The 112,824-nt window shown below is 68.3% G+C and carries 99 protein-coding genes and 4 tRNA genes; 65 read left to right on the top strand and 38 right to left on the bottom strand.

The annotated features are described in order from the left end of the window. Positions 1-252: 252 nt before the first annotated feature. Positions 253-2,019: a type IV pilus assembly ATPase TfpB gene (gene tfpB / locus AC3WT6_RS12025; protein WP_492653843.1), complete on the bottom strand. Its 1,767-nt coding sequence runs from the start codon at positions 2,017-2,019 to the stop codon at positions 253-255. 82 nt (positions 2,020-2,101) lie between these two features. Here tfpB and AC3WT6_RS12030 point away from each other — a divergent pair, with 82 nt between their 5' ends. The 6 genes from AC3WT6_RS12030 (at position 2,102) to AC3WT6_RS12055 (ending at position 11,099) form a co-directional block, all read left to right on the top strand. Continuing rightward, positions 2,102-3,706 carry a GMC family oxidoreductase gene (locus AC3WT6_RS12030; RefSeq protein ID WP_492653844.1) on the top strand — a complete coding sequence of 535 codons (1,605 nt, stop codon included), beginning with the start codon at positions 2,102-2,104 and terminating at the stop codon, positions 3,704-3,706. Positions 3,707-3,732: 26 nt separating this feature from the next. Next, positions 3,733-4,314 carry a protease complex subunit PrcB family protein gene (locus AC3WT6_RS12035; protein ID WP_492653845.1) on the top strand — a complete coding sequence of 194 codons (582 nt, stop codon included), beginning with the start codon at positions 3,733-3,735 and terminating at the stop codon, positions 4,312-4,314. A gap of 13 nt (positions 4,315-4,327) precedes the next feature. Then, entirely contained in the window at positions 4,328-5,239 is a 912-nt protein-coding gene (gene yihG, locus AC3WT6_RS12040) for a 1-acylglycerol-3-phosphate O-acyltransferase, YihG family (RefSeq protein ID WP_492653846.1), read from the top strand. Positions 5,240-5,327: 88 nt separating this feature from the next. Next, on the top strand, positions 5,328-8,183 hold the full coding sequence (locus AC3WT6_RS12045; RefSeq protein ID WP_492653847.1) for a penicillin acylase family protein: 2,856 nt from the start codon (positions 5,328-5,330) through the stop codon (positions 8,181-8,183). Between the two features lie 123 nt (positions 8,184-8,306). Then, positions 8,307-8,657, top strand: coding sequence for a DMT family protein (locus tag AC3WT6_RS12050; RefSeq protein ID WP_492653848.1), 351 nt, complete (start codon positions 8,307-8,309; stop codon positions 8,655-8,657). Between the two features lie 21 nt (positions 8,658-8,678). Next, entirely contained in the window at positions 8,679-11,099 is a 2,421-nt protein-coding gene (locus AC3WT6_RS12055; protein WP_492653849.1) for a serine/threonine protein kinase, read from the top strand. A 12-nt stretch (positions 11,100-11,111) separates the two neighbouring features. Here the strand turns inward: AC3WT6_RS12055 and infA are convergent, their stop codons facing one another. The 5 genes from infA to AC3WT6_RS12080 all read right to left on the bottom strand — a co-directional run bounded on the left by infA (position 11,112) and on the right by AC3WT6_RS12080 (position 14,361). After that, positions 11,112-11,330, bottom strand: coding sequence for a translation initiation factor IF-1 (gene infA / locus AC3WT6_RS12060; protein WP_123212628.1), 219 nt, complete (start codon positions 11,328-11,330; stop codon positions 11,112-11,114). Positions 11,331-11,417: 87 nt separating this feature from the next. Beyond that, the gene (locus tag AC3WT6_RS12065; RefSeq protein WP_492653850.1) at positions 11,418-12,131 is read right to left on the bottom strand and encodes an arginyltransferase; all 714 of its coding nucleotides are present in this window, start codon (positions 12,129-12,131) and stop codon (positions 11,418-11,420) included. Beyond that, a complete protein-coding gene (aat, locus tag AC3WT6_RS12070) occupies positions 12,128-12,892 on the bottom strand; it encodes a leucyl/phenylalanyl-tRNA--protein transferase (RefSeq protein WP_492653851.1) in 765 nt (254 codons plus the stop codon). The genes AC3WT6_RS12065 and aat overlap by 4 nt, the downstream gene beginning before the upstream one ends. Beyond that, complete coding sequence (locus tag AC3WT6_RS12075) at positions 12,889-14,034, bottom strand: GNAT family N-acetyltransferase (protein WP_492653852.1); 1,146 nt, start codon at positions 14,032-14,034, stop codon at positions 12,889-12,891. Before AC3WT6_RS12075 ends, aat begins: the two co-directional genes overlap by 4 nt. Continuing rightward, positions 14,035-14,361 (bottom strand): hypothetical protein, encoded by a 327-nt coding sequence (locus AC3WT6_RS12080; protein WP_492653853.1) that lies wholly within the window; start codon positions 14,359-14,361, stop codon positions 14,035-14,037. 164 nt (positions 14,362-14,525) lie between these two features. Between AC3WT6_RS12080 and AC3WT6_RS12085 the strand changes: the two genes are divergently transcribed. The 5 genes from AC3WT6_RS12085 to serS all read left to right on the top strand — a co-directional run bounded on the left by AC3WT6_RS12085 (position 14,526) and on the right by serS (position 21,078). After that, positions 14,526-17,300 (top strand): DNA translocase FtsK, encoded by a 2,775-nt coding sequence (locus AC3WT6_RS12085; RefSeq protein ID WP_492653854.1) that lies wholly within the window; start codon positions 14,526-14,528, stop codon positions 17,298-17,300. Between the two features lie 72 nt (positions 17,301-17,372). Beyond that, positions 17,373-17,993, top strand: coding sequence for an outer membrane lipoprotein periplasmic chaperone LolA (gene lolA, locus AC3WT6_RS12090; protein ID WP_492653855.1), 621 nt, complete (start codon positions 17,373-17,375; stop codon positions 17,991-17,993). 143 nt (positions 17,994-18,136) lie between these two features. Continuing rightward, positions 18,137-19,402 carry a replication-associated recombination protein A gene (locus tag AC3WT6_RS12095; protein ID WP_492654019.1) on the top strand — a complete coding sequence of 422 codons (1,266 nt, stop codon included), beginning with the start codon at positions 18,137-18,139 and terminating at the stop codon, positions 19,400-19,402. Continuing rightward, positions 19,402-19,779, top strand: coding sequence for a fluoride efflux transporter CrcB (crcB, locus tag AC3WT6_RS12100; RefSeq protein WP_492653856.1), 378 nt, complete (start codon positions 19,402-19,404; stop codon positions 19,777-19,779). Before AC3WT6_RS12095 ends, crcB begins: the two co-directional genes overlap by 1 nt. 33 nt (positions 19,780-19,812) lie before the next feature. Then, on the top strand, positions 19,813-21,078 hold the full coding sequence (gene serS, locus AC3WT6_RS12105; protein ID WP_492653857.1) for a serine--tRNA ligase: 1,266 nt from the start codon (positions 19,813-19,815) through the stop codon (positions 21,076-21,078). Between the two features lie 67 nt (positions 21,079-21,145). On the opposite strand, the gene AC3WT6_RS12110 is transcribed toward serS, so the two are convergent. The 5 genes from AC3WT6_RS12110 to cysB form a co-directional block, all read right to left on the bottom strand. Then, positions 21,146-21,541 (bottom strand): hypothetical protein, encoded by a 396-nt coding sequence (locus tag AC3WT6_RS12110; protein WP_492653858.1) that lies wholly within the window; start codon positions 21,539-21,541, stop codon positions 21,146-21,148. A gap of 19 nt (positions 21,542-21,560) precedes the next feature. Continuing rightward, positions 21,561-22,358, bottom strand: a complete 798-nt coding sequence (locus AC3WT6_RS12115) for a hypothetical protein (RefSeq protein ID WP_492653859.1) — start codon at positions 22,356-22,358, stop codon at positions 21,561-21,563. A 170-nt stretch (positions 22,359-22,528) separates the two neighbouring features. Then, positions 22,529-22,987, bottom strand: coding sequence for a DUF934 domain-containing protein (locus AC3WT6_RS12120; protein ID WP_492653860.1), 459 nt, complete (start codon positions 22,985-22,987; stop codon positions 22,529-22,531). Next, on the bottom strand, positions 22,984-24,645 hold the full coding sequence (locus tag AC3WT6_RS12125) for a nitrite/sulfite reductase (protein ID WP_492653861.1): 1,662 nt from the start codon (positions 24,643-24,645) through the stop codon (positions 22,984-22,986). Before AC3WT6_RS12125 ends, AC3WT6_RS12120 begins: the two co-directional genes overlap by 4 nt. 95 nt (positions 24,646-24,740) lie before the next feature. Next, positions 24,741-25,721 carry an HTH-type transcriptional regulator CysB gene (cysB, locus tag AC3WT6_RS12130; RefSeq protein WP_492653862.1) on the bottom strand — a complete coding sequence of 327 codons (981 nt, stop codon included), beginning with the start codon at positions 25,719-25,721 and terminating at the stop codon, positions 24,741-24,743. Positions 25,722-25,830: 109 nt separating this feature from the next. Here cysB and AC3WT6_RS12135 point away from each other — a divergent pair, with 109 nt between their 5' ends. After that, positions 25,831-26,622, top strand: a complete 792-nt coding sequence (locus AC3WT6_RS12135) for a sulfite exporter TauE/SafE family protein (protein WP_492653863.1) — start codon at positions 25,831-25,833, stop codon at positions 26,620-26,622. A 9-nt stretch (positions 26,623-26,631) separates the two neighbouring features. Next, the gene (gene cysG, locus AC3WT6_RS12140; protein ID WP_492653864.1) at positions 26,632-28,053 is read left to right on the top strand and encodes a siroheme synthase CysG; all 1,422 of its coding nucleotides are present in this window, start codon (positions 26,632-26,634) and stop codon (positions 28,051-28,053) included. Here cysG and AC3WT6_RS12145 read toward each other — a convergent pair. Then, positions 28,050-28,511: a DNA polymerase III subunit chi gene (locus AC3WT6_RS12145; RefSeq protein WP_492653865.1), complete on the bottom strand. Its 462-nt coding sequence runs from the start codon at positions 28,509-28,511 to the stop codon at positions 28,050-28,052. The two genes, cysG and AC3WT6_RS12145, sit on opposite strands and share 4 nt — an antisense overlap. A gap of 21 nt (positions 28,512-28,532) precedes the next feature. Beyond that, positions 28,533-30,047 (bottom strand): leucyl aminopeptidase, encoded by a 1,515-nt coding sequence (locus AC3WT6_RS12150; protein WP_492653866.1) that lies wholly within the window; start codon positions 30,045-30,047, stop codon positions 28,533-28,535. A gap of 203 nt (positions 30,048-30,250) precedes the next feature. Between AC3WT6_RS12150 and lptG the strand changes: the two genes are divergently transcribed. Beyond that, entirely contained in the window at positions 30,251-31,315 is a 1,065-nt protein-coding gene (gene lptG / locus AC3WT6_RS12155; protein WP_492653867.1) for an LPS export ABC transporter permease LptG, read from the top strand. A gap of 6 nt (positions 31,316-31,321) precedes the next feature. On the opposite strand, the gene AC3WT6_RS12160 is transcribed toward lptG, so the two are convergent. Next, positions 31,322-31,828, bottom strand: coding sequence for an RDD family protein (locus tag AC3WT6_RS12160; protein ID WP_492653868.1), 507 nt, complete (start codon positions 31,826-31,828; stop codon positions 31,322-31,324). A gap of 175 nt (positions 31,829-32,003) precedes the next feature. On the opposite strand from AC3WT6_RS12160, the gene AC3WT6_RS12165 reads away from it, so the two are divergent. From AC3WT6_RS12165 to AC3WT6_RS12215, 11 genes are all read left to right on the top strand, one after another. Beyond that, positions 32,004-32,079: transfer RNA gene (locus AC3WT6_RS12165), tRNA-Glu, on the top strand. A gap of 75 nt (positions 32,080-32,154) precedes the next feature. Beyond that, entirely contained in the window at positions 32,155-33,459 is a 1,305-nt protein-coding gene (gene pcnB, locus AC3WT6_RS12170) for a polynucleotide adenylyltransferase PcnB (RefSeq protein ID WP_492653869.1), read from the top strand. Next, positions 33,452-33,931, top strand: coding sequence for a 2-amino-4-hydroxy-6-hydroxymethyldihydropteridine diphosphokinase (gene folK, locus AC3WT6_RS12175; RefSeq protein ID WP_492653870.1), 480 nt, complete (start codon positions 33,452-33,454; stop codon positions 33,929-33,931). Before pcnB ends, folK begins: the two co-directional genes overlap by 8 nt. Further along, positions 33,922-34,569 (top strand): deoxynucleoside kinase, encoded by a 648-nt coding sequence (locus AC3WT6_RS12180; RefSeq protein WP_492653871.1) that lies wholly within the window; start codon positions 33,922-33,924, stop codon positions 34,567-34,569. The genes folK and AC3WT6_RS12180 overlap by 10 nt, the downstream gene beginning before the upstream one ends. A gap of 62 nt (positions 34,570-34,631) precedes the next feature. Next, complete coding sequence (panB, locus tag AC3WT6_RS12185; protein WP_492653872.1) at positions 34,632-35,495, top strand: 3-methyl-2-oxobutanoate hydroxymethyltransferase; 864 nt, start codon at positions 34,632-34,634, stop codon at positions 35,493-35,495. Next, positions 35,492-36,337 carry a pantoate--beta-alanine ligase gene (gene panC / locus AC3WT6_RS12190; RefSeq protein WP_492653873.1) on the top strand — a complete coding sequence of 282 codons (846 nt, stop codon included), beginning with the start codon at positions 35,492-35,494 and terminating at the stop codon, positions 36,335-36,337. The genes panB and panC overlap by 4 nt, the downstream gene beginning before the upstream one ends. Before the next feature lie 200 nt (positions 36,338-36,537). Next, positions 36,538-36,921 carry an aspartate 1-decarboxylase gene (panD, locus tag AC3WT6_RS12195; protein ID WP_492653874.1) on the top strand — a complete coding sequence of 128 codons (384 nt, stop codon included), beginning with the start codon at positions 36,538-36,540 and terminating at the stop codon, positions 36,919-36,921. A gap of 138 nt (positions 36,922-37,059) precedes the next feature. Next, positions 37,060-37,683 carry a TIGR02466 family protein gene (locus AC3WT6_RS12200; RefSeq protein WP_492653875.1) on the top strand — a complete coding sequence of 208 codons (624 nt, stop codon included), beginning with the start codon at positions 37,060-37,062 and terminating at the stop codon, positions 37,681-37,683. Between the two features lie 67 nt (positions 37,684-37,750). Continuing rightward, a complete protein-coding gene (gene pgi, locus AC3WT6_RS12205) occupies positions 37,751-39,379 on the top strand; it encodes a glucose-6-phosphate isomerase (protein WP_492653876.1) in 1,629 nt (542 codons plus the stop codon). A gap of 82 nt (positions 39,380-39,461) precedes the next feature. Next, positions 39,462-39,839: a PA2779 family protein gene (locus AC3WT6_RS12210; RefSeq protein ID WP_492653877.1), complete on the top strand. Its 378-nt coding sequence runs from the start codon at positions 39,462-39,464 to the stop codon at positions 39,837-39,839. Then, positions 39,839-40,777: a PA2778 family cysteine peptidase gene (locus AC3WT6_RS12215; protein ID WP_492653878.1), complete on the top strand. Its 939-nt coding sequence runs from the start codon at positions 39,839-39,841 to the stop codon at positions 40,775-40,777. Before AC3WT6_RS12210 ends, AC3WT6_RS12215 begins: the two co-directional genes overlap by 1 nt. A gap of 7 nt (positions 40,778-40,784) precedes the next feature. Here AC3WT6_RS12215 and queG read toward each other — a convergent pair whose 3' ends face one another. Further along, positions 40,785-41,849: a tRNA epoxyqueuosine(34) reductase QueG gene (gene queG / locus AC3WT6_RS12220; protein ID WP_492653879.1), complete on the bottom strand. Its 1,065-nt coding sequence runs from the start codon at positions 41,847-41,849 to the stop codon at positions 40,785-40,787. On the opposite strand from queG, the gene AC3WT6_RS12225 reads away from it, so the two are divergent. The 13 genes from AC3WT6_RS12225 to AC3WT6_RS12285 all read left to right on the top strand — a co-directional run bounded on the left by AC3WT6_RS12225 (position 41,848) and on the right by AC3WT6_RS12285 (position 54,571). Next, positions 41,848-43,341, top strand: coding sequence for an NAD(P)H-hydrate dehydratase (locus AC3WT6_RS12225; protein ID WP_492653880.1), 1,494 nt, complete (start codon positions 41,848-41,850; stop codon positions 43,339-43,341). The two genes, queG and AC3WT6_RS12225, sit on opposite strands and share 2 nt — an antisense overlap. Then, positions 43,338-43,832 carry a tRNA (adenosine(37)-N6)-threonylcarbamoyltransferase complex ATPase subunit type 1 TsaE gene (gene tsaE / locus AC3WT6_RS12230; protein WP_492653881.1) on the top strand — a complete coding sequence of 165 codons (495 nt, stop codon included), beginning with the start codon at positions 43,338-43,340 and terminating at the stop codon, positions 43,830-43,832. The genes AC3WT6_RS12225 and tsaE overlap by 4 nt, the downstream gene beginning before the upstream one ends. 99 nt (positions 43,833-43,931) lie before the next feature. Next, complete coding sequence (locus AC3WT6_RS12235) at positions 43,932-45,239, top strand: N-acetylmuramoyl-L-alanine amidase (RefSeq protein ID WP_492653882.1); 1,308 nt, start codon at positions 43,932-43,934, stop codon at positions 45,237-45,239. Between the two features lie 67 nt (positions 45,240-45,306). After that, positions 45,307-45,432 carry a hypothetical protein gene (locus tag AC3WT6_RS12240; RefSeq protein ID WP_492653883.1) on the top strand — a complete coding sequence of 42 codons (126 nt, stop codon included), beginning with the start codon at positions 45,307-45,309 and terminating at the stop codon, positions 45,430-45,432. Next, positions 45,429-47,246: a DNA mismatch repair endonuclease MutL gene (gene mutL, locus AC3WT6_RS12245; RefSeq protein WP_492653884.1), complete on the top strand. Its 1,818-nt coding sequence runs from the start codon at positions 45,429-45,431 to the stop codon at positions 47,244-47,246. Before AC3WT6_RS12240 ends, mutL begins: the two co-directional genes overlap by 4 nt. A gap of 27 nt (positions 47,247-47,273) precedes the next feature. Next, complete coding sequence (gene miaA, locus AC3WT6_RS12250; RefSeq protein WP_492653885.1) at positions 47,274-48,251, top strand: tRNA (adenosine(37)-N6)-dimethylallyltransferase MiaA; 978 nt, start codon at positions 47,274-47,276, stop codon at positions 48,249-48,251. 96 nt (positions 48,252-48,347) lie between these two features. Continuing rightward, complete coding sequence (gene hfq / locus AC3WT6_RS12255; RefSeq protein WP_492653886.1) at positions 48,348-48,602, top strand: RNA chaperone Hfq; 255 nt, start codon at positions 48,348-48,350, stop codon at positions 48,600-48,602. 10 nt (positions 48,603-48,612) lie between these two features. Further along, a complete protein-coding gene (gene hflX / locus AC3WT6_RS12260) occupies positions 48,613-49,971 on the top strand; it encodes a ribosome rescue GTPase HflX (protein WP_492654020.1) in 1,359 nt (452 codons plus the stop codon). Positions 49,972-50,030: 59 nt separating this feature from the next. Next, positions 50,031-51,152 (top strand): FtsH protease activity modulator HflK, encoded by a 1,122-nt coding sequence (gene hflK / locus AC3WT6_RS12265; RefSeq protein WP_492653887.1) that lies wholly within the window; start codon positions 50,031-50,033, stop codon positions 51,150-51,152. Further along, the gene (gene hflC / locus AC3WT6_RS12270) at positions 51,149-52,021 is read left to right on the top strand and encodes a protease modulator HflC (protein ID WP_492653888.1); all 873 of its coding nucleotides are present in this window, start codon (positions 51,149-51,151) and stop codon (positions 52,019-52,021) included. The genes hflK and hflC overlap by 4 nt, the downstream gene beginning before the upstream one ends. Before the next feature lie 6 nt (positions 52,022-52,027). Further along, on the top strand, positions 52,028-52,219 hold the full coding sequence (locus tag AC3WT6_RS12275; protein WP_492653889.1) for a DUF2065 domain-containing protein: 192 nt from the start codon (positions 52,028-52,030) through the stop codon (positions 52,217-52,219). A 6-nt stretch (positions 52,220-52,225) separates the two neighbouring features. Beyond that, positions 52,226-53,221, top strand: coding sequence for an ATP phosphoribosyltransferase regulatory subunit (locus tag AC3WT6_RS12280; protein ID WP_492653890.1), 996 nt, complete (start codon positions 52,226-52,228; stop codon positions 53,219-53,221). A gap of 24 nt (positions 53,222-53,245) precedes the next feature. Continuing rightward, positions 53,246-54,571: an adenylosuccinate synthase gene (locus tag AC3WT6_RS12285; protein WP_492653891.1), complete on the top strand. Its 1,326-nt coding sequence runs from the start codon at positions 53,246-53,248 to the stop codon at positions 54,569-54,571. A 250-nt stretch (positions 54,572-54,821) separates the two neighbouring features. On the opposite strand, the gene AC3WT6_RS12290 is transcribed toward AC3WT6_RS12285, so the two are convergent. Continuing rightward, a tRNA-Leu gene (locus tag AC3WT6_RS12290) sits at positions 54,822-54,906 on the bottom strand. A gap of 73 nt (positions 54,907-54,979) precedes the next feature. On the opposite strand from AC3WT6_RS12290, the gene rnr reads away from it, so the two are divergent. Both rnr and AC3WT6_RS12300 read left to right on the top strand, forming a co-directional pair. Beyond that, a complete protein-coding gene (rnr, locus tag AC3WT6_RS12295) occupies positions 54,980-57,715 on the top strand; it encodes a ribonuclease R (RefSeq protein WP_492653892.1) in 2,736 nt (911 codons plus the stop codon). A gap of 5 nt (positions 57,716-57,720) precedes the next feature. Next, complete coding sequence (locus tag AC3WT6_RS12300) at positions 57,721-58,413, top strand: OmpA family protein (protein ID WP_492653893.1); 693 nt, start codon at positions 57,721-57,723, stop codon at positions 58,411-58,413. A gap of 1,106 nt (positions 58,414-59,519) precedes the next feature. Here the strand turns inward: AC3WT6_RS12300 and flgL are convergent. The 8 genes from flgL to rlmB all read right to left on the bottom strand — a co-directional run bounded on the left by flgL (position 59,520) and on the right by rlmB (position 66,928). Further along, positions 59,520-60,695 carry a flagellar hook-associated protein FlgL gene (gene flgL, locus AC3WT6_RS12305; RefSeq protein WP_492653894.1) on the bottom strand — a complete coding sequence of 392 codons (1,176 nt, stop codon included), beginning with the start codon at positions 60,693-60,695 and terminating at the stop codon, positions 59,520-59,522. Between the two features lie 5 nt (positions 60,696-60,700). Beyond that, positions 60,701-62,542 (bottom strand): flagellar hook-associated protein FlgK, encoded by a 1,842-nt coding sequence (flgK, locus tag AC3WT6_RS12310; protein WP_492653895.1) that lies wholly within the window; start codon positions 62,540-62,542, stop codon positions 60,701-60,703. A 6-nt stretch (positions 62,543-62,548) separates the two neighbouring features. Beyond that, the gene (locus AC3WT6_RS12315) at positions 62,549-63,292 is read right to left on the bottom strand and encodes a flagellar basal body rod protein FlgF (RefSeq protein WP_492653896.1); all 744 of its coding nucleotides are present in this window, start codon (positions 63,290-63,292) and stop codon (positions 62,549-62,551) included. Between the two features lie 32 nt (positions 63,293-63,324). Continuing rightward, complete coding sequence (flgE, locus tag AC3WT6_RS12320; protein ID WP_492653897.1) at positions 63,325-64,542, bottom strand: flagellar hook protein FlgE; 1,218 nt, start codon at positions 64,540-64,542, stop codon at positions 63,325-63,327. A 40-nt stretch (positions 64,543-64,582) separates the two neighbouring features. Further along, on the bottom strand, positions 64,583-65,242 hold the full coding sequence (locus AC3WT6_RS12325) for a flagellar hook assembly protein FlgD (protein WP_492653898.1): 660 nt from the start codon (positions 65,240-65,242) through the stop codon (positions 64,583-64,585). Between the two features lie 13 nt (positions 65,243-65,255). Further along, positions 65,256-65,642, bottom strand: a complete 387-nt coding sequence (gene flgC, locus AC3WT6_RS12330; protein WP_492653899.1) for a flagellar basal body rod protein FlgC — start codon at positions 65,640-65,642, stop codon at positions 65,256-65,258. Further along, a complete protein-coding gene (flgB, locus tag AC3WT6_RS12335) occupies positions 65,639-66,034 on the bottom strand; it encodes a flagellar basal body rod protein FlgB (protein WP_492653900.1) in 396 nt (131 codons plus the stop codon). The genes flgC and flgB overlap by 4 nt, the downstream gene beginning before the upstream one ends. Positions 66,035-66,157: 123 nt before the next feature. Next, the gene (gene rlmB / locus AC3WT6_RS12340; protein ID WP_492653901.1) at positions 66,158-66,928 is read right to left on the bottom strand and encodes a 23S rRNA (guanosine(2251)-2'-O)-methyltransferase RlmB; all 771 of its coding nucleotides are present in this window, start codon (positions 66,926-66,928) and stop codon (positions 66,158-66,160) included. A gap of 980 nt (positions 66,929-67,908) precedes the next feature. Between rlmB and fliE the strand changes: the two genes are divergently transcribed. From fliE to AC3WT6_RS12375, 7 genes are all read left to right on the top strand, one after another. Further along, on the top strand, positions 67,909-68,229 hold the full coding sequence (gene fliE / locus AC3WT6_RS12345; protein ID WP_492653902.1) for a flagellar hook-basal body complex protein FliE: 321 nt from the start codon (positions 67,909-67,911) through the stop codon (positions 68,227-68,229). A 15-nt stretch (positions 68,230-68,244) separates the two neighbouring features. After that, entirely contained in the window at positions 68,245-70,008 is a 1,764-nt protein-coding gene (gene fliF, locus AC3WT6_RS12350) for a flagellar basal-body MS-ring/collar protein FliF (protein WP_492653903.1), read from the top strand. 30 nt (positions 70,009-70,038) lie between these two features. Further along, on the top strand, positions 70,039-71,064 hold the full coding sequence (fliG, locus tag AC3WT6_RS12355; RefSeq protein ID WP_492653904.1) for a flagellar motor switch protein FliG: 1,026 nt from the start codon (positions 70,039-70,041) through the stop codon (positions 71,062-71,064). Continuing rightward, positions 71,064-71,675 (top strand): FliH/SctL family protein, encoded by a 612-nt coding sequence (locus AC3WT6_RS12360; RefSeq protein WP_492653905.1) that lies wholly within the window; start codon positions 71,064-71,066, stop codon positions 71,673-71,675. Before fliG ends, AC3WT6_RS12360 begins: the two co-directional genes overlap by 1 nt. Then, positions 71,672-73,042 carry a flagellar protein export ATPase FliI gene (gene fliI, locus AC3WT6_RS12365; protein ID WP_492653906.1) on the top strand — a complete coding sequence of 457 codons (1,371 nt, stop codon included), beginning with the start codon at positions 71,672-71,674 and terminating at the stop codon, positions 73,040-73,042. The genes AC3WT6_RS12360 and fliI overlap by 4 nt, the downstream gene beginning before the upstream one ends. Next, on the top strand, positions 73,039-73,506 hold the full coding sequence (fliJ, locus tag AC3WT6_RS12370; protein WP_492653907.1) for a flagellar export protein FliJ: 468 nt from the start codon (positions 73,039-73,041) through the stop codon (positions 73,504-73,506). Before fliI ends, fliJ begins: the two co-directional genes overlap by 4 nt. 206 nt (positions 73,507-73,712) lie before the next feature. After that, positions 73,713-74,744, top strand: a complete 1,032-nt coding sequence (locus tag AC3WT6_RS12375; RefSeq protein WP_492653908.1) for a flagellar hook-length control protein FliK — start codon at positions 73,713-73,715, stop codon at positions 74,742-74,744. A 66-nt stretch (positions 74,745-74,810) separates the two neighbouring features. Here the strand turns inward: AC3WT6_RS12375 and AC3WT6_RS12380 are convergent, their stop codons facing one another. From AC3WT6_RS12380 to AC3WT6_RS12390, 3 genes are all read right to left on the bottom strand, one after another. After that, a complete protein-coding gene (locus tag AC3WT6_RS12380; RefSeq protein WP_492653909.1) occupies positions 74,811-75,482 on the bottom strand; it encodes an FHA domain-containing protein in 672 nt (223 codons plus the stop codon). Positions 75,483-75,768: 286 nt separating this feature from the next. Next, on the bottom strand, positions 75,769-76,590 hold the full coding sequence (locus tag AC3WT6_RS12385; RefSeq protein ID WP_492653910.1) for a Stp1/IreP family PP2C-type Ser/Thr phosphatase: 822 nt from the start codon (positions 76,588-76,590) through the stop codon (positions 75,769-75,771). 3 nt (positions 76,591-76,593) lie between these two features. After that, entirely contained in the window at positions 76,594-79,260 is a 2,667-nt protein-coding gene (locus AC3WT6_RS12390) for a CHASE2 domain-containing serine/threonine-protein kinase (RefSeq protein ID WP_492653911.1), read from the bottom strand. Between the two features lie 84 nt (positions 79,261-79,344). Here AC3WT6_RS12390 and radA point away from each other — a divergent pair, with 84 nt between their 5' ends. Then, positions 79,345-80,709, top strand: coding sequence for a DNA repair protein RadA (gene radA, locus AC3WT6_RS12395; protein WP_492653912.1), 1,365 nt, complete (start codon positions 79,345-79,347; stop codon positions 80,707-80,709). 11 nt (positions 80,710-80,720) lie between these two features. Here the strand turns inward: radA and AC3WT6_RS12400 are convergent, their stop codons facing one another. Together AC3WT6_RS12400 and AC3WT6_RS12405 are read right to left on the bottom strand one after the other, a co-directional pair. Then, on the bottom strand, positions 80,721-81,998 hold the full coding sequence (locus AC3WT6_RS12400) for an HlyC/CorC family transporter (RefSeq protein WP_492653913.1): 1,278 nt from the start codon (positions 81,996-81,998) through the stop codon (positions 80,721-80,723). A gap of 78 nt (positions 81,999-82,076) precedes the next feature. Continuing rightward, on the bottom strand, positions 82,077-82,871 hold the full coding sequence (locus AC3WT6_RS12405) for a cytochrome C assembly family protein (protein ID WP_492653914.1): 795 nt from the start codon (positions 82,869-82,871) through the stop codon (positions 82,077-82,079). Between the two features lie 141 nt (positions 82,872-83,012). Here AC3WT6_RS12405 and AC3WT6_RS12410 point away from each other — a divergent pair, with 141 nt between their 5' ends. Beyond that, positions 83,013-83,735 (top strand): MBL fold metallo-hydrolase, encoded by a 723-nt coding sequence (locus AC3WT6_RS12410; RefSeq protein ID WP_492653915.1) that lies wholly within the window; start codon positions 83,013-83,015, stop codon positions 83,733-83,735. A gap of 46 nt (positions 83,736-83,781) precedes the next feature. Then, entirely contained in the window at positions 83,782-85,146 is a 1,365-nt protein-coding gene (gene ffh / locus AC3WT6_RS12415) for a signal recognition particle protein (RefSeq protein WP_492653916.1), read from the top strand. Positions 85,147-85,261: 115 nt separating this feature from the next. On the opposite strand, the gene ggt is transcribed toward ffh, so the two are convergent. After that, the gene (ggt, locus tag AC3WT6_RS12420; protein WP_492653917.1) at positions 85,262-86,965 is read right to left on the bottom strand and encodes a gamma-glutamyltransferase; all 1,704 of its coding nucleotides are present in this window, start codon (positions 86,963-86,965) and stop codon (positions 85,262-85,264) included. 115 nt (positions 86,966-87,080) lie between these two features. Here ggt and AC3WT6_RS12425 point away from each other — a divergent pair, with 115 nt between their 5' ends. The 14 genes from AC3WT6_RS12425 to AC3WT6_RS12490 all read left to right on the top strand — a co-directional run bounded on the left by AC3WT6_RS12425 (position 87,081) and on the right by AC3WT6_RS12490 (position 103,317). After that, on the top strand, positions 87,081-87,998 hold the full coding sequence (locus AC3WT6_RS12425) for a patatin-like phospholipase family protein (RefSeq protein ID WP_492653918.1): 918 nt from the start codon (positions 87,081-87,083) through the stop codon (positions 87,996-87,998). Positions 87,999-88,147: 149 nt separating this feature from the next. Then, complete coding sequence (locus tag AC3WT6_RS12430; RefSeq protein ID WP_492653919.1) at positions 88,148-89,383, top strand: transporter; 1,236 nt, start codon at positions 88,148-88,150, stop codon at positions 89,381-89,383. Then, complete coding sequence (locus AC3WT6_RS12435; protein WP_492653920.1) at positions 89,362-90,594, top strand: transporter; 1,233 nt, start codon at positions 89,362-89,364, stop codon at positions 90,592-90,594. The genes AC3WT6_RS12430 and AC3WT6_RS12435 overlap by 22 nt, the downstream gene beginning before the upstream one ends. After that, positions 90,591-92,033 (top strand): chitobiase/beta-hexosaminidase C-terminal domain-containing protein, encoded by a 1,443-nt coding sequence (locus AC3WT6_RS12440; RefSeq protein ID WP_492653921.1) that lies wholly within the window; start codon positions 90,591-90,593, stop codon positions 92,031-92,033. The genes AC3WT6_RS12435 and AC3WT6_RS12440 overlap by 4 nt, the downstream gene beginning before the upstream one ends. Positions 92,034-92,037: 4 nt before the next feature. Next, positions 92,038-92,775, top strand: coding sequence for a 3-oxoacyl-ACP reductase (locus tag AC3WT6_RS12445; RefSeq protein WP_492653922.1), 738 nt, complete (start codon positions 92,038-92,040; stop codon positions 92,773-92,775). Then, positions 92,772-93,992 carry an MFS transporter gene (locus AC3WT6_RS12450; protein WP_492653923.1) on the top strand — a complete coding sequence of 407 codons (1,221 nt, stop codon included), beginning with the start codon at positions 92,772-92,774 and terminating at the stop codon, positions 93,990-93,992. Before AC3WT6_RS12445 ends, AC3WT6_RS12450 begins: the two co-directional genes overlap by 4 nt. Positions 93,993-94,087: 95 nt before the next feature. Then, positions 94,088-94,163 (top strand) — tRNA-Ala (locus AC3WT6_RS12455). Between the two features lie 97 nt (positions 94,164-94,260). Further along, positions 94,261-94,336, top strand: a tRNA-Glu gene (locus AC3WT6_RS12460). A 260-nt stretch (positions 94,337-94,596) separates the two neighbouring features. After that, complete coding sequence (locus AC3WT6_RS12465) at positions 94,597-95,943, top strand: TolC family outer membrane protein (RefSeq protein WP_492653924.1); 1,347 nt, start codon at positions 94,597-94,599, stop codon at positions 95,941-95,943. A gap of 23 nt (positions 95,944-95,966) precedes the next feature. Then, positions 95,967-98,291 carry a hypothetical protein gene (locus tag AC3WT6_RS12470; RefSeq protein WP_492653925.1) on the top strand — a complete coding sequence of 775 codons (2,325 nt, stop codon included), beginning with the start codon at positions 95,967-95,969 and terminating at the stop codon, positions 98,289-98,291. Positions 98,292-98,394: 103 nt separating this feature from the next. Then, positions 98,395-99,849 (top strand): hypothetical protein, encoded by a 1,455-nt coding sequence (locus tag AC3WT6_RS12475; RefSeq protein ID WP_492653926.1) that lies wholly within the window; start codon positions 98,395-98,397, stop codon positions 99,847-99,849. Then, on the top strand, positions 99,846-100,766 hold the full coding sequence (locus AC3WT6_RS12480; RefSeq protein ID WP_492653927.1) for a sulfotransferase: 921 nt from the start codon (positions 99,846-99,848) through the stop codon (positions 100,764-100,766). Before AC3WT6_RS12475 ends, AC3WT6_RS12480 begins: the two co-directional genes overlap by 4 nt. A 77-nt stretch (positions 100,767-100,843) precedes the next feature. Continuing rightward, positions 100,844-102,523: an alkaline phosphatase D family protein gene (locus AC3WT6_RS12485; protein ID WP_492653928.1), complete on the top strand. Its 1,680-nt coding sequence runs from the start codon at positions 100,844-100,846 to the stop codon at positions 102,521-102,523. 80 nt (positions 102,524-102,603) lie between these two features. After that, positions 102,604-103,317, top strand: a complete 714-nt coding sequence (locus tag AC3WT6_RS12490; protein WP_492653929.1) for a head GIN domain-containing protein — start codon at positions 102,604-102,606, stop codon at positions 103,315-103,317. Between the two features lie 23 nt (positions 103,318-103,340). Here AC3WT6_RS12490 and AC3WT6_RS12495 read toward each other — a convergent pair whose 3' ends face one another. The 5 genes from AC3WT6_RS12495 to AC3WT6_RS12515 all read right to left on the bottom strand — a co-directional run bounded on the left by AC3WT6_RS12495 (position 103,341) and on the right by AC3WT6_RS12515 (position 108,786). Next, positions 103,341-103,787: a tellurite resistance TerB family protein gene (locus AC3WT6_RS12495; RefSeq protein WP_492653930.1), complete on the bottom strand. Its 447-nt coding sequence runs from the start codon at positions 103,785-103,787 to the stop codon at positions 103,341-103,343. A 55-nt stretch (positions 103,788-103,842) separates the two neighbouring features. Continuing rightward, entirely contained in the window at positions 103,843-104,601 is a 759-nt protein-coding gene (locus tag AC3WT6_RS12500) for an SDR family oxidoreductase (protein ID WP_492653931.1), read from the bottom strand. A gap of 8 nt (positions 104,602-104,609) precedes the next feature. Next, positions 104,610-105,500 carry a CE1 family esterase gene (locus AC3WT6_RS12505; protein WP_492653932.1) on the bottom strand — a complete coding sequence of 297 codons (891 nt, stop codon included), beginning with the start codon at positions 105,498-105,500 and terminating at the stop codon, positions 104,610-104,612. 13 nt (positions 105,501-105,513) lie between these two features. Then, positions 105,514-107,790: a CaiB/BaiF CoA transferase family protein gene (locus tag AC3WT6_RS12510; protein ID WP_492653933.1), complete on the bottom strand. Its 2,277-nt coding sequence runs from the start codon at positions 107,788-107,790 to the stop codon at positions 105,514-105,516. Positions 107,791-107,955: 165 nt separating this feature from the next. Continuing rightward, positions 107,956-108,786 (bottom strand): alpha/beta fold hydrolase, encoded by an 831-nt coding sequence (locus AC3WT6_RS12515; protein ID WP_492653934.1) that lies wholly within the window; start codon positions 108,784-108,786, stop codon positions 107,956-107,958. A gap of 95 nt (positions 108,787-108,881) precedes the next feature. Here AC3WT6_RS12515 and AC3WT6_RS12520 point away from each other — a divergent pair, with 95 nt between their 5' ends. After that, a complete protein-coding gene (locus AC3WT6_RS12520; protein ID WP_492653935.1) occupies positions 108,882-109,706 on the top strand; it encodes an SAM-dependent methyltransferase in 825 nt (274 codons plus the stop codon). Between the two features lie 84 nt (positions 109,707-109,790). Here AC3WT6_RS12520 and AC3WT6_RS12525 read toward each other — a convergent pair whose 3' ends face one another. The 3 genes from AC3WT6_RS12525 to AC3WT6_RS12535 are packed head-to-tail and all read right to left on the bottom strand — an operon-like array spanning position 109,791 to position 112,499. Next, a complete protein-coding gene (locus AC3WT6_RS12525) occupies positions 109,791-110,078 on the bottom strand; it encodes an acyl carrier protein (RefSeq protein WP_492653936.1) in 288 nt (95 codons plus the stop codon). Between the two features lie 22 nt (positions 110,079-110,100). Beyond that, positions 110,101-110,883, bottom strand: a complete 783-nt coding sequence (locus AC3WT6_RS12530; RefSeq protein ID WP_492653937.1) for a CatB-related O-acetyltransferase — start codon at positions 110,881-110,883, stop codon at positions 110,101-110,103. Between the two features lie 14 nt (positions 110,884-110,897). After that, positions 110,898-112,499, bottom strand: a complete 1,602-nt coding sequence (locus tag AC3WT6_RS12535) for an alkaline phosphatase family protein (protein WP_492653938.1) — start codon at positions 112,497-112,499, stop codon at positions 110,898-110,900. Positions 112,500-112,824: the final 325 nt, after the last annotated feature.

Consider the following 112,824-nt stretch of genomic DNA (forward strand, 5'->3'; position numbering starts at 1 on the left):
ATAGGGCGCCGAGTTCGCCGGCGTCCCCCGGAGACCGAGCATCGCAGGTTTACCCCCGTAGGGGGCGCTACGCAGGGATGTGTTTTCTTTTGCTTACTTTTCTTTGCACAAGCAAAGAAAAGTGAGTCGCCAAGAGGCGAAAGAAAGCTCGCACCAACAGCAGACTCAGCAGAGCGCGAACGCGCGAACCACACCCCAGAAAACCAGCGCAAACACACCAAGTTCCACCGAGGGCCGACAAATGCCCCTCGGCTACCGCCCGGCAATCTCCGGCGTCAACGCCGCCACATCCGCCAGCGAAGTTAGCCCCTCCATCGCCTTCCGCGCACCGGCCAGGCGCAGCGGCACCATTCCTGACTTCAGCGCCTGTCGTTGCAAGGCCAGGCTGTCGCTGCTGCCATCGATGGCGGTGCGCAGCGCCTCGTCGATGGTGAGGATCTCGTAGAGGCCGACCCGCCCCAGATAACCGGTTTCGCGGCACTCCAGGCAGCCCACCGGCTCCTGCACGGCGCCGGGTGCGGGGTAGGGCAAGAGGCCGCCGGTGAGGCGCTGCCAGTCGGTGGCGCTGACCGTGGCGGGGCGCTTGCAGTGCGGGCAGAGCCGGCGCACCAGACGCTGCGCCATCACCCCCAGCACGGTGGCCTTGATCAGGTACGGCGGCACGCCCAAGTCGAGCATGCGGATGATCGCGCTGGGCGCGTCGTTGGTGTGCAGGGTGGAGAGCACCAGATGGCCGGTGAGCGCCGCCTGGATGGCGTTCTCGGCGGTGTCGAGATCGCGGATCTCGCCGACCATGATGATGTCCGGGTCCTGGCGCAGCAGGGCGCGCAGGCCGTCGGCGAAGCCGAGGTTGATGTTGGCCTGCACCTGCATCTGGTTGAAGCTGGGCTCGACCATTTCGATCGGGTCTTCGATGGTGCAGACGTTCACCTCCGGCGAGGCCAGCAGCTTGAGCGTCGAGTACAGCGTCGTGGTCTTGCCCGAGCCGGTGGGGCCGGTGACCAGGATGATGCCGTGCGGCTGTTCGATGAGGGTCCGCCACTTTGCCTCGTCGCTGCTGCCGAAGCCGAGCGCGGCGAAGTCCTTGACCAGCACCTCGGGGTCGAAGATGCGCAGCACCAGCTTCTCGCCAAAGGCGGTGGGCAGGCTGGACACGCGCAGTTCCACCTCGCGGCCGTCGGGCGAGCGGATCTTCAGGCGGCCGTCCTGGGGCTTGCGCTTTTCCGCCAGGTCCATGCGCGAGAGGATCTTCAGCCGCGAGGTCACCGCCGGCATCACTGCCGCCGGCACCTGGTAGACCTCGTGCAGCACGCCGTCGATACGGAAGCGCACATTGCCCTGCTCGCGGCGCGGCTCCAGGTGGATGTCGCTGGCGCGCTGGTCGAAGGCGTATTGCAGCAGCCAGTCGACGATGCCGACGATGTGCTGGTCGTCGGCGGTCAGCGTGCCGAGCTTGCCCAGCTCGGTGAGCTGTTCGAGGTTCTGCAGGCCGCCGCCGCGGCCCTGCTGGCTGGCGCTGGCCTTCACCGAGCGGGCGAGCGCGTAGAACTCGACCAGATAGCGCTCGATGTCGCGCGGGCTGGACAGCACCGGCTTGATGGTCTGCTTCAGGCGCGGCGCCAGTTCTTGCAGCCATTCGCGGGCGTAGGGGTCGGCGACCGCAATCACCACCTCGGTGGGCGTCACCTTCAGCGGCAGGATCTTGGCCCGCGCCGCGTAGGCATAGGGAATCAGCTGGGTGACCTTGGCGACCTCGATGCTGAGCGGATCGATGCGCAGATAGGGCAGGCCGCTGCGCGCCGCCAGCCAGTGGCCGAGGGCTTCCAGCGTCAGCTTGCGCTGTGGTTCGCTGGCATGGCTGAACTCGGCGTCGGCGATCACCGCCAGCGGCGGTTGCGGGGTGTTTTCCGGCACCCGTACCAGCAGCTTGGCGACCTGGGCGGGCGTGAGCCAGCCGTCAGCGACCAGGGCGTCAAGGACGTAGCGCAGGCTTAGGCGTAGGGGGACGGCGGCGGTCATGGCCAAACCTTAGCACCCGGCCCGGTGCGCGGTTAAGCTCGGCCCATACCAACAAACCGTTGACCCGTTCGGAGGAGTACCGATGGAAGCGGACTATGTGATCGTCGGCGGCGGTTCCGCCGGCTGTGTGCTGGCCAATCGCTTAAGCGCCGACGGGCGCTTCCAGGTGGTGCTGATCGAGGCGGGGCCGCCCGACACCAGTCCTTTCATCCACATGCCGGCCGGCATCATCCCGGTGATCCGCAGCGACACTTACAACTGGAAGTACTGGACCGCGCCCGAGCCCAACATGGGCAACCGGCCGATGCACTGGCCGCGCGGCCGCACCCTGGGCGGCAGCAGTTCGATCAACGCCATGTGCTACATCCGTGGCCACGCCTGGGACTACGACCACTGGGCCAGCCTGGGCTGCAAGGGCTGGAGCTACGCCGACGTGCTGCCGGTGTTCCGGCGCCTGGAAAACTACGAGCCCTGCGATGGCGAGCCGGACGCCTACCACGGCGTCGGCGGCCCGCTCAACGTCGCCCGGGCGCGTTATCTGAATCCTCTGATGCGCGCCTTCGTGCAGGCGGCGCAGCAGGCCGGGCATCCGCTCAGCGCCGACTTCAACGGTGCTACGCAGGAAGGCGTGGGCTATTACGACGTGATGCAGAAGGGCGGCGAGCGCTGCAGCAATGCCCGCGCCTATCTGGAGCCGGCGAAGTCGCGCGCCAATCTCAGCATCCTCACCGAGGCCCAGGTCACCGGCGTGCGCTTCGAGGGCAGACGGGCGGTGGCGGTGCAGATGCGCAATGCTCCGGGCGAGGTGCGGGCCCGGCGCGAGGTGATCTTGAGCGCCGGCGCGGTCGGCTCGCCGCAGTTGCTGCTGCTCTCCGGCATCGGCCCCGCCGCCCATCTGCGGGAGATGGAGGTGCCGCTGGTGCAGGAGCTGCCCGGCGTCGGCGAGAACCTGCAGGACCACCTCGACCTCGCCATCACCGTGCAGGAAAAGACCCGCCACGCGGTCTCGCTCAACCCGTTGGGCCTGCCGCGCTCACTGAAGTCGCTCTGGCAGTACCTGCGCCACCGCGAGGGCGAGATGACCAGCAACTTCGCCCAGGCCGGCGGCTTCCTGCGCAGCGGCCCGGAGGAAGCGATCCCCGACGTGCAGCTGCACTTCGTGCCCTTCGTGTACTCCAACCACGGTCAGGATCTGATGCCGATCATCCGCTATTGGGGCTATACGCTGATGGCCTGCGATCTGCGGCCCAGGAGCCGTGGCCGGATCAGCCTCGCCAGCCGCGACCCACTGGCGCATCCGAAGATCGAGGCGCGCTATCTGCAGCATGAGAGCGAGATGCAGCGGCTGCTGCGGGCACTGCGCCTGGGGCGCGAGATCCTGGCGCAGCCGGCGTTCGCGCCGCACCGCGGCCGCGAGCAGATGCCGGGCGACGGGGTGCTGAGCGAGGAAGCCCTGCGCGAGTGGATACGCCAGAAGGCCGAGACCATCTATCACCCGGTCGGCAGCTGTAAGATGGGCGTCGACGACATGGCGGTTGTTGACCTGCGCCTGAAGGTGCGCGGTGTCGAGGGGCTGAGGGTGGTGGATGCCTCCATCATGCCGACCCTGATCGGCGGCAATACCAATGCGCCCACCACCATGATCGCCGAGAAGGGGGCCGAAGCCATCCTGGCCGACGCCGCCTGAAGCCCGCGCCAATACCAGGACACACGATGAGAGGTTTCACCCCCGCGCGCGCCGCGCTGCTCGCCGCCCTAGCCTTGTTGACCGCCTGTGCGCAGGTGACGCCGGTCGCCGAAGGGGTGGCGCAGCTGCCACGCAAGGCGGTGGAGGGCACGGTGGACTTCCTGGAATTCGTCTTCGAGCGCCCCGAGCTGGCGGTGGACGTGCTGGAAGTGGCGCGTCTGCAACAGTGCAACAGCAGCGGCCGCGAGCCGACGCTGGAGATGCTGGCGGGGCCGGCGGCCGTGGTCGGCTGGGAACAGGCGCGCGGCCTGCAGTTCACGCCCAAGTCCGGCGAGCTGCTGCCGGGGCTCTACGCGGTCGCCGAAATGGGCGAGCGCAACACCGGTGGCTACGCCCTGCTGGTCAGCCGCAAGGCGGCGGTGAAGGACGACGCCCTGTATCTGAAGGCCACCTTCCTCAGTCCCTCCACTGCCGGCATGGCCAGCCAGCAGCTCACCAGCCCCTGCGTGCTGGTGGCGCTGCCCGGGCAGGCCGAGTTCCACCGGCTGGTGCTGGTCGACCAGAACAACCAGCCGCGTGCCAGCTGGTCGCCGCTGGCGCCCAAGTAAGTAAGGAGACGCCATGCTGGGTTTCCTGCCCGCGCCGCTGACCGGCGCCCTGATCGGAGTGCTGTTCGCGCTCAATACCATCTTCTGGTCGATCCCGGTCTACTTCTTCTCCCTGCTCAAGCTGCTGACCCCGAAAGGCCCGCTGCGGCGGGCGATGGCGCGCTGCGCCGATTTCGCCGCGCAGACCTGGGTGGGCTGCAATTCGGTGCTGACCGACTGGCTGCTGCCGACCCGCTTTGAAGTGCGCGGCGTGGAGCACCTGAACCTGCGCGGCCAGTACTTCATTTGCAGCAACCACCAGACCTGGAACGACATCCATGTGCTGCAGAAGACCTTTCACGGCAAGGCGCCGTTCTTCAAGTTCTTCCTCAAGCAGGAGCTGATCTGGGTGCCGGTGCTGGGACTGGCCTGGTGGGGGCTCGATTTCCCGTTCATGAAGCGCTACACGCAGGAGCAGATCGCCCGCAATCCGGCCTTGCGCGGCAAGGATGTGGAGACCACTCGCAAGGCCTGCGAGAAGTTCGCCGATCTGCCGGTGGCGATCTTCAATTTTCTGGAAGGCACCCGCTTTACCCAGGCCAAGCACGACCGCCAGCAGTCGCCCTATCGCTACCTGCTCAAGCCCAAGGCGGGCGGCTTCGCCTTCACCCTGGCGGCGATGGGCGAGCGGCTGCACGCCATGCTCGACGTCACCATCGTCTACCCCGAGGGCGCCCAGCAGTTCTGGGATTTCCTCTGCGGGCGGGTCAAGCGGGTGATCGTCGACGTGCGCCAGTTGCAGATCCCCGCCGAATTCTTCCACGGTGACTACGAGGCCGATCCGGTGTTCCGCAAGCGCGTGCAGGACTGGGTGGCGCAGTTGTGGGCCGATAAGGACAAGCGCATCGCCGAGTTGCGGGCCGAGGCCGGACTGCCCAACGGCTGAAAACCGGCTTGGGTTGGCGCCGCGCGCGGCGGCCGTCGTAGAGTGAGTGGCATACAGCCGCCACCACGAGCGGCGGAGGAGATTTCCGATGCAAGCCTATCGCCCCCGGCGCGCGTTGCTGCGCGCCGCCTTCAGCCTGTACGCGCTGGGCCTGAGCGCCTGCGGTGGTTCCGAGGCGCCGTCCTCGCCACGCGCGCCGGCCGATCCCGCCAGCCTGGTGCTCAAGGCCGAAACCGTGCTGCCGCCGGGGCAGAGCGGCTTTGTCAGCATTGCGGGCCAGGCCCAGGGTCTGCTCAGTAGCGATCCCGGCGCCTACGGCGCCCATGTCGATGACCAGCGCGGGCTGTACTGGAGCTTCGGCGCCAAGCCGGCGGTGCTTGGCGGCAAGCCCGGCACGCCGACCCAGCCCAAGGAGGGCGTGCAGGTCTACCGCGACGACTACGGGGTGCCCATCGTCTATGCCGACCGGGTTCGTGATCTCTGGTACGGCGTCGGCTACGCAGTGGCGCAGGATCGGTTGTTCCTGATGGACGCGGTGCGGCGTACCGCCAAGGGCACGCTGGCCGAACTAACCGGCTGCGGCGCGGTGCCGGCCGATCTGCAGGCGCGGGTGCTGGGCTACACCGAAGCCGAATACCAGGGGTTCTTCGATGCCTTGAGCGCGGACGCCCGGGATGCGGTGCTTGGCTATGTCGAAGGCGCGAATGCCTGGATCGCCGAGGCGCGCCTCGATCCCACCAAGCTGCCCGCCGAGTACGCCCTGCTGACCAGCCTGCCGGAGCCGCTGACCGCGCTGGATGTGCTGGCCGCCGGGGTCTACATCACCCGCTTCGTCGCCAGCGAGGGCGGCAACGAGTTCCTCAACATCCGTCTGTTGAAGGCGCTCAGCCAGCGCTATGGATCGGCGCGCGCCGGCAAGGATGCCTTTCTCGACCTCACCTGGCTCGACGACCCCAAGGCGGTGGTCAGCGTGCCGGCGGGCGAGGCTCGTTTCAGCAACCAGCCGGAGCCGCCGGAGGGCCGCGAGGCGGTATTCGAGGGCCTGGCCGACTGGGCGGTGCAGTTGCCGGAGACGATATGGAAAGGCGAGGGCACCGGCAGCCTTGCGGCGCCGTTTCCCTGCTCGCAGCCCAGCCTGGCAATGGCCGGAAATGCCTCCGAGGGCCTCAACCGCGCCGCGCGGCGCGAGGTTTCGCAGGCCGCCGTGGCCAGGCCGACCGCGGCCAAGGTCGCCGCCACGAAGAGTCGCCGGGCCGCGAGCGAGCAGGCGCGTCGCCAGGTGGCGCTGGCGCTCAACGAGCTGCGTGGCTACCTGCACGGCGGCTCGCATGCCTATGCGCTGGGCCCGGACCGCACCCGTGATGGCGGCACGCTCCTGGTCAGCGGCCCGCAGCTCGGCTATGGCTATCCGCTGCTGCTGGTGGAATACGAGATCCACGGCGCCGGTTACCACGCGCGCGGCAGCTCGGTGCCCGGTCTGCCGGTGGTCGGCATCGGCTACACCGAGCACGCCGCCTGGGGGCTGACCACCGGCTACTCCAAGACCATCGACAGTTTCATCGAGACACTGTGCTCCAACGCCCAGGTCACCGCGGGGGTCTGCCGCGCCGACCAGTATTTCCACCAGGGGCAGTGGAAGGACTTGAGCTGTCGTGAGGAGACGCTCCGCTACCGCGCGGCGCAGAGCGGCATTCCGGTGGGGCCGGCGCTGCTGTCCGGCAGCTATCGGGTGTGCCGCAGCCTGCACGGTCCCTTGGTGGCGCGCGACGCCGCCGCCGGTCTGGGACGCAGCCTGTCCTACGCGATGTGGATGCGCGAGATCGAGAGCATCGAGGGCATCCGCGAGTGGAACCGCGCCACTTCCTTCGCCGAGTTCGACGCGGCGATGCGCAAGCTGACCTGGAACGAGAACACCACGGTGGCCACCCGCGATGGCCATATCGCCTTCTACCACCCTGGCCTGCATCCGCGCCGCAGCGCGCAGACCGACCAGCGCCTGCCGATCCCCGGCACCGGCGAGTTCGATCATCAGGGTGTGCTGCCCTTCGAGCAGACGCCGCAAGTGCGCGATCCGGCGCAGGGCTATCTTGCCAACTGGAACAACAAGCCGGCGCTGGGCTGGCTGGACGGCGAGGGTCTGGGCAACACCTCGCGACCGGGCGGGCCGGGGCAGCGGGTCACCGCCATCCTCGATCAGCTCGCGAGCCGCCACGACTGGCGCTACGACGATCTGCGGGAGCTGGACCGCCGCACCGGCACCACCGATCCGCGCGCCCGCGAGTACCGACCGCTGCTGGCCGCGTTCCGCGCCCGCGCCGCCAACGGGCTGAGCGTGACCGAACAGGCGGCGCTGGACCGCGTGCTGAGCTGGGATGGCAGCCACTACGGGCCGGACCTCGATGTCACCGATCCCAACGCCAGCGACGGCCCGGGTGCGACCATCTTCGGTGCCCTGGTGCTGGCCTTGCGCGAGGAGTTGTTCGGGGCCCTGCGTGGCGACGTGATCGACACCGGCCTGCCCGATCCAGACCCCAACAATCCCAACGCCGAGGCCGGTCTGACCGCCTATGGTCGCATCGCCGGCGTCGGCAGCCATGTCTTCGACCAGAGCGTCATGGACAATCTGGTGCTCAGGGTGCTCGCGCCCGGGCACTCGGGCTTGGTCAATCGTCGTGACTGGCTGGAAGGCCGCAGCGCGGATGCGGTGTTGCTGGTGGCGCTACGCAAGGCGCTGACGCAGTTGGCCAGCGACTACAACGGGGGCGCGCCGCTGACCGCGAGCGATCTCGACCGCTGCCGGCGCCTGCATCCGCGCAGTCGTTTGTGCTCGCTGAGCGGCGTGATCGGCCCGGGTTCGGACACGCTGCCCGGCACTAGCTGCGTGACCATGCCCTACCAGGACCGCGGCAGTTGGGTGCACCGGGTCGGCTACGAGCGGCCCTGAGGCCCGCTGCTTGCGGCGCGTGGCCGCAGCCGGCATCGTTCGCGCAATCCGCAATCCGCAATCCGCAATCCGCAATCCGCAATCCGCAATCCGCAATCCGCAATCCGCAATCCGCAATCCGCAATGCCCATCCCCGCCGTAGTGCAGACCGCCGGTCTGCTGATGCTGTCCAACGTGTTCATGACCTTCGCCTGGTATGCGCACCTGAAGCAGGCCGACAGCCGGCCGCTATGGCTGGCCATCCTCAGCTCCTGGGGCATTGCCTTCTTCGAATACTCGATCATGGTGCCGGCCAACCGCATCGGCTATTCCTCCCAGCTGTCGCTGGCGCAACTGAAGATCCTGCAGGAGGTTGTCACCCTGCTGGTATTCGTACCCTTCGCGGTGCTGTACATGAAGCAGCCGATCAAGCTGGATTTCCTCTGGGCCGCGCTGTGCATCTGCGGCGCGGTGTATTTCGTCTTCCGCAACTAGCCGCACCACCGACCGGCAGCAATGAACCTCGAGCAAGACTCCGCACCGCCGACTCGCATTGGCCCTTTCCGCATCCTCGGTGTGCTTGGCGAAGGCAGCCAGGGCCGGGTTTACCGCGCCGAGCAGGACAGCCCACGGCGCGAGGTGGCGCTCAAGGTAATGCGCCGCGGCACGCGGGTCGCCGAGGACCGCTTCCGCCGGGAGATCGAACTGCTGGCGCGTCTGGAGCATCCCGGCATCTCCCGCCTGTACGCGGCCGGCGAGGCGGAGTTGAGCGACGGCACGGTCGCCTGGTTCGCCATGGAGCTGGTGCGCGGCCAGGCGCTGGCCGACTACGCCAAGTCGCTCGACCTGCGTGCCCGCCTGACTCTGATCGCCGCGATCGGTCACGCCGTCCACCACGCCCATGTGCGCGGCGTAGTCCATCGTGATCTCAAGCCCGCCAATGTCCTGGTTGATGGCGAGGGCCAGCCCAAGGTGCTCGACTTCGGCATGGCCCATGCCGCGCTCGCCGACGAGACGCGGATGACCGCCGCCGGCCAGGTGCTGGGCACCATCGCCTACATGCCGCCGGAAGGCTTGTTCGGAGAGGCCGAGCAGGCCGATGCCCGTGGCGACATCTACTCGCTGGGAGTGATCGCCTACGAGCTGCTCTGTGGGCAACTGCCGTATCCCGACCTTTCGCGCTCCTCGCTGGTGGACGCCATCCGGCGGGTGCGTGCCAGCGCGCCGCGATCGCTCGGTGAGGTGCTGCCGGCGGCGCGCGGCGATGTCGAGACCATCGTGATGAAGGCGCTGGCCCCGGAGGCGAGCCAGCGCTACGCCAGCGCCGCCGAGTTCGCGAGCGACATCGAGCGCCATCTGGCCGGCCTCGCCATCGCCGCACGGCCGCCGACGCCCGGCTATCTGCTGGGCCTGTTTGTGCGCCGTCACCGGCTGGTGTCGGCTCTGGCCCTGGCGCTGGTGCTGGCGGTGATCGGCGGTGCGGCAGTGTCCTTGCGCTATGCCCTGGCCGAGCATGGCGCCCGTCAGCAGGCCGAGCAGCGCGCCGAGGAACTGGCGGCAGTCAACAGCTTTCTGCACGACAGCCTGACCGGTGCCGACCCCTTCCGTACCCGTGGTCGCGAGCTCACCGTGCGCGAGCTGCTGGATGGGGCCCGGCAGTCGCTGGAAACCAATGCCAGCCTGCCGCCCGCCGCCCTCGCCAGTCTCTACGAGGCCATCGGTGGCACCTATACCGCGATCGGCGAGAACGCCACGGCGGCGGCGCTGATCGGTGCCGGCCGGACGCGTCTGGCCGCCAGGCTGCCGGCCGACAGCCTGGCGGCGCGCGATCTGCAACGCGCCGATCTCGCCGCGCAGTACGCGGTCGGCAAGTCCGCCGAGCTGCTGGATGCCTCGGCGGCCCTGCTGGCGACCTGGCCGGACGATCCGCAGGCGCCGATGGCCGAGCAGCGCGCGCGCCTGCTGGCGGTGAAGCTGCATGCCGCGCTGCTGACCGAGCTCTCCCGCTACGACGAGGCGCTGCCCCTGATTCGGGAGGCCGGCGTTCGCGCCCACGCGGTGCTGCCCCGGCAGGACGTGCTGATCTACCAACTCGGCCAGGACGAGGTCTCGGTGCTGCGCTACATGGGCAGTGGACAGGAAAGCAAGGCGGCGGCGAGCAAGCTCCTGGCCGAGGAGGACGCGGCGCTGGGCAAGAATCATCCGCTGACCTTCGCGGCCCGCCACGAGATGGCCTGGATCGCCCAGGAGGAAGGCCAGTACGAGGAGGCGGAACAGGCGGTGAGCGCGCTGATCGCCGATCTCGAAAAGGTCTATGGCCGCGCGCATTACGCGACCCAGCACAGCCTCAACCTGCTGGGACTGGTGCGCCTCCGTCAGGGGCGCTACGCCGAGGCCGAGCAGATCTGCCAGGAGGTGGTGGATACCAATACCGCGCGCCTGGGCGTCAATCACCCCGAGACCCTGGCGGCGCGCGGCAATCTGGCCACCGCCCTCTACAAGCAGGACAAGCTGGTGGCGGCGGAGGCGATGTTCCGCGCCAACATCCGCAGCCACGAGGAAACCGGCCACGGCGAGCAGAGCGACGCGGTGGTCGCGCGCAACAATCTGGCGCGCCTGCTGGCGAGCGCCGGCCGGCTGCCGGAGGCCGAGCAGCTGTATCTGGAAACCCTGGCGATCATCGGCAAGGTGATGGGCGAGGCGCACCCGCACTACAGCGTGGTGTCCAGCAATCTCGGCGAAACCCTGCTACTGCAGAAGCGCTATGCCGAGGCGCGCGCGCGGATCGAGGCGGCCAGGCCCAAGCTGCTGGCGGCCATGGGGCCGGAGTCGCCGTTTGTGAAGACGGCGACCGAGCGCTTGCTGAAGATCTATGCGGCGCTGGGTCTCAAGGAGCAGGCCGCGGCCCTGGAAAAGGCCGCACAGGCCGGCCAGTAAACCCGGTAGGGTTTACTTGTCGCGGAAGGTGATGCGGCCCTTGCTCAGGTCGTAGGGCGTCAGCTCGACGCGCACCTTGTCGCCGTCGAGGATGCGGATGTAGTTCTTGCGCATGCGGCCCGAGATGTGGCAGGTCACGATGTGGCCGTTTTCCAGCTTGACGCGGAACATGGTGTTGGGGAGCACGTCCATCACCACGCCTTCCATCTCGATGTGATCTTCTTTCGCCATTACGCTTTTTGCAGGTCCGCCCGGATTTATGAGGCGCGCATTATGGGTGAGCGACCTCGCATCGGCAATGGCGGCTTTTTGACCGACTCAACTGGCCGGCCCTGGACGCCAGACCAGACCGTCGAACTGCTCCAGCGGCCGGTAGCTGCGCTTGTAGTCCATGGTCTCTGAGTGCTCCACCCAGTAGCCCAGGTAGACATGCGGCAGGCCCGCCTCGCGGGCGGCGGCGATCTGCGAGAGCACTGCATAGGTGCCCAGGCCACGGCTGGTCTCGGCCGGGTCGAAGAAGGTGTAGACCGCCGACAGGCCATGCTCCAGCCGGTCCACCACCGCCACCATCAGCAGCTGCTGCTCGGGGTCGCGGTACTCCCAGAACTCGGTGACACCCCAGCGCGAGCCGAGGAATTCGTGGAAGGCGCGGGCATCGTAGGCGTCCATGCCCCCGAAGGGGTGGCGAGCCAGCAGATAGCGGCGGTAAAGGTCGAAATGCTCCTCGCCGACTTCGCGCAGGCGGCGCAGTGTCAGGTCGGTGTTGCGCTTGGCGCAGCGTCGCTGCGCGCGGTTGGGGCTGAACACTGCCACCGGAAGGCGCACCGGCACGCAAGCCGTGCACTGCGGACAGGCCGGGCGATAGGCGTAGTCACCACTGCGGCGGAAGCCGTTGGCGATCAGGGTGCCGTAGAGCTGGCCGTCGAGCTGGGTATTGGGGGCGACGAAGGCCGAGCGCGACAGCCGGCGCGGCAGATAACCGCAGGGCTGCTCGGCGCCCAGCAGCAGACGCAGGGGGATGGCGCGGGTCATGGCCGCCGCTCCAGCGTGTGCGGCAGATGCGCGGGATTGCCGGCCAGTGCGGTATCGAAGCGCCAGGCGCGCGGTGCCGGCAGCTTCAGGGCGGCCTGCAAACGATGGAGGAATTCCTCGCGCGGCAGGCTGCGTGCGCCCAGGCTGAGCAGGTGTTCGGAGGCGACCTGGCAGTCCAGCAGGCCGAAGCCCCAGGCCGCCAACTGGCGGCTGAAGTGCACCAGCGCCAGCTTGGAGGCATCGCTGCGCCGGCTGAACATGCTCTCGCCGAAGAAGGCGCCGCCCAGGCTGACGCCGTAGAGACCGCCGGTGAGCTCGCCATCCATCCACAGTTCCACCGAGTGGGCGTGACCGAGCAGGTGCAGATCGCGGTAGGCGCGGCGCATGTCCGGCCCCAGCCAGGTGCCGCGGCTGCCGCGGCGCTCGCTGGCGCAGGCGCTCAGCACCTCGTCGAAGGCGAGGTCGAAACTCAGTGCGTGACGGTTCTGGCGCAGGCGCTTGGCCAGCGAATGGGAGATGCGCAGCTCGCCGGGGGTGAAGACGCAGCGCGGATTCGGGCTCCACCAGAGGATGGGTTCGTCGGGGTTGAACCAGGGGAACACACCCTGCGCGTAGGCGCGCAGCAGCCGGCGTGGGCTCAGATCGCCACCGACCGCCAGCAGGCCGTTGGGCTCGGGCAGGGCGGTCTCCGCCGGTGGGAAGGCTTGGTCAGGCTGGCGCGGGTCCAGCCATTGCAGGCGGACCGGGCTCTGGGCGGTCATGCGTCCGGCTCCGCTTGCCGGTAGGCGCGGTGGGCCTGCAACTGCTCCAGCCGTGCCGCCACCAGCAGACGCTCGCGGCCCAGGGTGCGGGCTACTGCCTGCGCCAGCCTAGGCTCGGAAATGCTGTGGACGGAGTGCGTCATGACCGGGTCGAATCCACGCGCCAGTTTGTGCTCGCCCTGCGCGCCCGCGTCGTAGACCGCCAGCCCTTCGCGGATGCAGTGCTGTACGCCCTGATAGTAGCAAGTCTCGAAGTGCAGTCCGTCATAGCGTTCCGCCGCGCCCCAGTGCCGGCCGTAGAGCCGGTTTCCGTCTTGCAAGAGCAGGGCCATGGCCACCGTCCGCGTGCCGTCGCGCGCCACCGTGACCCGCACCGGGCTGCCCGGACGACGGGCGTAGTCGAGGAAGAAATCCAGGCTCAGATAGGGCGGCTGGCCGCGTTCCTCGTAGGTGTTGGCGTAGAGCGCGTACAGCTCCGCCCATTGCGCCTCGCCAAAGGCTTCGCCGGGCAGGGTGTCGAAGACCAGGCCGCTGCCGTTGAGCTTGCGCCGCTCCTGGCGGATCTTCTTGCGCTTGTCGTGGCTTAAGGCGGACAGGAAGTCCTCGAAGTCGATGTAGCCGCCTTCGGGGCGGTTGTGCCAGTGAAATTGCAGATCGTGGCGGCGCAGCGCGCCCTGTGCAGCGCAGGCCTCGGCCTCGGCTTCGGGCAGGAACAGCCCGTGCCAGGAGGAGGCGCCGGAGTGCTCCGGCAGTTGCAGCAGGGCGGCGATCAGCTGGGCACGGCTAGCCTCGTCACGGGCGCCCAGGCGTGGGCCGCTGCTGGGAGTGAACGGCACCGCGCTGAGCAGCTTTGGGTAGTAGCGGATGCCGGCCTGCTGGGCGCCTTCGGCCCAGGCGAAGTCGAACACGAACTCGCCCCAGGAATGCGCCTTGAGGTAGAGCGGGGCGGCGGCCAGCAAGTTGCCGGCGTCGTCCTCCAGCAGCAGATGGCAGGGCGTCCAGCCGGATTCGGGCGCGGCGCAGCCGTGTTCTTCCAGTGCGCGCAGCCAGTCATGGCGGATGAAGGGGTAGCCGGCGGGGAACAGCGCGTCCCAGGCCGCGGCCGGAACCTCAGCGAGGCGGGCGAGGTGCCGGACGCGCACTCAGTGGAAGGTAACGGGCGCGGCGGGCAGATCCTTGAGCGCCCACTGCACGCAGGCGTCGTGCTCGAAGCGGGAGAAGGTCTCGTCGTCGGCCGGCGGGCCGGCCTCGGCCATGCGGCCTTCGGCATCGAAGCGGATGCTGGCGCCGGCGGTCTGGATCTTCAGCTCGGTTTCGGCGGCGTCGTCGAGCGTCAATTGCAGGTAGCGCACCCGCTGGGTGGCGAACTCGGGGATGCGGTCGGCGCCGGAAGCGATCAAAGCCGCCTGCTCCGCCGAGAATTCGCGGATGCTGCCGTCGGAAGAAAGTACGAAGTGCCTGGTTTGCATGGTGTGGTGACTACCGTGACGCTGGAAGTGACGAACTGATAATGGCCGTTCCCAACCGCAATTCAAGGTATGCCGACCGGCGGTAGCGCCGGGCGGGTGCAACCCCGCTGGTATACTCGAAAGCAACTTTCACGCCGCGCCTGCCGCGGCCTCACGCGCGCTCCATGAAGCTGCCTCGCCTGTCCAACAAGACCCGCGCCGCCGAGCCGGTGCAGACCGATGCCGGCTGGCTGGTGCGGCTGCCGCGCGAGGCCCTGAGCCTGCTGCTGTTCGGTCTGGCGGTGCTCTTGCTGCTGTCGCTGCTCAGCCACCACCCCAATGACCCCGGCTGGTCCTCGTCCGGGGCCGGCGAGAGCCTGCACAACTGGATGGGGCGGGGCGGGGCCTGGCTGTCCAACAGTCTGCTGAGTCTGACCGGCTATGTCAGTTTCGTGCTGCCGTTCGCGCTGGCCTGGGTGGGCTATCGCAGCCTGCGCGGCGCCGCCAGCGTGGCGGCGATCCCCGCCGGCCTGCGCCTCGCCGCCGGCCTGTTCGCCACCCTGTCGCTGGCCGGCCTGCTCAGTCTGCAGGTGCCGCTGCCCGGCGCCTGGACGCCGCAGGGCGGCGGCGGCCTGTTCGGCGCGGCGCTGTGCGAATGGCTGTCCGCCCTGCTTGGCGCCTACGGTGCGGCGCTGCTGCTGCTGACCCTGTTCGTGGCGGCGCTGCCGCTGGCGCTGATCTTTTCCTGGCTGGATCTGCTCGACGCCATCGGCGAGCGCACGCTGCGCCTGATGGCGCGCTGGCAGAAGCCAGCGTCGGAAGCCGACGAAGCCGAGGAGCTGATCCCGCCCTCCAGCGAGGCGCCTCTGCCTAGTCTCAAGTCGGCGCGCCGCCGTGGCGCGGCCCCGCTCCAGGAGCGGCGCGAACCGCAGGTCGATCTGCTCAGCACCGCGCTGGGTACCGCGGCGGAGGCGGCGGCCGATCCGACGCTGGCGCCGAGCAGCGCCGCCGATCCCTGGGAGGAGCCGGTGACCAGCGCCGCCGCCAAGGCGCAGACGCCGGGGCCGGCCGACTTGCAGGATTTCTACGCCTCGGTGGCCGAGCACGGCCATGCGGTCGGCGAGCCGGCGCCGGAAGTGGCCGATGCCCTGTCGGCACCGGTGCTCGCCGAGGCCGCCGAGCTGCCGCCCTGGGTGCGTCCTGAGCTGGCCGCCGCCCCGTCCGCCCGGCCTTCGCCGCCACCCGCTGCGCCCGAGCCGGATCGGGTGGCCGCCTTGCTCGCCGCCGAGCTGCCGCCGACCCTGGCGCCCGCGCCGTCGACCCAGGCGCCGAAACCGGTGGTGCGCACCGCGCCGGCGCAGATGCAGGCGCCTGCGGTCGCCGCCAGCACCGCCGCCGATCTCGGCCTGCCGCCGCCGGCGCCGATGCTCTCGCCCTATGCGGCGCAGAACCGCGCCACGCCCTACGCCGACCAGCCGATCCCGCCGGTGGATCTGCTCGATCCTCCCAAGCCCTCCGGCCGCCGCTACACGCCGGAGGAGATCGACCTGTTGTCGCGCAGCGTCGAGCGCCACCTCGCCGACTTCGGCGTGAAGGCGCAGGTGGTGGCGGCGATCCCCGGCCCGGTCATCACCCGCTTCGAGCTGCAACTGGCGCCGGGCGTGAAGGGCGTGCAGATCACCAATCTGAGCAACGATCTGGCGCGCTCGCTGTCGGTCAACCGTGTGCGGGTGATCGAGGTGATCGAGGGCAAGCCCTACGTCGGTCTGGAGATTCCCAACGCCAAGCGCGAGTTCGTGATGCTGCGCGAGATCATCGACTCGCCGGCCTACCGCAATTCCGCCTCGCCGCTGACCATGGCGCTGGGCAAGGACATCGCCGGCAACCCGGCGTCGGTCGATCTCGCCAAGATGCCGCACTTGCTGGTGGCCGGCACTACCGGCTCGGGCAAGAGCGTGGCGATCAACGTCATGATCCTGTCGATGCTCTACAAGGCCACCGCCGAGCAGGTGCGCTTCATCTTCATCGACCCGAAGATGCTGGAGCTGTCGGTCTACGAAGGCATACCCCACCTGCTGACGCCGGTGGTCACCGACATGAAGGACGCCGCCAACGCGCTGCGCTGGTGCGTGGCCGAGATGGAGCGCCGCTACCGGCTGATGACCGCACTGGGTGTGCGCAATCTCGCCGGCATGAACAAGAAGCTGCTCGACGCCGAGGCGCTGGGCACGCCGATCCGCGATCCGATGACCGCCGCGCCGGACCTGTTCAGCTCCAGCCCCAGCGAGCCGGTGTACCTCCAGCCGCTGCCCAACATCGTGGTGGTGATCGACGAGCTGGCCGACATGATGATGGTGGTCGGCAAGAAGGTCGAAGAGCTGATCGCCCGCATCGCCCAGAAGGCGCGCGCCGCCGGCATCCACCTGATCGTCGCCACCCAGCGGCCCAGCGTCGATGTCATCACCGGGCTCATCAAGGCCAACATCCCCTCGCGCATTGCCTTCCAGGTCGCCTCGCGCATCGACAGCCGCACCATCCTCGACCAGATGGGCGCCGAGACCCTGCTCGGACACGGCGACATGCTGTACCGGCCGGTGGGCGCCTCCAGCGTCTCGCGCGTGCACGGTGCCTTCGTCGACGACCACGAGGTACACAAGGTGGTGGCCTATCTGAAGCAGGTGGGTGAGCCCGACTACGTGGACGGCATCCTCGCCGACGAGGAAGACCTCAAGGCCAAGGCCGACGACGGTGATGGCGATGCCGAAAAGGACCCGCTCTACGACAGCGCCGTCGCCCTGGTGCTGGAGACTCGCAAGGCCTCGGTGAGCTGGGTGCAGCGGCGGCTGAAGATCGGCTACAACCGCGCCGCGCGCATCGTCGAGGCGATGGAAAGCGCCGGGCTGGTCGGGCCTAGCGGGCCGGGCGGCAATCGCGAAATCCTCGGCGGCGGTCGCGACTAGCCAAGCTCCCGTTCAAGCGCCATTCACCGCGTCTGGCCAGACTCCGGGCGCCTCAGCATTCCTAGGAAACCCATGCGCACCCTGTTCTTCTCGCTGCTGTTGCTTGCGTTCACCAATGCTCGCGCGGAAACCCCGGAGCAGACCCTGGCGCGCTTCGTTGACGGCGTGCAGACCTTGCAGGCGGAGTTCAGTCAGACTCAGATCGACGAACGCGGCGAGACCTTGAACAGCAGCAGCGGCCGCATGGCGCTGATGCGCCCGGGCAAGTTCCGCTGGGAGTACCTGCTGCCGGCGCCGCAACTGATCGTCACCGATGGCAGCCGGCTGTGGCTCTACGACCAGGATCTGAAGCAGGTCAGCATCCGTCCGGCCGCCGAAGCCTTGCAGGGCACGCCGGCGGCGCTGCTCTCGCAGCGGCAGACGCTGACCGAGACCTTCAGCGTCGCCGACGCCGGCAGCGAGGGCGCGGTGCGCAAGCTGGAACTCAAGCCCAAGGGCAAGGACAGCGACTTTCAGTCGGTCGAGCTCTGGCTCAAGGGCGGCACCCCGGTGCGCATGCTGTTCCGCGACCAGTTGGGTGGTGCCACCGACATCCAGTTCAGCGCGATCAAGAGCAACGGCAAACTGGATTCCGCGCTGTTCCAGTTCCAGGCGCCCAAGGGCGTTGAGGTGATCGACGGCAGCCAGCCTTAGGCCCTGCCGAGTTTCCGGTCGGAAGGCGCTAGCGCCTACGATAGGCGATGGCCGAATCCCCAGACCTGCTCACTGACCAGCGTGCGCCGCCAGCGGCGAAGAAGCCGGCGTCTGCGGCTCTGGCCCAGCCTCTGGCCGAGCGTATGCGCCCGCGGCATCTGGACGAGGTGGTGGGGCAGGAGCATGTGCTGGGAGTAGGCGCGCCGCTGCGCGCGCTGCTGGAGGCCGGCAAGCTGCCTTCGCTGGTGTTCTGGGGGCCGCCGGGAGTCGGCAAGACCACGCTGGCGCGCCTGATCGCGCAGCATGTCGATGCACAGTTCCTGACCCTGTCGGCGGTGCTGGCCGGGGTCAAGGACATCCGTGAGGCAGTGGCCAGCGCGCAGGCGGAGGCACGTGGACTTACTGCCCGGCGCACTGTGCTGTTCGTCGACGAAATCCATCGTTTCAACAAGGCCCAGCAGGATGCGCTGCTGCCCTTCGTCGAGGACGGCACGCTTACCCTGATCGGCGCCACCACCGAGAACCCCAGCTTCGAGCTGAACGGCGCGCTGCTGTCGCGGCTGCGAATCTTCGTGCTGCGCTCGCTGGAAACCCCGGCCATCGTCGCCCTGCTGCGGCGGGCGCTGAGCGATGCCGAACGCGGCCTGGGCGCGGGCGCCGAAGCGCTGCCGGAAAGCTGGATCGCCCGCATTGCCGAGGCCGCCGATGGCGACGCCCGCAAAGCCCTGGTGCTGCTGGAGACCGCCTGGGAGCTGTCGCGCGCCGAGCGTTCCAGGGACGATGCCTTGCTGGAAAAACTGATCGGCCGCGGCTTCCGCCGCTTCGACAAGCAGGGCGAACACTTCTACGACCAGATTTCGGCCCTGCACAAATCGGTGCGCGGCAGCGATCCCGACGCGGCGCTGTACTGGTATTGCCGCATGCTCGACGGCGGCGTCGATGCCGGCTACATCGCCCGGCGGGTGACGCGCATGGCCTACGAGGACATCGGTCTCGCCGATCCACGCGGCCTGCAACTGGCGCTTAACGCCTGGGAGGCCTACGAGCGCATCGGTTCGCCGGAGGCCGAACTGGCGATCGCTGAGGCCATCGTCTATCTCGCGGTGGCGCCCAAGTCCAATGCCGTCTACACCGCCTACGCCGCCGCGCGGGCGGCGGTGGAGCAGCACGGCTCGCTGGAAGTGCCGCTGCACATCCGCAATGCGCCCACCAAGCTGATGAAGGATCTCGGCTACGGCAGCGGCTACCGCTACGACCACGAAGAGGAGGGCGCTCATGCGGCGGGGCAGCAGTTCCTGCCCGATGCCTTGCGCGACGCCGAGTTCTATCAGCCGACCGCGCGTGGGCTGGAAGGCAAGATCGCCGAGAAGCTGGCGCAGCTGCGCGCCGCAAAGGGAGGCAAGCGCTGATGCCGGTCTGGATGGCGGTGGCTCTGGGCGGCGCCCTGGGCACCCTGGCGCGCTACGGCGTGGGGCTGTGGGCGCGGACGCAGTGGCCGGCGTTCCCGGCGGCGACCCTGATCGTCAACGTCTCCGGTGGCCTGGCTATGGGCCTGCTCGGCGGCTACGCCCTGGCGCGTCCCGAGTGGTCGCCGGCCTGGCGGCTGGCGCTGATGACCGGTGTGCTCGGCGGCTACACCACTTTCTCGGCGTTCTCGCTGGAGACGCTGCTGCTCTGGCGCGAGGGCGCGGTCACGGTCGCGCTGGTCAACGTCGGCCTCAATCTGCTGCTGAGTCTGACGGCTTGCCTGCTGGGTTTCTGGCTGGCCCGCTCGGCGCTGGCATAATCCGCGTCCTTCACACGTCTTACGCACCCCGTCATGCTCGATCCCAAGCGCCTGCGCACCGATGCCGCTGCCATTGCCGCCCAGCTGGCGCGCCGTGGCTACACCTTTGATCTCGCCACCTTCGAGCGGCTGGAGTCGCGTCGCAAGCAGTTGCAGACCGAGACCGAGGCGCTGCAGGCGGCGCGCAACAAGGCCAGCAAGGACATCGGCTTCGCCAAGGCCAAGGGCCAGGACGCAACGCCCTTGCTCGAGACGGTGGAGCTGAGCAAGCAGCGCCTGGCCGAGAACGAGCTGGCGCTGTCGGCGCTGCAGCTGGAGTTTGATGACTTCCTAGCGCGGGTGCCCAACATCCCGCACGGCAGCGTCCCGGACGGCAAGGATGAGCACGACAACCTTGAGATTCGCCGGGTCGGTACGCCGCGGGTGTTCGACTTCCCGGTCAAGGATCACGCCGATCTTGGCGAAGCCCTAGGCCAAATGGATTTCGCCGCTGCCGCCAAGCTCACCGGCGCGCGCTTCGTGGTGCTGAAGAAGGATCTGGCGCGCCTGCACCGGGCGCTGACCCAGTTCATGCTCGACGTGCACACCCGCGAGCACGGCTACGAGGAGCTGTACGTCCCCTACATCGTCAACGCCGCCTCGCTGCGCGGGACCGGGCAGTTGCCGAAGTTCGGCGAGGACCTGTTCGCGCTCAAGAGCGAGGACGGTCAGGACTGGCGGCTGATTCCCACCGCCGAGGTGCCAGTCACCAATCTGCTGCGTGACGAGATTCTCGACGCCGGCGAGCTGCCGAAGAAGTGGGTGGCGCATACGCCCTGCTTTCGCTCCGAGGCGGGTGCCGCCGGTCGTGATACCAAGGGCATGATCCGTCAGCACCAGTTCGAGAAGGTGGAACTGGTGCAGGCGGTGGAGCCGGGCAAGTCCTACGAGGCGCTGGAGCAGTTGACCGCCCACGCCGAGGCGATTCTCCAGAAGCTGGAACTGCCTTACCGGGTGGTGGCGCTTTGTGCGGGCGATATGGGCGCCAACGCCGCCAAGACCTACGACATCGAAGTCTGGCTGCCCTCGCAGCAGCGCTACCGCGAGATCAGCTCCTGCTCCAACTTCGAGGACTTCCAGGCCCGCCGTATGCTGGCCCGGTATCGGCATCCAGAAACCAAGAAGAACGAGTTGCTGCACACGCTGAATGGCTCCGGTCTGGCGGTGGGACGTACCTTGGTGGCAGTGCTGGAAAATTATCAGCGGGCCGATGGCGGCTGGGATGTGCCAAATGTCTTGAAGCCTTATCTCCCAGGCTGACAGCCAATAAAAATGCCCGCAATAAAAAAGCCCGCTATTTAGCGGGCTTTTTTACACCTGCAGGCGACTAGTACTGGCCGGAGGTATCGCCGGCATCAATCGCGGTGATCTTGCCATCTTCACCCACCACGATCGTTACCACGGTGCCCGCGGCGTCAGTCAGAACATAGATGCCGGGACCGCCGTAGGTGCCGCCCAACTGCGTAATGGCCGAACCGGAGTCGCCTACGCGGATGGTGGTGGTGCCACCAGCGGGACTGGTCGCGCTGACCTGACCGCCGCCGGTAGGAACCGTGAAGGCCATGGCGGTGGCGGAGACATTGTTGGTGACCGTGATGCCTCCGATCTGGAAGCCGGTGCTGCCGGAAATGCCATTGCCGGGGCCTGAACCCTGGGCAAAAAGATTGGCTGAGATCAAAGCTGAAGCGGCGACAGCCGCCAGCGAAAGAGTCTTAAAGCGCATGTCTGAGGTCTCCTAAGGACTAAAACTTGAAGCCGTAGCCCGCCGACACGGCGTACTCGGTGCCGGCGTTGTAACGATCACCGACGTTAAGAGCGCCAGCGGTGATCGCAAACGGATACTTCTTGAACGGCGCGACGGAGACACCAAGGTTGGTGAAGCGACCGGTGTAATCGGCGATTACTGAGACCTGCGGATTAAAGTAGAACGCTGCGGACCCAAATACATTGGCACCGTCCTCGCCAGGCTCGGCGTAGCCCTGGTCGCCGACGCCAAGATTCAGAATCAGATTCTTGGTGGAGCCCGCGATCGGAAGCTGAAACACCTTGGTGCCAACGGCATACAGGCTGGACTTCTGAGCATCGTTGGCGTCGCCAAAGCGGCCAACGTCGTTGACGCCGACTGCAAAAGCGGCGCCGCCCGGAAGAGCAGTATGGAGCTTGAAAGACAAGGAACCGTTGTCGCCAAAGCCGCCATTGCCGCCGGTGTTATCAATCAGCGAAGACAGCGCCAAGGAGGTTTCGAGGCCGACGGCCTTGGTGGCATTGCCCAAGCCGAAAAGCAAGGCGACAGCGCCATCGTAATCACTGCTGGAACCATCAAGACTCTGTACGAAAACACCCGCACCGGCCTTGCCCCAGTCAGCACCAAAAGCCAGGGGGGAGCCAAACGAGGCGCCGGCGGTGGCGGCGGGCGGGGCGAAGGAACCGAACTGCACGCCGCTGATCTGCTGGCGGTAGATGGTGGCCGCCTGAACCGGCAGTGCTGAGACGGCGAGCACTCCAACCAGAGCCGCTGCTGCTTTCTTACTCAATTTCATTGGATTAATCCCCGTCTGTAGCGTGAAAAATATCATTAGCGAAGCGCACTTCTATTGCGTGCGCTGAAATAACTGTATCCATCAATTCCGCATTGCACAAGACTTTTCTTGCGCGACTTGCGATCAATATCTCAAGCAGATCGCAGGCTGAATTTCCAGAATCGCCCCGATCAGGTGAAAGAGGGATAGCGCCGCTGTGCAGTCATGGACGGCTGGCGAAGCACACTGGCACAGATTTCGGCATCTTGGTCGGCGCGTAGCTGAAATTCCGTGAAGCCGCAGCTGCGGAGCATGGCCAATTGGTCATGAACGACAGCCTGACCGCGGGCCCGCAGTTGGCCGTGATAACCCCGGCGCCGGATCAGAAAGCTGGCCTGGGAGTAGGCACGGCCATCGGCGAATGCCGGGAATTCCAGCGCCAGCAGCGGAAACCGCAATATCGCATCGGGCAGGGCCAACACATCCGCGGTATTTGGCAATAGCAGGCCGGCGGGGGCGGTCTCCGGAATCTCGGCTAGGCGGGCCAGGGGTACCAGGACCGGCTGATCGGCGGGGATGGCCAGTTCAGCTGCCAGCTCGGGGTAGCGGTCTACAAGCCGCTGACCGTTGCGGTCCAGAAGAATGCTCATGCGGCCTCCGCGTACAGCCGGGCCTTGAATGGGGTCATTCCTACCCGGCGATAGCAGGCCAGGAACCCCTCTTCCACACTCAGGCGCTGCTGCAAGTAGGTCTCAACCAGGTTCTGGACGGCGTCGGCGATATGGGCGCGCTCCACCGAGGGGCCGGTTCGGTCGCCGAGGGAGGCGTCGTTGCCGGAACTGCCACCCAAAGTGATCTGGTACCACTCCTCGCCCTTCTTATCGACGCCCAGAATGCCGATGTGGCCGACGCTGTGATGGCCGCAGCCGTTCATGCAGCCGGACATGTTGAGCTTGATCGGGCCGATATCGTGCTGATAGTCGAGGCTGTCGAAGCGGTCGAAGATCTCCTCGGCGACGGCGATCGAGCTGGCATTCGACAGTGAGCAGAAATCCAGGCCGGGGCAGCAGATCACGTCGGTGAGCAGGCCGATATTGGGGGTCGCCAGGCCCAGGCGGCTCAATTGTTGCCAGAGCGGGTAGAGATCTTTCTGCTGGACATCGGTGAACACCAGGTTCTGGTCGTGGGTAGCGCGCAGTTCGCCAAAGGCATAGCGCTCGGCAAGCTCGGCGACGGCCTCCATCTGTTCCGCGCTGAGGTCACCTGGGGCCACGCCGCGGGCCTTGAGCGACAGGAACACCAGCTTGTAGCCGGGAACCCGGTGATCCTTGAGATTGCGCCGGGTCCAGGCGGCAAAGGCGGAATCCTCGGACAGGTGTTGGGCGTAACTGACATCTTCGGCGGCGGCCGGGTCCAGCTGGAACTGACTGAACTGAGCCTTCATGCGTTCCAGGTCGCCGGCCTTGAGCTTGAGCGGGCCGTCCTTGATGGTGGCCCACTCGGCCTCCACCTTTTCGGCAAAGGCGGGCAGGCCCATTTCCTTGACCAGGATCTTGATCCGGGCCTTGTACATGTTGTCGCGTCGGCCCAGCAGGTTGTAGATGCGCAGGATCGCTTCGCAATAGCTGAGCAGGTCGGCCTCCGGCAGGAAGTCGCGAATCTTCACGCCAATGATCGGCGTGCGCCCCAGGCCGCCGCCGACATAGACCTCGTAACCCAGTTCGCCAGCGTCGTTGCGGACGATGTGGATGCCAATGTCATGCACGCGGGTAGCGGCGCGGTCCTTGGTCGAGGACGAGAAGGCAAGCTTGAACTTGCGCGGCAGCCAGTTGAATTCCGGGTGGAAGGTCGCCCACTGGCGGGTCAGCTCGCAGTAGGGGCGGGGGTCCACCAGTTCATCGGCGGCGGCGCCGGCGAAAGGATCGCTGGTGATGTTGCGGATGCAGTTGCCGGAGGTCTGGATCGCGTGCATCTGCACGGTCGCGAGATCGGCCAGGATGTCTGGCACCTCTTCCAGCTTCGGCCAATTGAACTGGATGTTCTGGCGCGTGGTGAAGTGGCCGTAGCCTTTGTCGTATTTGCGGGCGATGTGCGCCAGCATCCGCAGTTGCGGCGAGGACAAGAGGCCATAGGGAATGCTGATCCGCAGCATCGGCGCGAAGCGCTGGATGTAGAGACCATTGCGCAGGCGCAGGTGGCGGAATTCGTCGGCCGACAGGGAGCCATCAAGATAGCGCCGGGTCTGGTCGCGGAATTCGGCGACGCGGGCGTCAACCAATTGTTGATCGTGTTGGTCGTAGCGATACATCTTTTAGTTGCTCCGGCCGCCGGGCCGTAGAGTCGGCGGGCGCGAAGGGTAGCAATTCAGAGCGGGCATATCGATAGACGGCTTTGTTTAGTGGCCTAAAGCGTCTGCTCGACCCTGACCCGTCTGGTCACCTCGGCTTGGCGCTGGTCGGGGTCGGCGATGGCGGCTATCTCGTCCACCAGTTCACGTTTCAGATGCGGCGCGAAAGTGGTGATGAAGTCATACATGTAGCCGCGCAGGAACAGGCTGCGACGGAAGCCGATATGGGTGGTACTGGCCTCGAACAGGTGATCGGCATCGAGCTTGACCAGATCGGTATCGATGCGGGCGTCCCAGGCCATGTTGGCGACGATGCCGATGCCCAGGCCGGAACGCACATAGGTCTTGATCACATCGGCGTCGACCGCGGTGAGCACCACATTGGGCTTCAGGCCATGGGCGGCAAAGGCCTGGTCCAGCTTGGAGCGGCCGGTGAAGCCGAAGGTGTAGGTGATGATCGGATGTTCGGACAGCTGTTTGAGCGTGGGCCGTTTCACCTTGGACAGTGGATGGCTGGGCGGCACCAGTACGCAGCGGTTCCAGTGGTAGCAGGGCAGCATTACCAGCTGGTCGAAGTGGTGGATTGCCTCGGTGGCTATCGCGAAGTCGGCCTCGCCCTCGGCGGCCATCTTGGCGATCTGCGGTGGCGAGCCCTGATGGATGTGCAGCGACACTTTTGGATACTGCTTGCGGAAGGCCTGGATCACCCGCGGCAGCGCATAGCGGGCCTGGGTGTGGGTAGTGGCGATGGTCAGCTCGCCCTCGTCGGCCTGACGGAATTCGCGGGCGACATTGCGGATGTTGTCGGCTTCCGACAGCAGTTTCTCGGCATAGTCGAGGATGCGCCTGCCAGCTGGGGTAACTTCGGCTAGATGCTTGCCGTTGCGGACGAAGATATCCACGCCCAACTCATCCTCCAGCAGTTTTATCTGCTTGGAGACGCCGGGCTGGCTGGTATGCAGGGCTTCGGCGGCGGCGGTGACATTGAGTCCGCGCTTGGCTACTTCCAGCACATAGTGAAGCTGTCTAATCTTCATGATGAACTTTTCTGAAATACCATTTTAAGTATAAGCAATTCCAGACGGCGGTTGTTCCCTGCCTGCGTCCGGGCTGCTACGGTACGCGGCCTTTTACTGGTGGGGTGGCATGGACGGACTGGGTTTTTCTCTGGCAGGCCTGCTGGTCGGCACCGCGGTGGGTGCCACCGGTGTCGGCGGCGGTTCGCTGATGACTCCGATCCTGATCCTGTTCTATGGCATCAGTCCGGCGGTGGCGGTCGGCACCGACCTGCTTTACGCCTCGATCAGCAAGGCCTGGGGGGTGAGCCTGCATCAGCGCCGCGGAACCCTGGACTGGCACATCGTCGGGCGCCTGGCCCTGGGCAGCGTCCCGGCCTCGCTGCTAGCCCTGCTGGGCCTGCAAGCGATCGGCTCCAGCCCGGAGCTGGATCGCATCATCAAGCTGACGCTGGCCGTGGCGGTGATGCTGACCGCCAGCTTCACCCTGTTGCAGGACCTGCTCCTGCGCCGCCTGCGTGCTCCTACCACCTTCAACGCCTTTGTCGCCCGTCATCAATGGACCGGCACCGTGCTTTCCGGTGCTCTGATCGGCGCGGTGGTCACCGTGTCCTCGGTTGGCGCCGGCGTGATCGGCATGATGTTGCTGATGCTGCTCTACCCGCGGCAGGAGCCGATCCGGCTAGTCGCCGTTGATCTTGCCCATGCGGTGATCATCACCGGCATCGCCGGGCTCGGCCACGCGCGTCTCGGCACGGTGGACTGGCAGATGTTGATTGGCCTACTGATGGGCGCTATTCCGGGTGTCTGGATCGGCAGCCGCATTGGTTTTCGGCTGGACGCGCGCAATCTCAAACGCGCGATCTCAGTGCTGTTGATCGTGGTGGGCGCCATGACGCTCGGCAAAGCCCTGGCGGGCTAGGGGGCGACGATGAGCGAGGGTAGTCCCTGGTTCCCGGTCAGCCTGCGCCTTGCCGGTGCGCGGGTACTGATCGTCGGCGGTGGCGAGGTAGCCGCCCGCAAGCTGCGACTGCTGCAGCGGGCCTCGCCTCGGCTAGAGCTGGTGGCCAGAGAGCTTAACCCGGAGCTGGCGGCGCTCAAGGAGCAGGGTGGCTTTCGCTATCTGGGCAGCGAGTTTGATCCGGCGCAGTTGCCGGGCTGCCGCCTGGTGATCGCCGCCACCGACGACGCCGCCTTCAACCGCCAGGTGGCCGCTGCCGCCGACGCGGCCGGTGTGCCGGTGAACGTGGTCGATGACCCCGCGCCGTCCAGTTTCATCACCCCGGCCATCGTCGACCGGGCGCCGATCAGCATCGCCATCGCCACCGGCGGTGCCGCGCCGGTGCTGGCACGGCGGCTGCGCGAGCGCATCGAAACCCTGTTGCCCGCCGGTTACGGGCGTATTGCCCAGTTCATGGAGCAGCGGCGGCCGCGGGTTAAGGCGCTGCCGCTGCTGCAGCGGCGCAATCTCTGGGAGCGCTTTCTCGATGGCGCCGGGCCGGAGCGCCTGCTTTCAGGCCAGCTCGACGCCGCGGAAGCGCTGTTCTCGGAGCTGCTGACGGCGGCACCCGGCGTGGCGACCGGTGAGGTCTATCTGGTCGGCGCCGGGCCGGGCGATCCCGATCTGCTCACCTTCCGCGCCCTGCGCCTGATGCAGCAGGCCGATGTGGTGCTGCACGACCGCCTGGTGGCGCCGGCAATCCTTGATCTGGTGCGCCGCGATGCCGAGCGCATCTTCGTCGGCAAGCGCCGCAACCAGCACACCGTGCCGCAGGACGAGATCAATGCCGAGCTGGTGCGGCTGGCCCGGCAGGGCAAGCGTGTGCTGCGGCTCAAGGGCGGCGATCCCTTCATCTTTGGGCGTGGTGGCGAGGAAATCGCCGAGCTGGCGGCCCACGGCGTTCCCTTCCAGGTGGTGCCAGGGGTGACCGCCGCCGCCGGCTGCGCCGCCTACGCCGGCATTCCACTCACCCATCGCGACTATGCCCAGGCCTGCGTCTTCGTTACCGGCCATGCCCGCGCCGACGGCGAGCTGCGCCTGCATTGGGATCAGCTGGCGCGACCCGGTCAGACCGTGGTGTTCTACATGGGGGTGACGACGCTGCCGCGCATCTGCGCCGAGCTGATCGCTCACGGCCTGCCGGCCAACTGGCCAGCCGCCCTGGTCGAGGACGGCACCCAGCCCAGCCAGCGGGTGCTCACCGGCACGCTCGCCGATCTGCCGGCCAAGGTGGCGGCGCTGGCACCCAGCGGCGCCTCGCTACTGATCGTCGGTGAGGTAGTGCGACTGCGCGAGCAGCTGGACTGGTTCCGGGCGGGCAGCCCCGGGGGCGGCGCCGAGGACTTGCCCTAGGCCTTCTGTTTCCAGCCGCCCTCGGCGGTCTGCTCGAAACTGCGCAACTCGTAACCGCGCTCGCGGTAGAACTTGAAGCGCTCGCGGCAGCGCTCGCGGCTTTCGGCATCGCCCGGCACGATCTCCAGCACACGTTCAAAGCGGCTGAAATAGGCGGGCACTTGGGCGCAGAGCGTCAGCAGGATGTCCTGCCAGCCCTCCGGCGGTTCGCGCTCGCCGATCAGCACCTGCGGCAGCGGCTCCACCGGTGCCGAGTGCAGATAGCGCTCGTGCGCCAGGAAGCTGCCCTGGCGCTGGGTCCAGAGCAGATCGCCGAGCGCGTCCAGGCGGGCCGGATCGCTGGCGGTGACGTAGAGCCGGTGCCCGGCCGCCGCCGCCTTGTCGCAGAGGCGCACCGCCGCCGACAGCGGATCGCTGCCGCCCTGCTCGGGCAGGATGTAGAAATCGACTCGCGTCATGGCGGTGGGGGCGCGGCTAACTTATTCCTCTTTCGCTGCGTAATTCAGCAGGTACTGAGTGAGCAGCGGCACCGGCCGGCCGGTGCCCTTCTTGCCCAGCCAGGCGGTGCCGGCGATGTCGAGGTGCGCCCACTTCATCTTCTTGGTGAACTTGTGCAGGAAGGTGGCGCCGATGATCGCGCCGCCGCCCTCGCCCTTGGTGGCGATGTTGGCAATGTCGGCGAACTCGCTCTTGATGTTCTCCTCGTACTCTGGCCACAACGGCAGCTCCCAGACGCGGTCGCCGATCTGCTCGCCGGCGTTGAGCAGGGCGCGGGCGAGGCCCGGCGTGTTGCTGAACAGGCCGGAGGGGAACTGGCCCAGGGCCATCACGCAGGCGCCGGTGAGGGTGGCCATGTCGATGCACACCGCCGGGTCGAAGCTGCGCTCGGTGTAGGTCAGTGCGTCGCAGAGGATCAGCCGGCCCTCGGCGTCGGTGTTGAGCACCTCGATGGTGATGCCGGCCATGCTGGTGACGATGTCGCCGGGCTTGCTGGCATGGCCATCGGGCAGGTTTTCGGAGGCGGCAACCACCGCCACCACGTTGATCGGCAGCTTCAGCAGGCTCAGGGCCTTGAAGGTGCCGAACACCGAGGCGCCGCCGCACATGTCGAACTTCATTTCGTCCATCTTCGCGCCCGGCTTCAGGCTGATGCCGCCGGCGTCGAAGGTGAGGCCCTTGCCGACCAGGGCCACCGGCTTCTCGCCGGCCGGACCCTGGCGGTATTCCATGATGATCAGCTTGGCCGGCTGGCGCGAGCCGCGGCTCACCGACAGCAGCGAGCCCATGCCCAGCTTCTCCATGTCGGCTTCTTCGAGGATGCGGGTGCTGATCAGGCCGCCCGACTCCGCCGCCAGCTTCAGGCCGGTCTCGGCCAGGTAGCTGGGGGTGCAGACATTGCCTGGCAGGTTGCCGAGATCCTTGGCCAGGGCCACGCCCTTGGCGATCGCCAGGGCCTCGGCCAGGCCCTTCTCGCCGGAGGGCAGGTCGGAGCGGCGCGGCACGTCGAAGGTCAGCCGTTCCAGCTTGTAAGCCGGCAGTGCCTCGCGAGCCTGGGCGCCCTTCATGGCGTCGAAGCGGTAGTAGGCGTCCTCGGTGACCAGGGTGGCCTGCTGCACGTTCCAGTGGAAATCGCGGCCCTTGACCTCCAGGTGGGTCAGATAGCTGACCGCGTCGATGGCGCCGGTGGCGCTGCGCAGGGCGCGGGCGGCGGCGACATTGGCCTTGCGGAACGCGGTTTCGTCGAAGTCGCGCTGCTTGCCCAGGCCCACCAGCAGCACGCGGTCGGCGAATACGCCGGGAATGTTGTGCAGCACCAGGGTGGAGCCGAGTTTTCCGTCCATATCGCCGCGGCGCATGATCCCGCCGATCAGGCCATCGGCGGCCTTGTCGATCACCTCGGCGGGGTCGGAAGGCGTGCGACGGTCATAAATGCCGACGATCACGCAGGCGACGCGCTGTTTCTCGGGATTGCCGCTTTTGACGAAGTATTCCATGGTCGGAAAATAGTGAATCGGTCAGGGGTTGGAGGCGGGCGCCCGTCGAAAATGGGAATTCAGCGGCCAAAATGGCGATGCGCGCCGGAAATCGCGGGTTTCCTGAATTTTACTGCCGCCGAGACGGTACGGATAGCAGGTCGCGCCCCTGGCCCCGATTCGGCGATGATGGCCGCCCCGTAAGGATTTTTTGCCGCCCGCCCATGCCGCGCCTGCTGACCCTGCATATCGTCCGCCACGTGCTGGGCACCACCGCCGTGGTGGCGCTGGCCATGCTGGCCATCTACAGCTTCATCAGCCTAGTGACCGAGGCCGACGAGACCGGCAAGGGCGGCTTTGGCGTGGTGCAGTTGTTGCAGACCACCCTGCTGCAACTGCCCACCGGCCTGGCGTTGCAGATGCCCATCATCGCCATGATCGGTGCCCTGATGGGGCTGGGCATCCTCTCCGGGCAGGGCGAGTTGACCGCCATGCGGGCCGCTGGTTTCTCGGTCGCCAAGATCGCGGTGGCGACGCTGCTGGCAGGCGCGCTCCTAGGGGGCGTCGGCTGGCTGGTCAGCGAGGTGCTGGCGCCGGCTGGCGAACGGGCGGCCGATGTGGTCAAGGCCAGGGCGCGCGGTTTTGAGTCCGATGGCGGCAAGGCGGTCTGGCTGCGCGATGGCGACCAAGTGCTGCGTATCCGTAGTCTGCTGGCGGAAGACCGCGCCGAAGGTGTTGAGATCTATCGTCTGGGCCCGGACTTCCGCCTCAGTCAGGTGCTGGCTGCCGACAGCGCCGAATACCGCGATGGCCGCTGGCTGCTGTCGGGGGTGCGCGAGACCCGGCTGCTCGAAGGCGGCCGGGCGGAAACCTCGCGCCAGCCCAGCAGCGAGTGGCGCGGCGCGGTCACGCCGAATGTGCTGAAGCTCTATGTGCTGGAGGCGCAGGCGATCTCGGTGGGCGGTCTGCGCCGGCTCATCGGCTATCTCGACGAAAACCGGCTCGACGCCCAGCAGTACCGCCTGCAACTCTGGCGCAAGCTGATCGAACCGCTGACGGTGATGGCCATGGCGCTGTTCGCGGTGCCCTTTGCTTTTGGTGGCCTGCGCGACAGCGGCGCCGGCCAGCGCCTGTTGATCGGCATCCTGCTGGGGGTGGGCTTCTATGTGGTCAACCGGGTGAGCCTGAGTCTGGGGCAGATCTACGGCTGGCCGCCGTTGCTGGCGGCCGGCACCCCGACCCTGGCCTGGGCGCTGCTCGGCTGCTGGCGGATCAGCCGGCTGCGCTGAACCACCTTAGGCTGCCAGTCTGGTGACTGGCTTGGGCAGCTCCACCACCTCGGTGCCGGCGATCAGGTCGTTGAAAGCCTGGCCGCGGCTGGATAGCAGGCAGGGCAGGTAACCGAGCAGCGCGGCGCCATAGGCCGGCGGGCCAAACTGCTTGCCCAGCCAGAGTCCGGCCAGTACCGGCACCAGGCCGGCGGCGAAGCGCAGGATGGCGACTGGCCAGCGCAGCGGCGCACCGTCCAGGCGCCGTACCTGCAGGCGCCATACGCGCATGCCCAGGGTCTGGCCGCCGCGGGTCCAGGACCAGCCGAAGAAGCCGGCGCCGACCAAAAATCCATAGGCCTGCAGGATCACGTAGTTGTGCAGCGGCGTGCGGGCATCGTCTGCCACCACGAAGGCGACGAAGGGGATGGCGAGCACCAGGCCGGCCATCAACAGCGCCACATACAGCAGGCCGTCGTAGCTCAGCGCCACCAGCCGGCGCCACAGCGGCGCTGGCAATACCAGGTCAGTCATCGGAACAGGCTCGCATCAAGAACTTTGAGGGTATTGTCACCCAAGACCCTGCGCGGCCCCAGCGGTGGGGCCGGTGTGCCTGGGCTTTCTGCCGCCAGGCTGATTCAAGCCGGGCAAACCAAACTCGCGAAAACCGGTAGCTGATTGGCGTCGCCGCCGCTACAATGCGCGCCTTGCTCCTATCGTCTAGAGGCCTAGGACGGAGCCCTCTCAAGGCTTAAACCCGGGTTCGAATCCCGGTAGGAGCGCCAGATTTTGCTGTTTCTGGTCCCCAAAAAGGTTTGCTCCGGCAAACCTTTTTCGTTTACCACCCTGGTCGATCCCGTTTGGAACCCCGCCGCATTCCTCGCGAAGACCACCCGGTCTCGCGCAAGCTCATCTCCCCCGCCGCACTGAAGGTGCTGTATGGCCTGCGCGACGCCGGCCACGAGGCCCATCTGGTGGGGGGGGCGGTGCGCGACATCCTGGCCGGCATCGAGCCCAAGGATTTCGACATCGCCACCAGCGCGCATCCGGAAGAGATGCGCCGGGTGTTCCGCAACGCCCGCCTGATCGGCCGCCGCTTTGTGATCGCCCATGTCCGCTTCGGCGACGAGATCATCGAGGTGACGACCTTTCGCGGCGCGATCACCGACAGTCACGAGCGCGACGAGACCGGCCGCATCCTGTCGGACAATCAGTACGGCAATCTGGAGTCCGACGCCTTCCGCCGCGACTTCACCATCAACGCCCTTTATTACGACATCCGCGACTACTCGGTGGTCGACTATGTTGGCGGCGCCGAGGATGTGCAGGACCGCGTGCTGCGGCTGATCGGCGACCCCGAGCTGCGCTACCGCGAAGACCCGGTGCGCATGCTGCGGGCGGTGCGCATCAGCAGCAAACTGGATTTCGAGATCGAGCCCAATACCGCCGAGCCGATCCATCGCCTGGCGCCGCTGTTGCGAGAGATTCCGCCGGCGCGCCTGTTCGACGAGATCATCAAGCTGTTGATGAGCCGCGAGGCGGTGGCCAATTTCCGCGGCCTGCGCGCCTACGGTCTGTACGGCCAGATGTTCCCGGACGCCGAGGCGACCTTGCAGCGGTATCCGGCGATGGCCGGCTTCGTCGAGCGCGCACTGGCCAATACCGCCGCGCGCATCGAGGCCGACATGCCGGTGACGCCGGCCTTTCTCTATGCCGCGCTGCTCTGGCCGGTGGTGGCCGAGCGCTTCGTGCAGCTGCAGTCCGAGCAGGGGCATCACCCCAATGCTGCCTTGGCGCAGGCCTCCAACGAGGCGATTGCCCGCGCCTGCCAGCAGGTGACCATCCCCAAGCGCTTCTCCATGCCCATGCAGGAGATCTGGGAGCTGCAGCCGCGCTTCGACCAGCTGCAGGGCAACAAGCCCAAGCGCCTGCTGGCGCATCCTCGCTTCCGCGCCGCCTACGACTTCCTGGTGTTGCGCGCCGAGACCGGCGATGCCGATCCGCAGATCGCTCGCTGGTGGACCGCGGCGCAATCCGGGGCGGTGTTGCCGGAACAGCCGGATGACGGGGAGGACAACGCCCCGGAAGTAGCTGGCGCTGCCCCGGCCAAGAAGCGTCGCCGCCGCAGCGGTCGCCGCCGCGGTGGCGCACCGGCGGATGCTTAAGGCCTACGTCGCGCTGGGGGCCAACCTCGGCGAGCCGGCCTTGCAGATCGAATCCGCCCTGAATCGCCTGGCCCAGTTGCCGCAGACGCGGCTCCTGGCGCGCTCGCGCCTGTACCGCAGCGCGCCGCTGGGGCCAGCCGGGCAGCCCGACTACTGCAATGCGGTGGCGGCGCTGGATACCGGCCTGGGTCCTCATGAGCTGCTGGACCAGTTGCAGGCCATCGAGCGGGACGCCGGCCGCGTGCGCGGCGAGCGCTGGGGCGCGCGTAGTCTCGATCTCGATCTGCTGCTGCACGGCGACAGCCGGATCAACGACGAGCGACTGAAGTTGCCGCATCCCGAACTCGCAAACCGGGTGTTTGTCCTGCAACCCCTGGCCGAGATCGCGCCGACACTGGAGCTGCCAGGCCATGGCCCGATCGGTGCCCGCCTGGCCGCGCTGCCGGCCTGGGAGATCGCGCCTTGGGCCTGAGTCCGCGCCTGCCCTACCTGGTGGTGGAAGGGCCGATCGGCGCCGGCAAGACCACGCTGGCGCGTCGCCTGGCCGCCGACACCGGCGCCCGCCTGCTGCTGGAAAAGCCGGAGGACAATCCCTTCCTGCCGCGCTTCTACCGCGATCCGGTCGGCGGTGCCTTGCCGGCGCAGCTGGGCTTCCTGCTGCAACGCGCCGGGCAGGTCGAGACTTTTCAGCAGGGCGATCTGTTCGACCGTCATTGGGTCGCCGACTTCCTGTTCGACAAGGACCGCCTGTTCGCCGAGCTGACCCTGTCGCCGGCCGATCTGGCGCTCTACGAAACCCTGTTCCAGCGCCTGGCCTGGGATGTCCCCGCGCCGGATGCGGTGATCTACCTCACCGGCCCTATCGAAACCCTGCTGGAGCGCATCGCCCGTCGCGGTCGCGACTACGAGGCAGGCATCGACGCCCGCTATCTGGAAGACCTGAGCGCCCGCTACGCCCGCTTTTTTGGCCGCTATCAGGCCGCGCCGGTGATCGAGGTCGACGTCTCCCAGGTGGATCTGGTGGCCCAGCCGGAGCTCTATCAGGAGCTGCTCGCGGTACTGGCACGACCGCGCGGTTACACGCGTCTGCGCCAGGCCGAGCTGCTCTGAGGGCTGGCCGCGGCCCGTTTGTTATAGTCCGCGCCCGCTTTTCCCGGGCCTGAACGCCGCGCATGGAAACCATCAAACCGCTGCACGTTGCCGAGCTGCGCAAGATGCGCGAGGCCGGCGAGAAGATCGCCTGTCTGACCGCCTACGACGCCAGCTTCGCCCTGCTCGAAGACCGCGCCGGCGTCGATGTGGTGCTGATCGGCGACTCCCTGGGCATGGTCATCCACGGCGGCAACACCACCACGCCGGTGACCGTGGATGACATCGTCTACCACTCGCGCGCGGTGGCGCCGCATCTGAAACGCGCCTTCCTGATCGCCGACCTGCCGTTTTTGAGCTATGCCACGCTTGACCGCGCGCTCGACTCCAGCCAGCGGCTGATGCAGCAGGGCGGCGCCAAGATGGTGAAGCTGGAAGGCGGCCGCGAGCAGGCCTCGATCGTCGAATACCTGTCGGTGCGCGGCGTGCCGGTCTGCGCCCACCTGGGCCTGCAACCGCAATTCATCCACAAGATGGGCGCCTTCAAGGTGCAGGGCCGCGAGGACGCCGCCGCCGAAGCCATGCTGCACGATGCCAAGGTGCTGGCCGAGGCCGGTGCCGACTTGCTGCTGCTGGAATGCATCCCGGCCGGGCTGGGCGCGCGCATCACCGCCGAGTCGCCGGTCCCGGTGATCGGCATCGGTGCCGGTGCCGGGGTCGATGGTCAGATCCTGGTCTTGCAGGATCTGCTTGGCATCTCGCCGCAGGTCACCCTGGGGCGCACCCCGCGCTTCGTGAAGAACTACATGCCGGGTGCCGTCGCCCGTGGCGAGAAGGGTGGGTTGATCGAGGCCGCCATCGCCGCCTATGTGCGCGAGGTGAAGTCCGGCGCCTATCCGGCGCCCGAGCACTGCTTCGACCTGCCGACCGTGGGGTCGAAGGCATGATCACCATCCACACAGTGGCCGAGCTGCGCCGCCAGTGCCATGAGTGGCGGCAGGCTGGCGAGGCGATTGCCTTCGTGCCGACCATGGGCAATCTGCACGCCGGGCACATCGAGCTGGTGCGCCAGGGCCGGCAGCGGGCGCAGCGCGTGGTGGCCAGCGTGTTCGTGAACCCCTTGCAGTTCGGCCCCAACGAGGACTACGGCCAGTATCCGCGCAGCCTGCCGGCGGATACCGAAAAGCTCACCGCCGCTGGTTGCGACCTGCTGTTCGCGCCCAGCGTCGAAGAGGTGTATCCGCAGGGTGTAGGGCACAGCACCGTGCAGGTGCACGGCGTCACCGAGATGCTGGAGGGCGAGTTCCGCCCCGGCCATTTCGAGGGCGTGGCGACCGTGGTCTGCATCCTGTTCAACCTGGTGCAGCCGGATCTGGCCTTGTTCGGGCAGAAGGACTACCAGCAGCTGGCGGTGATCCGGCAGCTGGTCGCCGATCTCTGCCTGCCGATCGAGGTGCTGGGCGTGCCCACGCTGCGGGATGTGGATGGCTTGGCGCTGTCTTCCCGCAACCAGTATCTGAGCGCCGAGGAGCGGGGCAGGGCGGCGACCGTCCATCAGGTTCTGCAAGCGATGGCCGAGGGCCTGCGGCAGGGGCGTAGGGATTATCTAGCGCTGCAGTCCGAAGCCGCCGGCAGCCTGCAACGTGCCGGCTTTCGCCCGCAATATGTCGCTATTCGGCGGCCGAACCTCCAGTTGCCAACCGAAACCGATGCCGCCTGGGTGCTGTTGGTGGCGGCCTATCTGGGCCGTACCCGTCTGATCGACAACCTGACGGTGGCCTCCGGCTGACCAACGAGGTTTGAACGAAGTCACATTTGTTCTAAACTAATTTCCAATCCGTGACGGAAGCGTCACGAATACCTCGCGACGGCAACGTCACGAACCGGGCGTATGTCTTAGTGGGCCGCCCGCTTGCTTGAATAACGTTACAGCGAAGGCGCATGTCTTAGTGGGCCGCCGACGCTGACCCCGGCAAGAGGAAGCCAGCCATGCGTCTAACCATGCTCAAGTGCAAGCTGCACGCTGTCCGCGTCACCCACTCCGAACTCGACTATGACGGCTCCTGCGCCATCGACGGCAAGTTGCTGGATCTCGCCGGCATCCTGGAGTTCGAGCAGATCCAGATCTACAACGTCAGCAATGGCGAGCGCTTCACCACCTATGCCATCCGCGCCGAGGAAGGCTCCGGCATCATCTCGGTGAACGGTGCCGCCGCCCACAAGGCGCGGGTCGGCGACAAGGCGATCATCGCCATCTATGCCGACATGGACGAAGCGCAGGCCCGCAGCTACAAGCCGCGGCTGATCTACTGCAACGACCAGAACGGAGTCGCCCGCACCGCCAACACCATTCCGGTGCAGATGGCAGCCTGAGGCCCCGCGCCGCGTAGCAGCGCGCAAGCCGAAGGCTGCCCGGCTTGAGGTCCCGTGCCGTGTAGCCTGTTGGCCTCGGCGAGCCACTGAACCTTCTTTACAACGCCCGCTCACCAGCGGGCGTTTTCTTATCCGCCCATGGCCAATATCAAAAGCTGGTTCCCGACCCTGATCCACCACGCGCCGCTGCTGCGTCAGGGTGCCGCCCGTTACAACGCCGAACTGCTGCGCGAGATCGCTCAGCTGCGCGAGTTTGACCGCGCCGGCCAGCAGTGGTCGGCAAAGAACTATCCGGGCGGCTACACCAGCTATGGCTCGATGGACCGTCTGCACCAGTTCTCGTCCAGCTTCATGGACCTGGAGCGGCGCATCGATCGCCAGGTGCGCAGCTACGCCAAGGCCCTGGCCTGGGAACTGGGAGGCGGACGGCTGGCGATGACCGACTGCTGGGTGAACGTCATGCCCAAGGGCTGTGCCCACAGTTTTCACCTGCATCCACAGGCGGTCATCAGCGGCACCTACTACGTGAAGACGCCGCGCGGCTGCCCAGGACTCAAGTTCGAGGACCCGCGTCTGTCGCGGCTCATGGCCGCGCCGATGCGCCGCGCCGACGCCGATCCGGCGCAGCAGCCGCACATCAGCGTTCCGGCCCAGGCCGGTCAGCTGATCCTGTTCGAAAGCTGGCTGCGCCATGAGGTGCCGGCCAACCCGGTATCGGCCGAGCGGGTGAGCATCAGCTTCAACTATCACTGGATGCAGTGACTTCCGGCGCTGGCAGCGCCTCGCGTAAGCTCGCGACAGATCAATAACTGTCTGGAAGTCATCAGGGATGTCCGTACTCACCGCAAGCGCCGCCTGGCGTGCGCTTCAGGCTCATGCGCAGGCCATCGATCAGGTGTCTCTTAACGAGCTGTTTGCTCTGGACCCTGGCCGTGCGCAGCGCCTGACGGCCGAGTTTTCTGGCCTGTATCTGGATTATTCCAAGCAGCGCCTGAGCGGCGAGACCATCGAGTTGCTGCTGCAACTGGCTGCCCAGCAGGACATGGAAGGCTGGATCGCCCGCCTGTTCGCCGGCGATGCGGTCAATCACACCGAGGGTCGCGCGGCCTTTCACATGGCGCTGCGGGCACCGCGCGAGGCAGCAATGGCGATTGCCGGACGCGACGTCATGCCCGAAGTCTGCGCCGTGCGTGACCGCATGCGCGCCTTCGCCGAGGCGGTGCGAGGCGGTGCATGGACCGGTGCGAGCGGCGAGCGCATCCGCGATGTGGTCAACATCGGCATCGGTGGCTCCGAGTTGGGTCCGCGCATGGTCTGCGAGGCACTGGCGCCGTTCGCAGACGGGCCGCGGGTGCACTTCGTCGCCAATGTCGACGGTGCCCAGCTGCACGCCGTGCTGGCCCGGGTGCGGCCGGAGACCACGCTGTTCGTGGTTGCCAGCAAGACCTTTGGCACCCAGGAGACCATGGCCAATGCCTGCGCCGCCCGCGAGTGGCTGGCGCAGGCCCTGGGCGAGGCGGCCATTCCCAGTCATTTCGTGGCGGTCTCCACCAATGCCGACGCGGTGCAGCGTTTCGGCATCGCCGCCGACCACATGTTTGGCTTCTGGGACTGGGTGGGCGGCCGCTACTCGCTGTGGAGTGCGGTGGGGCTGTCGATACTGCTGGCTCTGGGCCCGGACTGCTTCGACGCCCTGCTGGCCGGCGCCCACGCCATGGACGAGCACTTCCGCAGCGCGCCGCTGGCGCAGAACCTGCCGGTGCTGCTGGGCCTGATCGCGGTCTGGAATACCAACTTCCTCGGCAGCGGCGACCAGGTGATCGCGCCCTACGCGCAGCGGCTCGACAAATTCGTCGCCTGGCTGCAGCAGCTGGAGATGGAGAGCAACGGCAAGAGCGTCAACCGCGCCGGCGAGCCGGTGGACTGCGCCACCACGCCGGCACTCTGGGGCGATGTCGGCACCAACAGCCAGCACGCCTACTTCCAGATGCTCCATCAGGGCAGTGCTGTGCATCCGGTGGATTTCATCCTGGTGCGGCAGGCCGACCATCCCTACGCCGGCCTCAACCGCTTGCTGCTGGCCAATGGGCTGGCGCAGTCGGCGGCGCTGATGCAGGGCAAGAGTGCCGACGAGGTGCGCGCCGAGCTGGTCGCCAGGGGCTTGCAGGGCGAGGCCCTGGAGGCGGCGATCCCGCATCGGGTGTTTGCCGGCAACCGGCCCTCCAATACCCTGCTGCTGCCACGACTGGACGCCTACCACTTGGGCGCGCTGCTGGCGCTCTACGAGCATCGCAGCTTCGTGATGAGCGTGATCTGGGAGATCAATCCCTTTGACCAATGGGGGGTGGAGCTGGGCAAGCAGCTGGCCGGGCGCATCCTGCAGGTCATGGACGGCGAGGCGGTGGCGGGCGATGCCAGCACGGCCGCCTTGCTGGCCCGCCTGGGCTATTCCGGCTAAGCGCTTCAGGTCGGATTCATGCGGCCGGGGCGAGTATGCGAAAGGCTGCCGGTCCGGCAGCCCGTCTTTCCAGGAGTGGCCAATGAAAAACTTTAAATCTCCCCTTGCCGTGGTGTTGAGCGCGGGTTTGATCCTGCTGGGTACGCCCGGCTTTTCGCAGGCAGCGATGATCGGCACCGAACGTCTGGCCGCGCAGTCGCAGCGCGCCGAGACCGAGGCCCGCCTGCAAACCTTGTTGTCCCGCGAGGACGTGCAGCAGCAGCTGACCGCCTGGGGCGTGGACCCGGTGCAGGCCAAGAGCCGCGCGGCGGCGATGAGCGATGAGGAAATCCAGCGGGTCGCCGCCACCTTGGGCCAGCAGCCGGCCGGCGGCGACGTGTTCGTCGTGATCGGCTTGGTGTTCGTAGTGCTGCTGATTTTGGAACTGGTCGGCGTCACCAACGTCTTCACCCGCATCTGATGCCCGGCCTGCGCCCGCTCTGGCTGGCGCTGAGTCTGGCTCTGGCCGGCTGTGCCGCGCTGCCACCGGCTCCGGCCGGCGACGCGGTGCAGCTGGCCGGAGTGCCGGCCTACGCGCAGGAGGCCCTGCAATGCGGGCCGGCGGCGCTGGCCAGTGCGCTCCAGGCCTCCGGGGTCGAGGCCAGTCCGGAGTCGCTGAAAGAGGCCTTGTTCATTCCCGCGCGTGGCGGCTCCCTGCAAGTGGAGCTGCTAGCGCAAACCCGGCAGCGCGGGCGACTGCCGCTGTTGCTGGCCGGCGAGGAGGAGGCGCTGATCGCCGCGCTGCGCGATGGCGAGCCGCCGCTGGTGCTGCTCAATCTCGGCGTGCGCAGCTATCCGGTTTGGCACTACGCGGTGCTGGTTGGCTACGACCCCGAGCAGGGCTATCTGCTCAACGACGGCAAGGCCGAGCCCAGCCGCTATACCCGGCGCAGTTTCCTGCGGCGCTGGGATTGGGCCGGCCGCTGGGCGCTGCTGGTCAGCCGGCCGGAGCGGATACCCACGCCGGCGCGCCCGGCCGACTGGATCGCCGCCGCCGCACCCCTGGAGCGCAGCGCGCCGGTGCTGGCCGCGACCGCCTACCGTGTCGCGGCGCAGCGCTGGCCCGAGCAGGCACTGGTACAGGCGGCGCTGGGTGCCGAGCGCTACTCCGCCGGCGATCTGCAAGCGTCGGTGCAGGCGCTGAGGAAGGCGTTGGTGCTGGCGCCCGACAACGCCGCCTATGCCAACAACCTGGCGAGCGTGGAGTGGGCGCGCGGTTGCGCGACGGCGGCGCGCGCGGTGCTGTCGAAGTTTGATCTCTCCGCTCTGCCGCCGGCGCTGGCCGCCAGCCTGAGCCAGACCGTCGTGGAAATCTCGGAGGAGCCGACCGCACGCTGCCCTGATCCAGTCGCACCTTAAAGCGGTTTTAGCCCGCGCCCTGCCGCTCCAGCGCCCAGCGCACGTGTTCGCGCACCGCCTCATCAGGGTGCTCGGCGCGCGTCTGCAAGGCGGCGAGCACCCCGGCGTCGCGCGGCGCATTGCCCAGGCCGATGGCGAGATTGCGCAGCCAGCGGGCGTGATCAAGCCGGCGCAGGGCCATGCCCTCGGTGTTGCGCAGCCAGGTCGTCTCGTCCCAGCCGAACAGCTCCACCAGCTTGGCGGTATCAAGGCCGTGGCGTGGCGCGAAATCAGCCTCGGCGGTGGGCTGGGCGTAGCGGTTCCAGGGGCAGACCAGTTGGCAGTCGTCGCAACCGAACACCCGGTTGCCGATCGCTGCGCGCAGCTCCAGCGGAAAGGCGCCGCGGTGCTCGATGGTCAGGTAGCTGATGCACTTGCGTGCATCCAGCCGGTAGGGCGCGATGAAGGCCTTGGTGGGGCAGACGTCCAGACAGGCCGTGCAGCTGCCGCAGTGGTTGCCGCTCAGTGCCTGCTCGCTCGCCGCGAGCGGCAGGTCGGTATAGATCTCGCCGAGAAAGAACCAGGAGCCAGCCTTGCGGTTGAGCAGCAGGGTGTTCTTGCCGATCCAGCCCAGCCGGGCATTGCGCGCCAGTGCCTTTTCCAGCGCCGGAGCGGAATCGGTGAGCACCCGGTAGCCGTGCGGTCCCACTTCCTGTTCCAGCCGCGAGCCGAGCTTGAGCAGCCGGCCGCGCATCAGCTTGTGGTAGTCGCGGCCCAGGGCGTAGCGGGAGATGTAGGCGCGCTCGCCGTCGTCGAGCACCGCCTGTGCGGCTTCCGCCTGCGGCCGGTAGTCCAGGCGCAGGCTGATCACCGACAGGGTGCCGGGGCGCAGGCCCTCGGGGCGCACGCGCTTTTCGAGATCGCGGCCCATGAACGCCATCTGGCCGTGCAGGCCCTCGTCCAGCCAGCGTTGCAGGTGCTCGCGGTCGGCGTCCAGGCTCAGTTCGGCGATGCCGGCGTCGGCGAAACCCAGTTCCCGCGCCCAGGCCTTGATGCGCTGCGGTAGTTCGTAGAATGGCGGCATGGAAGACATGGCGCGCGCAGTGTATTCGGCCCGGCAATCGCGGTCGCTGGACGAGCGTGCCCAGCAGCAGCTGGGCGTCCCCGGCTACACGCTGATGCAGCGCGCCGGCGCGGCCTGCTGGGAGGAGCTCAAGAGAATGTCCGGCGGTGCGCCGCCGGACTGCCTGCAGGTGGTCTGCGGCAGCGGCAACAACGGCGGCGATGGCTATGTGCTGGCGCGGCTGGCGCTGGTCGCCGGCTGGCCGCTGCGGGTCTGGCAGGTGGGCGCCGCGCCCAGCCGTGGCGATGCGGTACAGGCCCTGGCCGACTGGCATCGGGCCGGCGGCCGCGAGCAGCCCTGGTGCGCCGACGCCCTCGTGGCTGGTGGCGGCCGGCTGGTGCTGATCGCCGATGCGATCTTTGGCACCGGCCTGTCGCGGCCGGTCGAGGGTGACGCGGCCGAGGCGATCGCCGCGATCAACGCCGCCGGCAAGGCCGGTGCGCGGGTGCTGGCGGTCGATGTTCCCAGCGGCCTCGACGCCGACCGCGGCCAGCCGCTGGGTCTGGCAGTGCGGGCGCAGCGCACGCTGAGCTTCATCGGCCACAAGGCGGGTGGCTTCCTCGGTGCCGGGCCGGACTACTGCGGCGTCTTGCGGCTGGACCGATTGGACCTGCCGGACAGTCTGTTTGTCGAGGAGCCGCCGCTGTTCCGCCTGTTAAATGCCAGCGAGTTGCGCGCCGCCCTGCCGCCGCGCCCGCGCGAGGCGCACAAGGGGGCTAACGGACATGCGCTGCTGCTGGGCGGTGATGCCGGCATGGCCGGCGCCGCGCTGATGGCCGGGCGTGCCGCCCTGCGTAGCGGTGCTGGGCTAGTCAGCGTGCTGACCCATCCCGGCCATTCCGGCGCCCTGGTCGCGGCGCAGCCAGAGCTGATGGTGAGCGGCTGGCTGCCCGGCGATGAGCTGCGCGCCAAGCTGGCGGCGGCGAGGGCCGTCGCCCTCGGCCCCGGGCTGGGACAGGGGGCATGGGGCCGCGCGCTCTACTCGGCGGTATCGGGCTGCGAGCTGCCGACGGTGCTGGATGCCGATGCGCTCAATCTGCTGGCCGAGCAGCCACGCCGGCTGCCGGCCAATACGGTGCTGACGCCGCATCCCGGCGAGGCGGCGCGCCTGCTGGCATGCACCACCGCCGCGATCCAGGCCGACCGGCTGGCGGCGGTGCAGGCCCTGCGCGACCGCTACGGCGCGGTGGTGGTGCTCAAGGGCGCCGGCAGTCTGGTCGCCGGCAGCCAGGTCTGGCTCTGCCCCTACGGCAATCCGGGCATGGCGGTGGGGGGCATGGGCGATGCCCTCACCGGGGTGATCCTGGGCCTGCTGGCGCAGGGCCTGGCCGCCGAGGACGCCGCAAGGCTGGGCGTGCTGATACATGCCCTGGCCGGCGATGCCGCCGTCGCCCAAGGTGGTCCGCGTGGCTTGCTGCCTTCTGATCTGATTGCAGAACTGCGGCCGCTGGTGAATCCATGAGCCGTACCCTGAACCGCACCCTGGTACGCGCGCTGCCGGACAGCGCCGCCACCGAGGCCCTGGGTGCGCAACTGGCGCCGCTGCTGCGTCGGCAGCCGGGCGGCATGATCTGGCTGGAAGGCGAACTGGGCGCCGGCAAGACCACCCTGGCGCGCGCCCTGCTGCGCGCGCTGGGCGTGCAGGGCGCGGTGCGCAGCCCCACCTACACACTGGTCGAGCCCTACGAGCTGGAGGGCGGTCTGAGCATCCTGCATCTGGACCTCTACCGCCTGGCCGAACCCGAGGAGCTGTATGGACTGGGCGTGCTCGACGACGCGCCGCCGGCCGCCTGGTGGCTGGTGGAATGGCCGCAGCGCGGGCAGGGCGTGCTGCCGGCGCCGGATCTGTACCTGCGTCTGGCCAGTGACGGCGAGGGCCGCCGCGCCGAACTGGAGCTGCCGGCCGAATGGAGTGCCGCGCTGGAGCCGGGGAAAGGCCAGTCTGCACTTTAAGAAGTTGGCCTTGATGACTGATTTGGATAATAAAAAAGTTGCAAGCCAAATCCGGCGGCGCTATCTTCCGGCCATCTGGGTATTGCGGGAGTCGGGGTGATGCGTGGGCTAACGGCCATGGTTCTGGGTTTGCTGGCGTCGCTTGCGCACGCCAACGAGCTACGTGACCTGCGCCTCTGGGACGGCCCGGAAAGCACCCGCGTGGTCTTCGACCTGGAAGCCCACACCAGCCACAAGTCCTTCACCCTGGAAAATCCCAGCCGCCTAGTGATCGACATCGCCGACGCCAAGCTGGCCGGCTCGGTGCAGCTCGACGGCTTGAGCAAGGGCTTGGTCAAGAGCGTGCGCACCGGACCCCGTGACGGCGGCCTGCGCGTGGTGCTGGACCTCGCCGAGGCGGCCAACCCCAAGAGCTTCGGCCTGGAACCCAATGGCCAGTACGGCTACCGGCTGATCTTTGATCTCTATGGCAGCCAGCCGCAGAACCTGCCGGCGCCTGCGCCGGAGGCGGCGGAGACAGTAGTCGCGGCGGCGCCGCCCGTCGTCGAGCCGACTCCGGCTCCCGCGCCGGCCGCCACGGTCAAGCCCAGTCCGCGCGCGGAACCCCGCCCGGAGCCGGCGCCGCCCAGTGTGCGTCTGGCGCCCGCGCAGAAGCCGATCATCGTCGCTATCGACGCCGGCCACGGCGGCGAAGATCCGGGTGCGCGTGGCCGCAACGGCGTGATCGAGAAGGAAGTCTGCCTGCGCATCGCCCGCAAGCTGGCGCGCATGGTCAACGAAACTCCCGGCTACAAGGCAATACTGACCCGCAATGGCGACTACTACGTCGGCCTGCGTCAGCGTACCGCCATTGCCCGCAAGGCACAGGCCGACCTGTTCGTGTCGATCCATGCCAATTCCCTGCCGGTGGCCAAGAACATCCGCGGCTCGGCGGTGTACGTGCTGAGCCAGCGCGGCGCCACCAGCGAACACGCCAAGATGCTGGCCAGCCTGGAAAACGCCGCCGATCTGGTGGGTGGTGTCGAGATCGCCGGCAAGGACGACGATCTCGCCTCGGTGCTGCTGGACATCTCCCAGACCGCCGTGCGCGAGGCCAGCTTCGACTTCGGCTCGCGGCTCTTGGAGTCCATCGGCCAGTTCAATCCGTTGCAGAAGGCCGAGGTGCAGCAGGCCGGCTTCGCGGTGCTGAAGGCGCCGGACATCCCCTCGGTGCTGGTGGAGACCGCCTTCCTCAGTCACCCAGAGGACGAGCGTCTGCTGGCTGCCTCCGACTACCAGGACAGCATGGCCGCCTCGCTGCTGGCCGGCATCAAGGGCTATTTCTCCGGTTACCGTCCGCAGCAGCAGGTGGTGCAGGCCGAGGCTGGACCGGTGGCGGTGAGTCTGCGGCGCAAAAAGCCGCACTGATCGCGAAACCGGGCTGAACGCGGCGCGCAGGTTATCCTGCGCGCCGTTTTTGTTTTTGCCGACCGCCATGCCGATCCAGTTGCTGCCCGAGGTATTGATCAACCAGATCAAGGCGGGCCCCGTGCAGGCTGGCCTGCACGGCAATGATCAAGCGCTTTTCGACTTCGCCCCGTGGCGGATTGGGCAAAGATGACCAGCATCAAACAGTTGCCAGAAGTCCTGATCAACCAGATCAAGGCAGGCGAAGTCGTCGAGAGGCCGGCGGCGGTGGTCAAGGAGCTGGTCGAGAACGCCCTCGATGCCGGCGCCCGGCGGGTGAACGTGGAGCTGGAGCAGGGTGGCCTAAGGCGCATCCTGGTGCGCGACGACGGTCGCGGCATTCCGCGCGAGGAACTGCCGCTGGCGCTGGCGCGACACGCCACCAGCAAGATCGCCAGCCTCGATGATCTGGAGCGGGTCGCCAGCCTGGGTTTCCGTGGCGAGGCCCTGGCCAGCATCCTGGCGGTGTCCCGCCTGAGCTTGAGCTCGCGCACGGCGACCGAGCCGCACGGCTGGCGGCTGGGCGGCGAGGGCGGTCTCGCCAGTGCCGAGCCGGTGCCGGCGGCGCAGGCGCAGGGCACGGCGGTGGAAGTGCTGGACCTGTTCTTCAGTACGCCGGCGCGGCGCAAGTTCATGAAGAGCCCGGGCACCGAGGCGCGCCACGTCGAGACTGCGCTACGGCGGCTGGCGCTGGCGCGCCCGGACGTCGCCTTCACGCTCAGTCACGACGGCCGGCGGTTGCTGGATGTGGAGCCGGCCGAGGATGCGGCTGCCAGCGAGCGGCGGCTGGCGGCGGTCTGCGGCGCGGAGTTCCTGGCCAATGCCATCTACCGTGAGGCCGAACTCGGCGGCCTGCGGCTGGCCGGCTGGATCGCCCTGCCCAGCTTCTCGCGGGCGCAGCCGGACTTGCAGTTCCTCACCGTCAACGGTCGCGGCGTGCGCGACCGGCTGCTGGGCGCGGCGCTGCGCCGGGCCTATGCCGACGCCCTGCACAGCACCCGCCACCCGGCCTTCGTGCTGGCGCTGACCCTGGACCCGGCGGCGGTCGACGTGAATGTGCATCCGCAGAAGACCGAGGTGCGTTTCCGCGAGGCGGCGCGGGTGCACGACTTCCTGTTCGGACTGGTGCACCGCTGGCTGCGCGAGCTGCGGCCGGAGCCCGAGCACCATCACGGCGTCGGTTTCGGTGGTGTGGCCGTCGAGCCGGCGCGCGAACCGCAGGCCTATGCCTTGCCGCTGAGCACCGCGCCACGCTTGGGTGAGCCGCCCAGCCGCTATTTCGCCGCGCCTGCCGCCGCTGGCGCGCCGACCTGGGCCGGCTTGGCCGCCGTCAGCCGTCTACCCGAGTCGCAAGCCAGCGCCGCGCCGCCGGCGGAACATCCGCTGGGCTACGCCGTGGCGCAGCTGCACGGCATCTTCATCCTCGCCCAGAACGCCCGCGGCCTGATCGTCGTCGACATGCATGCCGCCCACGAACGGGTGCTCTACGAGCGCTACAAGCGCGAGCTGGCCGAGGGCGGCGTGCCCTCGCAGGCGCTGCTGGCGCCGGTGCTGGTGAATCTGCCGGAAGACGAGGCCGAAGCCGCCGAAACCCAGGCCGCGACCCTGCTGGCCGCCGGCCTGCAGGTGGACCGCAGCGGCCCTGGTCAGTTGCTGGTGCGCGCGATTCCGGCGCTGCTGCCGAGCGAGGCGGTGGTGGACCTGCTGCGCCAGGTGCTGGGCCGCAGCAGCGACAGCGGCTCGCACGCCCACCTTGGCGAGGTGCTCGATGCCCAGCACCGGGTGCTGGCGGAGATGGCCTGCAAGGCGGCGATCAAGGCCAACCGGGTGATGAGCATCAGCGAGATGAACGCCCTGCTACGTGACATGGAGCAGACCGAGCTGGCCGGCCAGTGCAACCACGGCCGTCCGACCTGGGTGCAGGTGGAGCTGGCCGAGCTGGACCGGCTGTTCCTGCGTGGGCGCTAGCGCCATGCGCCGCGAGGAGCTGGGCAGATGACCGCACCCGCCGAGACCATTCCGGCCCTGTTCCTGATGGGGCCGACCGCCTCCGGCAAGACCGGTCTGGCCCTGGCCCTGCACGCCGAGGCCGCCGCCGGCCGGCTGCCCTGGCCGGCGGCGGAGATCATCAGCGTCGATTCCGCCCAGGTGTACCGGGGGATGGACATCGGCACCGCCAAGCCGGAACCGGCGGTGCTGGCGGCGGTACCGCATGCGCTGATCGACATCCTTGACCCGGCCGAGAGCTATTCCGCCGCCCGTTTCCGCGACGATGCCCTGGCCCTGGTGGCGGCGATCCGGGCACGCGGCCATCTGCCGATCCTGGTCGGCGGCACCAGCCTGTACTTCCGCGCCCTGGAATACGGCCTCTCGGAACTGCCACCCGCCGATCCGGCAGTGCGCGCGCAGCTGGAAGCCGAGGCACTAGCGCTGGGCTGGCCGGCCCTGCATGAACGCCTGGCAGCGCTGGACCCGGAAGCCGCCGCCAAGATCAAGCCCAACGACCAGCAGCGTATCCAGCGGGCACTGGAGATACTCCTGCTGAGTGGTCGTTCACGTAGCGAGCACTGGGCGGCACCGAAATCGGCGGGTCTGGCCGGCCCCCTGGTGAAGCTGGCGCTGATGCCGCCCGAGCGCGAAATCCTGCACGCGGCGATCGCCGAGCGCTTCCGGCAGATGATGGCGCGCGGCTTTTTGGACGAGGTGCGGACCTTGAAGGCGCGCGGCGACCTGCATCCAGGCCTGCCTTCGATCCGTTCCGTGGGATATCGCCAGCTCTGGGAACATTTGGACGGTCGCGGCAGTCTGAGCGACGCAGTGGAGCGCGGGATCGTTGCCACCCGGCAGTACGCCAAGCGCCAGATCACCTGGTTGCGCAGCGAGCGGGACAGCGAATGGATAGACCCACAGCAGGGCAATATGGCTTTGGAGCGAGCGGTCGAAAGACTGTGCTCGGCGGTCAAGGCGGCCTAGCGGCAGCGTGGTAAAATCAAAACTTGCCTGCGAGCGGTAAACGAGTGGTGTCGCAGGTCCATGACAATCAGCAACTACAACAAAAGGAAGTCAGCCATGTCCAAAGGCCAAACCCTCCAGGAACCGTTCCTCAATGCCCTGCGCAAGGAACGCATTCCGGTCTCCATCTACCTGGTCAACGGCATCAAGCTGCAGGGCCATGTTGAATCCTTCGATCAGTTCGTGGTGCTGCTGCGCAACACCGTGAGCCAGATGGTCTACAAGCACGCGATCTCCACCATCGTTCCCGCCCGCGCCGTGCGCCTGGCCGAGACCGAAGGCGAGGACGCGCCGGCTGCCCCCGCCGCCTGAGAATCTTCCGCTGAAGTTCATCGAACGCCCCAAGGGCGGGCAGAAAGCCGTACTGGTCCACCTTGAGCTGCCGGGCTCCGACTATCTGTCGGACCGCGCCGAGTTCGAGGAGCTGGCCCGTTCCGCGGGTGCCGAGATCGTTGCGGTACTGGGTGGTTCCCGGATCAAGCCGGATGCTGGACTGTTCGTCGGCTCCGGCAAGGCCGAGGAAGCGGCTGCCGCGGTGGCCGCCGGCGAGGCGGAAGTGGCGATCTTCAACCACGAGCTGTCGCCCAGCCAGGAGCGCAATCTCGAAAAGCTGCTCCAGTGCCGGGTGCTGTCGCGCGCCGGCCTGATCCTCGACATCTTCGCCCGCCGCGCCCGCACCCACGAGGGCAAGTTGCAGGTGGAGCTGGCGCAGCTCCAGCATCTTTCCACCCGTCTGGTGCGCGGCTGGAGCCACTTGGAGCGGCAGGGCGGCGGCATCGGCCTGCGCGGCCCCGGTGAAACCCAGCTGGAACTCGACCGCCGCCTGGTGCGCGGCCGTATCGACAAGGTCAAGCGCGATCTCGAAGACGTGAAGCGCCATCGCGCGCTGTCGCGGCGCGCGCGCAAGCGCAACGAGACGCCGCTGGTGTCCATCGTCGGCTACACCAATGCCGGTAAGAGCACGTTGTTCAACGCCATGACCGGTGCCGAGGCCTATGCCGCGGACCAGCTGTTCGCCACCCTCGACACCACCATCCGCAAGCTACAGCTGCCGGCCGATCAGGAGATCCTGCTCGCCGACACCGTGGGCTTCATCCGCGATCTGCCCCACGATCTGGTCGCCGCCTTCCGCGCCACGCTGGAAGAGGCGCGCGAGGCCGACCTGCTGCTGCACGTACTGGACGCCGCCGACCCCGAGCGCACGACCCGCATCGAGCAGGTGAACGCGGTGTTGCAGGAGATCGAGGCCGACGAGGTGCCGACCCTGCTGGTGTTCAACAAGATTGATCTCAGCGAGCACGAAACCGCGCGGGTCGAGCGCGACGAAACCGGCCGGCCGAAGCGGGTGTTTCTTTCCGCTAAGACCGGCGCGGGCCTGGACGCGCTGCGCGAGGTGCTGTCGGAGCTGATCTTCCCCGATCTGTTCGAGGGCGAGATCGCGGTGACGCCGGCGCAGGGCAAGCTGCGCGCGCTGCTCTACGCCAGTCATGCCGTGCAGTCGGAGCGCATCGACGAGGCGGGCATTGCGCACTTGCAACTGCGGCTGCCGCGCCCACGTTATGAACGCATCTGCCGCGAGGCCGGTGTGCCGCTGAATGGCGCCGCCGCCGCCCGCCCCCTAGAATCTTGGGAGCGTGGCCACACTCGCGCGGGTCGCGCCAGCAAGGGCATCCGCAACTGAAGCAGGCCCATCCTGACGGCAGCAGCCGAATCTGGATCACTCAGACGAGAATTTAGCTAATGGCATGGAACGAACCGGGGTCGGGCAACCGTGACCCCTGGAATCAGGGCGGAAAGGGCAGCAACCAAGGGCCCCCCGATCTGGAAGAGCTGTTCAAGCGCTTCAAGGCGCGCCTCTCCGGCAAGGGCGGCGGCGGCAAGCCTGGCTCCGGCCCGCGTCTGGCCGGTGGCCTTGGACTGGGTCTTGGTCTGATTGCCCTGCTGTGGGTGATGTCCGGCTTCTACACCGTTGATGAGCAGCAGCGCGCCGTGGTGTTCCGCTTCGGCGCCTATGTCGGCACCACCGAGCCCGGTCTGCAATGGCGCCTGCCCTGGCCGATCGAGAGCCACGAGAAGGTGAACCTCACCGGCGTGCGCAATGTCACCGACCGCGCCACCATGCTCACCCAGGACGAAAACATCGTCGATGTCGAGCTGTCGGTGCAGTACCGCGTCAGTTCGGCGGTGGACTACGTGGTCAACGTCGACGACCCCGACCTCACCCTGCGCCAGGCCACCAAGGCGGCGGTGCGCGAGGTGGTGGGGCAGAACAAGATGGACTTCATCCTCACCGACGGTCGCGAGGCGGTGGCCGACCGCACCAAGCTGCTGCTGCAGGAGCGCCTGGATGAGTACAAGGTCGGCCTGGTGGTGAACGAGGTCAACCTCAAGCAGGTGCAGCCGCCGGAAGCGGTGCAGGCCGCCTTCGCCGACGCCATCAAGGCGCGTGAGGACCTGGAGCGCCTGAAGAACGAGGCGCAGGCCTATGCCAACGAGCGCATTCCGCGTGCGCGCGGCGCCGCCGCCCGTGAGCTGGAGGAAGCCAGCGGTTACCGCGATCAGGTGATCGCCAAGGCCCAGGGTGATGCCTCGCGCTTCAGCCAGCTGGTGACCGAATACCGCAAGGCGCCGCAGGTCACCCGCGACCGCCTCTACCTCGACACCATGAGCGAGGTGATGGGCAAGACCAGCAAGGTGCTGGTCGATGTCGACAAGGGTTCGCCGATGATCTACCTGCCGCTCGATCAGCTGCTGAAGAACCAGCCGAAGGCGCCGCTGCTGGAGGCGGTGCCGGAAGCCACCGCCGCGTCGCGCGCCAACGGTGCCGATGCCAGCCGTTCCCGTGACCGGAGCCGCCAATGAACCAGGACCGTAGCCTGCTAGCGTTCGGCGCACTGATTCTGGTGCTGTTCGCGCTCAGCAATTCCGCCTTCATCGTCGACCAGCGCGAACGCGCGGTGCTGTTCCAGCTGTCGGCGGTGCGTACCGCCGACTTTGAGCCGGGCCTGCACTTCAAGCTGCCGTTCATCCAGTCGGTGAAGAAGTTCGACGGCCGCGTCCTCACGCTCGACAACCAGACCGAGAACTTCCTGACTGTCGAGAAGAAGAACGTCGAGGTCGACTTCTATGTGAAGTGGCGGGTCGCCGATGCGCTCCAGTACTACCGCTCCACCGGCGGCCAGGGTCTGGTCGCGGCGGATCGCCTGTCCGCCATCGTCAACCGCGGCCTGCGCGACCAGTTCGGCTCGCGCACCATCCAGCAGGCGGTGACCAGCCAGCGTGACCAGATGATGCAGGCGCTGGAAGCCAGCGCTGCCGACAAGGTCAAGGAGCTGGGTATCGAGATCATCGACGTGCGCATCAAGTCGATCAATCTGCCGCAGAACGACAACGTCAGCGGCTCGGTGTACGAACGCATGCGCGCCGAGCGCTCGCGGATCGCCGCCGACTACCGCGCCCGCGGCGCCGAAGAGGCCGAGAAGATCCGCGCCGAGGCCGATCGCGAAGCGCAGATCACCGTTGCCAATGCCTACCGCGATGCCGAAAAGCTGCGCGGCGAGGGCGATGCCAAGGCTTCCGACATCTATGCCAAGGCCTATGGCGCCGATGCCGAGTTCTATCGCTTCTACCGCTCGCTGGGTGCCTACCGCGATGCCTTCGGCGGTCCCAACGACGTGATGGTGTTGCAGCCCGAAGGGGAATTCTTCCGCAGCTTCAAGGCCGGCAAGTAGTTTTCCGTGGGCGATGATTTTCTGCGGGCGCTGGCCCTGGTGATGGTGATCGAGGGCATGCTGCCCTTCCTGTCGCCGCGCCGGTTCCGCGAATCGTTGCTGCGCGCGGCCAGTCTTGAAGACCGGCCGCTGCGCTTATTGGGCCTGGTCGCCATGCTGAGTGGCGCCGGGCTGCTGCATTTTCTTTCTACACCCTAGATAGTCATGACCAAGCTGTGGATGCTGCCGGATGGAATGGAAGAGGCGCTGCCGCAACAGGCCTGGCGCGCCGAAGGGCTGCGCCGTGCGCTGCTCGACCATTACCGCGCGGCTGGCTATGAGCTGATCCTGCCGCCGTTCCTGGAGCACCTGGACTCCCTGCTGACCGGCGCCGGTGCCGATCTCGACAGCCTCACCTTCAAGCTCACCGACCCGGCCAGCGGCCGCCTGCTGGGCCTGCGCAGCGACATGACGCCGCAGGCGGCGCGTATCGCCGCCCGGCACTTTGCCGACACCCCGGTGGTGCGGCTCTGCTATCTGGGCACGGTGCTACGCACCCGCCCCGACGCGCTCGGCGGGCCGCGCTCGCCGCGCCAGGTCGGCTGCGAGCTGTTCGGCACGCCGGCTGGCGAGGGCACTGCCGGCGCCGATCTGGAGGTGCTGTCGCTGATGCTCGACACCCTGCGTCTGGCCGGGGTCGCCGACGTGCATCTCGACCTCGGCCATGTCGGCGTCTACCGCGCGGTGGTCGATCGCCTGGCCTTGTCGGGCGAGGACGAGACCGCGTTGTTCGACATCCTGCAGCGCAAGTCGCGGCCGGAGCTGTCGGCGTTCACCGCCGGCCTGGGCATCGCCGCCGAAGCCGCCGCGGCCTTGCAGGCGCTCACCGGCCTGCACGGCGATGTCAGCGTGCTGCAAAGCGCCGCGCGTACGCTGTCTGGTTATGGCGACGGCGTGACGCTGGCGCTGCGCACGCTGGAGCAGGTGATCGCTGCGATCGGCCGCCAGCACGCCGGTCTGCCGATCCATCTCGATCTCGCTGAGCTGCGCGGTGCCCGCTACCACACCGGCCTGACTTTCGCCGCCTTCGCGCCCGGCCACGGCCGCGAGTTGGCGCGCGGTGGCCGTTACGACGGCGTCGGCGGCGAATTCGGCATGGCCCGGCCGGCCACCGGTTTCTCGGCCGACGTCAATGAATTGCTGCGCCTGGGCGCGGCCTGAACTGTTTTTAGTAAGGGGAAGCACATGGGGAAGAGCGTCGTAGTGATCGGTGCCCAGTGGGGCGATGAGGGCAAGGGCAAGGTCGTCGACCTGCTCACCGACCGCGCGCAGGCCGTGGTCCGTTTCCAGGGCGGCCACAACGCCGGCCATACCCTGGTCATCAAGGGCAAGAAGACCGCGCTCAATTTGATCCCCTCGGGCGTCATGCGCGAGGGCGCGCCCTGCTATATCGGCAATGGCGTGGTGCTGTCCTTGGCGCACATCTGCGGCAGCGCCCGGCTGGGCATCAAGAGCGAGCTGGAGACCGTCGAAGCCACCGGCATGGAAGTGCGCTCGCGACTGAAGATCAGCGAGGCCGCGCCCCTGGTGCTGCCGGTGCATGCGCGGCTCGACCAGGCGCGCGAGCGCGCGCGCGGCGAGGCCAAGATCGGCACCACCGGCAAGGGCATAGGCCCGGCCTACGAGGACAAGGTGGCGCGCCGCGCGGTACGGGTCGGCGACCTCTACCAGCGCGATCTCTTGGCCGCCAAACTCGGCGAGCTGATGGCCTATCACAACTTCGTGCTGACCCACTATTACAAGGAAGCGCCGGAGGACTTCCAGCAGACGCTGGACGATCTGCTGGCCTATGCGGAAGTCATCAAGCCGATGGTGGCGGACGTCACCGAGCACCTGCGCCAGCATCTCAAGCGCGGCGACAACGTGCTGTTCGAAGGTGCCCAGGGCGCCTTGCTCGACATCGACCACGGCACCTATCCCTACGTCACCAGCAGCAACACCACCGCCGGCGGTGCCGCCACCGGCACCGGTGTCGGCCCGCGTGAACTCGACTACGTGCTGGGCATCGTCAAGGCCTACGCCACCCGGGTTGGTTCAGGACCGTTCCCCACCGAGCTGGAAGACGGCCCGGAAGGCATCGGCGCCCACATCCGCAAGGTCGGTGACGAATTCGGCACGGTGACGCGCCGGCCGCGCCGCTGCGGCTGGTTCGATGCCGTCGCTGCCCGCCGCTCGATCTTCAACAACTCGGTGTCCGGCCTGGTGGTCACCAAGCTCGACGTGCTCGATGCGCTGGAAACCATCCGCATCTGCACCGGCTACAAGCTCGATGGTCAGGTGATCGAGAATCCGCCGATCGGCGCCGAGGGCTTCGAGAAGGTCGAACCGATCTTCGAGGAGCTTCCGGGTTGGCAGAGCAGCACCTTCGGCATTAGCCGTTACGAAGACCTGCCGGAAAACGCGCGCCGCTATCTGAGGCGCATGGAAGAGGTGACCGAAGTCGAGATCGCGATCATCTCCACCGGCCCGGATCGCGAGCACACCATCGTGCTGCACCATCCGTTTGATTGATTCTGCCGAGCCGTATCTCTGCCGTCCCTGGCGCGACGGCAGCTCTCTGGATCGCCCCCCTGGGCGGCCATCCTTGGCCGCCCGCGAAACGGGCGGGGGTGCCATTCAAGGTACTCCCGCACGGCTCCGTTTCGCCCCCGGCGAGGGGACGAGCTTGCCGGCTTCATCGGCAAGCTGGGGGAGCCAGCAAGAAATCGTGCCGCAGGCACCAACAACAAAAAAGCCCAGCCAAAGGCTGGGCTTGTTTTGTTGGTGCCGAGAAGAGGACTCGAACCTCCACGGTGTTACCCGCCAGTACCTGAAACTGGTGCGTCTACCAATTCCGCCATCTCGGCCTGAGAATCGGCATCCATCACAGCCGCCGAATTCCAAGGGCGCGCAGTATCGCGGCGAGGCCGCCTGTTGTCAATGAAAAAACGTACAAGTTCCAGCTCACCCCAGAATCGCGGCGGCACGCCCTACGACGAGCCCTGGAAGACCGCCGACGTGGTGCCGGCCAAGGGCGCAGGCAAGCCCCAGGCCTCGGCCGGCGTGCCCAGCGTCGAAGCGGTGTTGGCCCGGCTGCGGCAGTCGCCCGGCTCGCTCGACGACCTCATCGGCTACTTCAAGTTGAAGAAGCTGCCGGAGCAGACCGCGCTGGAGAAGCGCCTGCTGGAGCTGGGTCGCAGCGGCCAGGTGCGCCTGGATCGTCGTGGCCGATTGGAGACCACGCCGCTGGACGCGGTGCCGCCCGCGACGTTGGCGCCAGCCGCCAAACCAGTGGCCACCACGGCCAAGCCGGTGGCCGTCGAGGCGGTGAGCAAGCCGGTGCATTCCCCGACTCCGAAACCTTCGGCCGCCGCGGCCAAGGTGACCCTGGTGGTGGATGTCCCGACGCCGCCGGCCACCAAGCCTCAGGGTGGCATGCTGGCGGCCGCGAAGAGCGCCGCGCAGTCGCTCTCGCGCCTGATCAGTGGCCCGCCGGTGGCCGCGGCGCCCACTGCGAAGCCTGCAATGCCGGTCGCCTCCAAGTCGGTGGCGGGCAAGCGCGCCGCCAGTGTCACGCCGGAAGTGCAGCTGCCTCCGAAAGTGGGCGACGAGCTGGGCGGCAAGGTGTCCGCCCATCGCGACGGCTTCGGCTTTGTGGTGGTCGACGGACCGGGCGAGGACGTGTTCCTGCCGGCGCGCGAGATGCGCGGCCTGATGACTGGCGACCGGGTGCGGGTGCGGATCACCAATGTCGAGGCCAACGGCCGCTTGTCCGGTGAGTTCGTCGCCATGCTCAGCACCGCGCCGCGCTTCGTGGTCGGCCGCCTGCGCCGCGAAGGCGGGCGCTGGCTGGTGACACCGGACAACCAGAAGGCCCAGCCCTTTGAGCTGAGCGTCGCTGCCGCCGATCTCGGCGGCGCCAAGGACGGCCAGGTGGTGCGGGCGGAAATGCTCAGCCTGCCGGGCAGCCGCAACCCGATGACCGGCCGCGTCACCGAGATCGTCGGCGAGCATCTGGCGCCGGGCCTGGAGATCGAGATCGCGCTGCGCCGCCACGATCTGCCGCACGAGTTCCCGCCCGAGGTGGAAGCCGAGGCCGAGGCTTTCGGCCCCGAGGTGCGCGCCGCCGACATCGAAGGCCGCGTCGATCTGCGCAAGTTGCCGCTGATGACCATCGATGGCATCGACGCCCGCGATTACGACGATGCCGTCTACGCCGAGAAAGTGCGCGGTGGCTACCGCCTGGTGGTGGCGATCGCCGACGTCTCCGCCTACGTCGAGCCGGGCAGCCCGCTGGACGAGGAGGCGACCAAGCGCGGCACTTCGGTGTACTTCCCGCGACGGGTGATCCCGATGCTGCCGGAGGCCTTGTCCAACGGCCTGTGCTCGCTCAACCCGAACGTCGATCGCCTCTGCCTGGTCTGCGACATGAAGCTCGGCAAGGACGGCGAGGTCAGCACCGCCAAGTTCTACGAGGCGGTGATGCGCTCGCAGGCGCGGCTGATCTATGAAGACGTCGCCACCATGCTCGCCGAACCCAAGGGCGAGCTGGCGCGCAGCAATGCCAAGCTGCTGCCGCATCTGCAGGACCTCGACGCGGTGTTCACCGCCCTGTTCGCGGCGCGTCAGCAGCGCGGCGCCATCGACTTCGAGGGCCAGGAGACCAAGTTCGAGTTCACCGAGGACCGCAAGATCGCCCGCATCGTGCCGGTACAGCGCACCCGCGCGCACCGGCTGATCGAGGAATGCATGATCGCCGCCAACATCGAGGCCGCGAAATTCGTCAGCGGCCGCGAGACGCCGGCCCTGCATCGCGTGCACGAGCGGCCGGACCCGCAGCGGGTGCTGGTGCTCAAGGACTTCCTCGCCGGCCGCGCGCTCACCCTGGGCGGTGGCGAAGAGCCGCAAGCCAAGGACTTCGCGGCGGTCACCGAGGCGGCGCGTGGTCGCCCGGACACCAGTCTGATCCACATGATGATCCTGCGCACGATGGCGCAGGCGCGCTACAGCCCCGAGCCGCTCGGCCACTACGGCCTGGCGCTGGAGCACTACGCGCACTTCACCTCGCCGATCCGCCGCTACCCCGACCTGCTGCTGCACCGCGCGGTCAAGCACATCGTCAAGCGCCGCAAGCCGACGAGCTTCCCCTACAGCCAGGAGCAGATGGAAGCTCTGGGCCTGCACTGCTCGATGACCGAGCGGCGCGCCGACGAGGCCACCCGCGATGTCAGCAGCTGGCTCAAGTGCGAGTTCATGAGCCACCGCGTCGGCGACAGCTTCGACGGCGTGGTCAGCGCGGTGACCGCCTTCGGACTGTTCGTCGATCTCAGCGGCCTCTACATCGACGGTCTGGTGCACATCTCGGCCCTGGGCGAGGAGGCCTACCAGTTCGACCCCAAGACCCAGCGTCTGGTCGGCCGGCGCAGCGGCCATGCCTACAGCCTGGGCCAGCCGATCCGTGTGCAGGTGGTGCGGGTCAATCTGGAGGAGCGCAAGATCGATCTGGTGCCGGCCACGGCCACCTCCGAGCGAGGTTCAGAACCGGTTCATCGTGCCCGCACAGACTCCACCCCAGGTTCTGCCGGCCATCGCCCAGCTGCCAAGGGGCGCCATCCGAAGCCGCAGGACTCGTCACGCCAGCCCTCGAATTCCAGACGCCCCAAGAAGCGGAGATAAACATCATGCAGACCTTCAAACCCCTCGCCCTGGTCCTGGCCGTGGCCACCCTGGCCGGTTGTGCCGGCGACCCCAACCGCGACAAGAAGATCGGCGCCGGTGTCGGCGCGGTGCTGGGTGGCGTGATCGGCCACCAGGTGAGCGGCGCCGATGGCGCGCCCATCGTCGGTGCCGTGGTCGGTGCCATTGCCGGCGGTGCGGTGGGTGGCTACATGGATCGCCAGCGCCGCGAGCTGGAAGCCAAGCTCGCCGAGGAGGCCCGCCGCAAGGAGCTGGTGATCACCCAGCTCGATGCCAATACCCTGAAGATCGGGGTTGCCAGCGATGTCTCCTTCGATACCGGCTCGGCGCAGCTGTCGGCCACCGCGCTGGCCACCTTCGCCAAGATCGCCGGCACGCTGAAGAGCTTCGACCAGACCGTGGTGCATGTGGTCGGCCACACCGACACCGTCGGCAGCAGCGCCTACAACCAGACGCTATCGGATCAGCGCGCCGCCAGCGTCGGGACTTATCTGGCCGGGCAGGGCCTGCCCGCCGGCCGTATCCGCGAGGAGGGGCGTGGCGAGCGCGAGTTGCTGGTGCGCACGGGCGACGGTGTCGCTGAGCCGCGCAACCGGCGCGTGGACATCGTCATCAAGGCGGTGGTCGAGGGCAATGAGCAGTCGGCCTGGACGCCGCCGCCCTATCTGGGTGGCTGAGGCAGGCCTCGCCGAACCGGCGACAAGACGCCGCGCTAACCAGCGCGGCGTTTTTGTTTCTGCCGCCATTTTTTGGGCCGCAGTTGTTCCCCCTCCCCCTTGTGGGGGTGAGGGGGAAATGGGCGAAGCATGACTTCGCCCCGCCGAACGCCATCGGCCATGCATGGGCCGATGGCCGGCCAGGTTAGGGGAGGGGGGAAAGCCGTGGCGGAGTGCAGCGCCTTCGCGTTGGTCTGCTGGGTTGTGGTTCGCGCCTTCGCGCTCTGCTGAGTCTGCTGTTGGTGCGAGCTTTTTTTCGCCCCCTGGCGACTCACTTTTCTTTGCTTGTGCAAAGAAAAGTAAGCAAAAGAAAGCACCCCCCTGCGTCGCGCCCCTACGGGGTACCCTGCGATGCTCGTGGCCGGGGGGACGCGCCCGAACTCGGCGCCCTATAGGCGCCTCGAACAGGCGGGCGCTTCCATACCCCCCGTCCACTGCGCTTCTCGGCGCTTACGAAGGGGAGGGCAAGTCAAAAGCCACATCAACGGCACTCAGGCTCGTCGGCTACGCCGACATCGCGCGAGCGAAGCGCGCGCCTGCGGTTGCTTCTGTCTTTGCGGCGGACGAAGGCCGCCGTGCTGTAGATGGTCCGGTCCCCTTCGTAGCGCCGAGAAGCGGAGGTCTCCGGGGGTATGGAAGCCGGCGCCTGTTTGAGGCGCCTATAGGGCGCCGAGTTCGCCGGCGTCCCCCGGAGACCGAGCATCGCAGGTTTACCCCCGCAGGGGGCGCTACGCAGGGGTGTGCTTTCTTTTGCTTACTTTTCTTTGCACAAGCAAAGAAAAGTGAGTCGCCAGGGGGCGAAAAAAAGCTATCAGGCCCTGCGAAGTCAGCAGAGCGCGAACGCGCGAACCGCACACATGCAGACCAAGGCGAAAGCACAAGCACTCCGCTACGGCTTTCCCCCTCCCCTAACCCCTCCCCGCAAGGGGAGGGGAACTGAGAAAGGGGAGGGGGACTGAGAGGGCAAGGCCATCGGCACACGCATGGCCGATGGCGCTCGGCGGTGCCAAACAATGCTGCGCCTATTTCCGCCTCGTCTCCGCGAGACAGCAAACAGCCACACCCGCTCAGCGGATGTAGTTGAACAAGGTCAGCCCCTGCACCTTGGCAAACACCGCTTGCGCCGCCTGCAGGCCGGTGGTCTGCAACTGCAGCTTGCTGATTGCCTCGGCGTAGTCGATGTCGCGGACATCGGACAAGGTGGTTTGCAGTTGTTCGTCCAGCGCTCCCAGCTGCGTCTCGACCTCGTTCAGCGAAGCCAGCCGCGTGCCTACCGAGCTGCGCACGCTAGAGATGTGGTTCATGCCGGCGTCGAGCGCGCTCAGCGCGCTGCTGCGCAGCGTCTGTGCTTGCGCGCGTTCGGCATCGGTGGCGACCGGGGCTTGCACCGAGGTGATGACCGAGCGCAGCTGTGCGAACAAGTCCTGATTGCCGCCGGGCGTCAGGCTCAGGCGGTCGCCGTCGGCGGGCGTGCCCTTCAGCGTCAGGCGCACGCCGGGCAGGCTCAGGGAATCACCGGCCTTGTAGCTGCCGGACTGCACCAGGCTGCCGTCGGCGGCGCGGGCCTCGTACTGGCCGCCGCTGAAGCTCAAGCTCAGGGCCTGCGCGCTGCCGGCGGCCGAATCCAGGCTGGCGACCGAGAGCGTGCCGCCGTTGCTGCTGGCCGCCTGCACCTGCGCGCCGGTCTGGATGCGCAGGAACACCGCGTCGCCGGAGTCGCCATCGGCCATGCGGGTGCCGGTGCCGACCGGCAGCTCGCGCGGCTGCTGGTCGCCGCTGTAGCTGACGCCGCCGGCGCTGATCGCGAACGGTGCGTCGCCGTCGCGGCTGCCGGCAAACAGATGATGGCCGGTGCCGTCGTCGCTGTTGGCGAGATCCACCAGCCGCGCATACAGCTGCTCCAGCTCGCCGGCGATCTGCTTGCGGTCATCGCTGGAGAGCGCAGCGCTGTTGGCCTGCAAGGCCAGCTCGCGGACGCGGGTCAGGTTGTCGTCGACGGCGCCGAGCGTGGATTCCTCCACCGACAAGCGATGACGCAGGGTGGTGACGTTGTCGGCGAGCCGCGCGTGGGCGGCCTGCGCGCTGTCGAGCGCCAGTGACTGCGCCATGCCGGCGGGGTTCTCGCCGGCGGTGCGGAACTTGCGCTCCGAGCTGATTCTCTGTTGGGTGAGCGCCAGCTCGGCTTGCTTGTTCAAGAGGCTGGTAACGCTGGCGTTGTGGACGCCGAGAGTGGACAGGCGCATGGCAACTAGCTCCTGGCGGCGGCGAGCAGCGACTCGAAGGCGGCGCTGGCGGTGGCGATCACCTGGGCGGCGGCCTGATAGGCCTGCTGGTAGCGGATCAGGTTGGCGGCCTCTTCGTCGAGATTCACGCCAGAGAGCGAGTCGCGCTCGGTCTGCGCCTGCGCCTGCAAGGCCTCGGCGGCGGTCTTGGCGATGCCGACCCGCTCGGCGGTGGAGCCGATCTGGGTGACCAGATTGCTGTTGGCGGAAACCAGGCTGCTGGTGCCACCGTCGAGCAGCTTCTGGCTGGCGAGCCCGGACAGCGCCAGGGCATTGCGGTTGTCGCCGCTGCCGGCCGCGGTCGCTGCCAGGCTGAAGCTGTCGCCGGCGGCCGGGCTGCCGCTCAGGCTCAAGCTCCAGCCGTTGCCGCTGATGGCGCTGCCGGCAGTCCAGCTCTGCTCGGCGCCGCCGTTGATCGAATAGGTGGTAGCGCTGGTGAAGACGATGCTGGCCGGAGTCTTCAGCGCCGGATTGCTGGCATCGGTGACGCTTAAGCTGGCGGGCTTGGCGCTGCCGGTGTTGGCGAGGCTGGCGCTGGCGCTCAAGGGACTGGCCGCGGCCAAGCCGCCGGCGTCGCTGAGGCTCAGCTTGAAGGCCGCCGCCGCTTCGCGGCTGGGTGACAGCCGATAGCGGTCACCCTCGCTGGCGCTGCCGCTGACCACCAGCGACAGGCCTTCGGCGGTAAAGGGATCGGCCGCAGTGCCGCTGCCGCTCAAGCTCACCGCGGCGCCGCTGCTGGCGCGCGTCAGCTGCCAGTTGCCGCCGCTGTAGCGCAGCAGGTAGTCGCCGCCGGTCAGCGCACCGCTATTGCTCAGGCTCAGGTCCAGCTGCGCGCTGCCGGTATTGCCGCTGGCGGCCAGCACCTCGCCGTCGAGCGGGGTGAACAGCGGCGAGCCGCTATTGCCCTTGAGGTCCACGCCCTGCGCCTGGATGCTGTTGGCGCGGTCGCTGATCACCACCGCCATGCGGCCCAGCTTTTCCAGCGCCGGGTCGATCAGTTCCCGGCGGGCGTCGAGCAGGCCGCCGATGGCCCCGCCGGAGAGCTGGCTGCCGCCGGCGATCTCGATGCGGTCGGGGCGGAAGGGGTCGGCGCTGGTCGCCAGCGGAATCGCGGTGCTGCCCACCACCAGCGGCTGACCGGAGCCGGTGTAGAGATTGAGACTGCCGTCGCTCTGCTGCACGGTGCTCACCCGCAACTGGCCGGCGATGTCCTGCACCAGCTTGTCGCGGCTGTCGAGCAGGTCGGGTGAGGCATTGCTGCCGGCGCTGGCGATGCGCTCGTTGAGCTTTGCCAGCGCCGTGGTCTGGTCGTTGAGCGTGCCGACGGCGATGCTCAGGCGCTGGTCGATTTCCGAGTCCAGCGAGGAGAGTTCGCCGTGCAGGCTGTTGAAGCGGTCGGCCAGCGACTGGGCGGCGCCCAGGGTGCTCTGCCGCACCGCGGTCGAGGTCGGGTCGGCGGCGAGATCGGAGAGCGAGGAGAAGAAGCTGTCGAGGCTGGAGGAGAGCCCGGTGTCGGGGTCCGACAGCAGACTGTCTACCCGCTGCGCCAAGCCGTCGAAGCTGCTCAGCCGCGCGGTTTCGCTGCTGTTGCGCACCAGCCGGGTTTCCAGCAGCGCATCGTTGAGCCGGCGGGTGAGATCGACGCTGACACCACCGCTGCTGTCGAATCGGCCGACGCGCGCCGACTGCTCGATGCGCTGTCGCGAGTAGTTCGGGGTGTTGACGTTGGCGACGTTGTGGCTGGTCACCTCCAGGCCGCGCTGCGCGGCCAGCAGCGCGGAAGACCCGATGTTGAGGATGTCAGCCATGGCATCTCACTTCATGCGCAACAGGCTGGCCGCCTGCTGGGCGTTTTCATCAGCGGACTTCATCGCGCGGGTTTGCAGCTCGAAGTTCCGGGCCAGCTCGATCATCGTCACCATCGACTCGGCGATGTTGACGTTGCTGCTTTCCAGAGCGCCGGCGACCACCTTCGCACCGCTGCTGGTCTCCAGCGGCGGGCTGCCCTCGCGGGCGAAGTACAGGTTGTCGCCGGCCCTCGTCAGCTGTGTCGGCTCGGCCGCCACAATCTTGAGCCGCCCGACCGTCACCGCGGTACCGCTGGTCTGCCCCAGCGGGATCACCGAGATGCTGCCGTCGCTGCCGATGCTGAGCTGGGAGTTGGGCGGAACCTGGATAGGCCCACCTTCGCCCAGCACCTCCTGCCCGCCGCGGGTGCGCAGCAGGCCGTCGGCGTCGACCTGCAACTCGCCGGCGCGGGTGTAGGCCTCGCGGCCGTCGGCGGCCTGCACCGCCAGCCAGTCGCCGGCGCCGAGCGCGACATCCAGCTCCCGGCCGGTGCTGAGGATGGTGCCGGCGCGGCTGTCGATGCCGGCGTCGAGGCTACGGGCGTTGACGCGGCTCTCGAAGCCGGTGCCGGCGATCTGCTTGGCTTCGGCCACCACCAGCTCGGCCTTGAAGCCGGTGGTGCTGGCATTGGCCAGGTTGTGGTTGTTGGCCGCCTGGGCGCGCAGCGTCTGGGTGGCGCCGGAGAGGGCGACGTAGAGGGCGCGGTCCATGGCTTAAAGGCGCTCCGGCGCGGTGGGGCTGGCTAGCGGATGTTGATGATGGTCTGGGTGATCGAGTCGCTGGTCTGGATCATCTGCGCGTTCGCCTGGAAGTTGCGCTGCGCGGTGATCATGTTCACCAGCTGCGCGGTGAGGTCGACATTGCTGGCCTCCAGCGCGCCCGACTGCACCTGGCCGAAGGAGCCGGTGCCGGCCGAACCGAGCAGCACCGGGCCGGAGTCGATGGTCTCGCTCCAGGCGGTATCGCCGAGCTGCTTCAGGCCCTGGGCATTGCTGAACAGCGCCAGCGCCACCTTGCCGAGCGGGATCTTCTGGCCGTTGGAATAGGTGCCCTCGACCACGCCCTCGTCGCTGATGTTGAGGCCGGTCAGATCGCCGGCGGCATAGCCGTCCTGGTTCAGACGGGAGACGGTGAATTTGCTGCCGTACTGGCTGAGCTTGTCGATATCCAGATTGAGGCTGAGCGGCGCGGCGCCGTTGCTGGGCGTCACCATCGCCAGGCTCAGCTGGCCGTTGGCCGGCGAGGTGAGCGCGCCGGTGCCGGAAAACTGGATGGTCTGGGCGCTGCCCACCTCGTTGCCGTCGACGGTGACGTGCACGTCCCAGGCGCCGGCGGTGGCCGACTTCACGAAGTAGAGATTGGCCGGATGCGCAGTGCCCAGCGAGTCGTAGAGCGTCACCGAGGTGCCCTGGTTGTAGCTGTTGGGGTCGGTGGCGGAGAACGGCGTGATGGTCGGCGCGCTGGCATCCGCCGGCAGGTTGGCCACCACTTCCAAGAGGCTGCTCGCCTTCGGCGGGCTGTCGGCGGTGCCCAGGCGCAGGTCGCCGATGTTGGCGGTGTCGAAGCCGCCGCCGGCGAGCGGCGGGAACACCTGCAGGCGCTGGCCGGCGTTGTTCACCACCAGGCCGTTCTGGTCGGCGCCAAAGGCACCGGCGCGGGTGTAGGCCACGCCCTTGTCGCTGCGCACGGTGAAGAAGCCTTCGCCGCTGATCGCGAGATCGAGGGTGTTCTCGGTGTAGTTGATGTTGCCCTGCTTGAACTGCTGGCGGATGTCCTGCAGGCGGGTGCCGTTGCCGCTGGCGGTGCGCGACAGGCCGTAGGAGGTGGCGGAGAACACATCGCCAAACTCGGCGCGGCTGTTCTTGAAGCCGATGGTGTTGGCGTTGGCGATGTTGTTGGCGGTGACGTTGAGGTCGGACGAGGCGGCGTTGAGGCCGCTGAGCGCGAAGTTGAAGGACATGTAAAGCCTCCTGCGAGGAAAGGGTTGTGTTGGGGGCTGACTACTGGATGCGTTCGATCTGCGACAGCGGCAGCGTGCCGATGCCGCTGACCTCGACTTGCAGGCCGGAGCTCGACGGCTGCACGCCGATCACCTGGCCGAGTACATAGGTATTGGCGGCGACGCTGCTGCCACCATCGCTGCTGACCTGCGCCTGGAATTTGTAGCTACCGGCCGGCAGGCGTTTGCCGTCGTCATCGAGACCGTCCCAGCTGAAGTCGCCGCGGCCGGCACCCTGGGCGCCGTAGTCGATATGGCGCACCACCTGGCCGCTGGCATCGCTGATCTCCACCGACAGCCAGCCGGACTGCGGCACCTCGATGGCGCCGTTGACGCTGCCCTCGCTGCCGAGATTCAGACGGCTGCCGGCGACCAGCACCTCGCGGCCGACCAGGGCGGCGCCTTGCAGGGTCTGGTTGGCGGTGAGGCTGCTGGCGAGACCGGCGAAGGCGCTGTTGAGATCCTGCAAGCCGGAAACCTGCGAGAACTGCGCGATCTGGCCCAGGAACTGGCTGGAGTCCATCGGCTTGAACGGGTCCTGCGCCTGCAGCTGGGTGGTCATCAGCTTGAGGAAATCGGCCTGGCCGATCTCGCTCTTCTTGCTGCTCTGCACCGCCGTGCCTAGGCCTAGCGACTCGTAGCCGCCAACGCTGCTGGTCATGGGAGTCCTTTACTTACTTGCCGAGAGTGAGGGTGCGCAGCGCCAGATCTTTCGAGGTGTTGAACACCTCGATGTTGCTCTGGTAGCTGCGCGAGGCGGAGATCATGTTGACCATCTCCTCGACGACGTTGACGTTGGGGGCATAGACGTAGCCCTCGGGGTCGGCGAGCGGATGTCCGGGCTGGTAGAGCTTCTGCGGCTCGCGGCTGTCCTCGCGCACTTCCTGCACGCGCACGCCGCCGTCAACGCTCTGGAACACCGGCTCGTGAGCGCGGTACACCGCCTCCGGCGAGCCGGCGAGATTGTTGGCGTTGGCGAGGTTGGAGGCGGTGGCGTTGAGGCGCACCGACTGCGCCGCCAGCGCCGAGCCGGCGACATCGAAGACCGGGAAGCGGCTCATGCGGATTGTCCGGTGATGGCGGTCATCAGCGAGCGCACCCGACCGTCGAGAAAATTGAGGCTGGCCTGGTAGCGCAGCGCCGCGTCGGCGAACTGCGCCTGCTCGATCTGGGCGTCGACGGTGTTGCCGTCGGCCGAGGCTTGGAGCGGCACGCGCCACACGGTTTCGGCTTCACCGGGCTCGGCGGCCGTGCTCAGATGGCGGGCATCGCTGCCACTCAGGCGCTCGGCGTCGGCGACCGCGGTCTGGGCCGCGAGCGCGCGCTCGAAGTCGATGTCCTTGGCCTGGAAATGCGGGGTGTCGGCGTTCGCCAGATTGCTGGCGAGCACGTCCATGCGCTGACGGCCAAGCGAAAGCGCCGCGGCGTGGACGCCGAATAGCGGGTCGGACATGGGGCACCTCCGTCAGCCAAAAGGGTCTGGTCGGAGGGGCTCCTTCAAGTCCCGTGCCTGAGGTTTTTCGGGCAGCGGTGACGGCTTCCTGTCGCGGACCTTGAACGGCCCGCCGACGAGCGCCTATTTGCGCCGGGCGGGCGGCTTTCTGGTCTTGGCCGCGGCGGCCTGGCGCTGGCGGAAGGACTCGTAGAGGCAGACCGCGGCGGCCACCGAGACATTCAGGCTCTCGATCTCGCCGACCATGGGAATGCGCACCAGCTTGTCGCAGGTTTCGCGGGTGAGCCGGCGCAGGCCATCGCCTTCGCCACCCATGACGATCACCGTGGGGCCGGTGAGGTCGACGTCGTAGATCAGCTCGTCGGACTCGCCGGCCAGGCCGGTGATCCAGTAGCCCAGCTCCTTGAGGCGCTCCAGGGTGCGGACCAGATTGGTCACCGCCACCACCGGCACCCGCTCGGCGGCGCCGGCCGCGGCCTTGCGGGCCACCGGCGTCAGGCCAACCGCGCGGTCCTTGGGGATGATGACGGCGGTGACGCCCACCGCCTCGGCGGTGCGCAGGCAGGCGCCGAGGTTGTGCGGGTCCTGCACGCCGTCGAGCACCAGCACCAGGCGGTCCGGCGTGGCCGGCACTTCCAGCGCATCCTCGCCCTGGAAGTCGGCTGCCGGCACCGCCGCGATCACGCCCTGGTGGCGCAGGCCGGGGGCGTAGAGGTCGAGCTGGTCCTTGGAGACGGTGCGCACGGTGACCTTGCGGCGTGCGGCCAGCGACAGCAGCGCGGCCATGCGCGAGTCGCGGCGGGCGTCGGCGACCAGGATTTCGCGGGGTTGCTTGTCGCCGTCTTCGAGGGCGGCGGTGACGGCATGGAAGCCGCCGATATAGGTTTCGGACATGGGCGCAGTTTAATGGCTGGCGCCGGTGGGCGCTGGATTCTTTGTTTGCCGCCTTCCATTTGAAACAGGCCAAGCATGACTACGCCCCGCCTGGCGCCATTGCCTCTGCCTCTGCCCAAGTTCCCCTCTCCCTTGTGGGGAGGGGTTAGGGGAGGGGGAAAGCCGTGGCGGAGTGCAGTGCTTTCGCCTTGGTCTGCTGGTGTGCGGTGCTGGTGGTTCGCGCATTCGCGCTCTTTTAGCTGTGCAGGGTTTGAAGTCTTCTTTTCGCCCCCTGGCGACTCACTTTTCTTTGCTTGTGCAAAGAAAAGTAAGCAAAAGAAAGCACACCCTTGCGTAGCGCCCCCTACGGGGGTAAACCTGCGATGCTCGGCCCAAAGGGGCCGCTCGCGAACTCGGCGCCCTATAGGCGTCTCAGACATGCGCTCGCTGCTATCCCCCTTTGGTCCTCCGCTTCTCGGCGCCACGAAGGGGAGGGGTAAGTCAAAAGCATTCAGGCTCGTTGGCTGCGCCAACCTCGCGCGAGCGAAGCTAGCGCCTGCTGTAGAGGTTGCGGCGGGCGAAGACCGCCGTGCTGTGGACGTTCCGGTCCCCTTCGTAAGCGCCGAGAAGCGCAGTGGTCGGGGGGTATGGAAGCGCCCGCATGTTCGAGGCGCCTATAGGGCGCCGAGTTCGGGCGCGTCCCCCCGGCCACGAGCATCGCAGGGTACCCCGTAGGGGCGCGACGCAGGGGTGTGCTTTCTTTTGCTTACTTTTCTTTGCACAAGCAAAGAAAAGTGAGTCGCCAAGAGGCGAAAAAAAGCTCTCAGGCCCTGCACAGCCAGCAGAGCGCGAATGCGCGAACCGAAGACCCGCGCGCCGTGCCTTGCAGGGCGCCATGCGCCCGACCCCGAGGCTTACACAAACCCCGTCAAAGACCCGACACCCAGGCTGGTCCGGGACTTGCTCCAAGCCCGCTCAAACCCGCGCCTCAAGGGCCCGCAATGAACGACATCGGCATCAACCAGGTTCTCGCCCAGATCCGCACGCTCAATGCGGCCTCGGCGCGTGCTCCCGCTGCAACCGATAACGGCAAGGCGCTCGCGGACTTTAGTAATACCCTCGGCAAGGCGGTGGACGGTGTCGCCGGCGCGCAGAACACGGCGGCGGATCTGTCCACCCGCTTCGAGCTGGGCGACAAGTCGGTGGACCTCGCCTCGGTGATGATCGCCGGCGCCCGCGCGCAGGTGAACTTCCGGGCGGCGGTGGAGGTGCGCAACCGGGTGGTTGCCGCCTACCAGGACATCATGAACATGCCGATCTGAGCCGCGAGCTAAGCCATGCGTGAAGCCGTGCTCACCCCGGATCAACCCGACAATCTTCGCTCCTTGGGCGAGCGCATCAGCGCCGTCCCGGGCTTGAGCCAGTTGCTCCTGCTCGTCGGTCTGGCGGCGGCGATCGCCGCCGGACTCTCGCTGTTCATGTGGTCGCGGGCGCCGGGCTTCCAGCCGCTGTACTCGGGCCTGCCGGAACAGGACGTGGCGCTGATGGCCGACGCGCTCACTGCCGCCGGCATCGAGAACCGCGTCGATCCCGACACCGGCGCGCTCACCGTGCCGGCGGCGCAGTTGCGCAGCGCGCGGCTGAAGCTGGCCGGGCAGGGCCTGCCCAAGGCCGGCGGCGTCGGTTTCGAGTCGATTCGCGGCGAGCAGGGTTTCGGCGTTTCGCAGTTCATCGAGAGCGCGCGCTACCAGAATGCGCTGGAGACCGAGCTGGTGCGCACCATCAGCGCCTTGCAGCCGGTGAAGAGCGCGCGGGTGCATCTGGCCATCCCCAAGGCCTCGGCCTTCGCCCGTGGCCGCACCACGCCCAGCGCCTCGGTGCTGGTCGAACTGCACCCCGGCCGCACGCTGACGCCGCAGCAGGTGGCGAGCATCGTCCATGTGGTGTCTTCCAGCGTGCCGGAGCTGCCGGCGACGGCGGTGACCGTGGTCGATCAGGCCGGTGATCTGCTCACCGACGACAGCCGCGACAGCGCCGGTGCGCTCACCAACAGCCAGTTCGAGCATGTGCGCCGGGTCGAGGACGACTACACGCGGCGGGTACAGGACATCCTGCTGCCGCTCACCGGCAGCGGCCGGATCAGCGCCCAGGTGGTGGCTGACATGGACTTCACCAGTGCCGAGCAGACCGAGGAGCAATACCAGCCGAATCCGCAGGCGATCCGCAGCGAGCAGACCCGCGAGGAGCGCGACGCCGCAGTGGCGGCGCGCGGTGTGCCGGGAGCCACCAGCAACAAGCCGCCGGAGGCAGCACCGCTGGCCGCCGCGGCGGCAACGCCGGCGGTGACCAGCCCCGCCAGTCCCGGCACGGCGAATCCCGCCGCCGTGGCTGCCAGCAATGACGCGGCCGCTGCCGCCAGTGGCGGGGTCGAGGCCAGTGGTCCGCAGAGCCGCAGCAGCACCCGCAACTACGAGATCGACAAGACCGTGCGCTACAGCAAGCAGGCGCCGGGCCGCATCCAGCGCCTGTCGGTGGCGGTGCTGGTGGACTACCTGCCGCGCCCCGATGGCAAGGGCGGCATGGTGCCGAGCGCCCTCAAGCCCGAGGAGCTGAGCCGCATGGAGGCGCTGGTCAAGGAAGCGGTGGGCTTCGATGCCCAGCGTGGCGACAGCGTCACCGTGCAGAACGCACCGTTCGCGCCGACCGAAGCCTATGTGGAGCCGGAAGTGCCGCTGCTGGAGCGCCCGGAGTTGCGCGACGTTGCCCGCGAGGCCTTGGGCGCCCTGGTGTTGCTGGTGCTGATCATCGCGGTGATCCGCCCGGTGATGCGCGGCCTGTTCGGCGGACCGGACCGCAAGGTGCTGACCCCGGCCCAGTTGGCCGCGCTGGCGCCGCCGGAGCCCGCCGACGCCGCGGCCGCGGTCGGGCGGGCAGCGCTGCCCGGGCAGCCTGCCTCCGCGCTCACGCATGGCGAGGAAGAGCTGTCACCGTCGCCGGCGACCACCGCCTACGACCAGCGTCTGGAACGTGCCCGCCAGGCGGTGCGCGAGGACCCCAAGCGCGTCGCCCAGGTGATGCGTGCCTGGATCGCGCAGGAATAACCACCCCCAACGGAACCCAAGAGACCCGCCATGGCCGATGCCGCCTCCGCACCCCTCGCCGAGACCAAGCTGTCCGGCACCGACCGCGCCGCCATCCTGCTGCTCTCGCTGGGCGAGAACGAGGCCGCCGAGGTGTTGCGCCACCTGGGCGCCAAGGACGTGCAGCGGCTGGGGCAGGCGATGGCGAATCTCTCCAGCGTCAGCCGCGAGCAGGCGGAGTCGGTGTTGCACGGCTTCGTCGCCAACCTGGAGAGCCAGACCTCGCTGGGGGTCGGCGCCGACGACTACGTGCGCAAGGTGCTGGTGCAGGCGCTCGGCGAGGACAAGGCCGGCGGTCTCATTGACCGCATCCTGCTCGGCCGCAACTCCAAGGGCCTGGAAGCGCTGAAATGGATGGAGACCCGCGCGGTCGCGGAGCTGATCCGCAACGAGCATCCGCAGATCATCGCCATCGTGCTGTCCTACCTCGATCCCGATCAGGCCGCCGAGGTGCTGGTCAATCTGCCGGAGCGCATCCAGTCCGACGTGGTGCTGCGCATCGCCACCCTTGACGGCATCCAGCCGCAGGCGCTGCGCGAGCTGGACGAGATCATGGAGCGGCAGTTCACCGGCACCGCCAACATCAAGTCCTCCAGCGTCGGCGGCGTGAAGGTGGCGGCGACCATCCTCAACCTGCTCGATTCCAGCACCGAGGCCAGGCTCACCGAAACCATCAAGGGCGTCGACGAGGATCTGGGTCAGCGCATCCAGGACCTGATGTTCGTGTTCGACAACCTCGCCGACGTCGACGATCGCGGCATCCAGACCCTGCTGCGCGAAATCAGCACCGACACCCTGGCCCTGGCCCTGCGCGGCGCCGATCCGAAGGTGAAGGACAAGCTGCTGCGCAACATGTCCAAGCGCGCCGCCGAGATGCTGGTGGAAGACATGGAGGCCAAGGGCCCGGTCAAGATTTCCGATGTCGAGGTGGCGCAGAAAGACATCCTCGCTACCGCCCGCCGGCTCGCCGAGTCCGGCGGCATCGCTCTCGGCGGCAAGGGCGAGGACTTCGTCTGATGTCCGAGCTCTGGACGACCGAACACGGCGCCCGCGCCACCCGCTGGGTGCTGCCCAGCTTCGAGGCCCCCAAGCCCCCGCCGCCGATGCCGGACCCGGCCGCCACCGCCGCGCGGCTGGCCGAGCTGGAAGCCGAGGCCGCCGCCCGCGGCTTCGCGCTCGGCGAGATCCAGGGCCGCGCCGCCGGCCTGGCCGCCGCCGAGACACAGGCGGCGCGGGTACGCGCGGTGCTCGATGCCCTGGCCACACCGCTGGGCGCGCTCGACGCTGAGCTGGAACGGGTGCTGGTGGCGATGACGCTGGAGGCCGCGCGTCGCATCGCCCAGCAGGAACTGGCGGTGGACCCGGCGCGCGTCGCCGCGGTGGTGCGTGACGCTGCCGCCGCGCTGGGCTCGGTGCCGCGCGCGCTGCGCGTGCATGTCGCCCCCGAGGACTACGGCGCGCTTACCGAGGTCTTGAGCAGCGAGATCAGTGGCGCCGGCTGGTCGCTGATCGCCGACGGCGATGTGCTGCCCGGTGGCTGCCGGGTGAGCAGCGAGCACGCCACCGTCAACGCCAGCCTCGACGCCCGCGCCGCCGGTCTCGCCCACGAGCTGCTGGGCAACGAATGAATGCCGCCGAAAGCCTGAGCCGCGAGCGCCAGCACCATCTGGCGCAACGCCTGCGCGAGCAGCTGCCGGTGCTGAGCCGGGCACCGCTGATGACTGTCGAGGGCAGCCTGACCCGCGTGGTGGGGCTGACCCTGGAAGCGGTCGGCTGCCAGGTGCAGATCGGCAGCCGCTGCCGGGTGGTCGATATCGACGGTGCCGCGCTGGAGGCCGAGGTGGTCGGCTTCGCCGGCGATCGCGTGCATCTGATGCCGATCGGCGATCTCGCCGGCATCGCCCCGCATGCGCGGGTGGTGCCGCTGCGGCGGGTGGCGCGGGTCAGCGTCGGCAACGATTGGCTGGGCCGGGTGCTGGACGGTGAGGGCGATCCCCTCGACGGCCGCCCCAAGCCGCGCGGCGAAGTCAGCGCGCCGCTGTCGGGTCGCCGCATCAATCCCTTCGAGCGCGCCCCGGTGCGCGAGCCCCTGGATGTCGGCGTGCGCGCGCTCAACGCGCTGCTGACGGTGGGGCGCGGGCAGCGTCTGGGTCTGTTCGCTGGCACCGGCGTCGGCAAGTCGACGCTGCTCGGCATGATGACCCGCTACACCGCCGCCGACGTGATCGTGGTTGGACTGATCGGCGAACGCGGCCGCGAGGTGCGCGACTTCGTCGAAGCTTCGCTGGGGCCGGAAGGCCTGGCGCGCGCCTGCGTGATCGCTACCCCGGCCGACCGCTCGCCCTTGCAGCGCCTGCACGGCGCGGCGCTGGCGACCACCGTCGCCGAGCACTTCCGCGACCGTGGCCTCAACGTCCTGCTGCTGATGGACTCGCTGACCCGCTACGCGCAGGCGCAGCGCGAGATCGGCCTGGCCATCGGCGAGCCGCCGACCACCCGCGGCTATCCGCCCAGCGTGTTCGCCAAATTGCCGGCGCTGGTGGAGCGCGCCGGCAATGGCCCCGAGGGTTCCGGCTCGATCACCGCCTTCTACACCGTGCTCACCGAGGGCGACGATCCCCAGGACCCGATCGCCGACGCCGCGCGCGGCATCCTCGACGGCCACATCGTGCTGTCGCGACGCATCGCCGAGGGTGGCATTTATCCGGCGATTGATGTCGAGGCCTCGATCTCGCGCGTCGCCAACGACTGCACCAGCCGCGAACAGCAGCAGCTGGTGCGGCGCTTGCGCGGCCTCTTGTCCGCCTACCAGCGCAATCGCGACCTGATCGCCATCGGCGCCTATCAGAAGGGCAGCGACCCGCGCACCGACGCCGCCGTCGCGCTCTGGCCGGCCATCGAAAAGTTTCTGAGCCAGGATGTCCAGGCTGGCGCGGGATTTGGAGAAAGCCTTACGCAGCTCCAAGCGCTGCTCGACCAAGGTCCCGCCACATGACTTCCCCGCTGCCAGGACAACACCGTTTCGAACCGCTGCGCCAACGTGCCGCCGGCCTGGAGGATCAGGCCGCCAAACTACTGGCGGAGGCGCTGCGCCGCCACGCCCAGGCCGAGAGCCGCCACGCCGAGCTGTGCCGCTACGAGGCCGAATACGCGGAGCGGCCGCTGCCGGAAACCACCGGCGTCAACAGCCTGCGCCACAACGCCGCCTTTCTGGCGCGTCTGCGCGAGGCGGTGCGTTTCCAGGCCGAGCGCGTGGCCAGCAGCGCGCAGGAGGTCGAGCGCGCCCGCGCGCACTGGCTGGCCAGTCATCGCGAAGTGGAGAAGCTGGACCGCCTGCTCGCCCAGGCCGCCCAGGAGGCGCGTCAGAAAGACGCCCGCCGCCAGGGTCGGGAGATGGACGAAAACGCGGTGCGCGGCTTCATGGCGCGGCGCCTGCTCGTCGCTGATCGCCCGGCATGATCGCGGCGACGGCGGCCCCGCCGGCCGCGGCGCCGACGCCCGCGCTCGTGGGTAACGCCGCCACCGCCACCGGTTCGTCGGCGGTCGAGTTTTCCCGCCTGCTGTCCGATCCGCGCGAGCCGGCACCGGTAGGCAAGGCCGCCGGTGTCAGCCCTGTGGCACCGTTAGCGCCGGCAGCGGACTCAGCGGCAGCAGCGAGCGCAGTCATGCCGCAGGCGCAGGAGCAGACCGTGGTTCAGGGCGCCACGCAGGCCGGAGCGCAGACTCCGGTTGCCGCCGAGGTCGTGGTCGAGCCGCGTCCGCAGGGGCTGCGTGGCAAGCCCGCCTGCCGGGCGCCGGACCCGATCTCCCTGCGGGCCGCCGAGCCCGGCGAGTCCGCCTGCGCCGAAACGCCTTTGCTGCCAGTCAGCAGCGCCGAGCCGGTTGCGGCGAGCGTGTCGCCGGCCGCGGCGCCAGAAACACCGCTGCCAGTCGACCCTGCCGCCAGCCTGCTGTCGCAGCTCCAGTTGCAGTTGCCGCCGGTGGCGGTGCCGGCTTTCGCCACGGAGCCCTTGCGCTCCGGTCCGGCCGTCGCCGTCAGTACCGATGCCGGTGTCGCCACCGGCGCCGCGGCTGGCGCAATTCCGGTGCTGCCAGGCGAGCCCAATGCCGGCGAGCAGGCCGCGGTCGTCGCGGCGGCGGATGCCGTTTTGCCGCCACTCGCCGCCGATTCGCCGCCGCCGGCCGTGGCGGAGGGCGGTCGCGGCAGCGAGCCGCTGTTCGCGCTGCCGACCGGTGCCGCCGGCAATGTCGCCAGCGCCAGGCTTGAGCCGCCGCCCCTGCCGCCGCCGCCGCTCAACACCAGCCGCCAGGACTGGCCGGAGCAGCTGTCCAGCCACATCAGCTGGCAGCTGGGACAGGACGTACAAGAGGCGCGCATCGAGCTGGCGCCGCAGGATCTCGGCGCCATCGACCTGCAAGTGCGGGTGCAGGACGGCCGCGTGCAGGTGCATATCGGCGCCGCCCAGCAAGCGACCCGTGACTTGTTGAGCGAGGCCTTGCCGCGCCTGCGCGAGCTGCTTGGCGATAGCGGCCTGAGCCTGTCGCAGGCCAGCGTGTTCAGTCAGGACGCCCAGTCGCGCGGCCATCCGGCCTGGCCCGCGCGCAGCGGCCGCGAGGCGGGGGAGCTGGCGACTTCCGAGTTGCCGGCGGCGCTGACGCCGCCGCGCTTGCGCGGCCTGCTCGACCACTACGCCTGAGCTTTCAGGCCAGGAAACGCAAAACGGCAGCCCGCGGGCTGCCGTTTTTGCTGAACCTACGCCGGTTCAGCCCATCAGGAAGGACATCTTGGTGCCGGCCAGCTCGACCACATCGCCGGGATTCAGCCGACGCGCCTGGGCGTCGATCTCGGCGCCATTGACCAGCGGCCGCTTGCCGCCGGCGGCGCCGCCGACATGGACGATGTAATAGCCGTCGGCGCGCTTGGTGATGGCGGCGACCTGGATGCCCGGCTTGCCGATGGTGGTCAGCGCCTTGGTCAGCTCCAGCTCCTTGCCGGCGCTGGAGCCGCTGTCCACGCGCAGGCGGCCGTTGACCGGCAGATGCGCGCCGCCAGCCGCCGGAGCGGCGGGCGGCGGAGTGCCCATGGCGGCGGCGACCTGGCCGGAGCGCAGGATCATGGTCTTCTCGAAATCTTCGCCGGTACCGCTCTGCTCGCTTTCGTAGACCAGGGTGTTGCGGCCGATGGTGATGCTGTCGCCATGGCTGAGCGGGTGCTTGGCGACCTGCTTGCCGTTCACCAGCGTGCCATTGGTGGAGTCGAGATCCTCCAGAAAGGAGTCGGACAGGATGGTGATGACCACCGCGTGATGGCCGGAAACCGCCTTGTCGTTGAGTGCGATGTCGTTATCGGCGTGCCGGCCGATGGTGACGCGCTCCTTGTCGAGCGCGAGCTCGCGGCTCTTGCCGTCGGCCTCGGTGACGATGAGCTTGCCCATGATCTTTCCCTAGGGTGTGTTGACACTAAATACGTCGTTGCGGCGGAAGGCTGTTTTGGGGCAGTGCAAGGAAGCGAGAGAGGGGAATAGTGGTTCTATTTTCCTCTCTGGCTGACGCTGCAATGCCCCAAAACAGTCCCGCCCCGAAGGGTTGCTGGCCAAAATCGCGCCCTGCGTCGTTGCCGGCCTAGTGAAGGCTTCAAGCCTTCGCGTCGGCCCGCGCCCCGCAGGACGCGATTTTGACCGGCAACGCAGCGGCGCATTTAGTGCCAACACACCCTTGCTCCTAAAACCACTCCAACAGCCGCTCATACCAGCGTCGGCCGCGGGCAAAACTGCCGTTGACCCGCGCCAGCGCGACCGAAACATTGTCTTTCCCCCCGCGCTCATTGGCGGTGTCCACCAGCGCCTTGGCGGCCTCTGGGAGGTTATCAGCAAACCGCAGTAGCGTTAAGCGCGTGGTCTCGTCATCGACCATGTCGGTGAGGCCATCCGAGCAGATCAGGATGATGTCGCCGATCTCGACCGCTTCCTCGATCAGATCGACCGCGACTTCCGGCTCGACGCCGAGCGCGCGGGTGACGATGTTCTTGCGCACCAGCTTGCTGGCTTCCTCGCGGGTGTAGTGGCCGCGGGCGATCAGCTCTTCCAGCAGCGAGTGGTCGCGGGTGATCTGCTCCAGGCGCTCGCCGCGCAGGCGGTACAGGCGCGAGTCGCCGACATAGGCGATGGACAGGCGGTCGTCGTGGAACAGGCAGGTCACCACCGTGGTGCCCATGCCCGCGCACTGCGGCTGGCTCTGGCTGACGTGGTAGATGGTGGTGTGCGCGGTTTCCACCGCGTGGCGCAGCATCAGGGCCTCGACGCTGTAGCCGGTGCCCTGGTCGATCTCGCCGTGCTTGAGGTTTTTCCATTCCCGGCGGGCGGTGTCGACCACGGTGGCGATGGTGATGCCGCTGGCGATCTCGCCGGCGTTGTAGCCGCCCATGCCGTCGGCCAGCACCAGGAGGCCGATATCCTGATCTTCGTCGAGCGCGTCTTCGTTGTTGTTGCGCACCCGGCCGACATCGCTGAGCAGGGCGGTGGAAACCTTGTCCTTGAGCGCCACGGATCAGCTACCCAGCTTGCGCAGCAGTTCGCGCAGGTCGCGGGCGAAATCGCTGCCGCGCTGGTAGCGCTGCTCGTAGTTCTTGGCCAGCGCCTTGTCGATCACCGCGACGATCTCCGGCGGCAGGTCGGGGCGCAGCACCAGCGGCGAGGCATGGGTCTCGTTGGCGATCTTGAACATCAGCGTCGCCATCGAATCGGCCTGGAACGGCAGCGAGCCGGTCAGCAGCTGGTAGGTGGTCACGCCCAGCGAGAAGATGTCGCTGCGGCCATCCACCTTCTTGCCGGCCAGCTGCTCCGGGCTCATGTAGCTGGGCGTGCCCAGCACCATGCCGGTCTTGGTCTTGCTGGAGTCGGCGATGCGGGCGATGCCGAAGTCCATCAGCTTGATCACCTGGCTGCCGTCCAAGAGCATCATGTTGGCCGGCTTGATGTCGCGGTGCACGACGCTGTTGCTGTGCGCGTAGTCGAGCGCGTCGGCGGCGTCGGCCATGATCCGCAGCACCTCCGGCACCGGCAGCAGCATGTTGGGCTTGGTGTGCTTGGTGAGATCGTGGCCCTTCACGAACTCCATGGCGATGTAGGCGAGATCGTGCTCCTCGCCGGCATCGAAGATCGACACGATGTTGGGATGGCTCAGACGCCCGGCGGTTTCCGCCTCGCGGAAGAAGCGCGACTTCACGTCGGCCAGCTCGTCGGCCTCGAATTCCTGCGACAGCGCCATGGTCTTGATCGCCACCATGCGGCCGATCTTCGGGTCCTTACCCAGGTAGACCACGCCCATCGCGCCCTTGCCCAGCTCCTTCTCCACCTGGTAGCGGCCCAGCATCGGCTTCTCGGTGCCGCCGCCGGCCATGATGATGGTGCCGCCGGCGGTGGTGGCACCCATCGCACCGCCGCCCAGGATCACCGTCTCGGAGAGCTTCTTGGCGCGGTTGAGCTTGGCCTGCACGTCCTTGAAGTCTTTGTTCTGGCTGGCGATGAACTGGTACACCGCCTCGGCCTTGTTGAACTGCCGCTTGCGCTCGAAGTCCAGCGCCAGGTTGTAGACCAGGTCGAGCAGCTTGTCGTCGACCGGCTTGACCCGCTTGAACTTGTCGAAGGCCATGTCCAGCTGGCCCTGGCCCTGGAAGGCCAGACCCAGCATCTTGTTGGACTCCGCCGACTCGGTCTCGCTGGCAAACTGCAGCCGCTCGGCAAGGTTGAAGCGCTTGAGTAGCATGAAGGCGAAACCGGTGGCCGCCAGCAGCATCGGCACCACCAGCTTGAGCCACAGCGCCGAGCCGGCGAGCAGGAAGTACTCGGTGGCGAACAGGCCCAGCACCAGCACCACGGTGATACCGCCGGCGAGGCCAGCCGAGAGTCGCGGCACCGCCAGCGCCAGCCAGGCGGTGATGGCGAGATACAGCGCGAACTCGGCAATCCGGCCCCAGGCCGGGCGGGTGAAGTAGTCCTGCTGCAGGATGCTAGACACCGTGTGCGCCAGCAGCACCACCGGCGCCATCGCCGGCGACACCGGGGTGGCGAAGCTGTCACCGGTGGCGGCGGCGGTGGTGCCCAGCAGCACGATCTTGTCCTTGTACTTGTCGGCCGGGATCTTGCCGGCGTAGACGTCGTAGGCGGAGTCGACCTTGAAGGCCGGCGCGCCGTCCTTGTCGGCGTAGAACTGGCTGTAGAGCATCAGCTGCGAATTGGTGCCCAGCTCCAGGCCGCCCAGGCGCACGCCCTCACCCAGGCGCAGTTCGATGTCGGACGGCTTGAGATTGAGCGCCAGCGCCGCGGTGCGCAGCGACAGCGAGGGGAAGAAGCTGTCGAAGTACTGCAGCACCAGCGAAGTCTTGCGCACCCCGCCATCCTCGTCGGGGGTGATGTTGAGATGGCCGAGGCCGCCGGCCGCGGCGGCCAGGGGCGCGATCGGCAGGGCCACGGTGGTGGTCGCCACCGGCAGCTCGCCGGAGGCGCGGGCGTCGACGCGGTCCACCACATTGGTCAGCGCCTCGCGCTGCACGTAGTCGGGCAGCGGCTGGTCGGGCAGGCCCTGCGGCCGGCCGAGGCTGAACAGCATCGGCAGCACCGCATGGCCGCCGGTGGCGAGCGCCGTGGCCAGGGTGGCGTCCGGCGAGCCGCCGGCCGCGCCCAGGGCCTGCACGCGGGACAGCAGCTCGCTGAGCGCAGCGCTGTAGCCGGTGAACAGGGCCGATTCCTTGTAGGCCTTGGCGATGCTGGCGACCGCCGGCGAATGCGGGGCGGCATCGTCCAGCATCACCCCGAAGGTTTCTATCTCGGCCGGAATCTGCCCCTGCAAGGGCGAGTTGGCGATGTAGTCGGCGAGCGCCTTGGCGGCCTCGCCGGCCGGGTTCTGCTCGGCTTCCAGGTACAGCGCGGTATTGACCAGCACCTTCGGCGCGCCGGCATTGATGCGGTCCAAAAGCTGCGCCTGCTGCACGCGCGGCCAGGGCCAGCGGCCGAGGTTGGCGATGGACTCGTCGTCGATGGCGACGATGGCGATGCGATCGGACGGCTGGCGCTCGTGACCGCGCACGCCCAGATCGTAGGCAGCACGTTCCAGGCCCTGGAAGCCGGAGCCGAAGACGCCATAAGCCAGGACGGCGAACAGCAGGGAAAAGGCCAGAGCCGCGAACCAGTCTTTGGTCCAGATGCGCTCTTTCACGCGACGCTCCCAACTTTTTGCGTTGTAATGAAACCGATACTAACCCAGATTTCCGAGCCCCAGACATGACTTGCAGCACGCCCCATGGCCAGGATTAAGACCGCTTACGTGTGCCAGGAATGCGGCGGCCAGTTTCCGAAATGGGCCGGGCAGTGCGGCGATTGCGGGGCCTGGAATTCGCTGGTCGAGGCGGCGGTGTCGGCCGCACCGCGCAGTGCCCGCAGTGGCGGCATGGCGGGTCTGGCCGGCGATGGCCGGGTGCAGCGGCTCTCCGAGGTCTCCGCCGAGGACGCACCTAGGGTTGCCACCGAGCTCTCCGAGATGGACCGGGTGCTGGGCGGCGGCCTGGTGCCGGGGGCGGTGATTCTGATCGGCGGCGATCCCGGCATCGGCAAGTCCACCTTGCTCTTGCAGGTGCTGGCCGCGGTGGAGGGGCGGATGAAGACGCTCTACATCACCGGCGAGGAATCGCTCACCCAGGTGCATCTGCGCGCGCGCCGGCTGGGTCTGCCGCGCCTGGACCTGCCGGTACTGGCGGAGACCAGCGTCGAGCAGATCCTCGGCGTGCTCGCCCGCGAGAAGCCCGGCCTGGTGGTGCTGGACTCGATCCAGACGCTCTACACCGACAGCCTGGAATCCGCACCCGGCTCGGTGAGTCAGCTACGCGAGACCACCGCCCAGGTGGTGCGCTACGCCAAGCAGAGCGGCTGCGTGATCATCCTGGTCGGCCATGTCACCAAGGAAGGTGCGATCGCCGGACCGCGGGTGCTGGAGCACATGGTCGACACCGTCCTCTACTTCGAGCAGGACGTCGGCAGCCGCTACCGCATCATCCGCGCGATCAAGAACCGCTTCGGCGCGGTCAATGAGCTGGGCGTGTTCGCGATGACCGATGCTGGCCTGAAGGAAGTCAGCAACCCTTCCGCGCTGTTCCTGTCGCGCCACGAGCAGCCGGTGCCGGGCAGTGTCATCACCGTCACCCGCCAGGGCAGCCGGCCGCTGCTGGTGGAGGTGCAGGCGCTGGTCGATTCCTCCGCGCTCGGCAATCCGCGCCGGGTCACCCTGGGCCTGGAAGGCAATCGCCTGCACATGCTGCTGGCGGTGCTGCACCGCCACGCCGGCATCGCGCTGGGCGATCAGGACGTGTTCGCCAACGTCGTCGGCGGCATGAAGATCGCCGAGACAGCCGCCGACCTGCCGCTGTTGGTGGCGGCGTTGTCGAGCTTCCGCGGTCAGGCGGTGCCCAATGATCTGGTGATCTTCGGCGAGGTCGGCCTGGCAGGGGAGATCCGGCCGGTGCCCAACGGCGAGGAGCGCCTGCTGGAGGCGGCCAAGCACGGCTTCAAGCGCGCCATCGTCCCGGAGGGCAACCGCCCGAGAAAGGCGGCGGCCATCGATCTCGAAGTGCTGCCGGTGGGGCGGCTCGATCAGGCGCTGGCGCTGATCTGAGTTAACAGGCCCTAGAGGACTTCCACCGCCGGCGCCGGCCGGATGCGCGCGGTTTTCACCGCGTTGGCGCGGGCTTCGATGATCTCGAACTCATAGTCGGCGATGCGCAGCTTGCGGCCGGTCTTGGGGATGTCGCCCAACTGCTCCACCACCAGACCGTTGAGGGTCTTGGGGCCGTCGGTGGGCAGCTTCCATTGCAGGCTGCGGTTGAGGCTGCGGATGGTGACATTGCCACTGACCAGGGCCGAGCCGTCGTGGTCAAGGGTCACGTGCTTCTGCCGCGTGGCCGGGTCGCTGGTGAACTCGCCAACCACTTCTTCCAGGATGTCCTCCAGCGTCACCAGGCCCTGGATGTCGCCGTATTCATCGACCACGAAACCGATCCGCCGCTTCTGGTCCTGGAAGTTGAGCAGCTGCTGGTTGAGCGGCGTGCCTTCGGGAATGAAGTAGGGGTCGCGCACCAGGCCCATCAGGCTGTCGACATTGAGCTGGCCCATGGCGGCCGCGCGCACCAGCTTGCGCAGATGCACCACGCCCTTGAGATCGTCGATGGAGCCATTGAACACCGGCAGCCGGGTGTGGCTGCTGGCGACGATCGCCTCGTGGATCTTTTCCCAGGACTCGGAAAGATCAATGCCGATGATCTCGTTGCGCGGGATCATGATGTCCTCGACCGTCGCGTGCTCGAGGTCGAGGATCGACAGCAGCATGCGCTGGTGACGCTGCGGGATCATCGCCCCGGCCTCGACCACCACCGTGCGCAGCTCTTCGGTGGAGAGCGAGTGGGTGGCGGCGTCTTCCTTGGTGACGCCGATGGCACGCAGCACGCCATTGCTGAGCAGGCTGACGATCCAGACCACCGGCGTCAGCAGCCATTGCAGCGGGTAGTTGATGTAGGCGGAAGGGATGCCGACCCGCTCCGGGTAGAGCGCTGCCAGCGTCTTCGGCGCGGCGTCGGAGAACACCAGCATGACCACCGTCAGGCTCACCGTAGTGATGCCCAGCACCAGCTCGTTGTCGCCGAACATCTCGATCGACACCAGGGTGGCGACCACGGTGGCGGCGTTGTCGGAAAAATTCTTGCCCAGCAGCAGCAGGCCGATCAGACGGTCCGGGCGGTCGAGCAGCTTCTGCGCCAGCCTGGCGCCGCGATCGCCCTGCTGGGCGCGGGTCTTCAGGCGGTAGCGGTTCAGCGTCATCAGGCCGGTTTCCGAGGCCGCGAAGAACGCTGACAGAGCAAGCAGGAAGACCAGGAGCGCCATCTCCAGGCCCAGGGGCAATTCGTTCAAGTGCGGCTACTGCCGGTGACCACGAGGACGTTCATAGTTAGCGAACGGCAGGGCGCAGTGTCAAGCAAAGCCTGCGCGTCAGCTCCAGTGCCGGCCGAGAAACTGCTCCAGCACCAGCTTGCTGCCGAAGTAGGCGAGCAGGAACAACCCGTAGCCGCCCAGCGCCCAGCGCACCGCGCGGCGGCCGCGCCAGCCCCAGCGGCGGCGGCCCAGCAAGAGGGCGCCGAAGATCGCCCAGGCCAGGATCGACAGCAGGGTCTTGTGCACCAGGTGCTGGTCGAACAGGTTGTCGACGAAGATCAGGCCCGAGAGCAGCGCCAGCGACAGCACGAAGAAGCCGGCGGCGATCAGCTGGAACAACCAGTCCTCGGCCGACTGCATGGGCGGCATGCGCAGCACGCGGTTGAGCTGCTCGGGCTTGTGCAGCAGGCGGTCGAGCAAGGACAGCGCCACCGCCTGCGCGGCGGCGAGGGTGAGCAGGCCGGCGGCGAAGATCGACAGCGCCACGTGCAGGGCGATCTTCCAGTCGTGTGGCGCCGCGGCACCCGAGCGTGAAGGCCAGACCGCCACCAGCAAGGCGCCGGCCGCCGCCAGCGGATAGATCGCGGTGCGCAGTGGCCAGAGGGTGTTGACCCGCCAGAGCAGCGCCAGCAGCAGGGCGGTCTGCCAGGTGACCAGCGACAAGGCCTGGGTCAGGCCCAGGCGGCCGTCCGCCTGTTGCAGGCTGCCGAGCAGAGCCAGGCCGTGGCAGCCCAGGGCCAGCAGCAGCGAGATCAGCCCGGCACGGTCCGGCCGGGCACCGGCCGCCCGCCAGGAGGCATGCGCATAGGCGGCGAGGGCGATCAACGCCAGCGGCAGGATGGGTAGCGGCATGCGCGGAGGATAGCACTGGCCCCGCGCCTCGCGGCGGGGGCTCATGGCCTGCGTGCTAGACTCAAATCGTCCTCAATCAGAGGCTTGCGAAATCCGATGCGGATCAAAATCCTGGGGTGCAGCGGCGGGGTGGGGCCGAGCTTGCGCACCACCAGTCTGCTCATAGACGACGAAATCCTGATCGACGCCGGCACCGGCGTCGGCGATCTCGCCTTGTCGCAGATGCGCCGCATTCGTCATGTGGTGCTCACCCACTCGCATCTCGATCACGTCTGCGGTCTGGCCTTCATGGCCGACAACCTCTTTGATCTGATCGACTCGCCGATCACCGTGCATGCCGCCGAGGCGACGCTGAGTGCGATCCGCGCGCACATCTTCAACTGGAAGATCTGGCCCGACTTCTCGCAGCTGCCCAGCCCGGAAAATCCCCTGCTGCGCTGGCAGCCCTTGCCGCTGGGCCAGCGCCTGGACCTGGGCGAGCAGCGCCAGCTGCATAGCTTCGAGGTGCTGCACACGGTGCCGGCGGTGGGCCTGGCGGTGCAGTCGCCGACTGGCGTGTTCGCCTTCAGCGGCGACACCTGGGCCTGCGAGAGCCTGTGGGCGGCGCTCAACGCCCTGCCGCGGTTGGACCTGCTGATGATCGAGATCGCCTTCCCCGACGAGCAGGAGGAGCTGGGCGCCACCTCCAAGCACTTCACCCCCTCGCTGCTGGCGCGCGAGCTGAGCAAGCTCAAGCACCGCCCGCAGTTGCTGCTGACCCACCACAAGCCCGGCAGCGAGGCCCTGATCCAGCGCCAGTGCGCGGCGGTACTGGCCGGCTGGAATTATCATCACCTCGAATCCGGCGAGATTTTTATGTTGTAAGCGGCAGCCCGCCGCCAGGTTTCGCCAACCAACAGCCCGAGTTTCCATGTTCGAATCACTCAGCCAGCGCCTGTCCGGCGTACTCGACAGCCTGCGCGGCCAGGGCCGCCTGACCGAAGACCAGATCAACAGCGCCGCCCGCGAGCTGCGCATGGCCCTCCTGGAGGCCGACGTCGCCCTGCCGGTCATCAAGGGCTTTGTCGATACCGTCAAGGCCAAGGCGCTGGGGGCAGAGATCACCCAGAGCCTCACCCCGGGTCAGGCCTTCCTGCGCCTGGTGCAGCAGACGCTGACCGACACTCTCGGCGGCGAGGCGGTGCCGCTCAACCTGCGTGCCCAGCCGCCCGCCATCCTGCTGATGGCCGGCTTGCAGGGCGCCGGCAAGACCACCACCGTCGGCAAGCTGGCAAAGCTGCTGAAGGAGCGCGAGAAGAAGAGCGTGCTGGTGGTGTCCTGCGACGTCTACCGCCCGGCCGCCATCGAACAGTTGCGCATCGTCGCCGGCCAGGTCGGTGTGGAATTCTTCCCCTCGGAAGTCGGCCAGTCGCCGCAGGCCATCGCCCGCGCCGCCGTCGAGCACGCCAAGAAGACCTATGCCGATGTGCTGATCGTCGACACCGCCGGCCGCACCACGGTGGACGAGGACATGATGGCGGAGCTGGCCGGCCTGCATGCCGCGCTCAACCCAGTGGAAACCCTGTTCGTGGTCGACGCCATGACCGGCCAGGACGCCGCCCGCACCGCGCGCGCCTTCGCCGACCGGGTACCGCTTACCGGCGTGGTGCTGACCAAGGCCGACGGCGACTCGCGTGGCGGCGCGGCGCTCTCGGTGCGCCAGGTCACCGGCGCGCCGATCAAGTACATCGGCGTCGGCGAAAAGAGCGACAAGCTGGAAGTCTTCCACCCCGACCGTATCGCCGCGCGCATCCTCGGCCAGGGAGACATGCTCGGCCTCATCGAGGAGACCGTGCAGCGGGTCGATGCCGAAAAGGCCGCCAAGCTTGCCGCCAAGCTCAAGAGCAAGAAGGGTTTCGATCTCGCTGACTTCCGCGAGCAGATGCTGCAAATGCAGAACATGGGCGGCTTCGACTCGCTGCTGGAGAAGCTGCCGGGCGGCGCCAATCTGCAGGCGCAGCTCAAAAACGCCAACCCGGAAAAGCAGGTCAAGCGCACCATCGCCATCATCAACTCGATGACCGTGCAGGAGCGCCAGTTCCCCGACCTCATCAAGGCCAGCCGCAAGCGCCGCATCGCCGCCGGCTCCGGCGTCGAGGTGCAGCAGGTCAATCAGCTGCTACGCCAGTTCGACCAGACCCGCGACATGATGAAGAAGATGGCCGGCGGCGGCATGGCCAAGATGATGCGCTCGCTGGCCGGCAAACTGCCGCCGGGGATGATGCCGAGGCGTTAGCGGATGAGCGCGGCCGGGCCAGCCGAGTAGGGTGGGCTTCAGCCCAGGCCTCGATCTGCCGCCGGTCGCGTGGGCACGCCAACGCTTTGCCCACCCTACCTCGCTAAGTACCGTCTCAATACCCTGCCGCCATTCCATCCTTGCGCGACTCCGAAGCGCCGAAATAGGCGCCGGTTTTCGGATCCCGCTGGATCGCCTGATAGCCGCCGTAGCCGCCCAGGTCCCAGCCCAGCTGATGGCCCTTGTCGAGCAGGCTGCGCACCGATTCGGCCGGAAAGCCGCTTTCCAGATTCACCACGCCGCCGTCGGTCATCAGCTCGCCGGTCGGCTCGCTGGAGCCGGTGTGGTAGATGCGCGGCGCGTCGCCGGCTTCCTGCAGGTTCATGCCGAAGTCGATCAGGTTGGTGACGATCTGCACATGGCCCTGCGGCTGCATGTCGCCGCCCATCACTCCGAAGCTGACCCAGGGCTGGCCGTCCTTGCTGATGAAGGCGGGGATGATGGTCTGGAACGGCCGCTTGCCGGGCGCATAGACGTTGGCGTGGCCGTCTTCCAGGCTGAACATCTCGCCGCGGTCCTGCAGCACGAAGCCCAGCCCCGGCGGCGTCATGCCGCTGCCCATGCCGCGGTAGTTGCTCTGGATCAGCGACACCATGTTGCCCTCGGCATCGGCGGTGGTGAGATAGATGGTGTCGCCCTGCCGTAGCGCCGGGTTGCCGGCTTCGATGCGCTTCGCGGCCCTGGCCGGGTCGAGCAGCTTGCGGCGCTGTTCGGCGTAGGGCTTGCTGATCAGCTCGGCGACCGGGAGCTTGTTGAAGGCGGGGTCGGCGTAGAACCTGGCGCGGTCCTCGAAGGCGATCTTCTTGGCCTCGACGAACCAGTGCAGGTGCTCAGGGCTGCCGAAGCCGGCCTTGGCGAGGTCGTAGCCTTCGAGCAGATTGAGCATCTGCAGGGCGGCGATGCCCTGCGAGTTGGGCGGCAGTTCCCACACGTCATAGCCGCGGTAACTGGTGGAGACCGGCTCCACCCACTCGCTGCGGTGGCTGGCTAAGTCTTCGTAGCTCAGATAGCCGCCCTGCGCCTGCACGTAGTCGGCGATGGTGTGGGCGATCTGGCCTTGATAGAAGGCCTTGCGGCCGCCCTTGGCGATGGCTTCCAGGGTATTGGCGAGGTTGGGGTTCTTCCAGATCTCGCCTTTCTTCGGCGCCTGGCCGACCAAGCTCATCTGCTCGCGGAAGCCGGGGAACTTCGACAACCTGGGCAGGCTGCGCGCCCAGTAGTAGGCGATCAGCTCGCTGACCGGGTGGCCTTCGCGGGCGGTGCGGATGGCCGGTGCCAGCAGCGTCTTCATCGGCAGCCGGCCGAACTTGGCATGCAGCTCGGACCAGCCGTCCACCGCGCCCGGCACGCTCACCGGCAGCGGGCCGTGCGGCGGCAGGTGCTCCAGCCCTTGCGCCTTCAGCAGCTCGCGCAGCTTGTCCAGCGAAAGACCCTTGGGCGAGCGGCCGCTGGCGTTGAGGCCATAGAGCCGCCGCGTGCGCGCATCCCAGACGATGGCGAACAGGTCGCCGCCGATGCCATTGCCGGTCGGCTCCACCAGGCCGAGCATGGCATTGGCGGCGATCGCCGCATCCACCGCGCTGCCGCCGGCCTTGAGGATGTCCAGCGCGGCATTGGTGGCGAGTGGCTGGCTGGTGGCGGCCATGCCGTGCAGAGCGATCACCTCGCTGCGACTGGCAAAGGGTTTGCCGGTGACGCGGTCGCCGGCCATCGCCGGTAGCGTGCTCAGGGCCAGCAGCAGGGGGAGCAGAGGGCGCATGGCGGGTCTCGAAGGCGGGCAGGGTGGCAGCATCGCGCATGTGCCCGGCGGCGCAAAGGCCGGCAGTGGCGGGGGTAGAATCGCGCTGGTTCCTGCGATCAACCCCTTGGCTCCCATGTCCGCGCTCCCGCTCCGCCGCTGGCGGGGCCTGCTACCGCTGTTGTTCCTGCCGCTGGCGGCCTGCACCCTGTTTGGCGGCAAGCCGCCGCCGCCACCGGAGCCGCCGCCGGTGGTGGTCCCGCCACCACCACCGCCCAGGATCGCCCTGGCACTCGGTGGCGGTGCGGCGCGCGGCTTTGCCCACATCGGCGTCATCAAGGTGCTGGAAAGCCATGGCCTCAGGCCGGAGATCGTGGTCGGCACCAGTGCCGGCAGTGTCGCTGGCGCCCTGTATTCGGCCGGCTATTCCGGCTTCGACCTGCAGCAGCTGGCCTTCGATCTCGACCGCGCCACGGTTTCCGACTGGACGCTGTTCGGCAAGGGCCTGATCAAGGGCGATGCCCTGCGCCATTTCATCAACGGCGCGGTCAAGAACAAGACCATCCAGCAGCTCAAGCCGCGTTTCGCCTGCGTGGCGGTCAAGCTCAAGACTGGCGAGGCGGTGTTGTTCGAGCGCGGCGAAACCGGGCTGGCGGTGCAGGCCTCCTCGGCGGTGCCGGGAGTATTCGCGCCCGCGCGGATCGCCGACGAGGACTATGTCGACGGCGGCCTGGTCAGCGTGGTGCCGATCCGCTACGCCAAGCAGATGGGGGCCGACTTCGTGATCGCCGTGGACGTCGCCGCGCCACCGGATCAGCGCGAGGCGCAGGGCAAGCTCGACGTGGTGATGCGCACCTTCGGGATCATGGGCAAGACCATCCGCGAGTCCGAATATCCGCTGGCCGACGTGATCGTGGTGCCGGATATGCGGGATGTCACCTCCACCGACTTCGAGGGCAAGCACCGGGCGATCCTGGCCGGCGAACGCGCCGCCCAGGCGGCGCTGCCGGAGCTGCGCGCCAAGCTCAAGGCCCGTGGTGTGGCTCTGGAATGAGGAATTATTAGCCCCGCGGCGGTGCCGGGCGAGATAAGCTCTCAAGCCTGGGAGCCGGTTCACGGACGAGTAGCCTGCCGCCGCCGAGGAGCGGAAAGGCAGCGCCGCCATCGCCAGGCGGTGTGACGATGCAGGAGAGCAAAGGCCAGATGAGTCGTACCGCATTGTTTGCGAGCCGCGCCGGGCAGGCCCTGCTGGCGCTGTTGCCGTTGGCCGCCATCGCCGCCGAGCCGGCGCCGCAGTTTGGCCGCTATATGCCGCTCTACCCTGGTCTCTACCTGGACGCCGGCTATGCCTGGGACGATGCCGACCGCAGCTTTGACCAGGCCGGCGACGAGCAGGACAGCGCCGCGCCGCAGGCCGGCGGCCAGACCGCCTTCCCCGAGCGCCGCCTCCACGCCAGCCTGACCTGGCATCTGCCGCTGTTCGAAACCGCTGGCCTGCCGTTTTTTTCCAGCCGCACCCATCTGCTGCGGCTGACGCTGCGCCAGGCCAGCGTCCGCACCGATGGCCGCTTGTCCGACTTCGCCGCCGATGCCAGCGATGATGCCGGCACCGAGGCCGACGACTTGCGCAACAACGGCAGCGGCGTCGGTGATCTCAGCTTCGAGTTCGGCAGCTTTCTGCTCGGCTCGCCGAACAGCGCCTGGCGCCAGGGCGAGCGCTCGCCGTATGCCGTGCTGGCGACGGTCGGCGTCCGCCTGCCGTTTGGCCAGTACGACCGCGATGCCGCGGTCAATGCCGGCAGCAACACCGCCGCGGCGCAGCTGCAACTGGGCGGCCACTGGCAACCCTGGAGCGGCGGCCTGCTCGATGCCGGCTATACCTGGCGGCATTACTTCGACAATGAGGATCCGGCCTTCGGCGCCCTGGCGCCGGCACGCCAGGGCGGCGACCAGCTGATCGACTTGAGCCTGGCGCAGCGCCTGGTCAGCGGCCTGTATGCCAGCGTCTACGGCCTGGATCGGCACGGCGGCAAAAACCGCTATGCGAACCCGCGCTTCTCGCCGAACCCGCCGCCGCCCGCCCCGGTACTGGGCGGCAGCGACAACTTCCCGACGCCCGGCAGCTACGAGGACGGGGGCACGGCGCTGCGCGAGGCCGGGCTGGGCCTGCACTGGTTTGTCGGCCAGCGCCTCCTGCTGGGCTTGCAGTACAGCCATCCGCTGTCCGGCGAAAGCGGCCAGTTTCTGCTGCCCTACACCGATCGGGCGCCGGCCGGCTGCACGCCCGGCGGACTCGGTTGCACGCTGTCCGAAGGGGGGACGGTGTTGGTGGATGGCCTGGGCGCGGCGCGCGTCTACGCCTCGGACCGCTGGACGCTGAGCCTGCGCTACCAATTCGGCCAGGGAGACGCTTACGCATGCGCTGGCTGCAAACGCTAAGCCTGATCTGGGGACTTGCGCTGGTGACCTATCCGGCCTGGGCGCAGGCGGGCATTCTGTTCACGCCGCATCTCGACGAGTACTCGGTCAAGCCCAACGGTACCTATACCGAAGGCACCTTGATCCTGAGCCAGATCGACGAGGTGTTCGACCGCAATGGCGAGCGGGTGGATCTCGGCCGGCCGTTCGTGCCGGCCGGGGCCAGCACCGATACCGCGCTGGCCTTGTTCAAGCTGCTGTGGGTGGGCAATGTGTTTCGTGACACCGGCCTGCCTTACCTGAAGGATCACAACCAGTTCTGCCGGCTCATCGGCGGTTTCGGCTATCAGCAGAACACCGCGCAGATCGCCGAGCGCGGCCGCCTGTTCGGCGCCCAGGCCGGCAGCAATGGCCTCGCCGACCTGTTCGCACTGTGCGGCGTCTACACCAGCGAGCACCGCTACGGGCCGCTGAAGTTCAACGGGCTGCTGTCGGCCACGCTCAAGGAGCCGATCGGACAGTACGACCCGAAGGCGATGCTCAATGTCGGCACCAACTACCGCACCATCACCCCGCAGCTGGCGTTCAACGCCAACCTCTACGGCCGCCTGAGCATCGACGGCACGCTGGCCTACCAGATCAATGGCGACAACGACCAGCCGGCCTTCGGCGGCACCACGCCGACCCGCATCGCCGACTGGATCAATGCCGAGGTCAACTTCGCTTGGAAGTTCAGCGAGCACTGGTATGCCGATCTCGGCTATTCCTGGCACCGCTCGGTGGGGCCCAACTACTACGACCAGGTGAGCGTCAACTTCAAGGATCAGCCGATCGCGCCGCAGACCTTGTGCGACGGCCTGGGCCTGGGCAGCGCGCTGTGCAATACGCCGGTGCTCGATACCTTCTATCTGACGCCGCGTCGTGGTCCTTACCAAGACCAGGGCGTAGAAGCCAGCCTGCTGAGCGCCGGCTTGTACTACATCTACCGGACTTCGACGGTGCTGCAGGCCCGCGTCGTGCAGCCCATCGCCGGCCGTGGCAGCCAGATCGATGTGGTCTACGACGTCTGCGCGGTGAGCGACTGTCCGGGGCCGGACCGCAACAACACCGGTGTCGGCGACAACGCCTTCTCGCAGGAAGTGGTGCCCCTGTTCGGTGTCGGCGAGGCGGCGGCCACCTCGGCCTCGCCCTACCTTGAACTGCGGCTGGTCTATCTGTTCTGGGCGCCGTGACTTTCCGCGCGCTCGCCCTGCTGCTGCTGATCCCGGCACTGGCCGCCTGCCTGCCGGCGCGCGAGCTGCTGCTGCCGCGGCTGGGGATGACCGCGCCCAGCTTGAGCGACTTCCCCGAGGACTATCGGCCGCCGCTGTCCGCCGAGACCGGCCGGACCATGCCCGGCTTCGGCAGCGATCAGGCCAGCGGCGTGTACCGCACGCCGGTGATCTTCGTGCATGGCAATACCGTCTCGGCGCGCTTCTGGCTGCCGACCCGCGACTACTTCCTGCGCCAGGGCTACAGCCAGGACGAGCTCTGGGCCTTTGGCTATGGCTGGGACAATGTCCACTACTTCGATTCCAACGAGCTGTCGGTAGCCAGCATCGAGCGGGCGGTCAACAGCGTCAGCAACTATTTGTCGAAGAAGCGCGGCATCCCGGTGCGGCAGGTGGATATCGTCGCCCATTCCATGGGCGTGACCCTGGTGCGGCAATGGCTCAAGCAGACCAACAGCTATCACCGGGTGCGCAACTTCGTAGGCATCGCCGGCGCCAATCACGGCACCTGGACCGCCTGGGGCGACAGCCGCAACCAGCAGCGCCTGGTGTCCTGGGAGCTCTCACCCGGCAGCCCCTGGCTGGCGCAGCTCAATCGCGGCGGCGAAACCCCGGGGCCGACACGCTACTTCATGCTCTATGACGGCAGCGGCTGGGCCGATGTGTTCTACCCCAAGCCGGGGCAGGACAGCCCCGCCCTGGAGGGCGCCCGCAATCTGGCCTACAACCGCGAGCACGGCAGCTGGTTCGATCACATGGACCTGCCGGTGCGGGCGGAGACGCTGAAGCCGGTCGTGGAGTTCTTGAGCGAGGTGCACGAGCCCTTGCCGCGCGCGCTGCCGCCGCGCCTGCTGCGCGAGGGCGAGCAGCTGCGCGCCGACCAGCCGGGGGCGCGCCTGTACTGCGCCGATGGCGGGCAGGAGCCGGCGCGCGGCGAGCCCGCCAGCCAGTGGCGCCTGCGGCCGGGGGTGGTCAGCAGCTGCTATGCCGCGCATGCCGAGTCCGGCCTCGCCAGTCCGCTGGCGCGCTATGTCGGAGCCGAGGGCTACCAGCCGGGTGGCGAGCTGAGCCTGAGCGCGAGTCCGGCCGGCGGCGTCTACGAGCAACCGCAGCAGGTGCGCCTGGTCGCCAGCGATCCCGCCGCCTTCATCGTCTACACCACCAGCGGCACGTCGCCGGACAGCGGCTCGCCGCTGTATAGCGCCGAGCATCCGCTCTACGTGGCCGCGCCGCTGCGCCTGCAGGCGGTGGCGATCACACCCGACGGCCGCCGTTCGCCGCCGCTGGTGCTGGACTACGACATCAGTCTGGAAAAAGTCGAGGCCGCGCACACGCTGGAGCGGCAGTTCGATCCGTCGGTTCCGGAGCAGTACGCCGGCCAACGCAAGAAGGGGCGCTGAGGCGATGCGTCCACGCACGGCCCTGGTCAGCGGCGGCACCGGCGCCATCGGCGGCGAGATCTGCCGGCAGTTGCAGGCGGCCGGCTTGCAGGTGCTGGCGGTGGGACACCCGGCGGAGGTCGCGCGCCTGCCGGAGCTGCAAGCGCGGCTGGGGCCGGAGGTCGCCATCCGCTTCTGCGACCTCGCCGACCCAGAGGCCAGCGCCGCGCTGCTGGCCAGTCTGCCGGCGCCGTTCGACGCCATTGATGTGCTGGTCAATGCCGCCGGCATCACCCGCGACGCGCGCTTCGTGAAGATGAACCTGGGGCAATGGCGCGAGGTGATGGCGGCCAATCTCGACGCCGCCTTCCACTTGAGCCAGCCGCTGTTCACCGGCATGTGCGCGCGTGGCTACGGCCGCATCGTCAACATCTCCTCGGTGAACGGCCAGAAAGGCCAGTTCGGCCAGGCCAACTACTCGGCGGCGAAGGCCGCACTGCACGGCTTCACCATGGCGCTGGCGCAGGAGGGCGCGGCGCTGGGCGTGACCGTCAACACCGTGTCGCCCGGCTATATCGAGACGCCGATGACCGCCGCCATCAAGCCCGAGGCGCTGGCCAAGATCCGCGCGCAGATTCCGCTCGGCCGGCTGGGCCTGCCTTCGGAGATCGCGCGGGTGGTGTGCTTTCTCTGCGATGCGCAATCGGCCTACATCACCGGCGCCAATATTCCGGTGAATGGCGGCCTGTACATGTCGGCGTGAGCGAGCGCGCGCGCTCGCGGCAGCTGCTGGCGGTGCTGGCGGCGGCACTGGGTTATTTCGTCGATCTCTACGACATCGTGCTGTTCGGCGTCGTGCGTGTCGCCTCGCTGCGCGAGCTGGGTCTGGAGGGCGCGGCCAACACCGACTGGGGTATCGCCCTGCTCAATCTGCAGATGAGCGGCATGCTGATCGGCGGCCTGTTCTGGGGCTGGTTCGGCGACCGTTACGGCCGCCGGCTGGCGCTGATCGCCACCATCGCGCTGTACTCGCTGGCCAATATCGCCAATGCCTATGTGAGCAGCGTCGAGCAGTACGCGCTGCTGCGTCTCCTGGCCGGCATTGGCTTGGCCGGTGAGCTGGGTGCCGGCATCACCCTCATCGCCGAATCGCTGCCGCGCCGCCTGCGCGGCTACGGCACCACGCTGATTTCCTTCCTGGGTCTGGTCGGCGCGCTGGCCGCCTCCTATGCCGGGCAATGGCTGCCCTGGCGCACGGCCTATCTGGTCGGTGGCGGCGCCGGCCTGCTGGTGCTGTTGCTGCGCTTGCAGGTGCTGCGCGAGTCGCCGCTGTTCCTGCGCGAGCGCCTGCTGCCCGCCGCCCGGGGCGGCGAAGGATTGCGGCGCCTGTTTGGCAGCGGGGTGCTGTTCCGGCGCTTTCTGACGGTGACCTGGATCGGCGTGCCGATCTGGTACGCCTCGGCGCTGTTCGTGAACTTCGCGCCGGAGTACGGCAAGGCCCTGGGCCATGCGCAGCCGCTGCTGGTGGGCGAGGCGCTGCGCTGGCAGGCGGTTGGCCTGGCGCTGGGCAGCGGATTTTCCGGCCTCATCAGCGAATGGCTGGGGTCCCGGCGCAAGGTGCTGGCGGTGGCGCTGCTGGCGCTCTTGGGCCTGAGCCTGGGGCTGATGCGCAGCGACAGCCCGGCAGTGTATTGCCAGGCCCTGTTCCTGATCGGGCTCGCCCAGGGCTACTGGACGGTGTTCGTGACCCTGGCGGCGGAGCAGTTCGGCACCAATCTGCGCGCCACGGTGACCACCATCGTGCCCAACCTGGTGCGCGCCGCCACCGTGCCGGTGACGCTGGGAGTGAAGCTGCTCTGGCCGCTGCTGGGCCTGGTGGCCGCCACGCTCGCGGTCGGTGCCCTGGTGTTCGCGCTGGCCTTGGTGGCGCTGCGGCGGCTGCCGGAAAGCTATGGCCGCGATCTCGACTACCGCGACTAGGCAGGCGTGGAGTGCTCCTGATCATGGTGGTGCTCGGCGTGAAAATTAGTGGTTGCGTTTCGGGATCGGCCGCGTATAATTCGCGGCCTCCGCAAGGGGCTATAGCTCAGCTGGGAGAGCGCTTGCATGGCATGCAAGAGGTCGTCGGTTCGATCCCGACTAGCTCCACCAAATTTTTGGTTTCCCGTTTTCTGGTTTCGCAAGGCAGCATCCAGCGACCATGAAACGGGCGAGATCAGTCCAGCACTGATTGCATGCAGTACGCCTCGTTCCCATCGTCTAGAGGCCTAGGACACGTCCCTTTCACGGATGTAACAGGGGTTCGAATCCCCTTGGGAACGCCATTGCATGCCCTCCGATCGCCCGCTCCAGCGGGCTTTTTCGTTTCCGGCGCCTGACCTTCCGGCCGCGCGCCGCCGCGCCAACACAAGACTCACCTCGCACTTGCGCCCGCTTGCGGCGACAATCGCCGCATTGCCGTGGTAGCGCTGCGCATGGACGGCGCGCACCGGCACCGGAATGCCAGGGAGCAGGTATGCGGAGGAGAAATAAATCAGGCCGGCAAAGCACGGCCGTAGCGGCCGCATGGCTGCTGCTGTTGGCCATGGTCGCCAGTCCCTTGCAGGCTCGCGGCGAGGAGGTCGCTACCGCGGTCGCCGGGCCGGTGAATCTGTTGCAGGTCATCAACGATGCGCTGCTCGCCAGCCCGCAGCTGCAATCGGCGCGCGCCGAGTACGCGACGGCCAAACAGTTGCTGCCGGAGACCCGCGCGCGGCTGTATCCGCAGCTGTCGCTGTTCGGCACCGCCGACTGGGTGCGCGATTCGGTGGAAGGTGACTACTACGGCCTGGTCAGCTTCGAGCGCAGCGACACCTACCCACGCTATGTCTATGGCGCGACGCTGCGGCAGTCGGTATTCAGCGGGCCGCTGCTGGCGGCGCTGGATCAGTCCGAGCAGAGGGTGGCACGCGCCAAGGCCGAGGCCGAGCGCAAGCAGGAGTCCCTGCTGCTCAACGTCGCCGACGCCTATTTCGCGCTGCTGGCGGTGAAGGATCGCGAGCGCATCGCCGGGATCAAGCTGCGCACCCTGCGCCAGCAGGCCGAACAGGTATCCGGCCGTGCCGCCGCCGGTCTGGCGCTGGATGCCGAACTGAAGACCGCCCAGGCCGGCGCCGAGCTGGCCTCGGCCGAACAGCTGACCGCGCAGACCCAGGTGGAGGCGGCGTTCGCGGTACTGGAATCGTTTACCGGCAAGGCCTATCGCGAGCTGCTGCCGCTGGCCGCCAATGCCAGTCTCAAGCGTCCGCAGCCCGACGAAGCGGCGGTGTGGACCGAGCGCGCCGCGCGGCAGAACCTGGACGTGACCGTGCGCGCGCTGGAGCTGGAAGTCGCCAAGCTGGAAGCCGAGCGCCTGCGTCGCGGCCGCTGGCCGCAGCTGGATCTGGTCGGCAGCGTCTACGAGATCGACAACGGTGGCGGCATCAGTGGCGAGCGTGACGAGGGTGACCAGCGCATCGGTCTGGCCGCGACCCTGCCTCTGTTTACCGGCGGCCGGCTCAGCGCCGAGATCGAGCGCGGCGTGCAGCAGGTCAAGCGCGCCGAGGCCGATCTCGCCGCCGCCCGCGCCCAGGCCGAGCGTGAGGCCAAGGTGGCCTGGCTCAACCTGAGCGCCGGCACCCAGCGCATCCAGGCCCTGCAGAAGGCGGTGAGCGCCGCCCGCGCCGCCGAGGAGGCCAACCGCGCCGGCTTCGAGGTGGGCACCCGCACCAATGCCGAGGTGCTCGACGCCATTGAGCAGCTGGCCGAGGCCGAGACCAATCTCAGCGGTGCGCGCTACAAGTTCATCATCGACAGCCTGCATCTGAAGAGCGCCGCCGGTGCGCTGCTCAACGCCGACCTCGCGCAGATCAACCGCCTGCTGCGGGCCGAGTCGGCCGCCGCCAAGCCCTGAGCGCCGCTCTTTCCGCCGCCGGCATGAGCGCCCATCCCCGCCGCCGCTTCGCGCCCGGCAGCTTGCGTCCGCGGCCGCGGCACACGGGCTGGCTGGCGTACGCGCCCGGTCGCGAGGAAGAGCCGCTGGCGCTGACTCCGGCCGAGCGCCAGCTCGCCGAGCTGCACGACGGCCAGCGCTCCGCCGCCGACATCCTCGAACGCGCTCGCCTTGAGTTGGGTATGCACCTCGATGCCGAGGCGCTGGAGCGCTTTGCCGCCGAGCTGGCGATGGCCGGCTTGCTGCAACCCGGCCGCGAGGAGCCGCTGCCCTCGCCGCCGATCAGCGACGTGCGCGGCGGCGCTTACGGCAGCCAGGCCATTCCGCCCTCGACCATGCCGGGCTCGCTGGCCGGGCCGGGCCTGATGGGCAGTCTGCTGCGGCTGGTCACCGACCGCTCGACGCTGCGCTACAAGCGCTACCGGCAAGTGCCGACCCAGCCCTGGACGCGACTCGGCGCGCCGCTGATCGCGCCTCTGGCGAATCCCTTCGCGCTAATCGGCTGGCTGGCCGCTTGCCTGCTGCTGCTCTACGGGCTGTGGCGACAGCGGCTGGCGGTGTTCTCCGATCTCGGGAATCTGAGCGGCCCGGGCATGCTGGCGCTGAACCTGGCTCTGGGCTGGACCCTGGTGCACCTGGCGACGGTCTCGGCGCGGTCCGCCGCGATCAGCCGCTACGCCGGACTCAAGCCGAAGCTGGGCTTGATTCGTGGCATGTTTGGTCAGCCCATGCTCTATGTCGACAGCCGTGGTCCGGCCGAGGCCGGTGACCGCGCCACGCGCACCCGCATCGTCGGTGCCGGTCTGTCGGCGCCCCTGGTGTTGTTCACGCTGGCGGCGCTGACCTGGTTCTTGAGCCGAGGCAGCGCCAATGCGCTCAGCCCCTACAGCCTGGGGATCGGCTTCATCGCCCTGTTCGGCCTGCTGCTGCGCGCCAATCCGCTGCTGCGGCTGGATGGCTACTTCCTGCTCGCGCAATGGCTGGGCATCCCCAATCTGCGCGAGCAGGCGTTCACCGCCAGCAAGCAGCGGCGCGGCACCGGCTGGTCGCCGGCGCAGCGCAGCCTGCCCAGGCCGGCGCTCTACCTGTTCCGCGCGCTCGCGGTCGGCAATCTCTTGCTGCTGCTGGGCCTGATGCTGTTTCCGCTGCAAGCCCTGACGGCGCGCTATGGCGCCTTGGGTCTCATTCCGTTGATGGTGGTCTTGGGGGTAATCGTGACGCAGTCCTTCCGCAATGCGCGCTCCGGCGCCAGCAACCTCAATCTCGGCCAGTTGCAGCCGTCTCCCTGGTGGCGGCGCTCGAAGCGTTTCTGGACGATCAGCCTGACTCTGCTGCTGCTGGCCTTCGTGCCCTACCGCTACCACCCCAGCGGCGACTTCCTGGTGCTGCCGGGCGACCGTGCCGACGTGCGCGCGCTCACCGCCGGCGATGTCCGCGAGGTGCTGGTGCAGGAGGGCGAGACGGTCAAGGCCGGGCAGGTACTGGCGCGCATCGCCGCCGACGAGTCGCGCGCCCAGGTCGCCTCCGGCGAGGCCAGGCTGGCGCAGTTGCGCGCCGATCTCTCGTTGGCTGGGAAGGGCGGCAAGCTGGAGGAGGTCGAGGTCGCGCGCAGCGCGCTCGACACCGCCAGCAAGCGTGCCGAGGTCTCCGCCGCCCAGGCGCAGCGCGTGCAGGAGGCCTTCCGCCGCAAGTCGGTGACCGCCCAGGAATACGACCGCGCGCGCGGTCAGGCCGATGTCGATCAGAAGGCGCTGGAGGAAGCGCGGCGCCGACTGGAGCTGGTGAAGAGCCCGGCGGTCTCCGACCGCATCGCCGCCATCGAGGCGCAGATCCGCGACGTGCAGGCGCAGCTGGTCTATCACCGCCAGCAGTTCGCCTACACCGAGGTGAAGGCGCCGATCGCCGGCGTGGTGGTGTCCGGCTCGCTGCAGTTCGCGCGCGGCCAGTTTCTGAATCGCGGCGACCTGCTGGCGGTGATCGAAGACAGCCAGGAGCGCCTCGCGGAAGTGCGCATCTCGGAGTCCGCGATCGGCGAGATCGCACCGGGCAAGGCGGCGCGGGCGCGGGTCTGGGCCTTCCCGGCGTCGAGCTTCATCGGCGAGGTGCGGCGGATCGCGCCGGCCGCCGAAGCTGGCCCCTACGGCAAGGTGGTGCGCGTGCAGGTGGCCCTGGCCGACCCCGAGCACCGCCTGCTGCCGGGCATGACCGGCAACGCCAAGCTGCAGGGCGACTGGCATCCGGCCATCGTGGTGTTCAGCCGCGCCCTGCTGCGCTTCGTGTTCGTCGAGCTGTGGTCGTGGATTCCCTGATGGCGATGGGTCTGCGCGCCATGACTACCGGCGCGCACCGCTCCTTCCCCCGCTTGCGGGGGAAGGTTGGGATGGGGGCGTGGCCCCTGCCATACAGCGCGCTATGAGCGGCCTGCGCTTCGAGGACTTCCGCCTCACCTGCCGCAATGGCTTCGGTGACGGCTGGAATCACTATGCCCACAGCATGGCGGTGTTCCGTGGCCGGGTGTACGTGGGCACCATGCGCGGCAGCTTCGCGGCGCTGAAGATCGGCGCGCCGGCGCCGGACCTCAAACCCTGGCCGATCGACAGCCCGGCCGATCTCTACAGCATCGACCGCCGCGCCGAGATCTGGGAATACACACCCGAGACCGAGACCTGGCTGCGCGTCTACCGCTCGCCGGAGGTGATCGGCGTCAATGGCCGCGCCGGCGTGCCCAGCTACATCGGCTATCGCGGCATGACCGTGTTCCAGGGCGCCAGCGACAGCGCGCCCTGCCTCTACGTCTCCACCTGGTCGCCGCATCTGGCGCACTCGCCGGACGTGCTGCGCAGCGAGGACGGCCGCCATTTCGCGCCGGTGGTGCGCCCGCCGTTCGGCCCGGCGGTGCGTGCCTGTCGCACCATCCAGCCCTTCGACGGCCGCGTGCACCTGAGCCCCACCGCCTCCGGCACCGCCAAGGGCTTCGTGCAGGACATCGGCTCGGAGGCGGTGATCTACGCCAGCGACGACCTCGCCCAGGGCGGCTGGACCCCCAGCAACCCCGAGGGCTTCGGCAACCCCGACAACGCCACCATCTTCGAGATGGCGGTCTACGACGGCCATCTCTACGGCGGCACGGTGAACGCCGCCACCGGCGGCGAGCTGTGGAAGACCCGCGGCGGCAAGCCGCCCTACACCTGGACCAAGGTCTTCGACCGTGGCGCCGGCCGTGGCCTGCACAACGAAGTGATCGGCGCCATGTGCGAGTTCAAGGGCGCGCTCTACGTCGGCTGCGGGATCATCAACGGCGGCTACCACCGCGCGCATCGCATCGGCCCGGCCGCCGCCGAGCTGCTGCGGGTGTGGCCGGACGACAGCTACGAGGTGATCGTCGGCGAGTCGCGGATCACCGAGCAGGGCGCGAAAGTGCCGCTGTCCGGCTACTCGGCCGGCTTCGACAATCTGTTCAACGGCTACATCTGGCGCATGGCCGTGCACGAGGACCACCTCTACGCCGGCACCATGTCCTGGGCCAGCCTCTTGCCCTACCTGCCGCTGCACCGCTGGCCGGCGACGGTGGCCGGCCTGATACGCCACTGGGGCCTGGAGCGGCTCAGCGAGCTGGGCGGCTGCCAGCTCTGGCGCACAGCCGACGGCGTGCACTGGCAGCCGGTGAGCCGCGACGGCTTCGGCAACAAGTTCAACTGGGGCATCCGCACCTTCGGCTCCACCCCGCAGGGCCTGTTCGTCGGCACCGCCAATCCCTTTGGCCCGCGGGTGGCCGTGCAGCGCAACGGCGCCTGGGAATACCGCGACAACCCGCGCGGCGGCTGCGAGGTCTGGCTGGGCCAGAACCCGCCGGGAGCAGGGACGTGAGCGCGACCGCGCCGCCACCGCCACTGTTCATCCTCGCCGTGCCGTTCTCCGGCGCCAGCTGGCTGGCCGGGGTGCTGGGCCGGCATCCGCGGCTGTATGCGCTGCCGCAGATCTTTCCCTGCATGGCCGACAGCGTCGGCGAGCTGCTGGATCTCTTCGCGCTCAGCCAGCTCAGCCATGGCGATGGTCTGCGCCGCGCCGTCGCGCAGCTCGCGTTCGACGGCCAGGGCGAGGCGCAGATCGCCGACGCCGACGCCTGGCTGGAAGCGCGGCGCAGCTGGAGCACGGCGGAGCTGGTCGCCTGGCTGGCCGAACAGGTGGCACCACGACGCCTGGTGATTCCGGATGCGGAAATGCCGCTGCGTCCGCACGAGTTGCAGCGCTTTCGCGGCAGCTTGCCGCAGGCGCGCTGGCTGCATCTCGTCCGTCATCCCTGGAGCCAGGGCTGCCTGCTGGCGGCCTGGCTGCGCGAGCAGTTGTTCGTGCCGGTGGACTTTCGCGATCACGCGCAGACGCCGCCTCTGCCGGAGCCGCAACTGCCCTGGCTGCGCAGCAACCAGAACCTGCTGCTGGCCGCCGGCGACTGGCCTGCAGCGCAGTGGCGGCAACTGCACGGCGAGCGCTTCGACACGGACTTTGCGGGCAGCCTCGCCGGGCTTTGTGAATGGCTGGAACTGCCGCCGCTGGCGCGCGCCGATCTCGACGCCATGGCCGAGCCCGCCGACTGGCTCTATGCGCGGATGCCGGAAGGCCCCCTGCGCGGCGGGCTGGAGGCCGAAGTCTGGGCTGACTTCGCGCCCGAGCTGGAGGCGCTGGCGGCGCAGCCCCGGCTCGATGCGCCGCTGCCCTGGCGCCGCGATGGCCAGGGCTTTGCGCCGGAAGTGCGCGCGCTGGCCAAGCGCCTGGGCTATTCCTGAGTTTTGATGGCGCTGGCGCGGAGTTTGCGCGGCGCTGGACGCAGGAAATGCAACAGAGCTTTGCCAGACTTAGTCCCATGATCCTCACCACTCGCCGTGAACTGTTGAAAGCGACCGCCGCCCTCGCTCTGGGCGGTGGCCTGTCTGCCTGTGGCGAGTCCACGCCTGCCGAGAGCGGCGTGAGCGACGCCGAACTGGAGGCGATCCTGCGCGCCCAGCCGCAGGCGCTCAGCCTGCCGGCGCTGGGCAGCGGCGACGCCGCTACGGTGTTTCCCTCCTCGCTGGCCAGCGGCGATCCCAGCGCCAGCGGCGCGGTGCTGTGGACGCGGCTGAATCCGGAGCAGTTGCAGCCCGGGGTGGACCTGCTCTGGCAGATCGCCGAGGACGAGGCCTTTACCCGGCCGGTGGTGGCGGGCAGCCATTCGCTCGCCGGACTCGACCCGCGCCACGACGGCTGCATCAAGCTCGACACCGACGGGCTGTTGCAGTCCAACCGCTTCTACTACTACCGCTTCGCCTACGCCGGCACCTCCAGCCGGGTGGGGCGGCTGCGCACCCTGCCGCGCGAGGACGAGGCGGTGGAGCGTCTGAAGCTCCTGGTCACCTGCTGCCAGGACTACACCTTTGCCTACTTCCACGCCTTCGCCGAGATGGCCACGGTGGAGGCCGACTACCTGCTGCACCTCGGCGACTTCATCTACGAGAGCGCCATCGCGCCACTGCGGCGGCTACCGCTGCCCTCCGGCGCCAGCTATGCCAGCAGCCGCGAGGATCTGCTCACCATCTACCGCGCCCATCGCAGCGACGCCGACCTGCGCGCGCTGCTGGAACGCCATACCCTGCTCGCCACCTTCGACGACCACGAGTTCGCCAACGATCTCTACTTCGACGGCAGCCGGCCGCGCGGCCCCGACCATCCGCTGGACGAAGACCCTGCGGCGATGAGTGCCTATGTGCGCGACGCGCTCGATGTCTGGTACCGCTATCTGCCGGTGCGAGTGCGCTACCGTCCGAAGGCGGCGTTCCCGGAGGTGATGCAGGTCGAACGCAGCTTCCGCTTCGGCCGCCTCGCCGAACTCGCGCTCACCGAACTGCGCATGCAGCGCAGCCCGCATCCCTGCGGCGAAGGCAGTTTCGGCCAGCGGCAGCTGGTGCCGGAGAGCAGCTGCGAGGCGCGCCAGGACGCCGGCCGCACCCTTCTCGGTAATACGCAGAAGCAATGGCTGCTCGACACTCTCAAAGGCAGTCGCGCGCAATGGCGGGTGCTGGGCCTGCCGATCCCGTTCTCGCCGATCCGCGCGCTTGCGCAGCCGCCGATGCTCTACGAGGTCGATCACTGGGATGGCTACACCGCCGAACGCGCCGAGCTCTTGTCGGCGCTGAACGGCCTGCCCAATCTGGTGGTGCTGGCCGGCGATCTGCATGCCTTCGCCGCCGCCACTCTGCGCGACGGCTATCCCGACGGGCCGGCGGTGGGCGTCGAGTTCACCAGCAGCTGCGCCGCTGCCACGCCCATCGCCAGCCCGATCAACCTGCCGGCGACATTGTTTCTGCAGAGCCCGAGCATCGTGCTGAACAATCCGCACTTCGCGCTCTGGGACGGTACCCGCAACGGCTGGCTGGAGGTGGAGTTCAGGCCCGAAGCTTGCACGGTGAGCATGCGGGCGATGCTGGCGCAGTTGCCGCTCGCCAATGCCTCGACCGAGCTGGCGCGCTTCGAGGTCGCAGCCGGCAGTAGCGAGCTGCGGCGGCTCTGAGCGGCCGGCCAAGCGGCGGCGGCGCAAACCTTTTGTGCCCCTGCGCCATCGGAGGCTGGAACCTGCCACCGGCCACCGCCATGAAAAAAGCCCTGCTTGCCTTCGCCGCCACCATGACCCTGCTCAGCGTGCTCGCCTGGGCTGGCGCCAGCCAGGTCGATATCCACCGCCTGGCCGGTGAGCTGGTGGTGCATGTCGATCACCGCCCGGTGCAGGTGGGCTCCGGCAAGCCGGCCAGCGTCGAGCGCACGCTGCCGGCCTTCGAGCGCATCGCGCTGCGCTCGGCCGAGAATGTGGAAGTGCGGGTCGGCGGCAAGCCGAGCGTGAAAGTGAGCGGCGACGACAATCTGCTGGAGCTGGTCGAAACCCGCGTCGAGGGTGACACCCTGGTGATCGAATCGCGCGGCTCCTACCGCACCAAGACGCCGCTGCTGGTGGAGGTGCAACTGCCCAGCCTGCGCCACTTCGCGCTCGACGGCAGCGCCGACGCCCGCCTCAGCGGCATCCGTGGCGAGCGCCTGGGCGTGGAGCTGAACGGCAGTGGCGACATCGAGGCCAGCGGCGAGGTGGGCGAGCTGGAAGTCGAAGTCAACGGCTCCGGCGACGCCGACCTCGGCGAGCTGCGCGCGAAGCGGGTCGAGGCCGAACTCAATGGCAGCGGTGACATCGACGTCGCCGCCAGCGAGGAGCTGCGCGCCGAGATCAATGGTAGTGGCGACATCCGTTACCGCGGCGCGCCGGCCAAGCTGCGCAGCGAGGTCAATGGCAGCGGCGATGTCGAGGCGGTGCACTGAGCGCCGCCTCCGCTGCCGATGGGCTACTGGGCTTCCAGCAACCTGAGCTTTTCGCGGATGAACACCTCGTGCGGCACGTAGATGAGGTCGGCCATGCGCCGCAGTAGCGCTTCCTCGTGGGCGTCCAGGCGCGCATCGGCATAGGCCACTTGCCAGAGCGCGCTCATCAGCCCGGCTTTCTGCTCGTGGCTGAACGTGTCGTTGACCCGCTTCACGGTGTCGTAGAGCGAGGTGGCGGCATCGACCTTGCGGTGGGCCTCGGCGATCAGCGTATCGAGCTGTTCGCCGCTCAGCTCATAGGCCTGCGCCAGGTGCTCGCGCACCACGGCCAGTTCGGCGTCCTGCACCTTCAGATCCGAGCGGGCGATCTCGATCAGCAGTTGCGCCACCACCAGGGCGGCGGATTGCGCGGTATGGGCGGATGCGGCACCGGATGCCGGGCCGAACAGGCGGCTGAGTAGGGATTTCATGCCGGGATTTTAAAGCGCTTCCCCCCGTCCTCCCGTAGGAGCGGGGAACGGAGAGCTAGCGCGCGCCGTAGCCGCCATCCACCGCCAGCAGATGGCCGTGGATGTAGCGCGCCTCGTCGGAACAGAGCCAGACCGCCGCCTGCGCGACTTCCTCGGCGCTGCCGGCGCGGCCGGCGGGGTGCAGGGCGAGGGTGGCGTCGAGCTGCTCGGGGCTGCGCTCGATGAAGCGCGCGCCCATGCCGGCGTCGATCAGGCCAGGGCAGACGGCGTTCACGCGGATGCCTCGGCCGGCATAGCTAAGCGCGGCCGACTTGGTGAGGCCGGCGAGCGCGTGCTTGCTGGTGGTGTAGGCGGCGCTCAGGCTGCCGCCGAGGCCAAACACCGAGCAGTTGTTGACGATGCAGCCGCCGCCCTGTTCGAGCATCCAGCGGATCTGGTACTTCATCAGCAGGAAGTTGCCGTCGATATTGGTGCGCATCACCCGCTGCCAGTCGGCTTCGTCGATCTCCGCCAGGGGCGTGCGCAGCGCGCTCTGGCCGGCGTTGTTGAAGGCGGCGTCGAGGCGGCCGAAGCGCGCGCGGACGGCCGCCAGCAGCGCCTGCACCTGGGCGGATTCGCCGATATCGCAAAGCCAGGCCTGGGCCTCGCCACCGGCGGCGCGCACCGCCTGGGCGCTGCTCTCGGCGCGCTCCAGGTCGAGGTCGCAGAGGGCGACGCGATAGCCCTTGCGGGCGAATTCCAGACAGGCGGCCCGACCGATGCCGCCGCCACCGCCGGTGATCAGGGCGACGCGCGTCGCCGTAGTGTCGGTCATGGATATTCTTAGTGCCGCTGGAAGAAGCGGACGATCTCCTCGGAGGCGTTGAACTGGGCGGTGTTCTGGCCCAGCAGGCCCGGCAGCAAGGTGCGGCCGCCGGCCCATTGGTGACCGACGCCGGTGAGGCCGCACCAGCTCACCTCCACACCGCCGGCGCAGGTGCCGAGACTGCGGCAGTCGGCGACACTGTCCTTGCGCAGCTCGCGTTCGCCGCTGGCGCATTGGCCACGGCCGCCGAGCTGGCCGACGATGCTCTTGATCGAAGGCCGGTAGTTGCCCTCGAACTCGCCGCCATCCCAGGGGATGCGCGGATCGGCGCGGCCCTGGATCAGCAGAGCCGACACCGGCTTGGGTGACTTGCAGGTTTCGAACATCGGCCCGCCGGACACCGGCGCGATGGCGGCGAACAGGCCGGGCGCTTCGCAGGCAACGCGGTGCAGCATCATCGCGCCGTTGGAAAAGCCGGTGCCGTAGACGCGCTTGCGGTCGATGCTGTGGGTCTTGGCGATGTCGTCGACCACCGCGCGGATGAAGCCGACGTCGTCGATGTTGCGCTTCATCGGCTGGGCGCAGCAGCTGCCGGCGTTCCAGGCGCGCTTGATGCCGTCGGGATAGGCCACCAGGAAACCAGCGCGGCCGGCCGGGCCGTCGAGGCCGCTGATGTCCTGCATGTTCTTGCCGGTGCCCCAGCCGCCATGCAGGGCGACGATCAGGGCGCGCGGCTGGCTGCTGTCGCCCGGCGGCAGGCTGAGCAGATAGCTGCGACCGCCGATTTCGCGCTCGACGGTTTGTCCGCCCTCGGCGGCGCCGGCGCTGGGCAGCGCGCCGCGATCAAAGCAGGCGCTGGCGAGCAGGGCGCTCAGTAGCAGCAGGCTGTGGAGGTGCAGACGACTCATGGCGTGGTCCTCTTTAGTAGCGGGCATAGGCGGTGCCCAGTTGCTCGGGCGCCAGCGAGGGCAGGGCGGCGCTCTGGCCGGTGGCGGCATAGAGCGCGGCGTTGGCCTCGCCGAGGTCGGGGCCGCGCCACTGTACCGCGCCGCCGCCGCGTGCCAGACGGAACGGCAGGCCGGGCAGGCGCAGCCCCTCGTCCAGCACAGTGAACCAGCCGCGCGCCTGCAACTGCGGGTCGCTGGCGAGGTCGGCGACGCTGGCGACCGGCGCGGCGGCGATGCCCATGGCCTTGAGCTGAGTCGTTGCTTCAGCGGCGCTACGGCCACGGCTCCAGTCGGCGATCAGTGCGTCGAGTTCGGCATGGGCCTGCTGGCGCAGTGCGGCGCTGGCATAGCGTGGATCGCTGGCCAGTTGCGTTCCACCCAGCAGCCGCGCCAGCGCCTGCCATTCGGCCTCGCTGCGCACGCTCAGCGTGAGCCACTGATCCTCGCCGGCGGCCGGATAGCAGCCCTGCGGCGCCCAGCGCGGATGGCGGTTGCCCAGCGGCGCCGGCTGGCCGCTGCGCGCGGCCTGGGCGAACAGCGGTGCCACGAACCAGGCGGTGGTCTCGCATTCGGAGACATCGATCCACTGGCCCTGGCCGTCGAGCGCGCGGCAGTAGAGCCCCAGCGCGGCGGCGCAGGCGCCCATCAGACCGTTCATCACGTCCATCTCGCGCACCCGGTAGGCCGGGCCGCCTTCGGCATAGGCGGTGAGCGATTGCAGGCCGCTGGCCGCCTCCAGGGTGCCGCCATAGCCGGCGTAGGCCGCGTAGGGTCCGCTGGCGCCGAAGGCCGACAGCGCCACCGTCACCAGCCGCGGATTGAGCGCGCGCAGGCGCTCAGGCCCATAGCCCTTGCGCGCCATCACGCCGGGGCGGGAGTTCTCGATCACCAGATCGGCCTCGCGGACCAGCGCGTCGAGCAGCGCGCGATGGCGGTCGAGTTGCAGGTCCAGCGTCAGCGAGCGCTTGCCGCGGTGCAGCTGCCAGAAGCGCGGGTGGGCGTTGATCTTGTCCGGGTAGCCGCCGCGCATGCCGTCCAGGCGGCGCGGGTATTCGATCTTGATCACTTCGGCGCCGTAGTCGGCATAGAGCCGCGCCGCGTGCGGGCCGGCCCAGTCGTGGCTGAAGTCCAGCACCCGCAGGCCGGCGAAGGGCGCGCCGCTTTGCGCGGGCGCGGCGCTGGGTTCGCGCGCACTCCAGCTTGGCGGCGAGGCCGGCGCCTCGCGCCAGGCGCAGCGCTCGGGCCGGAACGGCGCGTTCGGCAGGCGGCGGCGAAGGCCGTCGGCACCGACGCGCTCGCTGAAGAAACCGCGCGCCGCGTGCTGCGGATCGGCCAGTGCCTCGGGCAGCGTGCGCAGCGGCGCCCAGGCCAGGCCCTGCTGCTGGCCCCAGTGGAATAGCTGTTCGCGGGTGCGTTTGGCTAGCCAGGGCTTGAACAGCGCCTCGGTCTCGGCGCGATGGGCGATGCGGCCGCCCATGTCGGCCAGCTTCTCGCCGAGCAGTTCCGGCGCCTCGAAGTGCGCGGCGGCCTTCAGCCAGTGGCGGATCGGCCCGCCTAGCGCGGCGATCTCGCCGTCGGCGCAGGGGTAGCTGCGCCAGGGCACCATCGCGTGCTGGTCGCCGTTGCGGCGGGCGATCTTGCCGTTGGCAAGGTATTCGGCGAGCGCGACCTCGAGGTTTTCCAGCGCCGACTCGCGCAGCGCGAGGTCGATGCGGTCGCCGCCGCCGTCGCGGGCGCGCCTGAGCAGCGCCGCCATCACCGCGAAGAACGCATTCATGCCGCCGGTGAGTTCGACGATGCGCGGTCGGGCGTTGAGCGGCTCGCGCTCGCCGCTGCCGGTGCTGCGCATCAGGCCGCTGGCGGCGTAGAGCGTGAGGTCGCTGGCCGGCGCCGCCGCCAGCGGGCCGTCCTGCCCGTGCGGCGTGATCTGCACCAGCACCAGTGCCGGGTTGAGCGCCTGCAGGCGCTCGGCGCTCCAGCCGGCGGCAGCCAGCACGCCATGGCCGGCGCCGTCGAGCAGCACATCGGCCTGGGCCAGGCGCTGCGCGAATTCGGCGCTGTCGTAGGCCAGCGCCACCTGCGCCTTGCCGGCGTTGTAGAAGGCGTCTTCGTCGGCATCGAACTCGAAGCCGGGGCCGCTCACCGGCACCCGCAACAGGCGCGCGCCGAAGCCCTGCAGCAACTGGCCGCAGGCGGCGGCGGCGAGATGGCCGCTGAGTTCCAGCACCTGCAAATGGGAGAGATCGCTCATGGTCGCGTCGGGCTTGGGCTCCTCCCTCCGAGTGCGGGGGGAGGTTGGGAGGGGGGCGTTTCTTGCGGTGCGTACCGCCCCCACCCTAGCCCTCCCCCGCGAGCGGGGGAGGAAACCGGTTTGTGCTTGTCGGGCAGCGGGGTGTGCATGGAGAGGGCCGGTGGTTCAGCGCGCCAGCAGCGCGCGCACCGCCTCGGCGGTGGGCCGCGGATGGGTGATGGGGAAGAAATGGCCGACACCGGCCAGCGTCTGCAAGCGCGCCTGCGGCAGCGCGGCGGCCAGGGTCTCGGCGGATTTCAGCGCCCGGCTGGGCTGGGCGTAGAGCAGCAGCGTCGGCATATCGACCGCCGGGTAGCGCGTCGGCGCGGCGCCGGGCTGGGGAAAGTCCTCACGCAGGGTGGTCTGCTCCAGCAGATCGACGAACTGCCGCGCCGCGCGCCGCGCGCCGCGACCTTCGCCGAAGGGAGTGTAGTCGTCGCGCAGGCCCTCGCCGGGTGTCGCCAGCATCAGCCGCGCGGCGGCCTCGATGAAGCAGAGGCCGACCTCCGGCTCCCGCTGCCAGTCGCCGCCGGCGCGGCGGGCGACGTCCTGCTCGTAGGCCGAGAGCGGTTCGACCTCGTGCAGGTACATGCTCGGTTGCAGACGCTGGATGCGGCTGTCGAGCAGGGCCAGCTGGCGCACCCGCCGCGGTGCCTGCACCGCCACTTCCAGCGCCACCGCGCCGCCCAGGCTGTGGCCGACCAGCGCCGCCTGGGGCAGCTCCAGTTCGTCCATCAGCGCCAGCAGATCGGCGGCGTGGTCGCCGACGCGGTAGCCGCTCGCCGGGCGCTCGCTGTAGCCGTGGCCGCGCAGGTCGTAGAGCGTGACGCGGTGATCGGCCGCCAGGTTCAGCGCCAGATTGCCGAACCAGAAGGCGCGGTTGGCGCCCAGGCCGTGCAGCAGCAGCACGTCGGGGCCGCTGCCGAGTTGCTGGTGGGCGAGGCGCGGGCTGTTCATTGCCGAGCCCCCGGCCGGGCTCGCGGACCGCCGCGACGCCACCTACACTCTGCCGGCGCCGGGAAGAGACGGCGAACAGCGACAGGGAGTCGAACATGCTTTCCGCCCACACCCAGGACGTGGTGACCCATTACACCCGCCGCCATGGCGAGCGCGGTAACTTGTTTGGCAATCAGCCCTTCGCCAACTACGGCTACTGGACCCGTGACGACCTCACGCTGGAGCAGGCCAGCGAGGCGCTCACCGAACTGGTGGCGACCACCGCCGGCCTGGGGCCGGGCGATACCGTGCTCGATGTCGGCTGCGGCTATGGCGCCGGCGCGGTGGTGTACGCGCGGCGCTGCCGGCCGGAGTGGATCCTCGGCATCGACGTCACCCCGGTGCGCATCGAGGAAGGTCATCGCTACGTGGCGGAAAACGGGTTTGCCGACCGCATCAAATTGCAGTTCGGCAACGCCACCGCCATGGACTTCGCCGATGCCAGCTTCGACAAGCTGGTGTCGGTGGAATGCGCTTTCCACTTCGATACCCGTGTCGACTTCCTGCGCGAGGCAGCGCGGGTGCTCAAGCCCGGTGGCAGTCTGGCGCTCACCGACATGATTCCGCGCCGTGGCGTCGATCCCGCCGCCTATCTGCGCGGCGAGCAGACCATCAACAGCGGCGTGGTGCTCGACAACCATCCCAATGCCTACGACGCCGACGTCTATGCGCGACACCTGCTCGAGGCCGGCTTCACCGACATCCGCATCGAGTCTATCGTCGACTGGACCCGCGCCCGCTTCGCGCAGGCCTTGCACGGCGTCGCCGAGCGCACCGGCGGCGAGAACGGCGAGGCGATCCTGCGCTCGGCGCGGCGCATCCAGCAGTTCATCGACCTCGGCGAAGACTACGTGCTGGTCGCCGCGCGCAGGGCGCGCTGACGAACGCGCTCCTGCTGCCCCGCCAGGGGAGCGTGGAACAGGGTCGCTTGGCCGGATCGGAGTGACCACGTTTCAGGTCGAGCCTTAACCCGCCGCCTGCACCGCCAGGAAATCCGCGATCTGGCCAATCGAGAGATCGTCCACGTAGCGGCCCTCGCGCATCAGCAGCTTCTCGAACGGCGCCTTGGCGCGCAGCACTTCCTCCTGGATCGCCACCACCAGTTGGATGATGTCGATGGACTCGAAGGCGAGGTCGGCGAACAGCCGCGTGTCGCGGCCCATGCTGCCGCGGTAGTCGTGATCCCAGTCCTGGGTGAAGTCTTCCAGTAGCGTGATGAGTTGGCGGGTGTAGTCGTCGCTGCTGAGCGGCATGAGTGCTGTCCGTGAACAATCGTCAAAAGGAATACAGGGGCTCCACCACCGTCAGCGCGTAGTGGCCATCCGGTTGTGGGGTGATGCGGCTGGTCTGGGTCTGGTAGGGCAGCAGCCGGCCATCGGCGAGCAGACGCTCCAGGGCATCCAGCGCAGCCTGGATGTCGCGGAAGTCGACCTGCGCCTTGTGCGGCGCCAGGTCGTAGCGCCACCACTGCAGGCGCAGCAGGCGTTCGATGCTGCGGTTGTCGAAGCGGCCACGCAGGGTCTTGGCCGGCTGGCCGGCGACGATGCTGTAGGGCGGCACGTCGCGGGTCACCACCGCATGCGCGGCGACCACCGCGCCATCGCCGATGTGCACGCCACGCTTGATGAAGGCGCCGGCGCCAATCCAGACGTCGTGGCCGATCAGCGTGGTCTGGTGCGTCGGCCATTGCGCCTGGCTTGGCGGCTCCGGTGCCAGCCGCGCGAACTCCGGCTGGCGCAGAAAGGCCTTGAACTGCTGCGGCTCGGCGAACAGGAAGGGATGCGAGCTGAGCCATTCGGTCGGGTGCTCGTAGGCGCCGGCCACCACCGCTTCGGCAATCGAGGTGTAGCGGCCGATCGCGCAGTCGTAGAGGCTGCTGGTGTACTGGCCGTTGACGTAGGCGAAGGCGCCGAAGGAGCAGTCCTTGATCCGCCGCGGGTCGAACAGCCACACCGGCCGCTCGCAGACCAGGGGCGTCAGCAGGCCGCGACCCTCGCCGACATAGAGGCCGTGTTCGACCAGTTCGGCGGCGCTGAGTTGGGTGGGTGCGGTGTTCATCTAAGGCACCGCCGTCATTCCATGTAGCCGAGCATCTGCAGCTGCTCGATGATCTGCTTCTTCTCGCCGGCATCCATCTCCTGCCCGAGCTGGCGGCGCTCGGTGACGCGGGTGCGCGCGCCCTTCTTCACCGGGCACGCGGCGAGCTGCTCGGCGGTGAAGAAGCTCTCGGCGGCGACGCCCTCGAAGTCGGCCGGCACCGGCAGACCGGCGCTGTAGAGCAGGCTGGGCGCGACATCGACGATCTGCCGCAGCTCCACCATGCCGGCGGCCGGAATGCCGGGGCCGGCCGCCATGAAGATGCCATCCGGGTGATGGGTGCCGATCGCCTGCGGGCGTTGCGCCACCGCCGGCGTGAGGTTGCGGATCGACACGAAGCCGTGGTCGCGCAGCACCAGCGTCAAGTCGCAGGCGCGGGTCATGTGCTGCCCCGGGAACCAGTCCTCGCGCTTCAGCACATCGACGATCACCGGCTCGCCGCTGTCGGGATCGCGCAGGGCCAGCAAGTCGGCGATCAGACGTTCGCGGAAGCTGTCGTAGTCCTTCGGCTGGATGCCCGGATCGCCGGGCTTGGCGGCGACGCGGATGTGGATGCCGTTGGAGGACGGCGTGCGGCAGTAGGCGGTGGTGTGTGCCCAGTCGAGATTGGCGAAGTCGCTGGCCTCGCGACGGATCGCCTGCTCGCTGCCATCGTTCTCCGCCCACTTCAGGTAGCCCTTCTCGGCCAGGTAGGCGTTGATGCGCAGCACGAAGGTGGAAGCGGTGAAGCCGTGGTCGCTGGCGAAGAACACCTGCGCCTCCGGCCCGGCCAGCGTCACCAGCTTCTCGATGTAGCCGTCGAGATTGCGGAAGTATTCCAGGCAGACCCTGCGCATCTCGCGGTCGTGCGGCGTCGGCTCGGCTTTCAGCAGGGCCGCGTCCAGCCAGGGCCAGGCCTGGTGCTGGATCTTGTCGGTGCCGTCGAACATCACCGCCATCACATCGGGCTTGTCGTTGGCGAGGATGAACTCGGCGACCTTGAACCACTGTTCCTCGCGCGGCAGGTGGTAGCGCACCCACTTCGCCGTTTCGTCGGCGGAGAGCGACTCCATCGCCTGCTTTTCCTTGTCGAAGTCCCAGGCAAGTTCCTTGGGGTCGAAGCCGGGAATCTGCTGCTTGATGCGCTCGAACAATTCGCGCGGGTGGGTGTTGCGGCGCAGGTGCTTGGCCGGGATGAAGCCGGGCACGATGGAGCCCTTCAAGTCTTCCGGCGCCGGCGCGGTGAGCGGGAAATTGAGCGCCGCCACCGACTTGCCCTTGCGCGAGAGGATCGACCAGATGGTCTCGCTGTCGATGTCGCGCGCGTCGTAGAGCGTCCAGTAGACCTCGCCGCCGTGGTCCTCGGCGCGGATGAAGTCGAACACGCCGTGCTCGCCAGGGCCCTTGCCAGTCATGATCGAGGTCCAGGCCGGCGGCGTCAGCGGGTTGGGCGTCGAGCGCAGCTTGGCGCGGGTGCCGCGTTCCATCAGCGATTTCAGGAACGGCATGGTCAGGCCTTCGCCGGGCAGCTCACGGGTCATCTGGTCGAGCACGGTGTAGGTGCAGCCGTCGAGGCCGATGAAGAGGGTGGTGGTCATGGGGTGGTCACGGGGCTGAAAGGATGGGGTGTGGCTTGCCACACTGGTTCCCCTCCCATTTGTGGGGAGGGGCGTAGGGGAGGGGGAAAGCCGTGGCGGAGTGCTTGGCTTTCGCCTAGCTCTGCTGGTGTGCGGTGCTGGTGGTTCGCGCGTTCGCGCTCTTTTAGCGGTGTGCTGTTTGAGAGTTTCTTTTCGCCTCTTGGCGACTCACTTTTCTTTGCTTGTGCAAAGAAAAGTAAGCAAAAGAAAGCACACCCCTGCGTAGCGCCCCCTTTGGGGGTAAACCTGCGATGCTCGGCCCAAAGGGGCCGCTCGCGAACTCGGC

The sequence above is a fragment of the Stagnimonas sp. FW305-C-60 genome, assembly GCF_058782965.1.

Excerpts from the sequence above, each read along its gene's own strand:
- tfpB (WP_492653843.1), bottom strand. The coding sequence starts at position 2,019 with ATGACCGCCGCCGTCCCCCTACGCCTAAGCCTGCGCTACGTCCTTGAC.
- AC3WT6_RS12030 (WP_492653844.1), top strand. The coding sequence starts at position 2,102 with ATGGAAGCGGACTATGTGATCGTCGGCGGCGGTTCCGCCGGCTGTGTG.
- AC3WT6_RS12035 (WP_492653845.1), top strand. The coding sequence starts at position 3,733 with ATGAGAGGTTTCACCCCCGCGCGCGCCGCGCTGCTCGCCGCCCTAGCC.
- yihG (WP_492653846.1), top strand. The coding sequence starts at position 4,328 with ATGCTGGGTTTCCTGCCCGCGCCGCTGACCGGCGCCCTGATCGGAGTG.
- AC3WT6_RS12045 (WP_492653847.1), top strand. The coding sequence starts at position 5,328 with ATGCAAGCCTATCGCCCCCGGCGCGCGTTGCTGCGCGCCGCCTTCAGC.
- AC3WT6_RS12050 (WP_492653848.1), top strand. The coding sequence starts at position 8,307 with ATGCCCATCCCCGCCGTAGTGCAGACCGCCGGTCTGCTGATGCTGTCC.
- AC3WT6_RS12055 (WP_492653849.1), top strand. The coding sequence starts at position 8,679 with ATGAACCTCGAGCAAGACTCCGCACCGCCGACTCGCATTGGCCCTTTC.
- infA (WP_123212628.1), bottom strand. The coding sequence starts at position 11,330 with ATGGCGAAAGAAGATCACATCGAGATGGAAGGCGTGGTGATGGACGTG.
- AC3WT6_RS12065 (WP_492653850.1), bottom strand. The coding sequence starts at position 12,131 with ATGACCCGCGCCATCCCCCTGCGTCTGCTGCTGGGCGCCGAGCAGCCC.
- aat (WP_492653851.1), bottom strand. The coding sequence starts at position 12,892 with ATGACCGCCCAGAGCCCGGTCCGCCTGCAATGGCTGGACCCGCGCCAG.
- AC3WT6_RS12080 (WP_492653853.1), bottom strand. The coding sequence starts at position 14,361 with ATGCAAACCAGGCACTTCGTACTTTCTTCCGACGGCAGCATCCGCGAA.
- AC3WT6_RS12085 (WP_492653854.1), top strand. The coding sequence starts at position 14,526 with ATGAAGCTGCCTCGCCTGTCCAACAAGACCCGCGCCGCCGAGCCGGTG.
- lolA (WP_492653855.1), top strand. The coding sequence starts at position 17,373 with ATGCGCACCCTGTTCTTCTCGCTGCTGTTGCTTGCGTTCACCAATGCT.
- AC3WT6_RS12095 (WP_492654019.1), top strand. The coding sequence starts at position 18,137 with ATGCGCCCGCGGCATCTGGACGAGGTGGTGGGGCAGGAGCATGTGCTG.
- crcB (WP_492653856.1), top strand. The coding sequence starts at position 19,402 with ATGCCGGTCTGGATGGCGGTGGCTCTGGGCGGCGCCCTGGGCACCCTG.
- serS (WP_492653857.1), top strand. The coding sequence starts at position 19,813 with ATGCTCGATCCCAAGCGCCTGCGCACCGATGCCGCTGCCATTGCCGCC.
- AC3WT6_RS12110 (WP_492653858.1), bottom strand. The coding sequence starts at position 21,541 with ATGCGCTTTAAGACTCTTTCGCTGGCGGCTGTCGCCGCTTCAGCTTTG.
- AC3WT6_RS12115 (WP_492653859.1), bottom strand. The coding sequence starts at position 22,358 with ATGAAATTGAGTAAGAAAGCAGCAGCGGCTCTGGTTGGAGTGCTCGCC.
- AC3WT6_RS12120 (WP_492653860.1), bottom strand. The coding sequence starts at position 22,987 with ATGAGCATTCTTCTGGACCGCAACGGTCAGCGGCTTGTAGACCGCTAC.
- AC3WT6_RS12125 (WP_492653861.1), bottom strand. The coding sequence starts at position 24,645 with ATGTATCGCTACGACCAACACGATCAACAATTGGTTGACGCCCGCGTC.
- cysB (WP_492653862.1), bottom strand. The coding sequence starts at position 25,721 with ATGAAGATTAGACAGCTTCACTATGTGCTGGAAGTAGCCAAGCGCGGA.
- AC3WT6_RS12135 (WP_492653863.1), top strand. The coding sequence starts at position 25,831 with ATGGACGGACTGGGTTTTTCTCTGGCAGGCCTGCTGGTCGGCACCGCG.
- cysG (WP_492653864.1), top strand. The coding sequence starts at position 26,632 with ATGAGCGAGGGTAGTCCCTGGTTCCCGGTCAGCCTGCGCCTTGCCGGT.
- AC3WT6_RS12145 (WP_492653865.1), bottom strand. The coding sequence starts at position 28,511 with ATGACGCGAGTCGATTTCTACATCCTGCCCGAGCAGGGCGGCAGCGAT.
- AC3WT6_RS12150 (WP_492653866.1), bottom strand. The coding sequence starts at position 30,047 with ATGGAATACTTCGTCAAAAGCGGCAATCCCGAGAAACAGCGCGTCGCC.
- lptG (WP_492653867.1), top strand. The coding sequence starts at position 30,251 with ATGCCGCGCCTGCTGACCCTGCATATCGTCCGCCACGTGCTGGGCACC.
- AC3WT6_RS12160 (WP_492653868.1), bottom strand. The coding sequence starts at position 31,828 with ATGACTGACCTGGTATTGCCAGCGCCGCTGTGGCGCCGGCTGGTGGCG.
- folK (WP_492653870.1), top strand. The coding sequence starts at position 33,452 with ATGCTTAAGGCCTACGTCGCGCTGGGGGCCAACCTCGGCGAGCCGGCC.
- panB (WP_492653872.1), top strand. The coding sequence starts at position 34,632 with ATGGAAACCATCAAACCGCTGCACGTTGCCGAGCTGCGCAAGATGCGC.
- panC (WP_492653873.1), top strand. The coding sequence starts at position 35,492 with ATGATCACCATCCACACAGTGGCCGAGCTGCGCCGCCAGTGCCATGAG.
- panD (WP_492653874.1), top strand. The coding sequence starts at position 36,538 with ATGCGTCTAACCATGCTCAAGTGCAAGCTGCACGCTGTCCGCGTCACC.
- AC3WT6_RS12200 (WP_492653875.1), top strand. The coding sequence starts at position 37,060 with ATGGCCAATATCAAAAGCTGGTTCCCGACCCTGATCCACCACGCGCCG.
- pgi (WP_492653876.1), top strand. The coding sequence starts at position 37,751 with ATGTCCGTACTCACCGCAAGCGCCGCCTGGCGTGCGCTTCAGGCTCAT.
- AC3WT6_RS12210 (WP_492653877.1), top strand. The coding sequence starts at position 39,462 with ATGAAAAACTTTAAATCTCCCCTTGCCGTGGTGTTGAGCGCGGGTTTG.
- AC3WT6_RS12215 (WP_492653878.1), top strand. The coding sequence starts at position 39,839 with ATGCCCGGCCTGCGCCCGCTCTGGCTGGCGCTGAGTCTGGCTCTGGCC.
- AC3WT6_RS12225 (WP_492653880.1), top strand. The coding sequence starts at position 41,848 with ATGGCGCGCGCAGTGTATTCGGCCCGGCAATCGCGGTCGCTGGACGAG.
- queG (WP_492653879.1), bottom strand. The coding sequence starts at position 41,849 with ATGTCTTCCATGCCGCCATTCTACGAACTACCGCAGCGCATCAAGGCC.
- tsaE (WP_492653881.1), top strand. The coding sequence starts at position 43,338 with ATGAGCCGTACCCTGAACCGCACCCTGGTACGCGCGCTGCCGGACAGC.
- AC3WT6_RS12235 (WP_492653882.1), top strand. The coding sequence starts at position 43,932 with ATGCGTGGGCTAACGGCCATGGTTCTGGGTTTGCTGGCGTCGCTTGCG.
- AC3WT6_RS12240 (WP_492653883.1), top strand. The coding sequence starts at position 45,307 with ATGCCGATCCAGTTGCTGCCCGAGGTATTGATCAACCAGATCAAGGCG.
- mutL (WP_492653884.1), top strand. The coding sequence starts at position 45,429 with ATGACCAGCATCAAACAGTTGCCAGAAGTCCTGATCAACCAGATCAAG.
- miaA (WP_492653885.1), top strand. The coding sequence starts at position 47,274 with ATGACCGCACCCGCCGAGACCATTCCGGCCCTGTTCCTGATGGGGCCG.
- hfq (WP_492653886.1), top strand. The coding sequence starts at position 48,348 with ATGTCCAAAGGCCAAACCCTCCAGGAACCGTTCCTCAATGCCCTGCGC.
- hflK (WP_492653887.1), top strand. The coding sequence starts at position 50,031 with ATGGCATGGAACGAACCGGGGTCGGGCAACCGTGACCCCTGGAATCAG.
- hflC (WP_492653888.1), top strand. The coding sequence starts at position 51,149 with ATGAACCAGGACCGTAGCCTGCTAGCGTTCGGCGCACTGATTCTGGTG.
- AC3WT6_RS12280 (WP_492653890.1), top strand. The coding sequence starts at position 52,226 with ATGACCAAGCTGTGGATGCTGCCGGATGGAATGGAAGAGGCGCTGCCG.
- AC3WT6_RS12285 (WP_492653891.1), top strand. The coding sequence starts at position 53,246 with ATGGGGAAGAGCGTCGTAGTGATCGGTGCCCAGTGGGGCGATGAGGGC.
- rnr (WP_492653892.1), top strand. The coding sequence starts at position 54,980 with ATGAAAAAACGTACAAGTTCCAGCTCACCCCAGAATCGCGGCGGCACG.
- AC3WT6_RS12300 (WP_492653893.1), top strand. The coding sequence starts at position 57,721 with ATGCAGACCTTCAAACCCCTCGCCCTGGTCCTGGCCGTGGCCACCCTG.
- flgL (WP_492653894.1), bottom strand. The coding sequence starts at position 60,695 with ATGCGCCTGTCCACTCTCGGCGTCCACAACGCCAGCGTTACCAGCCTC.
- flgK (WP_492653895.1), bottom strand. The coding sequence starts at position 62,542 with ATGGCTGACATCCTCAACATCGGGTCTTCCGCGCTGCTGGCCGCGCAG.
- AC3WT6_RS12315 (WP_492653896.1), bottom strand. The coding sequence starts at position 63,292 with ATGGACCGCGCCCTCTACGTCGCCCTCTCCGGCGCCACCCAGACGCTG.
- flgE (WP_492653897.1), bottom strand. The coding sequence starts at position 64,542 with ATGTCCTTCAACTTCGCGCTCAGCGGCCTCAACGCCGCCTCGTCCGAC.
- AC3WT6_RS12325 (WP_492653898.1), bottom strand. The coding sequence starts at position 65,242 with ATGACCAGCAGCGTTGGCGGCTACGAGTCGCTAGGCCTAGGCACGGCG.
- flgC (WP_492653899.1), bottom strand. The coding sequence starts at position 65,642 with ATGAGCCGCTTCCCGGTCTTCGATGTCGCCGGCTCGGCGCTGGCGGCG.
- flgB (WP_492653900.1), bottom strand. The coding sequence starts at position 66,034 with ATGTCCGACCCGCTATTCGGCGTCCACGCCGCGGCGCTTTCGCTTGGC.
- rlmB (WP_492653901.1), bottom strand. The coding sequence starts at position 66,928 with ATGTCCGAAACCTATATCGGCGGCTTCCATGCCGTCACCGCCGCCCTC.
- fliE (WP_492653902.1), top strand. The coding sequence starts at position 67,909 with ATGAACGACATCGGCATCAACCAGGTTCTCGCCCAGATCCGCACGCTC.
- fliF (WP_492653903.1), top strand. The coding sequence starts at position 68,245 with ATGCGTGAAGCCGTGCTCACCCCGGATCAACCCGACAATCTTCGCTCC.
- fliG (WP_492653904.1), top strand. The coding sequence starts at position 70,039 with ATGGCCGATGCCGCCTCCGCACCCCTCGCCGAGACCAAGCTGTCCGGC.
- AC3WT6_RS12360 (WP_492653905.1), top strand. The coding sequence starts at position 71,064 with ATGTCCGAGCTCTGGACGACCGAACACGGCGCCCGCGCCACCCGCTGG.
- fliI (WP_492653906.1), top strand. The coding sequence starts at position 71,672 with ATGAATGCCGCCGAAAGCCTGAGCCGCGAGCGCCAGCACCATCTGGCG.
- fliJ (WP_492653907.1), top strand. The coding sequence starts at position 73,039 with ATGACTTCCCCGCTGCCAGGACAACACCGTTTCGAACCGCTGCGCCAA.
- AC3WT6_RS12375 (WP_492653908.1), top strand. The coding sequence starts at position 73,713 with ATGCCGCAGGCGCAGGAGCAGACCGTGGTTCAGGGCGCCACGCAGGCC.
- AC3WT6_RS12380 (WP_492653909.1), bottom strand. The coding sequence starts at position 75,482 with ATGGGCAAGCTCATCGTCACCGAGGCCGACGGCAAGAGCCGCGAGCTC.
- radA (WP_492653912.1), top strand. The coding sequence starts at position 79,345 with ATGGCCAGGATTAAGACCGCTTACGTGTGCCAGGAATGCGGCGGCCAG.
- AC3WT6_RS12405 (WP_492653914.1), bottom strand. The coding sequence starts at position 82,871 with ATGCCGCTACCCATCCTGCCGCTGGCGTTGATCGCCCTCGCCGCCTAT.
- ffh (WP_492653916.1), top strand. The coding sequence starts at position 83,782 with ATGTTCGAATCACTCAGCCAGCGCCTGTCCGGCGTACTCGACAGCCTG.
- ggt (WP_492653917.1), bottom strand. The coding sequence starts at position 86,965 with ATGCGCCCTCTGCTCCCCCTGCTGCTGGCCCTGAGCACGCTACCGGCG.
- AC3WT6_RS12425 (WP_492653918.1), top strand. The coding sequence starts at position 87,081 with ATGTCCGCGCTCCCGCTCCGCCGCTGGCGGGGCCTGCTACCGCTGTTG.
- AC3WT6_RS12430 (WP_492653919.1), top strand. The coding sequence starts at position 88,148 with ATGAGTCGTACCGCATTGTTTGCGAGCCGCGCCGGGCAGGCCCTGCTG.
- AC3WT6_RS12435 (WP_492653920.1), top strand. The coding sequence starts at position 89,362 with ATGCGCTGGCTGCAAACGCTAAGCCTGATCTGGGGACTTGCGCTGGTG.
- AC3WT6_RS12445 (WP_492653922.1), top strand. The coding sequence starts at position 92,038 with ATGCGTCCACGCACGGCCCTGGTCAGCGGCGGCACCGGCGCCATCGGC.
- AC3WT6_RS12465 (WP_492653924.1), top strand. The coding sequence starts at position 94,597 with ATGGTCGCCAGTCCCTTGCAGGCTCGCGGCGAGGAGGTCGCTACCGCG.
- AC3WT6_RS12470 (WP_492653925.1), top strand. The coding sequence starts at position 95,967 with ATGAGCGCCCATCCCCGCCGCCGCTTCGCGCCCGGCAGCTTGCGTCCG.
- AC3WT6_RS12475 (WP_492653926.1), top strand. The coding sequence starts at position 98,395 with ATGAGCGGCCTGCGCTTCGAGGACTTCCGCCTCACCTGCCGCAATGGC.
- AC3WT6_RS12485 (WP_492653928.1), top strand. The coding sequence starts at position 100,844 with ATGATCCTCACCACTCGCCGTGAACTGTTGAAAGCGACCGCCGCCCTC.
- AC3WT6_RS12490 (WP_492653929.1), top strand. The coding sequence starts at position 102,604 with ATGAAAAAAGCCCTGCTTGCCTTCGCCGCCACCATGACCCTGCTCAGC.
- AC3WT6_RS12495 (WP_492653930.1), bottom strand. The coding sequence starts at position 103,787 with ATGAAATCCCTACTCAGCCGCCTGTTCGGCCCGGCATCCGGTGCCGCA.
- AC3WT6_RS12500 (WP_492653931.1), bottom strand. The coding sequence starts at position 104,601 with ATGACCGACACTACGGCGACGCGCGTCGCCCTGATCACCGGCGGTGGC.
- AC3WT6_RS12505 (WP_492653932.1), bottom strand. The coding sequence starts at position 105,500 with ATGAGTCGTCTGCACCTCCACAGCCTGCTGCTACTGAGCGCCCTGCTC.
- AC3WT6_RS12510 (WP_492653933.1), bottom strand. The coding sequence starts at position 107,790 with ATGAGCGATCTCTCCCATTTGCAGGTGCTGGAACTCAGCGGCCATCTC.
- AC3WT6_RS12515 (WP_492653934.1), bottom strand. The coding sequence starts at position 108,786 with ATGAACAGCCCGCGCCTCGCCCACCAGCAACTCGGCAGCGGCCCCGAC.
- AC3WT6_RS12520 (WP_492653935.1), top strand. The coding sequence starts at position 108,882 with ATGCTTTCCGCCCACACCCAGGACGTGGTGACCCATTACACCCGCCGC.
- AC3WT6_RS12525 (WP_492653936.1), bottom strand. The coding sequence starts at position 110,078 with ATGCCGCTCAGCAGCGACGACTACACCCGCCAACTCATCACGCTACTG.
- AC3WT6_RS12530 (WP_492653937.1), bottom strand. The coding sequence starts at position 110,883 with ATGAACACCGCACCCACCCAACTCAGCGCCGCCGAACTGGTCGAACAC.
- AC3WT6_RS12535 (WP_492653938.1), bottom strand. The coding sequence starts at position 112,499 with ATGACCACCACCCTCTTCATCGGCCTCGACGGCTGCACCTACACCGTG.